At 45.0% G+C, this 115,343-nt stretch carries 100 protein-coding genes, 1 tRNA gene, 4 pseudogenes and 1 riboswitch (1 of these 106 running past the window's edge); of the genes and pseudogenes, 56 read left to right on the top strand and 49 right to left on the bottom strand.

Going from position 1 to position 115,343, the window contains the following annotated elements; all coding sequences use genetic code 11:
• The 10 genes and pseudogenes from fabF to MKHDV_RS09220 all read left to right on the top strand — a co-directional run.
• Nucleotides 1-1,113, top strand: a pseudogene (fabF, locus tag MKHDV_RS09175) (beta-ketoacyl-ACP synthase II); the annotation flags it as partial.
• Nucleotides 1,114-1,187: 74 nt separating this feature from the next.
• Entirely contained in the window at nucleotides 1,188-2,426 is a 1,239-nt protein-coding gene (glyA, locus tag MKHDV_RS09180) for a serine hydroxymethyltransferase (protein ID WP_160714534.1), read from the top strand.
• Between the two features lie 199 nt (nucleotides 2,427-2,625).
• Entirely contained in the window at nucleotides 2,626-3,102 is a 477-nt protein-coding gene (locus tag MKHDV_RS09185; RefSeq protein ID WP_160714536.1) for a cytidine/deoxycytidylate deaminase family protein, read from the top strand.
• Entirely contained in the window at nucleotides 3,089-4,204 is a 1,116-nt protein-coding gene (gene ribD / locus MKHDV_RS09190) for a bifunctional diaminohydroxyphosphoribosylaminopyrimidine deaminase/5-amino-6-(5-phosphoribosylamino)uracil reductase RibD (RefSeq protein ID WP_160714538.1), read from the top strand. The genes MKHDV_RS09185 and ribD overlap by 14 nt, the downstream gene beginning before the upstream one ends.
• Nucleotide 4,205: 1 nt before the next feature.
• On the top strand, nucleotides 4,206-4,868 hold the full coding sequence (locus MKHDV_RS09195) for a riboflavin synthase (RefSeq protein WP_160714540.1): 663 nt from the start codon (nucleotides 4,206-4,208) through the stop codon (nucleotides 4,866-4,868).
• 64 nt (nucleotides 4,869-4,932) lie between these two features.
• Nucleotides 4,933-6,151, top strand: a pseudogene (locus MKHDV_RS09200) (bifunctional 3,4-dihydroxy-2-butanone-4-phosphate synthase/GTP cyclohydrolase II).
• Nucleotides 6,152-6,286: 135 nt separating this feature from the next.
• Nucleotides 6,287-6,757 carry a 6,7-dimethyl-8-ribityllumazine synthase gene (gene ribE, locus MKHDV_RS09205; protein ID WP_160714542.1) on the top strand — a complete coding sequence of 157 codons (471 nt, stop codon included), beginning with the start codon at nucleotides 6,287-6,289 and terminating at the stop codon, nucleotides 6,755-6,757.
• A 10-nt stretch (nucleotides 6,758-6,767) separates the two neighbouring features.
• The gene (gene nusB / locus MKHDV_RS09210; RefSeq protein WP_160714795.1) at nucleotides 6,768-7,229 is read left to right on the top strand and encodes a transcription antitermination factor NusB; all 462 of its coding nucleotides are present in this window, start codon (nucleotides 6,768-6,770) and stop codon (nucleotides 7,227-7,229) included.
• Between the two features lie 521 nt (nucleotides 7,230-7,750).
• Nucleotides 7,751-10,240: a leucine--tRNA ligase gene (gene leuS, locus MKHDV_RS09215; protein WP_160714544.1), complete on the top strand. Its 2,490-nt coding sequence runs from the start codon at nucleotides 7,751-7,753 to the stop codon at nucleotides 10,238-10,240.
• A gap of 399 nt (nucleotides 10,241-10,639) precedes the next feature.
• The gene (locus tag MKHDV_RS09220) at nucleotides 10,640-12,190 is read left to right on the top strand and encodes a DUF697 domain-containing protein (protein WP_160714546.1); all 1,551 of its coding nucleotides are present in this window, start codon (nucleotides 10,640-10,642) and stop codon (nucleotides 12,188-12,190) included.
• A gap of 129 nt (nucleotides 12,191-12,319) precedes the next feature.
• Here the strand turns inward: MKHDV_RS09220 and MKHDV_RS09225 are convergent, their stop codons facing one another.
• Nucleotides 12,320-12,778 carry a YaiI/YqxD family protein gene (locus tag MKHDV_RS09225; protein ID WP_160714548.1) on the bottom strand — a complete coding sequence of 153 codons (459 nt, stop codon included), beginning with the start codon at nucleotides 12,776-12,778 and terminating at the stop codon, nucleotides 12,320-12,322.
• A 215-nt stretch (nucleotides 12,779-12,993) separates the two neighbouring features.
• Between MKHDV_RS09225 and lptE the strand changes: the two genes are divergently transcribed.
• The 7 genes from lptE (at nucleotide 12,994) to recQ (ending at nucleotide 21,185) form a co-directional block, all read left to right on the top strand.
• Nucleotides 12,994-13,509: an LPS assembly lipoprotein LptE gene (gene lptE, locus MKHDV_RS09230; RefSeq protein WP_160714550.1), complete on the top strand. Its 516-nt coding sequence runs from the start codon at nucleotides 12,994-12,996 to the stop codon at nucleotides 13,507-13,509.
• A 180-nt stretch (nucleotides 13,510-13,689) separates the two neighbouring features.
• Nucleotides 13,690-14,661, top strand: a complete 972-nt coding sequence (gene holA, locus MKHDV_RS09235; protein ID WP_160714552.1) for a DNA polymerase III subunit delta — start codon at nucleotides 13,690-13,692, stop codon at nucleotides 14,659-14,661.
• 118 nt (nucleotides 14,662-14,779) lie between these two features.
• On the top strand, nucleotides 14,780-15,457 hold the full coding sequence (gene radC / locus MKHDV_RS09240) for a DNA repair protein RadC (RefSeq protein ID WP_160714554.1): 678 nt from the start codon (nucleotides 14,780-14,782) through the stop codon (nucleotides 15,455-15,457).
• A 22-nt stretch (nucleotides 15,458-15,479) separates the two neighbouring features.
• Nucleotides 15,480-15,749 carry an acylphosphatase gene (locus MKHDV_RS09245; RefSeq protein ID WP_160714556.1) on the top strand — a complete coding sequence of 90 codons (270 nt, stop codon included), beginning with the start codon at nucleotides 15,480-15,482 and terminating at the stop codon, nucleotides 15,747-15,749.
• A 70-nt stretch (nucleotides 15,750-15,819) separates the two neighbouring features.
• Complete coding sequence (lon, locus tag MKHDV_RS09250) at nucleotides 15,820-18,225, top strand: endopeptidase La (protein ID WP_160714558.1); 2,406 nt, start codon at nucleotides 15,820-15,822, stop codon at nucleotides 18,223-18,225.
• A gap of 152 nt (nucleotides 18,226-18,377) precedes the next feature.
• On the top strand, nucleotides 18,378-18,863 hold the full coding sequence (locus MKHDV_RS09255; RefSeq protein ID WP_160714560.1) for a hypothetical protein: 486 nt from the start codon (nucleotides 18,378-18,380) through the stop codon (nucleotides 18,861-18,863).
• A 105-nt stretch (nucleotides 18,864-18,968) separates the two neighbouring features.
• The gene (gene recQ, locus MKHDV_RS09260; protein WP_160714562.1) at nucleotides 18,969-21,185 is read left to right on the top strand and encodes a DNA helicase RecQ; all 2,217 of its coding nucleotides are present in this window, start codon (nucleotides 18,969-18,971) and stop codon (nucleotides 21,183-21,185) included.
• Nucleotides 21,186-21,245: 60 nt separating this feature from the next.
• Here the strand turns inward: recQ and MKHDV_RS09265 are convergent, their stop codons facing one another.
• The 3 genes from MKHDV_RS09265 to MKHDV_RS09275 form a co-directional block, all read right to left on the bottom strand.
• Nucleotides 21,246-21,470, bottom strand: coding sequence for a MoaD/ThiS family protein (locus tag MKHDV_RS09265; protein ID WP_160714564.1), 225 nt, complete (start codon nucleotides 21,468-21,470; stop codon nucleotides 21,246-21,248).
• Between the two features lie 111 nt (nucleotides 21,471-21,581).
• On the bottom strand, nucleotides 21,582-22,556 hold the full coding sequence (locus MKHDV_RS09270) for a GAF domain-containing protein (protein ID WP_160714566.1): 975 nt from the start codon (nucleotides 22,554-22,556) through the stop codon (nucleotides 21,582-21,584).
• Nucleotides 22,546-23,778: an HDOD domain-containing protein gene (locus MKHDV_RS09275; RefSeq protein ID WP_160714568.1), complete on the bottom strand. Its 1,233-nt coding sequence runs from the start codon at nucleotides 23,776-23,778 to the stop codon at nucleotides 22,546-22,548. Before MKHDV_RS09275 ends, MKHDV_RS09270 begins: the two co-directional genes overlap by 11 nt.
• Before the next feature lie 186 nt (nucleotides 23,779-23,964).
• Between MKHDV_RS09275 and MKHDV_RS09280 the strand changes: the two genes are divergently transcribed.
• The 5 genes from MKHDV_RS09280 to MKHDV_RS09300 all read left to right on the top strand — a co-directional run bounded on the left by MKHDV_RS09280 (nucleotide 23,965) and on the right by MKHDV_RS09300 (nucleotide 28,184).
• On the top strand, nucleotides 23,965-24,429 hold the full coding sequence (locus MKHDV_RS09280; RefSeq protein ID WP_160714570.1) for a CvpA family protein: 465 nt from the start codon (nucleotides 23,965-23,967) through the stop codon (nucleotides 24,427-24,429).
• A gap of 100 nt (nucleotides 24,430-24,529) precedes the next feature.
• Nucleotides 24,530-25,327 carry a nucleoside triphosphate pyrophosphohydrolase gene (gene mazG / locus MKHDV_RS09285; protein ID WP_160714572.1) on the top strand — a complete coding sequence of 266 codons (798 nt, stop codon included), beginning with the start codon at nucleotides 24,530-24,532 and terminating at the stop codon, nucleotides 25,325-25,327.
• Nucleotides 25,328-25,351: 24 nt separating this feature from the next.
• Nucleotides 25,352-26,266 carry a hypothetical protein gene (locus MKHDV_RS09290; protein ID WP_160714574.1) on the top strand — a complete coding sequence of 305 codons (915 nt, stop codon included), beginning with the start codon at nucleotides 25,352-25,354 and terminating at the stop codon, nucleotides 26,264-26,266.
• A 154-nt stretch (nucleotides 26,267-26,420) separates the two neighbouring features.
• Nucleotides 26,421-27,563: an AI-2E family transporter gene (locus MKHDV_RS09295; protein WP_160714576.1), complete on the top strand. Its 1,143-nt coding sequence runs from the start codon at nucleotides 26,421-26,423 to the stop codon at nucleotides 27,561-27,563.
• 30 nt (nucleotides 27,564-27,593) lie between these two features.
• A complete protein-coding gene (locus MKHDV_RS09300; RefSeq protein ID WP_160714578.1) occupies nucleotides 27,594-28,184 on the top strand; it encodes a hypothetical protein in 591 nt (196 codons plus the stop codon).
• Nucleotides 28,185-28,196: 12 nt separating this feature from the next.
• Here MKHDV_RS09300 and MKHDV_RS09305 read toward each other — a convergent pair whose 3' ends face one another.
• Nucleotides 28,197-28,760 (bottom strand): hypothetical protein, encoded by a 564-nt coding sequence (locus MKHDV_RS09305; protein ID WP_160714580.1) that lies wholly within the window; start codon nucleotides 28,758-28,760, stop codon nucleotides 28,197-28,199.
• A gap of 197 nt (nucleotides 28,761-28,957) precedes the next feature.
• On the opposite strand from MKHDV_RS09305, the gene MKHDV_RS09310 reads away from it, so the two are divergent.
• Nucleotides 28,958-29,341 carry a hypothetical protein gene (locus tag MKHDV_RS09310; protein ID WP_160714582.1) on the top strand — a complete coding sequence of 128 codons (384 nt, stop codon included), beginning with the start codon at nucleotides 28,958-28,960 and terminating at the stop codon, nucleotides 29,339-29,341.
• A 103-nt stretch (nucleotides 29,342-29,444) separates the two neighbouring features.
• Here the strand turns inward: MKHDV_RS09310 and MKHDV_RS09315 are convergent, their stop codons facing one another.
• The 5 genes from MKHDV_RS09315 to murJ form a co-directional block, all read right to left on the bottom strand.
• Nucleotides 29,445-30,383, bottom strand: a complete 939-nt coding sequence (locus MKHDV_RS09315; protein ID WP_216846899.1) for an HlyD family secretion protein — start codon at nucleotides 30,381-30,383, stop codon at nucleotides 29,445-29,447.
• A gap of 15 nt (nucleotides 30,384-30,398) precedes the next feature.
• Nucleotides 30,399-30,632: a DUF1656 domain-containing protein gene (locus MKHDV_RS09320; RefSeq protein WP_371416024.1), complete on the bottom strand. Its 234-nt coding sequence runs from the start codon at nucleotides 30,630-30,632 to the stop codon at nucleotides 30,399-30,401.
• Nucleotides 30,611-31,171, bottom strand: a complete 561-nt coding sequence (locus tag MKHDV_RS09325; RefSeq protein WP_216846903.1) for a hypothetical protein — start codon at nucleotides 31,169-31,171, stop codon at nucleotides 30,611-30,613. Before MKHDV_RS09325 ends, MKHDV_RS09320 begins: the two co-directional genes overlap by 22 nt.
• Nucleotides 31,134-32,957 carry an FUSC family protein gene (locus tag MKHDV_RS09330; protein ID WP_371416025.1) on the bottom strand — a complete coding sequence of 608 codons (1,824 nt, stop codon included), beginning with the start codon at nucleotides 32,955-32,957 and terminating at the stop codon, nucleotides 31,134-31,136. The genes MKHDV_RS09325 and MKHDV_RS09330 overlap by 38 nt, the downstream gene beginning before the upstream one ends.
• 290 nt (nucleotides 32,958-33,247) lie before the next feature.
• Nucleotides 33,248-34,810, bottom strand: a complete 1,563-nt coding sequence (murJ, locus tag MKHDV_RS09335; RefSeq protein ID WP_160714592.1) for a murein biosynthesis integral membrane protein MurJ — start codon at nucleotides 34,808-34,810, stop codon at nucleotides 33,248-33,250.
• A gap of 290 nt (nucleotides 34,811-35,100) precedes the next feature.
• Nucleotides 35,101-35,208: riboswitch (SAM riboswitch) on the top strand.
• 130 nt (nucleotides 35,209-35,338) lie between these two features.
• Here murJ and MKHDV_RS09340 point away from each other — a divergent pair.
• Complete coding sequence (locus MKHDV_RS09340) at nucleotides 35,339-35,608, top strand: hypothetical protein (protein ID WP_160714594.1); 270 nt, start codon at nucleotides 35,339-35,341, stop codon at nucleotides 35,606-35,608.
• A gap of 91 nt (nucleotides 35,609-35,699) precedes the next feature.
• Here MKHDV_RS09340 and MKHDV_RS09345 read toward each other — a convergent pair whose 3' ends face one another.
• The 3 genes from MKHDV_RS09345 to MKHDV_RS09355 form a co-directional block, all read right to left on the bottom strand.
• The gene (locus MKHDV_RS09345; RefSeq protein WP_160714596.1) at nucleotides 35,700-36,197 is read right to left on the bottom strand and encodes an HAD family hydrolase; all 498 of its coding nucleotides are present in this window, start codon (nucleotides 36,195-36,197) and stop codon (nucleotides 35,700-35,702) included.
• A gap of 263 nt (nucleotides 36,198-36,460) precedes the next feature.
• Nucleotides 36,461-38,935, bottom strand: coding sequence for a DEAD/DEAH box helicase family protein (locus MKHDV_RS09350; protein ID WP_160714598.1), 2,475 nt, complete (start codon nucleotides 38,933-38,935; stop codon nucleotides 36,461-36,463).
• A gap of 1 nt (nucleotide 38,936) precedes the next feature.
• Nucleotides 38,937-39,770 carry a Hachiman antiphage defense system protein HamA gene (locus MKHDV_RS09355; RefSeq protein ID WP_160714600.1) on the bottom strand — a complete coding sequence of 278 codons (834 nt, stop codon included), beginning with the start codon at nucleotides 39,768-39,770 and terminating at the stop codon, nucleotides 38,937-38,939.
• 570 nt (nucleotides 39,771-40,340) lie between these two features.
• On the opposite strand from MKHDV_RS09355, the gene MKHDV_RS09360 reads away from it, so the two are divergent.
• A complete protein-coding gene (locus MKHDV_RS09360; protein ID WP_160714602.1) occupies nucleotides 40,341-41,459 on the top strand; it encodes a DUF3644 domain-containing protein in 1,119 nt (372 codons plus the stop codon).
• Between the two features lie 778 nt (nucleotides 41,460-42,237).
• Here MKHDV_RS09360 and MKHDV_RS09365 read toward each other — a convergent pair.
• From MKHDV_RS09365 to MKHDV_RS09435, 15 genes are all read right to left on the bottom strand, one after another.
• Entirely contained in the window at nucleotides 42,238-42,585 is a 348-nt protein-coding gene (locus MKHDV_RS09365; protein WP_160714604.1) for a hypothetical protein, read from the bottom strand.
• Nucleotides 42,586-42,693: 108 nt separating this feature from the next.
• Nucleotides 42,694-44,796 carry an AAA family ATPase gene (locus MKHDV_RS09370; protein WP_160714606.1) on the bottom strand — a complete coding sequence of 701 codons (2,103 nt, stop codon included), beginning with the start codon at nucleotides 44,794-44,796 and terminating at the stop codon, nucleotides 42,694-42,696.
• On the bottom strand, nucleotides 44,789-45,253 hold the full coding sequence (locus tag MKHDV_RS09375) for a hypothetical protein (RefSeq protein WP_160714608.1): 465 nt from the start codon (nucleotides 45,251-45,253) through the stop codon (nucleotides 44,789-44,791). Before MKHDV_RS09375 ends, MKHDV_RS09370 begins: the two co-directional genes overlap by 8 nt.
• Nucleotides 45,254-45,283: 30 nt before the next feature.
• On the bottom strand, nucleotides 45,284-45,730 hold the full coding sequence (locus MKHDV_RS09380) for a hypothetical protein (RefSeq protein ID WP_160714610.1): 447 nt from the start codon (nucleotides 45,728-45,730) through the stop codon (nucleotides 45,284-45,286).
• Between the two features lie 15 nt (nucleotides 45,731-45,745).
• On the bottom strand, nucleotides 45,746-47,833 hold the full coding sequence (locus tag MKHDV_RS09385) for an integrase (protein ID WP_160714612.1): 2,088 nt from the start codon (nucleotides 47,831-47,833) through the stop codon (nucleotides 45,746-45,748).
• Nucleotides 47,826-49,379, bottom strand: a complete 1,554-nt coding sequence (locus MKHDV_RS09390) for a site-specific integrase (RefSeq protein WP_216846900.1) — start codon at nucleotides 49,377-49,379, stop codon at nucleotides 47,826-47,828. Before MKHDV_RS09390 ends, MKHDV_RS09385 begins: the two co-directional genes overlap by 8 nt.
• Nucleotides 49,366-50,619: a site-specific integrase gene (locus MKHDV_RS09395; RefSeq protein WP_160714614.1), complete on the bottom strand. Its 1,254-nt coding sequence runs from the start codon at nucleotides 50,617-50,619 to the stop codon at nucleotides 49,366-49,368. Before MKHDV_RS09395 ends, MKHDV_RS09390 begins: the two co-directional genes overlap by 14 nt.
• A gap of 131 nt (nucleotides 50,620-50,750) precedes the next feature.
• Nucleotides 50,751-51,263, bottom strand: coding sequence for a single-stranded DNA-binding protein (locus tag MKHDV_RS09400; RefSeq protein ID WP_160714616.1), 513 nt, complete (start codon nucleotides 51,261-51,263; stop codon nucleotides 50,751-50,753).
• Between the two features lie 36 nt (nucleotides 51,264-51,299).
• Nucleotides 51,300-51,647, bottom strand: a complete 348-nt coding sequence (locus tag MKHDV_RS09405) for a hypothetical protein (protein WP_160714618.1) — start codon at nucleotides 51,645-51,647, stop codon at nucleotides 51,300-51,302.
• 2 nt (nucleotides 51,648-51,649) lie between these two features.
• Entirely contained in the window at nucleotides 51,650-52,300 is a 651-nt protein-coding gene (locus MKHDV_RS09410; RefSeq protein WP_160714620.1) for a biotin attachment protein, read from the bottom strand.
• Nucleotides 52,301-52,312: 12 nt separating this feature from the next.
• Nucleotides 52,313-54,574 carry a carboxyl transferase domain-containing protein gene (locus tag MKHDV_RS09415; protein ID WP_160714622.1) on the bottom strand — a complete coding sequence of 754 codons (2,262 nt, stop codon included), beginning with the start codon at nucleotides 54,572-54,574 and terminating at the stop codon, nucleotides 52,313-52,315.
• Nucleotides 54,575-54,636: 62 nt separating this feature from the next.
• A complete protein-coding gene (locus MKHDV_RS09420; protein WP_160714624.1) occupies nucleotides 54,637-56,055 on the bottom strand; it encodes a biotin carboxylase N-terminal domain-containing protein in 1,419 nt (472 codons plus the stop codon).
• A 24-nt stretch (nucleotides 56,056-56,079) separates the two neighbouring features.
• The gene (locus MKHDV_RS09425) at nucleotides 56,080-56,460 is read right to left on the bottom strand and encodes a PilZ domain-containing protein (RefSeq protein WP_160714626.1); all 381 of its coding nucleotides are present in this window, start codon (nucleotides 56,458-56,460) and stop codon (nucleotides 56,080-56,082) included.
• 2 nt (nucleotides 56,461-56,462) lie between these two features.
• Nucleotides 56,463-57,203 (bottom strand): flagellar motor protein MotB, encoded by a 741-nt coding sequence (locus tag MKHDV_RS09430; protein WP_160714628.1) that lies wholly within the window; start codon nucleotides 57,201-57,203, stop codon nucleotides 56,463-56,465.
• A complete protein-coding gene (locus tag MKHDV_RS09435; RefSeq protein ID WP_160714630.1) occupies nucleotides 57,190-57,948 on the bottom strand; it encodes a motility protein A in 759 nt (252 codons plus the stop codon). Before MKHDV_RS09435 ends, MKHDV_RS09430 begins: the two co-directional genes overlap by 14 nt.
• 121 nt (nucleotides 57,949-58,069) lie before the next feature.
• Between MKHDV_RS09435 and MKHDV_RS09440 the strand changes: the two genes are divergently transcribed.
• Nucleotides 58,070-58,897 (top strand): purine-nucleoside phosphorylase, encoded by an 828-nt coding sequence (locus tag MKHDV_RS09440; protein ID WP_160714632.1) that lies wholly within the window; start codon nucleotides 58,070-58,072, stop codon nucleotides 58,895-58,897.
• A 342-nt stretch (nucleotides 58,898-59,239) separates the two neighbouring features.
• A complete protein-coding gene (gene typA, locus MKHDV_RS09445) occupies nucleotides 59,240-61,087 on the top strand; it encodes a translational GTPase TypA (RefSeq protein ID WP_160714799.1) in 1,848 nt (615 codons plus the stop codon).
• Nucleotides 61,088-61,249: 162 nt separating this feature from the next.
• Here the strand turns inward: typA and MKHDV_RS09450 are convergent, their stop codons facing one another.
• Nucleotides 61,250-62,230, bottom strand: a complete 981-nt coding sequence (locus tag MKHDV_RS09450) for a YheT family hydrolase (RefSeq protein ID WP_160714634.1) — start codon at nucleotides 62,228-62,230, stop codon at nucleotides 61,250-61,252.
• Nucleotides 62,231-62,329: 99 nt separating this feature from the next.
• On the opposite strand from MKHDV_RS09450, the gene MKHDV_RS09455 reads away from it, so the two are divergent.
• Nucleotides 62,330-63,493, top strand: coding sequence for an NAD(P)/FAD-dependent oxidoreductase (locus MKHDV_RS09455; RefSeq protein WP_160714636.1), 1,164 nt, complete (start codon nucleotides 62,330-62,332; stop codon nucleotides 63,491-63,493).
• A gap of 243 nt (nucleotides 63,494-63,736) precedes the next feature.
• On the opposite strand, the gene cbiB is transcribed toward MKHDV_RS09455, so the two are convergent.
• The 11 genes and pseudogenes from cbiB to ftsH form a co-directional block, all read right to left on the bottom strand.
• The gene (gene cbiB, locus MKHDV_RS09460) at nucleotides 63,737-64,675 is read right to left on the bottom strand and encodes an adenosylcobinamide-phosphate synthase CbiB (RefSeq protein ID WP_160714638.1); all 939 of its coding nucleotides are present in this window, start codon (nucleotides 64,673-64,675) and stop codon (nucleotides 63,737-63,739) included.
• Between the two features lie 6 nt (nucleotides 64,676-64,681).
• Nucleotides 64,682-65,140 (bottom strand): tRNA (cytidine(34)-2'-O)-methyltransferase, encoded by a 459-nt coding sequence (locus tag MKHDV_RS09465; RefSeq protein WP_160714640.1) that lies wholly within the window; start codon nucleotides 65,138-65,140, stop codon nucleotides 64,682-64,684.
• Nucleotides 65,141-65,243: 103 nt separating this feature from the next.
• Nucleotides 65,244-66,487, bottom strand: a pseudogene (locus tag MKHDV_RS09475) (OmpP1/FadL family transporter).
• Nucleotides 66,488-67,049: 562 nt separating this feature from the next.
• Nucleotides 67,050-67,403 (bottom strand): hypothetical protein, encoded by a 354-nt coding sequence (locus MKHDV_RS09480; protein ID WP_160714646.1) that lies wholly within the window; start codon nucleotides 67,401-67,403, stop codon nucleotides 67,050-67,052.
• Nucleotides 67,404-67,413: 10 nt separating this feature from the next.
• Entirely contained in the window at nucleotides 67,414-69,780 is a 2,367-nt protein-coding gene (gene priA, locus MKHDV_RS09485) for a primosomal protein N' (protein WP_160714648.1), read from the bottom strand.
• 74 nt (nucleotides 69,781-69,854) lie between these two features.
• The gene (gene galU / locus MKHDV_RS09490) at nucleotides 69,855-70,718 is read right to left on the bottom strand and encodes a UTP--glucose-1-phosphate uridylyltransferase GalU (RefSeq protein WP_160714650.1); all 864 of its coding nucleotides are present in this window, start codon (nucleotides 70,716-70,718) and stop codon (nucleotides 69,855-69,857) included.
• A gap of 11 nt (nucleotides 70,719-70,729) precedes the next feature.
• Nucleotides 70,730-72,082, bottom strand: a complete 1,353-nt coding sequence (gene glmM / locus MKHDV_RS09495; RefSeq protein WP_160714652.1) for a phosphoglucosamine mutase — start codon at nucleotides 72,080-72,082, stop codon at nucleotides 70,730-70,732.
• Nucleotides 72,083-72,265: 183 nt separating this feature from the next.
• On the bottom strand, nucleotides 72,266-73,168 hold the full coding sequence (locus MKHDV_RS09500; protein WP_160714654.1) for a YbbR-like domain-containing protein: 903 nt from the start codon (nucleotides 73,166-73,168) through the stop codon (nucleotides 72,266-72,268).
• 3 nt (nucleotides 73,169-73,171) lie between these two features.
• Nucleotides 73,172-73,921, bottom strand: a complete 750-nt coding sequence (gene cdaA, locus MKHDV_RS09505) for a diadenylate cyclase CdaA (protein ID WP_162859851.1) — start codon at nucleotides 73,919-73,921, stop codon at nucleotides 73,172-73,174.
• A gap of 34 nt (nucleotides 73,922-73,955) precedes the next feature.
• A complete protein-coding gene (gene folP, locus MKHDV_RS09510) occupies nucleotides 73,956-74,813 on the bottom strand; it encodes a dihydropteroate synthase (RefSeq protein ID WP_160714658.1) in 858 nt (285 codons plus the stop codon).
• A 2-nt stretch (nucleotides 74,814-74,815) separates the two neighbouring features.
• Nucleotides 74,816-76,849, bottom strand: coding sequence for an ATP-dependent zinc metalloprotease FtsH (ftsH, locus tag MKHDV_RS09515; protein ID WP_160714660.1), 2,034 nt, complete (start codon nucleotides 76,847-76,849; stop codon nucleotides 74,816-74,818).
• 215 nt (nucleotides 76,850-77,064) lie between these two features.
• On the opposite strand from ftsH, the gene MKHDV_RS09520 reads away from it, so the two are divergent.
• The 12 genes and pseudogenes from MKHDV_RS09520 (at nucleotide 77,065) to MKHDV_RS09575 (ending at nucleotide 92,059) form a co-directional block, all read left to right on the top strand.
• Nucleotides 77,065-77,158, top strand: a tRNA-Sec gene (locus MKHDV_RS09520).
• 1,100 nt (nucleotides 77,159-78,258) lie between these two features.
• On the top strand, nucleotides 78,259-79,035 hold the full coding sequence (locus MKHDV_RS09525; RefSeq protein WP_160714662.1) for a DUF169 domain-containing protein: 777 nt from the start codon (nucleotides 78,259-78,261) through the stop codon (nucleotides 79,033-79,035).
• 43 nt (nucleotides 79,036-79,078) lie between these two features.
• Nucleotides 79,079-80,273: pseudogene (locus MKHDV_RS09530) on the top strand (sulfite exporter TauE/SafE family protein).
• Between the two features lie 104 nt (nucleotides 80,274-80,377).
• The gene (locus tag MKHDV_RS09535) at nucleotides 80,378-81,070 is read left to right on the top strand and encodes a hypothetical protein (RefSeq protein WP_160714664.1); all 693 of its coding nucleotides are present in this window, start codon (nucleotides 80,378-80,380) and stop codon (nucleotides 81,068-81,070) included.
• 68 nt (nucleotides 81,071-81,138) lie between these two features.
• The gene (locus MKHDV_RS09540; RefSeq protein WP_162859852.1) at nucleotides 81,139-82,119 is read left to right on the top strand and encodes a phosphate/phosphite/phosphonate ABC transporter substrate-binding protein; all 981 of its coding nucleotides are present in this window, start codon (nucleotides 81,139-81,141) and stop codon (nucleotides 82,117-82,119) included.
• Entirely contained in the window at nucleotides 82,109-84,157 is a 2,049-nt protein-coding gene (locus MKHDV_RS09545; RefSeq protein WP_160714668.1) for a nitrogen regulation protein NR(II), read from the top strand. Before MKHDV_RS09540 ends, MKHDV_RS09545 begins: the two co-directional genes overlap by 11 nt.
• Before the next feature lie 156 nt (nucleotides 84,158-84,313).
• On the top strand, nucleotides 84,314-84,679 hold the full coding sequence (locus tag MKHDV_RS09550; protein WP_160714670.1) for a response regulator: 366 nt from the start codon (nucleotides 84,314-84,316) through the stop codon (nucleotides 84,677-84,679).
• A 210-nt stretch (nucleotides 84,680-84,889) separates the two neighbouring features.
• Entirely contained in the window at nucleotides 84,890-87,337 is a 2,448-nt protein-coding gene (locus tag MKHDV_RS09555) for a PEP/pyruvate-binding domain-containing protein (protein WP_160714672.1), read from the top strand.
• Nucleotides 87,334-88,485 (top strand): dual specificity protein phosphatase family protein, encoded by a 1,152-nt coding sequence (locus MKHDV_RS09560; protein WP_160714674.1) that lies wholly within the window; start codon nucleotides 87,334-87,336, stop codon nucleotides 88,483-88,485. The genes MKHDV_RS09555 and MKHDV_RS09560 overlap by 4 nt, the downstream gene beginning before the upstream one ends.
• Nucleotides 88,486-88,899: 414 nt before the next feature.
• Complete coding sequence (locus MKHDV_RS09565) at nucleotides 88,900-89,538, top strand: NAD(P)/FAD-dependent oxidoreductase (RefSeq protein ID WP_160714676.1); 639 nt, start codon at nucleotides 88,900-88,902, stop codon at nucleotides 89,536-89,538.
• A 170-nt stretch (nucleotides 89,539-89,708) separates the two neighbouring features.
• Entirely contained in the window at nucleotides 89,709-91,181 is a 1,473-nt protein-coding gene (locus MKHDV_RS09570) for a DNA-3-methyladenine glycosylase 2 family protein (RefSeq protein WP_160714678.1), read from the top strand.
• A gap of 35 nt (nucleotides 91,182-91,216) precedes the next feature.
• A complete protein-coding gene (locus MKHDV_RS09575) occupies nucleotides 91,217-92,059 on the top strand; it encodes an isocitrate lyase/phosphoenolpyruvate mutase family protein (RefSeq protein WP_160714680.1) in 843 nt (280 codons plus the stop codon).
• A 136-nt stretch (nucleotides 92,060-92,195) separates the two neighbouring features.
• On the opposite strand, the gene MKHDV_RS09580 is transcribed toward MKHDV_RS09575, so the two are convergent.
• The 5 genes from MKHDV_RS09580 to MKHDV_RS09600 all read right to left on the bottom strand — a co-directional run bounded on the left by MKHDV_RS09580 (nucleotide 92,196) and on the right by MKHDV_RS09600 (nucleotide 98,487).
• Nucleotides 92,196-93,101: an isoaspartyl peptidase/L-asparaginase family protein gene (locus MKHDV_RS09580; RefSeq protein WP_160714682.1), complete on the bottom strand. Its 906-nt coding sequence runs from the start codon at nucleotides 93,099-93,101 to the stop codon at nucleotides 92,196-92,198.
• Nucleotides 93,102-93,510: 409 nt separating this feature from the next.
• On the bottom strand, nucleotides 93,511-95,430 hold the full coding sequence (gene glgB, locus MKHDV_RS09585) for a 1,4-alpha-glucan branching protein GlgB (RefSeq protein ID WP_160714684.1): 1,920 nt from the start codon (nucleotides 95,428-95,430) through the stop codon (nucleotides 93,511-93,513).
• Nucleotides 95,431-95,454: 24 nt separating this feature from the next.
• Entirely contained in the window at nucleotides 95,455-96,909 is a 1,455-nt protein-coding gene (gene glgA / locus MKHDV_RS09590) for a glycogen synthase GlgA (RefSeq protein ID WP_160714686.1), read from the bottom strand.
• A 114-nt stretch (nucleotides 96,910-97,023) separates the two neighbouring features.
• On the bottom strand, nucleotides 97,024-97,485 hold the full coding sequence (locus tag MKHDV_RS09595; RefSeq protein WP_174239234.1) for an NUDIX hydrolase: 462 nt from the start codon (nucleotides 97,483-97,485) through the stop codon (nucleotides 97,024-97,026).
• A 363-nt stretch (nucleotides 97,486-97,848) separates the two neighbouring features.
• The gene (locus MKHDV_RS09600) at nucleotides 97,849-98,487 is read right to left on the bottom strand and encodes an L-threonylcarbamoyladenylate synthase (protein ID WP_160714688.1); all 639 of its coding nucleotides are present in this window, start codon (nucleotides 98,485-98,487) and stop codon (nucleotides 97,849-97,851) included.
• 106 nt (nucleotides 98,488-98,593) lie between these two features.
• Between MKHDV_RS09600 and MKHDV_RS09605 the strand changes: the two genes are divergently transcribed.
• A complete protein-coding gene (locus MKHDV_RS09605; RefSeq protein ID WP_160714690.1) occupies nucleotides 98,594-99,073 on the top strand; it encodes a 23S rRNA (pseudouridine(1915)-N(3))-methyltransferase RlmH in 480 nt (159 codons plus the stop codon).
• 83 nt (nucleotides 99,074-99,156) lie between these two features.
• The gene (locus tag MKHDV_RS09610; protein WP_160714692.1) at nucleotides 99,157-99,372 is read left to right on the top strand and encodes a hypothetical protein; all 216 of its coding nucleotides are present in this window, start codon (nucleotides 99,157-99,159) and stop codon (nucleotides 99,370-99,372) included.
• Between the two features lie 397 nt (nucleotides 99,373-99,769).
• Here MKHDV_RS09610 and MKHDV_RS09615 read toward each other — a convergent pair whose 3' ends face one another.
• Nucleotides 99,770-100,411 (bottom strand): 16S rRNA (guanine(527)-N(7))-methyltransferase RsmG, encoded by a 642-nt coding sequence (locus MKHDV_RS09615; RefSeq protein WP_254060450.1) that lies wholly within the window; start codon nucleotides 100,409-100,411, stop codon nucleotides 99,770-99,772.
• A gap of 186 nt (nucleotides 100,412-100,597) precedes the next feature.
• On the opposite strand from MKHDV_RS09615, the gene MKHDV_RS09620 reads away from it, so the two are divergent.
• The 8 genes from MKHDV_RS09620 to MKHDV_RS09655 all read left to right on the top strand — a co-directional run bounded on the left by MKHDV_RS09620 (nucleotide 100,598) and on the right by MKHDV_RS09655 (nucleotide 108,372).
• Nucleotides 100,598-101,554, top strand: a complete 957-nt coding sequence (locus MKHDV_RS09620; protein ID WP_160714696.1) for an ACP S-malonyltransferase — start codon at nucleotides 100,598-100,600, stop codon at nucleotides 101,552-101,554.
• A gap of 465 nt (nucleotides 101,555-102,019) precedes the next feature.
• Entirely contained in the window at nucleotides 102,020-103,666 is a 1,647-nt protein-coding gene (gene argS / locus MKHDV_RS09625) for an arginine--tRNA ligase (RefSeq protein WP_160714698.1), read from the top strand.
• Between the two features lie 23 nt (nucleotides 103,667-103,689).
• Nucleotides 103,690-104,499: an SPOR domain-containing protein gene (locus MKHDV_RS09630; RefSeq protein WP_160714700.1), complete on the top strand. Its 810-nt coding sequence runs from the start codon at nucleotides 103,690-103,692 to the stop codon at nucleotides 104,497-104,499.
• A 100-nt stretch (nucleotides 104,500-104,599) separates the two neighbouring features.
• Nucleotides 104,600-105,406, top strand: coding sequence for an ABC transporter permease (locus MKHDV_RS09635; RefSeq protein ID WP_160714702.1), 807 nt, complete (start codon nucleotides 104,600-104,602; stop codon nucleotides 105,404-105,406).
• Between the two features lie 18 nt (nucleotides 105,407-105,424).
• Nucleotides 105,425-106,243, top strand: a complete 819-nt coding sequence (locus tag MKHDV_RS09640; RefSeq protein WP_160714704.1) for an ABC transporter ATP-binding protein — start codon at nucleotides 105,425-105,427, stop codon at nucleotides 106,241-106,243.
• A 37-nt stretch (nucleotides 106,244-106,280) separates the two neighbouring features.
• Nucleotides 106,281-106,727, top strand: a complete 447-nt coding sequence (gene mlaD / locus MKHDV_RS09645; RefSeq protein WP_160714706.1) for an outer membrane lipid asymmetry maintenance protein MlaD — start codon at nucleotides 106,281-106,283, stop codon at nucleotides 106,725-106,727.
• Between the two features lie 122 nt (nucleotides 106,728-106,849).
• On the top strand, nucleotides 106,850-107,503 hold the full coding sequence (locus MKHDV_RS09650) for a phospholipid-binding protein MlaC (protein ID WP_216846901.1): 654 nt from the start codon (nucleotides 106,850-106,852) through the stop codon (nucleotides 107,501-107,503).
• An 11-nt stretch (nucleotides 107,504-107,514) separates the two neighbouring features.
• Nucleotides 107,515-108,372, top strand: coding sequence for a VacJ family lipoprotein (locus tag MKHDV_RS09655; RefSeq protein WP_160714709.1), 858 nt, complete (start codon nucleotides 107,515-107,517; stop codon nucleotides 108,370-108,372).
• A 167-nt stretch (nucleotides 108,373-108,539) separates the two neighbouring features.
• On the opposite strand, the gene MKHDV_RS09660 is transcribed toward MKHDV_RS09655, so the two are convergent.
• A complete protein-coding gene (locus tag MKHDV_RS09660; protein WP_160714711.1) occupies nucleotides 108,540-108,869 on the bottom strand; it encodes a cupin in 330 nt (109 codons plus the stop codon).
• 73 nt (nucleotides 108,870-108,942) lie between these two features.
• Nucleotides 108,943-109,260, bottom strand: coding sequence for a cupin domain-containing protein (locus MKHDV_RS09665; RefSeq protein ID WP_160714713.1), 318 nt, complete (start codon nucleotides 109,258-109,260; stop codon nucleotides 108,943-108,945).
• A 219-nt stretch (nucleotides 109,261-109,479) separates the two neighbouring features.
• On the opposite strand from MKHDV_RS09665, the gene MKHDV_RS09670 reads away from it, so the two are divergent.
• From MKHDV_RS09670 to MKHDV_RS09690, 5 genes are all read left to right on the top strand, one after another.
• The gene (locus MKHDV_RS09670) at nucleotides 109,480-109,764 is read left to right on the top strand and encodes a LysO family transporter (RefSeq protein WP_160714715.1); all 285 of its coding nucleotides are present in this window, start codon (nucleotides 109,480-109,482) and stop codon (nucleotides 109,762-109,764) included.
• On the top strand, nucleotides 109,754-110,353 hold the full coding sequence (locus MKHDV_RS09675; RefSeq protein ID WP_160714717.1) for a lysine exporter LysO family protein: 600 nt from the start codon (nucleotides 109,754-109,756) through the stop codon (nucleotides 110,351-110,353). Before MKHDV_RS09670 ends, MKHDV_RS09675 begins: the two co-directional genes overlap by 11 nt.
• 183 nt (nucleotides 110,354-110,536) lie before the next feature.
• A complete protein-coding gene (locus tag MKHDV_RS09680) occupies nucleotides 110,537-111,238 on the top strand; it encodes a basic amino acid ABC transporter substrate-binding protein (protein WP_160714719.1) in 702 nt (233 codons plus the stop codon).
• 84 nt (nucleotides 111,239-111,322) lie between these two features.
• Complete coding sequence (locus tag MKHDV_RS09685) at nucleotides 111,323-112,111, top strand: amino acid ABC transporter permease (protein ID WP_160714721.1); 789 nt, start codon at nucleotides 111,323-111,325, stop codon at nucleotides 112,109-112,111.
• On the top strand, nucleotides 112,101-112,838 hold the full coding sequence (locus tag MKHDV_RS09690) for an amino acid ABC transporter ATP-binding protein (RefSeq protein ID WP_160714723.1): 738 nt from the start codon (nucleotides 112,101-112,103) through the stop codon (nucleotides 112,836-112,838). Before MKHDV_RS09685 ends, MKHDV_RS09690 begins: the two co-directional genes overlap by 11 nt.
• A gap of 313 nt (nucleotides 112,839-113,151) precedes the next feature.
• Here MKHDV_RS09690 and MKHDV_RS09695 read toward each other — a convergent pair whose 3' ends face one another.
• Nucleotides 113,152-114,504 (bottom strand): NAD(P)/FAD-dependent oxidoreductase, encoded by a 1,353-nt coding sequence (locus tag MKHDV_RS09695; protein WP_160714725.1) that lies wholly within the window; start codon nucleotides 114,502-114,504, stop codon nucleotides 113,152-113,154.
• Between the two features lie 339 nt (nucleotides 114,505-114,843).
• On the opposite strand from MKHDV_RS09695, the gene tpx reads away from it, so the two are divergent.
• On the top strand, nucleotides 114,844-115,343 hold the 5' portion of the coding sequence (tpx, locus tag MKHDV_RS09700) for a thiol peroxidase (protein WP_160714727.1). The gene runs 16 nt beyond the window's last position; the window shows 500 of its 516 coding nt (coding positions 1-500); it begins with the start codon at nucleotides 114,844-114,846; the stop codon falls past the right edge of the window.

Raw genomic sequence — 115,343 nt, forward strand, 5'->3', positions numbered from 1 at the left:
TTAATTCACAAATTGCTGGCGAAGTTAAAGATTTTGTTGCAGGCAGACCATATTCCGCCAAAACAAGCTCGTCGCATGGATCGTTTCGTACAGTTTGCTGTAGCATGTGCACAACAGCTCATGACAAACTCTGAATACGAAATCACAGACGAAAATGCTAAACGCGTTGGTGTTATGCTCGGCGTTGGTCTTGGTGGTCTTAACACCATCGAAACCTTCCACAGCAAACTCACAAGCGCAGGCCCAAACAAGATCAGCCCATTCTGGATTCCAATGCTGATCTCTAACATGGCACCGGGACAGGTATCCATTTTCACTGGCGCAAAAGGTGCAAACCTTGTATTCACCAGTGCTTGTGCATCCGGTACCCACGCAATCGGCCATGCATTTGAAGATATTAGATCCGGACGCTGTGATGCTGTAATCACAGGTGGTACAGAATCCACTATCACCCCTATGGGTGTATCCGGCTTTACCGCGCTTAAAGCACTTTGCAGCAACCGTAACGATGAACCGACTAACGCTTCCCGTCCATTCGACAAGGAACGCTCTGGATTCATCGTCGGCGAAGGCGCAGGCCTTCTCTTGCTGGAATCATACGATTCTGCAAAAGCTCGCGGTGCAAAAATTTACGCAGAAGTTGTGGGCTTCGGTTCTACTAGTGATGCATTCCATATGACTGCACCACGTGAAGATTCCGAAGGAATGGCTCAGTCAATGATCGACGCTATTGAAGAAGCTGGTATCACGACTGACGCTGTGGACTGCATCAACGCACACGGAACCTCTACTTATCTTAACGATAAAGCAGAGACCGGAGCGATGAAAAAAGTCTTTGGAGACCATGCGTACAAGCTGCGTATCTCTGCGAACAAGTCTCAGACTGGACACCTTTTAGGTGCTGCTGGTGGCATGGAAGGAGTCTTCTCCTGCCTGACACTCGATAAAGGACTTGTTCCAGGAACAGCTAACCAAGTATCTCCTGACCCTGAATGCGATCTGAATTACATGGGGAATGGTTCAGAGAAGTATCAAGCTGAGTACGTACTCAGCAACAACTTCGGCTTTGGCGGCACTAACGCAAGTGTGCTGTTCAAGCGTTTCGACGGGTAAATGTGTGGGCGTATGCAGCTTGTAGCTGTGTACGCCCTTTTTCTTCCTCATTTAAATAGTAAGGGGCATCACTCATGGATGAAGTCTTTATCCAAGATCCCGAAGTAGGCCGTTCCATTTTTCAAGAGATCGATCGTCAGACCGGTGGTCTTGAATTAATCGCATCAGAAAACTTTGTATCAACAGCAGTACGCCAGGCTCAGGGTTCCGTACTTACTCATAAGTACGCTGAAGGCTACCCGGGCAAACGTTACTATGGTGGTTGTGAGTACGTAGACGTAACCGAAACCATCGCTATTGAACGTGCAAAAGAAATCTTTGGTGCAGAATATGTTAACGTGCAGCCGCATTCCGGCAGCCAGGCTAACATGGCAGCTTACTATGCCATCGCCAACGCAGGCGATACTGTACTCGGTATGGATCTCTCTCACGGGGGACATCTTACCCACGGCAGTCCTGTCAACTTCTCCGGTAAGTTCTTTGACGTTAAAGCTTACGGTGTAAATCGTGAAACTGGTCGTATTGATTACGATAACGTTCTCGAGCTTGCAAAAGAACACAAACCAGCGGTAATCATCGCCGGTGCGAGTGCATACCCTAGAGAGATTGATTTCGCTAAGTTCCGTGCGATTGCAGATGAAGTAGGTGCTAAACTTTTTGTGGATATGGCTCACATTGCAGGCTTAGTTGCAGCTGGCTTGCATAACTCTCCAATTCCACATGCGCACGTAACTACTACTACCACCCACAAAACCCTGCGTGGTCCACGCGGCGGTATGATCCTTTCCACTGAAGATATGGGCAAGAAATTGAACAGCCAGATCTTCCCTGGAATTCAGGGTGGCCCACTCATGCACGTTATTGCTGCTAAAGCTGTTGCTTTTGGCGAAGCATTACGTCCTGAGTACAAGGTTTATCAGAAGCAGGTTGTTGCTAACGCTGCAACTCTTGGTCAGTCTCTTCTTGATGAAGGTTTTGATCTGGTTTCCGGCGGTACAGACAACCACCTCCTTCTCATCGACCTCACCAACAAAGACATTACCGGTAAAGATGCGCAGCTTGCTCTTGATAAAGCTGGCATTACTACCAACAAAAACACTGTTCCTTTTGAAACCCGCAGCCCGTTCGTAACTTCCGGTATCCGTATTGGTACACCGGCGCTTACCAGCCGCGGTATGAAAGAAGCAGACATGCAGCGAGTAGGTGCATGGATGGTTGATGCGCTTAAGCACATCGACGACGATGCATACCTTGCTGAGATTCATAAGCAGGTTACGGCGTTTACGCGTCAATTCCCGCTTTTTGCTTGGTAAAAGCACGGGGCCGGGGATAACATCCCCGGCCTTTTTTTTATCCAAATTTCAGACTTGTAAGCTTTTATACTTTGGGCGTATTTCTAAATTCTATATGGTGCCTTGACTGCGGCATGTCACACACATATCCTATATGTTCCTAAAAATTTTTTGTTAAATACCATTACATTAGAAACACCACCGGTTGGAGTTAATATCAATGCAACAGAGACTTCCTTGGCCTCAATATTTTATGGATATCACCTATATGGTTGCTGAGCGCTCCACCTGCATTCGCCGTAAAGTCGGCGCAATTGCAGTTAAAGATAAGCGCATCCTTGCAACCGGCTATAACGGTGCACCTGCTAACACATCTCATTGTCTCGATATTGGGTGTCTTCGTGAAGAACTTGGCATTCCTTCCGGTCAACGACATGAAATGTGTCGAGGTCTCCATGCAGAGCAGAATGTAATTATTCAGGCAGCTGTCCACGGAGTATCACTCGATGGAGCAGAAATTTACTGCACCACCATGCCGTGCCTCATCTGTACAAAAATGCTCCTCAACTGCGGCATCAAAGCCGTTTACTATGTTGAGGGATACAATGATGAACTTGCCGCAGGTATGGTAAAAGAAGCCGGTGTGCCATTCATTAAAATTGACCACGTAGTTCGAGGCGTCAATGCAGCATCCTAACGCCCATTTTATGCGTCGGGCAATTGCCCTTGCAGAAAACGGACGCGGCGCAGCAGCACCTAACCCGACGGTAGGTGCTGTGTTGGTTCAGCACGGACAAATTGTTGCTGAAGGGTACCATACTGCTTGTGGACAACCACATGCAGAAATTGAATGCCTCAGGGACGCTGTAGAAAAAGGCATTTCTCCCCAAAACTGCTCAATGTACGTAACGCTTGAACCGTGTAACCACTACGGTAAAACACCACCTTGCTCTAAAGCCATTTTAGAAGCCGGTATTAAGCGTGTTGTTATCGGACTTCTGGATCCGAATCCGAAAGCTAAAGGTGGTGCAGAGTTCTTACGCGAAAACGGGGTTTATGTTGAAACCGGAATGCTGGAAGAAGAATGCCGCGAACTCGTGTCAGACTTCCTCACATGGGTTCAGACCCCCTTCCCGTTTACTACATTGAAACTCGCTTCAACATTAGACGGCAAAATTGCCACCCGCACGGGACACTCCCAGTGGATAAGTGGTGAAGAATCTCGCAAACGAGTTCATGAGCTAAGAAAAAAAGTTGATGCAGTAATCGTGGGCGGAGGAACCTTCTACGCAGACAATCCTCAGCTGACCTGTCGTCTTGAAGGCGTTGAGCAACAGCCGTTCGCAGTAATAGTCACGAAGCGTCTGCCCGAAAACCCTGCGCAATTCACCCTTCTGCAAGATCGCCCAGAGCAAGTTATTTTCTGGACAAACGAAAAATCAGCCTTATCTGAAGCAGCAAGCAAGTTGCAATCGTTAGGCTGTTCTGTGAAAGGTTTACCCGAACAAGACGGCAAACTCGACCTTGCTGCGGGGCTCGCTTGGCTGCGTCAGGAAAAAAACTGCCACTACACCCTTTGCGAAGGCGGGGGAAAATTGGCATTATCGCTTCTTGAGAACAATCTCGTAAACGAATTTCAGTTGCATATGGCTCCAAAAATTGTCGGAGATCACAGCGCACCCGATATATTTTCTGGTAGAACCATAGCAACCATGGATGAAGCGCTCCGCTTACGAATTATAAATACGGAACTTAGCGGCGAAGATGTTATACTGACATTACGCCGACAGGAAATTTAGTATGTTCACAGGAATCATTCTTGGACAGGGCGAAATCCGTTCTATTCAGAATATGGGCAAGGAAACTCGCCTTACAATCAAGCCACGCTGCACATTAACCGACTTTGTACTCGGTGAATCTATAGCGACAAACGGCGTGTGTCTGACCGTTGAAGATTTCGGTGCGGACTGGTTCACTGTTTATGCATCCGCAGAAACAATGGGGCTTACCAACCTTGGTAAACTCAAAACCGGTAGCAATGTTAACCTTGAACGCGCTCTTGCAATGGGGGATCGCCTTGGCGGTCACATCGTAAGTGGACACGTTGACTGTATCGGCACTGTGGATTCGGTTCGTCCGGCAGGACTTTCCAAAATCTACAGAATTTCTTTCCCGCAGGAGTTTGATACACAGGTTATCCCTAAAGGTTCAGTGACTCTGGACGGGATTAGCCTCACAGTTAATGCTTGTGGAAACAGTTTTCTGGAAGTAAACATAATCCCTGAAACTCAGAAAATTACCACAATAGCCCAGTGGAAATCGGGTTACAGTGTTAATATAGAGACGGACGTTATTGGAAAATACGTTCAGCGTATGCTTGGTGCATGGCAGCCCAATGCAACGCAGGAGAAATCTGCTCCCAGCTCTATTACTGAAGAGTTTCTCAGAAAGAATGGATTCTAATTTTTGCATTCATTAATCTGCTTCGTGGGACATGCAGTTTAAGAAAATACAACGAGGTGCGCCAATGCCAATGTGTACGGCCGAAGAGGCCATTGAAGAGATTAAAAAAGGTCGGATGGTTATTCTCGTAGATGACGAGGACCGCGAGAACGAAGGTGATCTTACTATTGCTGCTGAGCATGTAACACCTGAAGTTATTAACTTTATGGCAACGCACGGTCGCGGACTTATTTGTCTCGCACTCGCACCGGAATGGGTAGACAAACTCAATTTGCCTATGATGACCCAGCGCAACGGTTCCAAATTCGGCACCAACTTTACAGTTTCTATTGAAGCTCGTACTGGCGTAACAACCGGCATCTCTGCTAAAGACCGCGCAACTACTATTCTTGCAGCTATTGAAGACGACGTACAACCGGATGACATTGTCACCCCGGGTCATATTTTCCCATTGCGTGCCCAGAGAGGCGGCGTACTCGTTCGTGCAGGTCAGACAGAAGGTTCTGTAGATCTCGCGAAACTTGGCGGCCTTAAAGGTGCAGCAGTTATTTGCGAAATCATGAAAGACGACGGTGAAATGGCACGTATGCCTGATCTCGTTGAATTTGCTGAAAAGCATGACATGAAAATCGCAACCATTCGCGATCTTATCCGCTACCGCATGCGCCCTGACGAACTTTCCGTCACACGCGTAGCTGAAGCAGAAATGCCGACCAAGTACGGTGAATTTAAAGTCATCGCATACGAAAATGAACTCGAGCCGGAAACTCATATTGCCCTTGTAAAAGGTCCTATTGATTCCAGCAAACCAGTACTTGTGCGCGTTCACAGCGAATGCCTCACTGGTGACGTGCTCGGCTCCATGCGTTGTGATTGTGGCGACCAGCTTGCAAATGCAATGTGTAAAATTCAGGCAGAAGATCAGGGCATCATCCTGTACATGCGTCAAGAAGGACGCGGTATCGGTCTTGCCAACAAAATTAAAGCGTACAACCTTCAGGATCAGGGCTACGACACCGTAGAAGCAAACGAAAAACTCGGCTTTAAAGCTGACCTTCGTGACTACGGCATCGGCGCACAGATGCTGGTAGACCTTGGCGTACGCCAGATGCGTATGATGACCAACAACCCTAAAAAAATTGTAGGCATCGAAGGCTACGGAATTGAAGTAGTTGAACGCGTTCCTATTGAAATGAACGCCTGCGAATTCAATGTAGATTATCTGCGCACTAAAAAAAGAAAAAATGGGACACATGCTCGAACATCTTAACGATTCTGAGTAGTTACCATTATTTGAATTAACAATACGCTCCCTAGCCCTAAAAATAGTTCTTTTCAGGGCTAGGGAGCTTGTTCTATACTTACCGACCCGCTTTTGCTGCTGGAGTAAAAGTCGGTCTCAAGAAGGAGATTATACTATGCATCATATCAAAACTATCGAAGGTCAGTTCGACGCTAAAGGTCTTAAAATTGCAATCATTGCAACACGTTTCAACGATTTCGTTGTTGATCGTCTTGTCGGTGGCGCAGTAGATTACTTAGCTCGCAACGGCGGTAGCCGCGAAGACATGACTATTGTTAAACTTCCTGGCGCATTTGAAATGCCAATCGCTGCTAAAAAACTGGCTGCTAGTGGTAAATATGACGGCATCGTAGCACTTGGCGCGGTTATTCGCGGCGCTACTCCTCACTTTGATTTTGTATGTAATGAATGTGCGAAGGGTCTTGCTCAAGTTAGCCTTGATTCCGACACTCCTGTTGGTTTCGGCCTGCTCACTTGTGATTCCCTCGAACAAGCAATCGAACGCGCTGGCTCCAAAGGCGGCAACAAAGGCGTTGAAGCCGCATCCGCCATGCTTGAAACATACCGTGTTCTGGAGCAATTGTAATATATGGCTAATAAACCAAAAAAAAACACCTCGCAAGTTGGCTCGTTCACAGGCATTTCAGTTTCTGTACGGCTTGAATTTTTCTCCTGCTATGACCATCGAGTCCTTGCAGGAAGCGTACATGATCTCGCCTGACAATGCCGACAAGCCAGATGCTCAGTGTCAGCCGGAAGGCTTCACTTGGGAGCTTATCGAAGGCGTGTGGAGTAACTACCGCGCTCTCGACGAAGTGGTCGCTCAGTTCTCCCGCCACTGGAAAGTGGAACGTATCGGTAAAATTGAAATCACCCTGCTCCGCCTTGCAATTTTTGAAATGCTCTACCGCGAAGACATTCCACCTAAAGTTGCAATCAACGAAGCTATCGAACTTGCAAAACAGTTTGGTGACGACCGTTCCCGTCCTTTTGTTAACGGTCTCCTAGACGCTGCTGCAAAAGCTCTGGATGATGGCACACTGGAACTTAAGTACTAAAAGTTACGATATATTAAAGACGCCTGCGCGGGCAGATTCTGCCTTGCATCCGTAAGGGGATACCCCTTGATCACGATTCCGGCTTCTTTACCTATCGCTTTTCAGTCGCCTTCATATATAGCGTTTTTTTGTGCCCGGACTCCTTAAAAAAGGAGCCCGGGCATATCCCGTTAAAAATGACATTTTTGCGTAAAACAAAGCTCCTTCTCTTGCCGAAGAACAGGTTGTTTTGTATTGCAAGACATTAAAAATAAATATGATGTTCCAGACAGTTCAAATTGCTCGTAATGAGCAGATACTTTCTGTGTAACTACGTACATTTTATAAAGAATCAAAAAACTGTTGTTTACATACGTATGGTCATCCCCACTGCGACTCGCACAGGAACCTTTCGTAGGCGCGGTCAAGGGGGCGTCCCCCTTGCGGGTGAAGGGCAGAGCCCTCCCGCCGGAGGCATCTCTCCATGACTCTTTTTTACAACAGACCTTTTTAATGAGCGAAAGATTAAAGGAACTGTCGGAATGAAATACGATCCGCAAGCCATAGAAACTAAGTGGCAGCAAACTTGGGCTACCAACGGCGATTTCCACACCGATCATACTTCGGACAAACCTAAACACTATGTGTTGGAAATGTTCCCGTACCCTTCCGGCAACATCCACATGGGTCATGTTCGTAACTACTCCCTCGGTGATGTTGTAGCACGTTTCATGCGTATGAAAGGCAAAAACGTAATGCACCCTATGGGCTGGGATGCTTTCGGTCTTCCTGCAGAAAACGCAGCTATCAAAAACAACATCCACCCTGCAAAGTGGACTCACTCCAACATCGACAACATGCGTACCCAGCTTTCACGCCTTGGTTACTCATTCGACTGGCGCCGTGAGCTTGCTACCTGCGACAAAGAATACTACCGCTGGGAACAAGTATTCTTCCTCAAATTTCTTGAAAAAGGTCTGCTCTACCGTAAGCGTCAGGCTCAGAACTGGTGTCCTACTTGTAACACCGTTCTTGCTAACGAACAGGTAGAAGACGGCCTTTGCTGGCGTTGTGACACTGTTGTTGAACAGCGTGACCTCGCACAGTGGTTCCTTAGAATTACTGACTACGCCGAAGAACTGCTTGCCGACCTTGAAAAGCTTAAAGGCGGCTGGCCTGATCGCGTTATTTCCATGCAGGAAAACTGGATCGGCAAATCTATCGGTGCTGAAATTACGTTCACCGTTGAAGATTCTGAAGAAACTATTCCAGTCTTCACCACCCGTCCGGATACCGTTTTCGGTGTTTCTTTCATGAGTCTTGCACCAGAACACCCAATGGTGGAAAAGCTCATTGAAGGTAAAGAACAGGCTGATGATGTACGAGCATTCGTAAAACGCATCACCAGCATGGATCGCATCGAACGTACCTCTGACAACCTCGAAAAAGAAGGTATCTTCACCGGCGCTTACTGCATCAACCCAGTAAACGGCGCTAAAGTTCCTGTATACGTTGCTAACTTTGTTCTCGTTGATTACGGCACAGGCGCTGTTATGGCTGTACCTGCACACGATCAGCGTGACTTTGAATTTGCTCGCAAATACGACCTTCCACTTCAGGTAGTTATTCAGCCAGAAGGTGAAGAGCTTGATCCTGCCACCATGACCGAAGCAATCTCTGCACCGGGCATGATGGTAAACTCCGGTGAGTTCACAGGCATTACCAACGAAGAAGGTAAAGACAAGGTTGCGGTTTGGTTGCAGGAAAACAACTGCGGCGAAAAAACTATCAACTACCGTCTGCGTGACTGGAATATCTCCCGTCAGCGTTACTGGGGTGCTCCAATCCCTGTGGTATACTGTGATGCATGTGGCATTGTTCCTGAAAAAGAAGAGAATCTTCCTATCGAACTGCCATTGAACGTACAGACTCGTGAAGATGGTCGCTCCCCGCTTCCTGACACTCCAGAGTTTGTAAACTGCACCTGCCCTAAATGTGGCCTGCCAGCACGTCGCGAAACAGACACCATGGATACTTTCGTAGAATCCTCATGGTACTTTGCACGCTACACTGACGCACAGAACCACGATGCTCCGTTTACTCCGGAAGCTCTCGAATACTGGGCACCAGTTGATCAGTACATCGGCGGTGTTGAGCACGCAATTCTTCACCTTCTCTACGCACGCTTCTTCACAAAAGCACTGCGTGACTGCGGTTACCTGACCTTTGACGAACCATTTGCAAACCTGCTCACTCAGGGCATGGTACTTATGGATGGTTCTAAAATGTCCAAGTCTAAAGGCAACGTAGTTGACCCGACTGACATGATCGCACGTTACGGCGCAGATACTGTTCGTCTGTTCTGCCTCTTCGCAGCACCACCAGAACGTGACTTCGAATGGTCTGAAACCGGCATTGACGGTTCTTACCGCTTCGTAAACCGCATTTGGCGTCTTATTGAAGAACTCGAAGGCGAATTGATCACTGTTGCACCTTGTTCTTCCACTGCTGACGATTGCACAAGCAAAGAAGCAAAAGGCATTCGTCTCAAAGAGCACGAGACCGTTAAAAAAGCTGGCGATGATATCGAACAGCGCTTCCAGTTCAACACCGCCATCTCAGCAGTTATGGAACTGGTTAACGAACTCTACCTCGCTAAAGACGCACTGAAAGGCGACGAAAAAGGCCGTAAAGTTCTTTCTTCTGCGATCAGCACCGTTATCAACCTTATGTCCCCGTTCACTCCGCACCTTTGTGAAGAAATCTGGGAACAGCTTGGACACAAGGAACGTCTCGTGCACGCTCTCTGGCCAACCTACAGCGAAGAAGCAATGGTTAAAGACGTGCTCACAGTTGTAGTACAGGTAAATGGTAAAGTTCGTGCTCGTCTCGAAGTACCTGCATCCGCAGGTAAGGACGAAGTAGAAGAACTCGCTAAAAATGATGTTAACGTTCAAAAACACGTTGAAGGAAAAACTATCCGCAAAGTGATCGTTATTCCTGGCAAGCTTGTTAATATCGTAGCAAACTAGTTTTTGATAGGATGTTTGCTTCCGGTGGGTCTTCGACGAGCCTCCGGCGGCCTAAGAACCTTTCTAAGTAGAAAGTTCTTAGGAATCTCCAAAGACTTTTTACTGCGAGCTCAGCACGTTGCTTATAATGCCTCGCGGCTTACGCTCCATGACCTTTCGTAATACACAAAAAGGCTGTCCTATTTATTTAGGACAGCCTTTTTTTATTGGTAGAGTCTGCAAAGGTAGGCAGCGAAACATGCTATTGAGTCCCCAGAAAATCTTTTCAAGCTTGCAGTACTCACAAAAATCTTACAAAAAAATAACTTCACTTTCTGAAAGCAATGCGCGAGAAATTAGGTATAGAACGCGCAACTTCATCTCCGTGCATTGGCACACGGACTTTTTTTCTGGATTCAAATGCATTCAAAAATCAAAATTATTCTCATCATTCTTTGCGGTGTAATTTCCATCGCCCTTGGTTCTTTGTTGCTTTCCGGCATCCGTGCTATCGCTGACATTTTTGCATACATCGACCCAGCATATGTGCCATTTGTATTCTGGTCACTAACCGTACTTGGGCTGGGATTACTTGGCTACGCAGGTCTGTCTTTATTTGTCTTTCCCAAACCACTTATTATTCCACAAGACCCGACGGAAGATCAAATTCAAGAATATCGCCGTGCGTATGTTGAACGCTTACAGCGCAACCCGTTTCTTAAAACACAGTTAGCCCCATGTAAAACAGAGCAGGAAATTAAAGACGGTATTGCGGCACTTGAAACTGAGGCAAACCGCTTAATTGAAGAAACGTCTAAACGAGTCTTTATCGGCACTGCAACAGCACAAAACGGCAAGCTTGACACACTTATTGTGTTCGCGCTCATCACACATCTAATCTATAAAATTACAAAGTTATATGCGCAGCGTCCGCATATGAGCGACCTTGTAACACTTTATAAAAATGTTGCCGCTACCGCCTTCTTTGCTGGTGCAATAGAAGATATTGTTGTGGAAGAATATACACAGCAAATAGTTGGACCACTTGTCGCGACATCAGTGATGGGAAGTGTTCCGGGAGCACAGGCCGTCGCTTCCGTTGTAACTGCATCAATTCTTGATGGCTCCATGAACTCACTGTTGACCATACGTTGCGGTATTATCGCCCGTGATTTTATGAGCATTTACACAGACGACGATGTACTGAGCAAAAAAGAAATACGTAAATCGGCCACGCGGGAAGCCGCAGCAATGTTTATGCGCACTTCTGGCGACACAATCTCCACTGTTGCACAGTTACTTATTTCCGGCGCGTCCAAAACTGTAAAACGAAGTATGGCAAAAGCATGGGATGCTGTCCGTAACATCGGCTCTTCTTCTAAATCATCTGCTGATGAAAACACAGAAGAATGCCGCGACACATCTGAACCAACTAAAGAAAAAAAACTGATCCTTCGTTCAGCTCGTGAATGTGTTTCAAACACGACTGATAAGATTGTGTCTGGAGCATCTTCCACAGGAAAAACGATTACGCAGGCATCAAAGAGTGCTGCATGTGGTGTGGCAACAGGCGTTACAACTGTAACATCCACTGCCGCACGAGGTGTTACCGCCGCTGCAAGTACAGCAACCAAAGGGGTTTCTACTGCCGCAGGTTGTGCAGGCAAAGGCATATCTGCCACAGCAAATACCGTAACCGGTGGAATCTCAATAGTAGCGTCAGCTGCGACTTCTGCTGCTAGCTCCGCAACAAGCGGAATCAGCTCTGCGGCATCATCGACAGCAAACGGGCTACAATCTGTTGGTAAAAAAACAGTCAGTGCTGTTACAAATGCTGACGCAACCGTGAAACGCGGTGTAAAAAAATCCGGTGCCAAAATTTCTTCTGCTGCCGGAAAGACGAAAAAGGTGCTCACCAGCCCCTTCGCAAAGAAAAAGCGAAAAAAAAATAACTCATCATCTTCTGAATAAACAAAACGCTCCCAGAGATACTTCTCTTGGAGCGTTTTGTATTTTCTTAAAATGAACTTCAAAAGCTGTCAGGGAAACAAGGTCCGACTCATTGCAAGGTCGTTTTTATTGTTATCCCAACATCAAAAGCTACTCTTCTTCTTTCAATCTTCGAGTCACAAACTTATCCAACTGGTTGGTAAAATCCTGCTTATCACGGGCACCCAGTGGTGCTGGACCGCCGGAAACCATGCCGCCGCTTCTAAGTTCTTCCATAAGATGACGCATACGAAGCAAACCTTTAATGTTCTCTTCCGTATACAGCTGGCCTCGTGGGTTCAGGGCGGTTGCACCCTTTTCAACAATTTTATCAGCAAGGGGGATATCGGCGGTAATGACTAGGTCACCTGAATTTGCAAGCTCCACAATTTCATTATCCGCCACATCAAACCCCGCACCCACGCGGATAAAATCAAGATACGGTGAAGAGGGAACTGACAAATGGCTATTTGCAACAAGCGTGGTCTTAACCTTACGTCGCACAGCAACCGTAAAAAGAACTTCTTTTATCACCTTGGGGCACGCATCTGCATCTACCCATATTTGCATATCTACTCCGGAATTATTCTTAAAACACAATTACGTGCATACATTTATATAAATAACTTTTGAGGCATCTATTTACCCGTTAAGCGTATACGAAGCTAGACGTAATCACACTTCATCTGCTATCAATTATCGCGTTGGTATCACATTGCTTATACATGTCCGAGCCAACAAGCTTTTTCTTTTTTTGACACAAACAACAACACAGGAACCTTGGTATGACGTTTCCTACATTATCTTCTGCATCCCGCATCTTTGCCGTTCTTTGCTTACTTGCATCTCTTTCCCTTACGGGTTGCGGATACTCCCTAACAAACAACCAGCCAAGCCTTTTTGGCTCTGGCTCTTCAACCATGCGTATCAGAGAAGTTAAAAACTCTACAATTTACCCATGGATCAATCAGGTTGTTCGTTCCTGCATGTATGACGAAATTACCGATAGAAATATCGCTGTGATGACCGCTTCAGAGTCCTCTGATTACAGCATGGTTATTGATATCGAAAGATTCACTATCAATAGCCGAGTTCTTGGTACTAAAGAAGAAACTCTTGAATACACAATCACTCTGACATTCAGTGCTACTGTGTATGACTCTAAAAACGAAGAAATCTGGACATCGAACAGTACATCACTTTCCCGTTCATACCCGACATCTGATGCCCGTTTTGCTGGCACACAAATTACAAATTTAGTTGTTCAGGCTATGGTCGATAAAATGCGTAATACATTCTAGCAGTACGGTACATACCGTAGACCAACGCGATACCATTGTATATAAAGAGGCTCGGAGTTATTACTTCGAGCCTTTTATGTTGGCAACACTACGCCACCTCATAAATATCATTTTTATCCAAAGCAAAGCTTACTACTAGTGCTTGCTGTCCCTTTTGAACAAGAGAAAACAGGACTAACCATGCCAAGACCCGGATTTTCCATTTGCGTCTGCCCAGATATTCAGCTGACGAAGAACTACATTGACACTCTGTTGCAAGACAACCCTGCTCCTGAAGGAGCATGGGCAAAACACGTCTACTGGAGTGACGAAGGATTACCGCCTGTTTTCTGGGAAAATCTCACATTGCAAGGGTTGTTCGCATCGCCCAAGGTACTTATAATTCGCAACGCACAGAACCTTCCTATTGATGCGTGGCGCAAGTTAAGTACAGCCTTAGGACAATTTAATCCTCTGGCATGGGTCATCATTTGTCTGGAAGCACCATACGACAGAGGTAAGCCAAAAATTCCTGCCGCTGTTAAAAAACTTCCATGCTGGCAACTTGCAGAAACGAAAGCATGGGTGTGGCAGTCTGCCGGACTTACAGAGCGCGCCATGCGCGGCTTTATTGAGCAATGGGCAGCGAAAAATGAAATATTCATTGATACAAAAATCGTGAATGCCCTTTCGCATGTGTTACCGCAGGATGCTTCCGCGGCAAAGAACGAGCTGGATAAGCTTGCATTGGCTGCCGGAGATTCCCGCACTATCACGGACGAGCATATTAAAGATATTTCGCATGATGCTGATATGGACATATTCGCGTTCATTAACGCATTGCAATCCGGTAGCGCTCCTGAAAAAGTATGGAAAAAAGTTATCTCCAGCCAAGCTGCCGGTGATGCTATGATCTTTTCATTCCTTGCAATGCTCCTGCGTGAAGCACGTATACTATGGCAGCTGTATGCAGGAGAAAACGTACGGTTACCATCCAATATTGCGCAACAAAAAAAGCGTCTCGCCACCAATCTTGGTCCTGTACGTCTTTCAAAGATATGGGACTTAGCTCTTGAAGCCGAAATGGGAATCAAAACTGGAGAGCGCAAACCAGAGCAGGCAATGGAAATATTAGTTGCCGGTCTTCTTGCACTTTTCACTTCCCAAAAATAGCTTTTTTGCATTTTTTCTTCGTTTCTCATCTATTTTTTTCGTCTCGATGCCCTTTTTTTGTTGAAATATAATTAAAATTCACCTGTTACCGCTTGCCACAGCGAAATTCCTGTTTATTATGACAGAAAAAGCTCACTATCATGGACACAGAAAGCGTCTGCGCGAAAAATTAAACAAAGACGAGCAGGCGCTGGCGGATTACGAAATTCTTGAACTTGTACTTGGTACGGTAATTTTACGTTCTGATACAAAGCCACTTGCAAAAGAATTATTGAACCGCTTTGGCACCCTACGAGGCGTACTTGATGCGCAGGACGAAGACCTGCGTCAACTTAAAGGCTTCGGTGACTCTCTTGTAAGCCATTGGAAACTGTTGCGGGAACTTTTCTCCCGATACATGGAATCTGGTATTTCAGAAAAAAAACAGCTTTCCAGCCCTGCCGAAGTGGCAGAAATGGCGCGCATTAGATTAGGCCGAAAAGAAAAAGAAGAGTTCTGGGCTGCTTTTTTAGACAACCAGAACAGACTTATCTCGTGGGAACGAATTTCAACCGGGACAGTTAATACCACCATGATCTACCCAAGGGAGCTCATGGAGCAGGCATTGCAGCGCAAAGCCAGTTCATTGGTAATTGTCCACAACCATCCGGGCGGGAACCTAACACCTTCTTCTCCGGATATAGAAATAACACGGCATATTGTTCAGGCTGGACGCATATTAGGAATCAGACTGCTCGACCATCTCATTATTACTGCGGACACGTACTACAGCCTAAAAGACGAGGGACACATGTAAAACCTTCCAAAGGAGGCGTATCATGGCCAGACAGCGCTATATAGTAACGGGGAAAGTGCAAGGGGTAGGTTTCCGATATTGGACACACCACACAGCTTTTTCGTTAGGCCTGCATGGCTGGGTACGTAATCTTCCTGACGGGAGTATTGAGTTGGTTGCAGACGGTGACATTTCCACCCTGCAACAGTTTGAAGAAGAACTTTGGCAAGGGCCCATAAAGGGTCAGGTTGCCACGGTTACACCGTGTGATACAAATTTACGGGAACCACTCTCAGGGTTTTCCATGCATTAATTGGATTTTACTGCCAGGGCTATGGCAGAAGAAAATATAACACCGTTTCTGCCCAGCTTGGAGGGCACCGATGACCGAAGATATGATGAACAGCACACCGATCATAACTGAAGAAGAAGTTCTTTCCGGAGCGTTAGAGCACGACATGGATGGCACCTTACCGGAATTTCCAGCGGAACTTCCAGTACTGCCGGTTCGAGATATTGTCGTCTTCAACTATATGATACTTCCGCTCTTTGTCGGGCGTGAAAAATCTATTCAGGCTGTAGACGCTGCCCTTAACGGTAGCCGTTACATGATGATTACAACACAGAAGGACGAGGCCACAGAAGATCCTTCTCCTGAAGATCTGCACACTACAGGCACAGTTGTAATGATCATGCGTATGCTTAAAATGCCTGACGGGCGCCTTAAGGTTCTCGTGCAGGGTGTAAGCCGCGCAAAAATTGAACGTTTCACCAGCACAGATCCGTACCTTGTGGCTGAAGTAAACGGTCTGGAAGAAATCGAAATTGAAGAGATTTCCGTTGAAACAGAAGCAATGATGCGTGCTGTCCGTGAACAGAGTGAAGAAATTCTCTCTCTGCGCGGTGTGGCAACATCTGAAATTATGTCTGTTCTCAACACAGTACATGATCCGGGCCGTCTTGCAGATTTGATTGCAGCAAATCTGCGTTTGAAAGTACCGGACGCACAAGTAATTCTCGAATGCAACGATCCTATTGAACGCCTTGACCGCGTAAATCAGCAGCTCCAGAAAGAATCTGAAGTGGCTAATGTACAGGCACGCATTCAGTCCATGGCTCGTGAAGGTATGGATAAAGCACAGCGCGACTATTACCTGCGTGAACAGCTTAAAGCTATCCGCACCGAACTCGGTGAAGGTGAAAGCGCTGAAGAAGAAGCTGAAGAGCTTGCAGAAGCACTGAACAAAGCAGGTCTTCCTAAAGACGTTCGTAAAGAAGCAACTAAGCAGTTACGCCGTCTAACCGCTATGCATCCAGAATCTTCTGAAGCAAGTGTTGTGCGCAGCTACCTTGAGTGGCTTTCTGAACTGCCTTGGAAAAAAATGTCTCGTGATCGCCTTGATATCCTCAAAGCGCAGGAAATTCTCGACGAAGATCACTATGGACTGGAAAAAGTTAAAGACCGTATTCTTGAATACCTTTCCGTCCGTAAACTCAATCCAAAATCCAAAGGACCTATCCTTTGTTTCGCGGGCCCTCCGGGTGTTGGTAAAACGTCTCTCGGACGTTCCATTGCCCGTTCTCTTGGCCGCAAATTCCAGCGCATCTCCCTTGGCGGTATGCGTGACGAAGCAGAAATCCGAGGCCATCGCCGCACCTACGTTGGCGCTATGCCGGGTCGTATCATTCAGACTATGAAACTTATGGGTACACGTAACCCTGTTATCATGCTGGATGAAATTGACAAGCTCGGCTCCGACTTCAGAGGCGACCCTTCTTCTGCTTTGCTCGAAGTGCTTGATCCGGAACAGAACAACAATTTCTCAGATCACTACTTAAACGTACCTTTTGATCTGTCCAAAGTTATGTTCATCTGCACCGCAAACCAGTTGGATACAATCCCTGGCCCATTGCGTGACCGCATGGAAATTATCCAGATTCCTGGATACACCATGCAGGAAAAAACTCGTATTGCACGTCGTTACCTGCTGCCTCGTCAGGCAGAAGAAAACGGCTTGGGTAAAGATGAAGTTTCTATTCCAGACAACGTGCTGTCCAAAATTGTTCAGGAATACACACGCGAAGCCGGTCTGCGTAACCTTGAACGCGAAATTGGCTCTGTATGCCGCAAGCTTGCACGTCAAAAAGCAGAAGGCACCGCTGGTCCTTACAAAGTAACAGCAAAAACTCTTCAGAAACTTCTCGGTATCCCACGCTTCATTGATGAAGAAAAAGATGCTGTGATGATTCCGGGTGTTGCGCAAGGCCTTGCATGGACTCCATACGGCGGCGTAATTCTTAACATCGAAGTTACCCTTATGAAGGGTAAAGGCAAACTGACACTTACAGGTCAGCTTGGCGATGTTATGAAAGAATCTGCTCAGGCAGCTCTCAGCTACGCCCGTGCAAACGCAGCAGAACTGACTATTGATGCAGACTTCCTTGAGAAGCATGACATCCATATTCACGTTCCTGCCGGTGCGACACCTAAAGATGGTCCATCTGCCGGTGTAACACTTCTTATTGCACTTATCTCTGCGCTTACAGGCAAGCCTGTGAATCAGAACCTGTGTATGACTGGTGAGATTACATTACGCGGACGCGTTCTGCCTGTTGGCGGCATCAAAGAAAAAATTCTTGCCGGTGTTGCTCGCGGATTGGAACAAGTATGCATTCCTAAACAGAATGAAAAAGACCTTGAAGATGTTCCAGCTGATCTACTCAAAAAAATTGAAGTACACACAGCTTCACACATTCAGGATATCATCCCGTTAGCTTTCACTAAATAATGCAGTAACATTTGCATAAAGGTCAGTGCTACCTTGATATCTTGCTGGACTCTCTTTGCTACTTTTGTTAGCCAAAACGTCCACTGATCACATAATTAATAGAGGCGGTGAATAACAATTCACCGCCTCTATTTTATTAAAGGATATCCTTCATGCAAACTGACGATGCAACACTTTCCAATCTCCACCCCCTCTTCACCCGCCTTTCAGGTCAGGTTATCTGGCTGCTTATGGAAGAGCACGATGCATCCTCGGAAGATGTTAATGCCTTTATGGATAACGTCATGGCATGGAAAACAGCTCACCTGCATACCATGCGACGTGTACTTGAAGACAACAGTTTGTATGTCCAGATTACAGTGGATCATATCGGCGATATCCCGACAAATCAGGAAGCATGCATGACATGCGAAAATCTGAGCAATAAAATTATTCCTGCGTCACATCCTGACCTTATTTCCATGCTCCCGCCATACTCACTTGGGTGCCGATGCCGTGGAAAAATAATTACAGAAGCAGAGCTTCCAAAAAAGCCTGAGTTTCTGACTCCTGAAGATTGTCCAAAACATTCCTTTATGTGTGAAACGGGCTGGTTTCTTAACTACCCGTGGGCAGACTCACTCAGTAAAAAGAAGTAGTCTTCAATAGAGGTTGTACCCCGTTACAGAGGTACTACGATCATTCCTCAAAAGCTTTGCTAACCATACGTTCCTGCGCTATCTTCCCGCACACAAGAGGGAACAATGAACCAGACTCCATTAGATATTCTTCGGACTACATACGGCTTTCGAGATTTTAGAGGCAAGCAGGAAGAAATCATCAATCATATGATTGATGGTGGCGATGCGCTTGTCATTATGCCTACAGGCAGCGGCAAGTCACTTTGCTATCAGTTACCTTCCATCGTTCGTAACGGTACAGGCATTATCGTTTCACCACTGATTGCTCTTATGCAGGATCAGGTGAACGAGTTAGTGCAAATGGGTGTACGGGCGGCTTTTCTAAACTCGACCCAAAGTCCGCAAGAACAGAGCATGGTGGAGCAGCAGCTACGCAACGGCGAGCTGGACATGGTATACGTTGCTCCTGAACGTCTTGTTACTCCTGTATTCCTCGCAATGCTGGATGTAATCAAACCGGCACTGTTTACCATTGATGAAGCCCACTGTGTTTCCCAATGGGGTCACGACTTCAGACCGGAGTACACACGCCTTTCTATTCTACGTGAACGCTTCCCGCAGGTACCGCTTATCGCTCTCACGGCGACGGCTGATGACCCTACCCGTAAAGACATTGCAGAACAGCTGCATCTTCAGAAAGCTCCTGCCTTTGCAACAGGGTTTGACCGTCCTAACATTACCTATTCTATTCAGAACCGTGAGCGCGGACTTGATCAACTTTTCGGCTTTATCCGCACCAACTACAAAGATGAGTCCGGCATTGTATATTGCCAATCCCGTAAAAAAGTTGAAGATATCGCTTCCAAGCTCGTTGATGCCGGATTTAATGCTCTGCCATACCACGCGGGCATGAGTGCTATCCAGCGTAACCACAACCAGTCTAAATTCATGATGGAAGAAAACGTCATCATGGTTGCAACCATTGCTTTCGGCATGGGGGTCAACAAACCGAACGTACGTTTCGTAGTACATCTTGGACTACCTAAAAGTCTCGAAGCATACCATCAGGAGACTGGACGTGCAGGTCGTGACGGTCTTCCGGCAGACGCGCTGCTTCTATACAACCTGCAAGATATTGTACTTGCACGTCGTATGATCTCACGCTCTGCGCCCAATCGCGCCATCATTGAGCAACACAAATTTAGTTCCCTACTCGGATTCGTTGAAACCACCGAATGCCGCCGCAACGTTATCCTTTCCTACTTCGGGGAACACCGCGAAGAAAAATGCGGAAACTGTGACACCTGTCTGTATCCGGTTGAAACGTGGGACGGCACAATCGTGGCACAAAAAGCACTGTCCTGCGTCTACAGAACCGGTCAACGGTTTGGTGCAACACACCTCACAGATATCTTAATCGGTAACCTCACCAAACGTGTTACCGAGCACGAGCACAACCACATTAAGACATTCGCCTGTGGTAAAGAGCTTGGGAAAGAAACATGGAAAGGTGTGTTCAGGCAGCTTGTCGCTTCCCAGATGCTTGAATCTGATCCGGAAAACGGCAGCCTGAGACTTAATGAAGCAAGCTGGCAAATTTTACGTAGTGAGAAAACAATTTCGCTACGCCGCGAATCTCTTTCCGCCACAGCTGTAAAGCACGTGGACAAAAAAGAGACAGACGCGGCTATGCAGGATGCCCTGCGTCTCCCTGATGCAAACCAACTCTTGGACTTGCTCAAAATGGAACGTACACGGGTCTCTCGTGAACAAAACATCCCACCGTACTCTGTGCTGCCGGATAAGACTCTTATTGAGCTTGTAGCGTACCGTCCTACGCAAAAAGACGACCTCTGCAATATCCACGGTATCGGTCAAACAAAGCTTGCCATGTATGGTGACCTTATGTTGACCGTACTTATCAACTTTGAAGCAGAATACGGTAGACCGGAGGCGCTTCCACCACTGCCGCAGCGAGCTGCTGCAAAGCAGAAAAAGAAAGACGCCGGAAAAACAATTACCGACACCGTGCAAAAATCGATTGATCTGTTCAAACAGTTTGGAGATGTCCACCAAGTTGCTGCCGAGCGTAGTCTTGTTGAAGGAACTGTCTACGGACACATTGCACGAGCAGTTGAGTTGGGCGAAATTGAATTAGCAGCGGTCACAGCGCAACTTGCAGCCGAAGAAATTGAATCTATCCGGTCAGAGGTTGCTGCGGCTATCGGTACCGGAACTGGCATTAAAGGGGCGCATACCGCCTTACAGGGAAAATATGACTATGGTCTGCTTCGTTGTATCGCCGTTGATCTAAAAAACGCCGGTTCTGAAGAATGGTAAATAAAAACGCCCTCAACTACATACGTAATTGAGGGCATTTTTTTGTCATAAACAAAGCTGTTAACCGCCACCAACGGCAGGGAAAAGACCAAGTCGATCTCCTTCCTTCAACACGCTTTCAAGTGATTCGTGCTTTCCGTTAATGAACATAATCTTCACATCTTCTACTGTAATACCGAGAGTATCTATAACCTGCTGGATGGTTGCACCATCATCAACAGCCAGAGCATTTCCTTCCGGTGTAAAATCAGAAAGTGTGGCGAAGCATTTAATTTCTATCTGCATACTGTGTCCCTTTATTTGCACATCAAGTGTAAACAATAAGAAAAAAGAAAGCGGAATACAAGATAGAGGTTCCCATCAAAGCTACAGACATAATGCCTATCCCTTCAGGTACTACATTCCCTCTACCAGTTCTGACCCCGTATGCATTTCGTCTGCTGGTGCCAATACTCCTCGCAACACAATACTGCCGTTCCGTTGTAACGGGGTAATGTGAAGACTTACAACCTTCTGCCCCTCAACAGTCTCAAGTACTGTCTGGGTACGCATGGTGCTTTGAGGTTTGGCGAGTGTTTCTGTTTGATATTCTAAAGCAGGCACACCAAAAGCGAAGCAACTGATGAGTAGCGACGCTATGCGATCCCGCTCTTCGGGAATTAGAAAATCTATGAAATGACTTTTTTCCGGCGTAGCAACACTGCCCAGTAACTTTCCAGCAATTTTGTTTGCAAAAAGAATGCGTCCGCATTCGTCTATGTCAAGTACCCCTGCCGGAAGAGAGTCTGAGAAAGCAACGACATCTTCGCCACCGCTTCTAAAACATTTGTAAAGCTCAAAGACCTCAACAGCATAGGCACAGTTTTTACATACTATAGAAAGTAATGCCATTTCTATAGCTGTAAGGTTTTTTGCCCCTTCAGGAAAAATCCCAACAAACATTCCCCGCACACGGGAAGATGTTTCCAGAACATGAAGCAGTACTCTGCGCTCTAAATCCGCAGCATGTACTACAACCGGACGTCCCTCTTTAAGGGCGAAAGAAAACATGCCGCTATCAATAAATGAATTGGTAGCAGCCTCAATTTTTTCTTTCCAGTACTGCTGGTCTGAATAGGCCAAATAAAAGTCAGAAGTGCCCTCATCAACCAGATACACAGCAGAGACAGTAAAAGGTGTAATAGTTGCCGCACGCGATGCCACCTCATGCAACAACAGTGTGGGTTCATGCAGCGAACTGATACTCACCTGAAAATCACCAAGTGATGCAGCTAACTCCAGCGCATCCAGAGTAAATCGCGCCTGATCTTCCAGTCGCGCGACTCGATCTTCAAGATACTCGACACCGGAAGGTGCTGTTTTATTCTCCATATGCCAACCGTATAATTTCTTTAGACTTCAGATAAATAATATTCACAAGTTCAGAAAGAGTTGCTTCCGTAATATTCAACATTTTCCACGCATCTAAATCTACAGACGGTAGAGGAACATCGTAAACGGGATCAAATGTAAGTGCCTTTGCAATCACCTCTGCGACATGCATTACAGCGTATTCTTTAGTATTCACTTCACTGAATGAAATATGGTGCTCACGCACACTTTTTTCCATAGAAGCAGGAAAACCAAGCCGTTTTAGAATATTGCCACCAAGTTCTGCATGGTTCATCCCCATATACAGTTCTTCTACTGCACACAATTCTGCTCCACTGCACAGCACTTGATCACGTACTTTATCATATGTAGATGCAAAGCCACGGCTGTAGAATATACAACCTATGTCTCGTAGCAATCCATTAGAGAAAAAACATTCTCTTCCATATACGCCTACAGCAGCAACAATATAGCGTGCGGCAATACCTGTTGTAATGCTGCATCTACCATGATGCATTATCACTTTTGAGTTATAAGACTCTTGCACATGATGTATGTATACTAGCATAATTGCCAAATACAATACAGTCCTGTTTCCCAAAAAAGCAGTACAACTATAAATTGATTTAACTTCGCAGTTTGATACATGAATCAAAGCATCACATATCTTAAGCAATTTACACTTTACTTTGTTGTCTTTCTCTATTGCAGATACTACAGCCTCAGATGTTACATAGACATCATTTAGCATATTCGTAAATGTGAAAAAGTCTTTAGGAAAGTCGTCATATCCTGAAAAAAAATCGTCTAGGCTAACATGCGATACAAGGTCATTACTGCTAACGGTCTGTATTTCGGTCGAATAAGGTGGATACAGATATGCAAAAAAACCGTCACAATTTTTTCCGCAACTATTTGCCAGTCTAATTGAGTCTTTTAGCAAACAAGAAACCGGAAATACTTCAGTGTCGATATCACCATACAAGGTTTGTATTCCGCCTGCTGATCTGTCAGCAAGAACGGTACATTCTTCATTGGAAAGCATATCCGCAAAATCTTCATCAGAAAGCTCTTCTAGTGGAAGCTCTCTTACACCCCAAATTTTGAGCACACGTAAGGTCTGCTCGGTAATAACATGTCCAGATGAAAACAGCCTTCTCCCATTGGCAATATGCACATCACCAGAGAGAGTCTGCCCTACTTCGAGGCTAGAAATCGTCATGGTCTTTTATTATCCCCTAATAACAACACGCAAATAACAAAGTAGTACAAAACTATTTAGATAATAAGTACCTATAGTTACCGCCAAACGCAATTGCAATTGTGTAAATAGCTGTCTTTTCCAACGTTTTTTTTTGTGCTACGACATATGGAGATTCAAAACCGATTTACTTTTTGTAGGCACTGCATGAACTATCTTGATCTCATATTTATCGTAATTACTGGATTTTTCTGTGTTCGCGGATTTTTTCGCGGTCTAATTCTGGAAGCAACATCCATTGGCGGCGTTGTTGGTGGCTTTATTCTAGCCAACAATTATTACGAACAGCTTACGATCCATCTTGAATCTTTTATTGACCATCAATGGGTCGGCGTTGCAGCATATGCTCTCATCTTTGTTGGTGTGCTACTTGTTGTCGCCATTGTTGCGGGCATACTCCGTAAAATCATCGGTGCTGCCGGTGCTGCGTGGCTTGATTACTCTTTCGGTGGTGTACTCGGTGGTGCTAAGGGTTTGCTGCTTTGCTGCATTATTCTTGCGTTCACCTTACATTTCTTCCCTAATGCACAGGTCGTACAGACCTCTATTATCGTACCCCATCTAAGCTTAGTAACAGATATGCTACGGCAGTTTATTCCCGCTACGTTATAAACACAACTTTACGATTAACTGCCCTTGCCTAGACAAGGGCTTTTTTGTGTGTATCTACTATTAAACCATCCCGTAACCAAAGAAAACGATGAGCAAAACAATGAATAAAAGTACTACTGAATCCCTGCTTGCCCTGCGGAACGTTATTGACGAGCTCCTCGGTGAAAACGGATGCCCTTGGGACAAAGAACAGACTCCACAAACTTTATGCGACTACCTGCTGGAAGAAACCTACGAACTGGTAGATGCCATTCGCAGCGGTAAGAATGTAGATGTACGCGAAGAAATGGGCGATGTCATGTTCCTCGTACTCTTCATCAGCAATATGTACGAAAAAGAAGGCTTCACCCTTGCAGATTCCATGCAGGAAAACGCATCCAAAATGATTCGCCGTCACCCGCACGTGTTCGGTGAAATGGACGTACAGAACGTTGAAGAGATTTGGGCTAACTGGGAAAAGATTAAACGTGCAGAAAAGAAAGGAAGCGACGAAGACAAGCCAAAGGGCACCTTTGACAGCCTTCCTAAAGGACTTCCTTCCCTGCTCAAAGCCTACCGTTTGAACTCCAAAGCTGCTCGCGTCGGGTTTACTTGGAATGAGTACACCGACGTAGAAAAACAGTATGAGTCCGAATGGAAAGAATTTGCTGCGGCTATTGAGTCCGGCGACACCGAAGCTATTGAAGCAGAATTCGGCGATGTGCTCTTTACGCTGGTAGAGCTTGGCAGACGTAAAGGCATTAAAGCAAACACCGCTCTTGATAGAACCAACTTAAAATTCCTTGATCGATTCGAAAAAATGGAAGCTCTCGCCCATGAACGCGACTTAGTTTTTTCAGACCTCTCTTTTGAAGAAAAAGATGCGCTCTGGGATGATGTAAAAAAGCAGAACGATTAATTTCCGGGAACTAGATTGCATTCCATGCAAACCACTATCGAAACGATCTACTCCATACTCAGTCACTGGCTGATGAATGGGCAGAAATTCACAGCAGACGTCAAGGAATATGCTGAAGTAGTCCTTGGCGTCTGCACTCTTTCTGAGCTTGAACCACTTGTCGCTGAGTGCGACAATCCAGACGTTGAGCCTTTTTTCGAATACATAATTTTTCCGGATAAAAAACTGCTTCATGCACTGGAGCCTGTTCTTACAACGCCACTTTCCAGTGAAGATGTAGCCCAACTTGTTTCTCGCCTTATAACAGGCACGCCTTGTATGGTTCTTCACGAAGCAGAGCATTCATGCACATTCCCTATACCGGAATGGATGTGGAATGACTTCATTACACGCCTACACCTTAAAGATACAACTGTTTCGTTTCTTATGGAGTCTATGCCTGACAGTGCTGAGTCGGTATCTATAGCGACACGTAGCTATCTACGCACTGCAAACATACCGGATTCACCGTTCCTGTATTCTGCGCTCTTACAATTTTTCATGGCAACCATGCCGCATGACCCACTGTTCCACTCTATGCTCGCCACATGGGTTAGCATTCTGACTTCACTTTCCCCAAGTCTGGACCAAACGAACACATCACTTCTGGAACACCTTGAAAAGCGCAGGCGTCGTCTCTACAAAGCCATTTTCGATGCAAACGAGTTCACAATAAAACTCCAACGCTTCAATATGGAAACGCTCATGATGTCCGGTGACCTTCCGCCTGCCATTCATGTCGATGATGCACGTATGCAGATTCGCATTATTGACCGCATAGCAATCGCCCTTTTTCAAAAAAATGTGGGAGCCATTGAAGAGTTGGAAGACAGAACATGGGGAGACTACAACGAGTATCGTCTGCAACTCATGCCACTTCCCACTCTGAACGAAAACTAATCAGATAATAAGTTACCTGTAACAAAGTATAACTCAGCATTTTTCATTGGCGGTTACTCTATATTACGGCTACTATATCCCACAACTTGACTTGAAAAACGCACAGGTATCCTGTCTTTGCGTATGAACCTATATATGGATAAAACCCCTGATTATGACTGAAGAAACAAAAAAAAATATTTCGCCCTGTAAGCCCGATCACATAGGGCCTATCCTTAAATTTCCTCGTAACAACCTGTTCCGTTACTTCACCATTCTCTTACTCGTGTTCTCCTTGTATCTGGTATACCTCATTGCTGCGCCTTTTCTACACACAATAATTTTGTCTATTGTCGTCGCAGCCTGCTGTTATCCTATCTACAAGCGCATTCTGAACTTAGTGAATGGCCGTGAAATATGGGCATCCACCATTGCTATGCTTCTTCTTATTCTTTGCATAGCGATACCAATGAGCTTCTTCATTGCCAGCCTTATTCCTCAGGCTGTTGACAGTGTACACGCAGTCACAATATGGCTCCAGCAATCACAGTCAGACTCATTCCTTTCTGACATTCAACACAACCCGGCGCTACAGTGGTTCCACGAACAACTGCCATTCTTTGATATAAACGAAACTGCAATAAAATCGTATCTTGCAACCATTTCCAAGACAGTCGGCCAGTATCTTGTATCCTTCGGCACATCAGCTCTGGGTGATACTTTGAACTTTGTTGCAAAATTCCTTCTTATGCTGTTGATCGTCTTTTTCTTACTCAAAGACGGAAGCAGAATGATTGCAGGACTCAAATATTTATGGCCTATGCGTGAGTCTCAGGAAGATGCATTGATTAATACATTACGCTCCACTTCCCGCTCCGTGCTGGTTGGTGGTCTACTCGTAGCAATCATTCAGGGCATTGTTGGCGGCATCGGGCTTGCCTTTGTCGGTATTACCCCACTGTTCTGGGGAACCGTGATGAGTTTTTGCTCACTGATCCCTATTGCCGGTACTGGTATTGTCTGGATTCCGGCAAGCCTCTACTTGCTTGTCACTTCCGGCTGGCAGCCAGCATTATTTATGGTGCTTTGGGGCGCAATTCCCGTTGCAGCAATCGACAGCTTTTTACGTCCATACTTCATGCGTGAAAGCGCCGGTGTATCCGTATTTTTCATCTTCCTGTCTATCCTTGGCGGATTGAAAGCTTTCGGCATGCTCGGCATTCTGTACGGCCCGCTTATCCTGAGTTTTGTAATGGTTATGCTTAAAATTTACGGTGAAGAATATCACCACGTATTATCCGAAAATTCCCGCCATTAACATCGGGCGAGGCTGCGCAAAGGTGCAACAATGACGCAACTGAATCTTACAATTGAAAATACACCTCTGGCGCACGCCACTTGGCGATATCTTACGCAGTCACCTTCAGAGGTGACTGCTGATATTGGCGATAGCATGATGAACTTTTTGACACAGCGCCTTGAGTTTGATGCGGAGTACATTGACGCACAGGTTAAAACCATTTTTATTAATGGCAAACCTGTGGATGATCTGGACACAGCTAGTGTTCCTGCTGATGCCCGTATTGCGCTTGGTGCTGTGGCACCGGGCGTTGCAGGAATGACAATGGTCCGCAACAGCCCTATTTCCGGAATGCGCAGCGGCATTACCTATCAGAACACGGAACCAGTTCAAAAAATAACTGAAGGCACAGTAACGCTCTTACTTTTCAATGCTATTATGGAAGATAAGGGATTACAGATACTGAAAAAAGGCATCACCATTTCTGCTGGAAAGCTGGAACGTGCTGTTGAGGAAGTGCCTGAATCAATTTCCACAGCGTATCTGGATGATACATCCATATCTGCTGCGCAATTGCTTGAGTGGATACGAAAAAACCCGCAGTTACATGTGCAACTACGGGTTAATTCAAATTCATAATACTTCGTACTGTTACTTAGAGTCGGATTCGAAACCAGGAATGGTAAGACTACCGCTTCCCTGATCTTGCCCGTTCCCTTTAGGGCAGTCCGGCTGCAGGTAACAAATGTCACATGCACCCTTGAATGGGTAAAAAGTAAGTACTGCGTAACGGCGTGAAAGTGCGGAAGCGTTGTCGTTGTATGGACAACCGATATCTTCCATAGCGTCCACAAGGCCGTCAGTCGGTCTTGGTGCCGGAGCACAACCTGCATTTTCAACGTCTGGAAGAATGGAGTGGATGCTACCCATCACAAACGCCTGCGCAAGGTTGGTAATCATAAACGCATCAGATGGTGATTCATCCCATGCGCCGTCAGTATCTTTTTCCACTTCCTCATCAAGCCAGATGGCGAGGTACTGGATTTTTCCTACTTTAATTTTCTTTACGGTAAGGTGGTTAAGCCACTTTTCCCATAAAGCAGACATCTTATCCATCAGCTCACCGTCTACACGAGTCTCCTGACTCAACTTCAACAATAATTCAATATCAAAATACGGTTTTGCTTCAAGATTTTCGCTTGTATATTCAGCCATGATCCTCTCCCGAGATGGTTGATTTCGTAAGCCGTGACTGTGCTGTATAACAGCAAATCAGTCAAGCCCCACAGCCCGGAGAAGCCTTTGCTAACAATGATACACCTGTGTATATTGCTTAACATCTTAACATGCTATTTCTCGCGTAGTTACCAAAGGTAGCTGCAATAAAAAACAATCACGTGCAGGAGAATATAATGCCCCGCAATTTTAAACTTCCATCAAAAATTCGTTTCGAATATGACATCCGCGAAGGCATTAAACAACAATACACGCATGGTGTATGGGGCGGAGTGAACTCGCAGGGCGAAATAGAAATGAACTTCTATACAGAATCTGACAAGCTCCCCTCTTTCTCTGAACGGAACATAAATCCAGATGGAACATTAGGGCCGGAGCTCATCGTTCAGACAGATCAAAAGACTCTTGTACGAGATGTTCACTCACGCATTGTCATGAATTACCACACCGCACAGGCGTTGCGACAATGGCTTGATGAAAAATTAACAACGATTGAAACAGAAGAAACTGATCTCACCGAAACTTTCTTCGCTGAGCCTGAAGGCGGACTTGAACAATAGCCTGGCTACACGAACAGATGCCAAGTACGGCATGTTCAATAAAAATCAATACTGCTGAAGATATCCTTCTTCCACAGAGATACAATCACACATAAAGACCGGTCTAATAGCCGGTCTTTTTTTGTCTGACGCTTTGGCGAACCTCACCATCTTCCCTATACACCTCACCGCGTGCGTCAGTGTCTATCAGAATAGATGCTGTTGTCCCCACACGGAGTCGAACATTAGGCGGGATATGGGTTAGGTAAATTCTGATCGGAATACGCTGGGCAAGGCGAATCCACTCAAACGTTGCGTTAACTTCCGGCAGTAAGTTTTGCCCTAAGCTACTGTTTGATTGGTATATGCCCCACCCCAAGCTTTGAACCACTCCCAGAATTGGCGTTTCAGGATACCCCATAAGTGTAACCTCTGCCTTATCCCCTTTACGAATATTCCGAATCTCAGTCTCTCTGAAATACGCATAAATCCAATACGTAGAGGCATCGACAATAGAAACTAAAGGAACATCTGCCACAGACATTGTGCCTTTATATAAACTATAGTTCGTTATGTATCCGGACACGGGTGCATATACGTCCGTGAAATTCAAATCCAACTGTGCTGTTTCCAGTAATGCTTTTGATTCGTTAACTTTTGCATCTGCTGCCTGCCAGGCATATTCATACTGAACAAGTGCCTGACGAGCGATTGCGTCAACATCTTCCTCAACAAGCTTACGGGAACGCATAAGTACATCCAATGCTTCCGCAGCATTCGCTTCATCCACTTTCAACTGCGCTTTAGCCTGATTTACAGTCGCAATAAACGTACTCTTATCTACAGTGAACAACAGCTCACCTTTTTTCACATACTGATTGTCTCTAAATCCTACAAAAACAATAGGCCCCGTCACACGTGAAGCGATTGTAATGATGTCTGCCTGCACCTGCCCATCACGCGTCCACGGCTTAATCAAAAAATCCTCATAGCGCACCAAAAGAACAACAATTGCTGTTGCTACAAAAGCACATGTGAGAAACCATTGAAAAAGACGCCTCATACTCATAACCCTCTGTTATGCAGGAATTACATACTTACTTAACAAGCATGTGTAGAGCACTACCAATGAAATAAACACAAGTGGTGGGTAGCCGACATACTGAGAAATCCGAAAATAGTTTAAGACAAATGCCGTACCCAAAGCACACGTTACCCCTAAAATAAAATTTGCCAGTAATGGTGAAAAATAGATCCCTATAAAGGATAATTCATGTGGCATAGATCCTCCTAAAAACGCGGTTGTACCCATTTGTTCCAACCAATAGCCTTTGAGGCAACCATGTATTCGATCATCGCATTTGATAAACCGCGATTACGCCCAAGCAACAGGTAAAAAAATTCATTTCCCTGCTGGCTAACAGCCTGCCCTTCCATATCTGCCTGCTTATTTAAACGCTCTATTGCGTGCTCAAGCCCTTGCAATCGCCGCCGGACACTTTTCTGAATCTTGTCCGGATCAAAACTCGGTGAAAAAACTTTGTGTTCCAACAATTCAAATGTAGCAATCTTTGCATGGCGCCAATCATTCAACATATCCAACAACTCGTCCGGTATCGGAAAATTCCGTTCTTTTTTGTGGGTCAGGTACAAAGAAAAAAGTGCTTCCCCCAACAACTCAAAGGAAAAGATTACCTCGCCTATGCGCTTTCGTGGAATACCTATACGCTTTTCATCCATCAGCTCTGCAATACTCAGCATGGCCTGCGGAATACGGACAAAGTTCTGTAAACATGCTCTTAGCCGCACACGTTCAAGAAAAGTTATCTCGCCCGAAAGCGCTCTTGGCATTATGTCTAACAAATATATTGCACTTGAAAAAAAAACGCCTTCTCGCTTGCATAAAACGCCGTTCCGGAATGGGGTATGATGTAATATACAAACCAATACTCACCAAAATACCGGCAACCGCCATTGCCATCCCACTATTGAGAATCATCGTAAAATCGTAAGTCTGCACATTGGAAAATCTAGGAAGCGAAAGCCATGCAAGCATCATCGCCAACTTAAATAGTGCCTGATTCGCTTTTATACACACAAAATAGACCACAAAAGTCATGCAAAAAATAAGCGTTCCCAACTCGTAATATGTTGTCATATGCTGGAGTGTCAGCACATACACCACAATGGCAATTATGGCAGCTGATACATAATAAATTCCATCCCGCAACGGAGCATTAGTCTTCACAAATACCGAGATCAGCGAAAACGCCCCACCAAGCATTAAAAACTGCGCGTTATCCAACCCCGGAGGATACAAGAAAAACCAAATAATTACAGTCATAGAAAAAAGCACAGCACTTCGGAATGCATACATTACGTATTCATAATTCAAAGGAAATTCCCACGTATTTTTTACTATAAACGGCTTGGGTCGTTCCAAGGAATTATCGTGAAAAAAACAGTGATAATGCATTATCGCGTGAACCAGATTTCCCATCTCATTAAACGCCTCCTGTACAACTAGCACCTGAGCTTGCAAATAATGCGGAAGCTTCTGAAAGGCTGATTCATCACGCTTTAAGGAGATTGCCTCAGGAAAATTTAATAAATGCTCTGCATGTGACCCTTGCTTCATCGCGATAAGTCTTGTCTCCATCTGTCCCACTTTTGAGGCCAAATCCGGCAGAGAATCCTGCATGTAGTCCTTACGTAGCTCAGGAACAACCCACCCCCATCGCAACTGTGCCCGAACAAGTTCACGGGAATGAACAATAAAAGAGTGCCAATCATCGCGGTTTTCCCAAACGTTATAGGAATCTGCAATCGCAAATCCGACAAGCTCTTCAGTTTTATCTAAAGCTCGAAATGCCTTTCTCTGTAAAGCAAACACCTCTTTTTTACTCTTAGTCTGAACTCTTCTCATTTGTTCTTTAAACAATTCAGCATGAAGACTGGTCATTATACCGACTTGTTCTTGAAGAATCGGCCACGCACTGCGACGCCATAAAAGCAGTGTAACCGCTGTGTACACGGTCATTCCCAGACAGGTTTCTTCAAGCCGCGCCAAAGCATATACAAAAACTTTATCACTTTGAGGAATTGCGGTCGTAATAACCACGAGACACACAAAAGAGATGGTGAAGAAAAAATACCCGTTAACCTTACACGCCTGCAAAAAGTACATGCAAATACCACAGTAAATTATCAGTATCGGAAACAGGAAAATTGGCTGTTGAGGAAAAATGGAAAAAATAGCCAATGCAACCGTTCCACCGATGAGAGTACCGGGGATTCCCACAAGAGCTCGGCGATAAGCCTGCCCTGTTGTTGAAAAACTCATCATAAGTACGGCGAATGCTGCCCAGTATGGTTGCTTAAAATCGAGATAAAAAGCCAGTGCAACAACAATACTCATTGAGAGAGCAGGCTTAATGGCATCAATGACACGCAGTTGAAAATCATGCGACAAGGATCCCTCGCCCCATGCTTCAAGTTTATGTTTTAATGCGGACAATGATTCCATTTGCACCTCTAGTTGCAGCCATAAAAAAACCTGCACGATGACCTTAAACTCTCCTGATTCAATCTCGAAAACATTTGCGCCTAGCGTGGATATGTTGCACATCCCTGCCATCCTAGTACTGCTGCTTGTCTATGAATGATCATCAGAAAACAGCGATGGCATAACCATCTATGTTCTTAGTAATAGTTAAACACACCTGACTCGGCTTACATGTTATTTGTGGAGTATCATTAAGAAATTGTCATCTCGCGCATTGCTACAAAGAGCATAAAAAAAATCCCTTCGTTAATACGAAGGGATTTTTGAGGTTTAGAACTTTAGTCAGCTGATTATTACGAAACGATACCACATCATGCCCGATAACTAATCAAGAGGCATAGTGCCTTGATGATTTTTAAACCCTATGCACGTCGCAATATACGCTTACGAACAAAGGTCACAATCGGCTCAATCGCTTTAGGTGCAAGCAACATTGATGTGCACATGTACAGTACACAGAAAAGGGTTCCGCTTACGGCCAATGACACAAAGGCTCCGGTTAACGGCCTTCCGTCCAACAAGAGAGGAATCTGCTGCACTACATAAACTGATGCCACCATTGCAGGCACACACAGCACTGCTGAAAGCAAAAACATGCGCACCACGCCCTTAAAGGCGTCGCCACCAAATCTACGCTTCCAGACGGCAGAAAGAGCCAAAGTATAGAGTACAACAGACATGGTGCCTGCCATTGCAACACCCATTACACCAATTGTTTTTCCAAGGTACCAATACACAGGAATTGCAATAAGAGAAATGACTGTCCCCACTACCGCAGGGGTAATGGTATCTTTATGGGCGTAGAAAGCGCGCCCTATCATTTGCTGCACTCCCCAGAAAGCCACGGAAGCAAGCATAATTTGCAGAAGCGGTGTCGCGCCAAGAGTTTGCTCTACACCAAAACTTCCCTGCTGGAAGATAAGACGGAGCGTTGGCTCTGCGGCGCTGATCATCCAAAATGAAAGAGGCACAATAAAGAGCATCGTATTACGTAATGCTCTGCTGAGTGTGGTGTTGAACGCCTCTGTATCTCCCTTGGCAACTAATGCCGCAAGGAAAGGATATGAGGCTACACCTGCGGCTTGCGCAACAACGCCTACCGGCACGAGCATAATTCGACGGGAATAGTTCAGCAGGCTCACAGCACCGTCGCCAGTGAGTGAACCGAAGATCCGGACAAACTGCTCATCAAGAACAACAACAGATTGGCCAATCATAAGCGGCAACGCAAGTAACACGAACTTTTTTAGTCCCGGATGACGCAGGGTGAAGTGCCACTGAAATCCTCCGTTGCGAACAGCTAAATATGGCAACATAAAGCTACCTGTTGCTGCACCGAAGAGCACACCCCAGCAGAAACCTTCCATGCCGTAATCGATCATGAAAAGGCCGCCAATAATGATGCTCGCGTTGTACACAAGGGGAACAAGTGCCGGAACCACAAATTGCTTACGCATATACAGCACACCGGAAAAACATGACCCAAGTAAAAAAAAGATCTGCGCCGGTAAGATAATACGCAGGAAATAAGTAAGACGCGCAATTGAAGGGGCATCAAATCCCGGTGCGGCAATCTTGGCTAAATACGGTGCCCCGACCCATGCCACGCAGGTACCGGCCGTGATTACGATACACACCCAGAACAGCACAGAGGAAAGAAACTTCCAGCCGTCCTCTTCGCTATTGTTAAAATATTCTGCAAGTAACGGGATAAGTGTAATGGAAAAATACCCGCCCGCGAGCAGGTAATTGAGAAAATCCGGAATAACAAATGAGGCAAAATAAATATCAGACTCTATGGACGCACCGTAATAAAAAGAAATAACTTTATCACGAATAAGCCCCATAAATCGCGACAGGAAGATGCTGACAGCCATAATAACTGCCGCAACGCCCATGTGCTGTCTGCCTGTTAAAAACGCCATATGTGCGTTCGCTCCTTACATAAAAACCCATAAATAGTATGGCATACTGCGAATACTATCTGCTCATACAACAATTAACGTTACCTACCTTATCGAAGTCTGAAACACCACTTATGGTTTCTCCGGCATTTTGTCGAAAGATACAATTGTGTTAAGAATAGAAAAAACAACAATCTGTTTTTCTTGCTATAGCTTTCATATATAGCATATAACCATCCACAATAACAGCAATATCAGCTTTCGCACATTTACTGCTTGACTTTATTAAAAGTTGGATCATACTAAGTTCATACTCATGCAGAGGACACGAGGGATTTGGCCCATCGACTGTCCGGCAACCTGTACTACTAAATAGTGCAAGGTGCTAAGCCAACCGCACACTGCGGAAACCATGAGGCTGTTTGTACACGTTCAGCCTCTCATTTTTGAGAGGCTTTTTTTTATTACTTCGGGCGGATTTATAGCGATTGCGCGCCCGGTCAAAAATACAGCTAATAGCTTTCCGGATTCCGGATAAGGAGATTGTTTATGTTAGCCTTCTTAACACAATTTGCAGAAGCCCCAAAAGCAAATATAGTGTTTTTGTACCATGATTCCACCGTGCAACCTGCCCCTGCGCAGTACGCCGACCCATTGGAACTCTTAGGCGACATACGAATGCTTCATCTTACGCAGGCACAAAAAAACGAACTGCGGGAATTACTTCGTAGCGATCTCGTCACAAGTGACGAGCGTGAAATATGGCGCCACAGAGCGCTAAGGAAAAACTTGATCCATTCTCTTGGTCGAATAGTTTAACCTCCCAATGAGAAAGCCAAAGGAAGTGGTCCTTTGGCTTTTTTTATGACAAATCATCATGAAATTCGCTTCAGCATATTTCCAACTTCAACTAGAATCCTAACGAGGCCAGAGCATCATCCAGTTCTGCGTATGAATGAATAGTGCGCATCCGAGCTTTTTCTTTTCGCTCATCACTATGCAAGTTGAACCAGATGCCGTTCATTCCCACTTCTGTTGCGCCCCAAATGTCATCCATATAGCTGTCGCCTATCATCACAACCCGTTCAGCAGGAAGTTGTAGGTCCTTAAGAGCATATCTCCAAAATTCTGCCCACGGTTTTGGGCGTCCTGCTCTGCCAAAACTATATACCGATGAAAAACAATCACTGATTCCCAACGGTTTAAATGCCGCAAGCATTGCATCATCACTGGATTCAGAAGCATTTGTAGCCAACGCTACACGCCAGCTTTTGCTTGCGTGTTTAACTGCTTCAACAGCCCCGTCCACAGCAGGTTCTTTTGACCAACCTCTCTCTTCACCAAGGTAGACTGGCATGGTCTGCATCAGTGTTCCACCCCAGTCAAAAAGCAACGCTCTATCAAACATGATTATCCCTTTTGTATCTTCGTACTATACAAAAAAACCCGAAGGCGAAAAACGCCTTCGGGTAAATATATAGATGAAACGGCGACGACCTAGAAGGGTTATATACGGAAAAAAGTGTAAATAGCATTGTATGTGTAGGTAATATAAAGATTTTTTTTGACAGCTCTACAAAAAGTGTAAATAAACTTCGCCTATTGACTACTTTATTTACACTTTTGAACTAAAAAAACAACCCACGCCACACATCCAAACAACACTGTCAGCTAATTTTCTTCCGCTACATTTAATAACACTTCCTGACGATGGATATATCCAACACCATCTTCTTCAAGCTTATTATGTAATTCAGGATTAAAACTTAATTGATCATCATCTAAAATTTGAAAGTAGTTTGAATATTCCGTTAAAAGCATTTCGGCAAACGTTCTACTAAAGCCATTTCTTATCAAAGAAATCACTTTAGGGTCATTAGTCCCGTATTTAGCAAGCAAGTAGAAGTCCTCATCAAGCATCTCAAGCTCATTTAAAATTTCAACAAATCTAAACAAGTCATGTTCTAAGAAGTCTTCTTCTTCCTTAATTCTAACAATTGCAAAGTTTACTTTCTCAACAAAACTACTACTTCCAATTCGTGTAAAATGTTCTAAATATCCCTCCGGCTGTGTTGTATCACCCCATTTCCCTACAAACACTAACGCTGTTGGAGGAAGTTGGTTCCAATAGTCGATCATCTGTCTAATCATTCTTGCATATGAATACCTTCTGATCTTCCAATCAAGAAACATTGCATAAAACATCTGGGCTTCTTCTGCTTTTAAGCGCACTAGGTTGCGATTCTTAGATTGGTCTGTCTCTAGGTGAGCAATAAACGCTTGGTAAATTGCCCGCATCAATAGTCTAGAATTATCAATCAACCCGAATTCATCAGAAATATTATCCAAGGCGCTCTGAATAGCATTCTCACAATCTAGTGGATCAAGTTCTGAAATATTATTTTCGAGTAATTTTAACCCAGCGTCAGTACAAACACGCGGCAAATCAGGGTTGCCTGATATTCCTTCTTCCATATTTTCAAGACGTGTCATCACACGCTCAAATTCATCTCTATTGTCATCGGTTATCTGAACTGGATCTAATAATATATTTTCCGGTTCATCTTTTATCGTTTTAGTAACGTGCATCACTTCAGTAACAAACGAATTAAGATTCGCTTTTACTCTTCCATATTGATCACTGCCAACAACATGAATTTGCGGTTGAAGCTTTTCGATAGCTTTAATTTCATTTGACCTAAAAATATCCCCAAAACGATTTACCCTTCCGATTAAATTCTTAAACTGAGAAGGTGACATCTTACGAATACCTTTACGGATATCTAGCAAAAACATTCTTTCAATAGGAAGATTTACCCCTTCTAACAAAGTAGATGTTGATACCAAATACTTAATATCGTCACAGCTTGTATATAAGTATTCGACATAGTTCCGAACAGCCTCAGGCATTGAGCCATGATGATAAAGAACGCCTTTTTTGAGGCAACGCAAAAGTAAATATTTTTTATGCATTGCTTCACCAATTTCAGAAATTGCCTTTTCTGCAGTTGATGAATTTATTTTAGGAAGATTTTTTGCAAGCCGTCGTGCAAAATCTTGAGCATCTTTGGGTTTATTAAGATAAACAATATTTTTATTTTTTGAATAATCAATTACATGTTCTAGATAATTTTCAGCATCATTATCATGTTCAAAAAAGTGATTAAAAAAATGATCGTAATAAGAAAAAGATTTTTCAAACGCTCTATAGTCAGCCACAAATATCTTTTCGGACTTAACATATTCACTTATTTTATAGTTTAAAGATTCAAAGTTAGAATCTTTAAATGACAAACTAGAAGGCTCTTGAAGAAAAGGGGTTAAAAACTTAAATGCTGTATCCGAATTACGATAAGAAAGAATTTTAATAGTCGAAGTCAACAATATCTCACGGTCGCCTGCAGCAAGCATGTTGTGCGCTTCATCTACAAAGACCAAGTCAAAAGCCATTTTTTTATCTGCAGTAAGGATTCTACTTAATCTTTCTTGTGTTAAGACATAAACAGATTCGTAATCATCCACTCTATGCATTTCTGGATGTGAAACAATTCGCTTAACCCAATCGATTTTTTCATCAAGAATTCTTTTTCGTGTCTGTGCTAAAAGTGCCTTTGAAGGGACAACAATGCAGACCCTACTGCCCCGTGATTGTTTAATCCCAGACACAATTAATTCAGATTTCCCATACGAAGTTGGAGCGACAATGATAGCTGTATTTCTAATATTTGAATCAAAAAAATTGTTTAAACGGTTCTGTTGCTCAGTAAACACAACCCCTTTTCTTCGATAATTTTCTATAAACCCATCAACTACTGTAGGCAAAAAAAGACCTGCTTCCATAGACATAAAGTCTTCAAGGGTCCTAAGTTGATTAGTAACCGGATATAGTCCTAAATTAATCGATAAATCATAAAGAGGGGTAAAATCTTGAGTTTTGTTAGAATATTCAAGAGCCATTCTATACCCAATCTGGCGCAAGTGTTGATCTTCTACATTACTAAACAAAGCTATTATAGATAAAATTTTTTCCCGGTTAGCTAAGTTTAATTCTTCATTTGAAAATAACTGACTATAAACATCTAGAAATTCAACATATTTATTTTTAAAACTTTTATGCTTGAGAGAACGTAAGGTCAACTTCGACATATCAATTCCCTTTCGCTGTTAATTCAGATTGTAAAAAATCTACAACCTTAGAAAAGGTACTTTTCTGAATATTAACAACAATTGTATCGCTAAATGTTCCTGCTTTTTTCAAATCAGCAAGGCATTTTTTGGCAGGCTTGTTAGTAATTTTGTTTTTCAGTGATTCAAAAATATTTGAAACAAGAATAACGCAATGATCTTTACTGGTAGCTTGTCCTGTAGTTGTAGCCTTTCCACTATCTTTTAAAATACGTACAAGCGCTTTTTTGAAATCTTTGTCTTCTGCTACAGCATTACGCACTGAGCTAACGGCATTGTACCAATACATCTTTTCTTGTTCATTAAGACGCTTCTTTAAGTCATTTTTTGCTAACCCTAAAAATTCGGCAGTTGTCTGATCAACATTTTTATCTTTATGTAAAGTTCCAGACTTTACTTCTGTTATCCAAACAGACCCTGCAGAGGGTTTGGCCAAAATAAGATCAAACCCTTTCTTAATTGATTTTTCTTCTTGGTTAAAAAAAGCAGAAACGACATCAAAATCACCAAGGACTTCAGTCAAAATAATATGAGCTAACAACTCACCGACAATCCCTTTCTGCGTTGCTTCCGACTTCTTGTTATAACGATCCAAAAAAGACTCTATTGTACTGTAATAACTATAAATATCACCATAGTCTTCAGGGTCAACATCTTCCACCACAGCTGCCCCGTGACAAATTGAAGAAAAATTTTTTCGTATCAGATCTTTTATTTCATCTGACAACTCAACAACATGACATACAGAATAGTCATCTTGTTTTTCTAATGATATACCAGAAAACAATTCTTTCATGGTTGCCCCAAAGTCTATTCTATTCAAGTAATTGATCTTTTACTATCACCCCTTAGTGACTACTCACTTCCGCTACTAGAATTTGGCTTAATTGTCTAACATACTTAAATATAGTTTTATTTTGATCAAACAGATTTAAATACAACAAAAGTAACCACCTGTTTTTACCAAGGCGGATCATTATTTTACTGCTTATGGCAATCAACTAGGCATAGTAAAAAACGATTGCAATACGCCTGACAGAAGTCCTATGTACTTAAATTACAATAGGTAACCCCGTTACTTCCAAAGCTTTTTATATCAAACATTGAATATTCTTTATTTCTACTACGCAACCAAGCGCACCAGCCCCCTCTCCATAACCTTGAAATATCATGATATTTTATTCACTACAAATACCACATGAAGATCTCACAGTATTAAGTAAGATCATATACAACAGCCGTTAACCGAATTCAGATAATGCCTCGATCGGTTGACTATGAAAATCGGATAGTATCTATTCGGATTGAAATTTGGATGTGTAAACAACATCAATACCCCTAAAATACAGTAGAAGTGAGCACTTGCATGGAAATCGATCTCCCCATTACACTTAGAAAAGGCAAAGCAAAAAGTATTCTTGAGTCATCAATTGATTCTGCTCTACTTGCCATCGAAATCTACAACAAGCCGAGAACAGCATTCAGAAGTGAAGGCTATATAACGATGATGGTCATAGCTTGGACAAAACTGTTTCATGCATACTTTCAAGCTACGATTGGGGATAAATATTACTACAAAGAATCAACTGGAAGATATAAAAAGAAAAATGGTGAAAAACTTGCTTGGGAACTAACAACCTGCATCAACCAATACGATAAATTAAACGACACAGACAATCTTCCTGAACCTGTTGTTAAGAACATCAAGTTCTTCATTGCAATCCGCAATAAAATTGAACATCGTCATATCAATAAGAAAGAAGTTGATGTTTCAATTTTTGGAGAATGCCAATCTTTTTTATTCAACTATGAAAGCTTACTCATCAAATTATTTGGTGAGGATCATGCTCTTCACGAATCATTGGTGTTTGCACTCCAACTGTCACACATCAGACAAGGCAGTCAAATTAAAGCGAACAAATCAGCATTGGCAAAAGATGTGCAAGACATCAAAAAATTCATTGATGACTATAGGACATCGCTATCTGAAGAAGTTTTCCATGCACCTGAATTTAGCATTAAACTGATGGCAATTCCTAAGGTTAGCAATACCAACAGAGGGGATGTTGCAATTGAATTTATTCCGCTAAGTCAGCTAGCAGAAGAAGATCGCAAAATGTGTGAATCAATTGGAGCTTTGATAAAAGATAAACGGGTCACTGTTGAAGGGCGCAACATTGGCAAGTTTAGACCTGGAGCAGTCTGTACCAATGTAAACGAAAAACTTGGTTCAAACGATTTTAAAGTCCATATTCATACTTGGCTAACAAGAATTTTTAAGATTCGCCCTAAAGCTGGTGCAGAAGACCCTTTTGATACAAATACTAAGTATTGCCATTACGATGAAGCACATAATGACTATCTATACAATGAAGACTGGGTAGATTTTATTGTAAATTTCTTTGCTGAAAATAAGATGACAGTGGATCAGCTACGAGAAACTAATTCTAAAGATGAAGCCCTGCTCATTAAAGATTACATTTAATGTAAGCTTTCCCGTCGAGCAGACAGTCTCAAATTGAAGTTTTCATCATTGTCAATTTAAACATATAGCAGTTGACATGTTGCCACGATTTTTATAAAAAAATTTCCCTACTAAAATGATTAGTTACAATCATTTTAAAACATTTTGGGAGGTGCCCCATGTCAACATTTTTGACATCCGCCTCCGTGGCCAGCGAACCTAAAATAGCTGGTATTCGATAAGGTGGGGGAAACAAGAGCAACGAATGAAAGTCTGATCAAACTTTCTGTCTTGTGAGCCAACATCATGACTTAGAGGTTGTAGCTAGACTAGCTACACAAAAGCAGCTTGGGAGGAAGGAATGACCCCGCCGTTAATAGTTACGGAGAGAGATGGTCGCACCCGCAATGTGACGGGCAAGCCGAGGTTCCGCAGTCAGCCCCAAGCACACCTCAAGAATTGTATGTTCTCATAAAACAAATTCACCAGTAATTATTAGGACTTGCTGGCCCCGAAGGGGATAGGTCAGGGGTAGCCGTCGAAACACTTTCGAGTGTCACGGAACTATCTATAATAAAAAAAAGGGCGGCCATTTGGTCGCCCTTTCCTTTATCCAAAACTACTGCCGCAGCTTTCTGTTTTTTTATGAATCAAATATTGATTTACCCTAATAGCCCAAAGAACATAGAAAAGACCTTCTTGCGATTTTTTACAGCAAGGTAGTAGGGGCATTTTTTTAATTAATCTCGTTAAACTTCTGCTGTGCGATCATCACACCAAACTCAGCGACAGGCTATATCTAGTGTACTTCTTGACGACTAAGCACAAAATCGACAGCGCTGGCACCTGCAGCTTTAGCGCGTACTGTAATTTTTGCTGTTGGGTCAAATTTTACGAAGTCTGCTAATTTCTTGAAATCAACCAAATCGTAGAATGTTACGCCTTCTTTAACTTTATGATAGTCCTGAACTCGGTTTCCCGTGTATTCAGATTGATATGTAACCGTAACTGGTTCACTAATGTTCATTTTTTCTATACCGGCATCTTCGGCAGCGCTTATCATGGCTGAAAACATCGAAGGGCCGTTGAGTTTGGAAAAATGTATGGAATAAGCTGATTCAATTTTAACAATTCGCGTACTGGACATATTCACAACCTCCTTTATTAAAACGATTTCTTATTTAATATTTTGTTTTACAAAAAACACACACGAGAACAATGTATTAATTTCAAATAGTTACACAAAACTTAGTCATTAAACAACAGCTCCCACATGTCGCTGTTGTGTGAATGCAGGTGCTCGTACTGCCGTTTCAAATGCTTCCCGACCCCCGACAAACACGACCTGTTCGACACCACGGGTCAGTGCGGTGTAGATCAATGCGTGATCCAAAATCCTAGATTGCGTTACAACAACGGCAACCCTATCAAACTGGCTCCCTTGCGCTTTATGTACCGAAATTGCGTAGGCTAATTCTAGTCGTTCTGCTGCTTCTGCTGCGGGAATGGCGTGTACTGTCCCTTCAAAATCAACGTGGATTTTACCCTCGTCGACATCAACAACACGTCCCAGAGTACCGTTCATCAGCCCCCGTTCATAATCGTTAACGAGATGGATGACCGGTTCGCCTATTGCCACTGGATAGTCAGGTTCATTCTTTGCACTTGATTCATGAAAAAATGCATTCACAGCATTAATGCCGGCTGTCCCCATTCGGATCGCAGATAACACCTGCCATTCATCACCGTCCCAGTCGTTTGCCAAACGCTGCAGGACAGATGTTACCCCGTCGTTGTCGCATTCAATAAATGATATTCCCGTCTGTGTTCCTGCATAGGGCGAAATGTCGGGAACTATGTGTTCACGAATGGATGCGGCAATAAGTGGAATCCCTGTTTCTGCTGCTTGACGGTGTACTTCTGTCAATTCTACACGAGGAACCACAGCACTGGATGCCAGTTGATGGAAAACTAATCCAAACCCGATTGGCGGCAGCTGTGCTGCATCACCGATTAGTAGAATCCTGACATCCATCGGCGCATGCCGTAATATCTGAAACATGGATGTCAGATCCAGCATCGATGCCTCATCAATAACAATCAGACTGCCGGAAGCGACTTCCAGCTGTCCCGTCCGTACAAGATGTAAAAATTTAGCAATGGTCATAGCATCATGCCCAGACGCTTCACCCATTCGTTTAGCAGCTCTTCCCGCCAATGCCATTTGCACGACGTCAATCCGCATTTTGCTGGCAACAGAATGAATTACCCGCAGCACTGTGGTTTTCCCGACCCCAGCACCGCCAGTCAGTACACTGAATGGTGCTTTAAACACCATGTTAACTGCTGCCCGTTGTTGTGCATTTAATGCGAAGCCTTGGTGCTGTTCATTTTCAGCAATCGCGGTGCTTATGAACGCATCATGGGCAGATGCGGTTGGGAACAGGCCCCCTTGTGTCATGCGTTGATCACGTTTATGATTCAGCATGGAATGGATGCGTTCAGAAATGCGTTGTTCCAACGAAGCAGCCCCCACAGGCTGGAATCCATTATCATCGCCTACAATAGCGTTTTCAGACGTCGCAAGGGCGATTGCAGTGCGAACGTCGTTATCGGTCACCCAACGTCCCAGAAGGGCTGGTAAACGTTCATGCAGGATTTGTATGGGGGTCATCGTATGACCATCATGCAGTCGTGAATAGAGCACTGCTTCTACAGCGCCTACCAAACGGCGAGTATCGTCTAATTGCAGTCCCATTTTCGTAGCAGCGGCATCGGTTCGTGTCCATGATGTAAACGCCAGCATGTAATAGGGATTACGTTCCAACATCTGAATTGCTTGTGTTCCCCAGACACGGCGGAGCTTGTTTGCCAGCCGGATATCAAATCCGTGCTCGTCCAGAAATGCAACCACTGCGGCTTCCGCTTGATTTTCCGCCCATACACTGACTAGCTGACTAGCCATGGATGCCGACAATACACTGGATAATCGTTCTGCATCCCCTGCATTCAGCAGATCCACAAGCTGGTCACCGAACGCATCATAGATGGTTTGCGCCTTGCCTATGCCGATGCCTGAAAAGCTAGGATGGTCTGCCAAATAGCGGACAAGTAACCGCCCCTTGGGCACCACGTAGCGGGCATGCTGCGCATACAACTGCCACCCGTACTTGGAATGTTCTCGAAATTTTCCCGCAATATCCCATAGTTCTCCAACAACGGGAGGACGAGGCATGATGTTTTTTCCTGCAACAACACGAACGCTGTTCCCATCTGGGCTGCGCCCAGAAAAAATGACAGCGCCATCAGGTGCCAGATACGTTAGCGTGCTGACGGTCAGTGTTGTGGAATCAGGCATGGCGTGGTGGTTCCGGGATGCGTCGGCCTGTTTGAATTGTCATGTCCTCACGTCCCATTTGCTGACGTAGGGCAACTAACTGTTGTCGAAGTTCTGCGTTTTCAGCGACCAGTACGGCATTTTTTTGTTCCAGCTGGATGATGCGACGCTCCATTTGGCGCTGTTTGGTCGGATGTTCTGTTGCAGCACCGGATTTGACAGCCCCAGTAGACGATTTGGATGACGCTGTTTTAACGGCGGGGAGACTGGGGATACCCCGTGATTTTCGGGCGTCCTCCAATAGCGTTTTCATCCGTGGGTTCTTGTATAACGACTGGCGCGGTACTCCAGCATCAGCAGCAATTTTAGACATGTTAAGCATACCGTTAGAACCGACCGGCAGCTGGGTTGTTTCATTCAGATACTGCTGCAATATGTGCATGTATTTTTGTCCGATTTCCTTACCGCTTTGTCCCATTATGCCCTCCGATGATCACATCACGTATTACTATGATGCTTCTGGTGTAGCATCACGATCAACTTCTGCTAATGAACGATTCAAATATGCTTCATCCAGCCCTTTTATAGACGCATTGGTTGACCAAACTATAAACTGCAATAGCAGTCGTTCATTTTCTGCCGCCAAACGTTCATTTTCTGCAGTCAAGTTCTTATTACGATCTATTAAAGCCTGCACTTCTTTGGGCGTAAAACTTTCAGGACTTCGTTCTGTACGTGGTCGTGTTCTGGTTAATTGGTTTCTTCGATCTTGATACGCTTTTTGTATACGGAGATGGTTGCTTAAAGTTTGGCGGGAGTAGACCCGTCCCGTTCGTTTTTCTATTTTTTCTGCAAACAAAGCCCACGTTATTTTTCCTTGCCATCCATCTAATATTTGAACGATTTCTTCTATCATTTCATCGTCTAAATTTCGTCCTCTTTTCTTCCTTCGCATCTGCGCATTCCCCTCTTACATTGCTAGTGATCGTCTAAGCGCTTTTTCTTCTTTTTTTTTCTTTTTTCTTTTTGCAGTCAATTTTTCATTAGCAGCTTGCCCAATTCGTGACGCTGGTCTGATATCGCGCAACTGAATTACACTACCTGTAGGGATATTAGGGTCATCCATTATATCACAAAGTTTACGCAAAAGGTTGGTAGTATGTGCATGATGTTCATACCAGCGATCAATTTTATCGTTACGCTTTTTGGAGTCACTTTTTCGTCGTTCTACTTCTGCAGTTACCTGCTCTAGCAGTGCTTCTTGTTCTTCCAACTGTTGTCGAATACGTGCTGTTTTTGTACTATCCCCTTTAAGGCAAACATGTTCATTACAATTAATACAATCCAGATACTTATCACATGTTGACATAGTGTAATCATGAACGCAGTACCCAAAGTCTGTCGTATGTGCTGTCGTGATTTGCAGCTGTGCAAAATCGTCACGCTTTATCAAGTTTTTCTGCTTTGGTGCTGCAGTAATAGGGGCTAAACCGGTATCTGTGTTCCCTACAGTATTTCTAACCATTTTTACAATATCTTTTGATGTGCTATGATCGTAATCATCATTTTGGCGCAAATCGACCCGCCCGCTCCATTTGGCAATATCCAGTTCACCCACACCAGCTTGTTGCGATTTCGTATTCAAATAATGTCGAAATTCGTGAGTATGGACAGTCATTGGACTACCATCTATTTCTGTTAATCCGAATTCCTTAAAAATGGAGATCACACTGGTTTTTTTTGCCCCTGTGCGTCCTGCAAGCCCATCATCCATTTGCCCCATGGTTATCGGTTCTATTAAGCAGCTATAGTTCTGGTACTTTTTAGCAAACATATCTTTGGGAGCAACCATTAATGCGTCGTGCAAAAGCAGGTTTTTCGTGTTGTCAGCATACGGGAAATGTATAGGGAGCATTTTTAGAACTGCCTGTTCAATACTAGAAAAAGAAAAATGATGTGCGTTACCTACTTTTTTATAAGGTATCTTTCTAGTTTTACACCACTCTTGGGCTGATTTTGCTTTTTTTCGCCCCCCCCATAGCACTAAATTTATTTCTGCCGATGACAGCCATTCCTGATTGCGTAAATAAGCAAGATCCGCTGGAAGAAAAATTTCGTTGGGGTTTTCATAATACCACTTGGCTATATCACGGGCAGGCTGGGTGATTCTTCGGATTCTTTTCATCGCCTCACGTGCTACATCAACCAGTACAGTAACACGCCATTTAATCATAGGTCTGGCACCCTTTGACGGCACCCACCTATGTCCGTAGGCTTCATCTTCGCCGTCAGAAAAAGTGACCTCGCAATCTTGATGCAGCGTCAAAACCTCACTAATGCGATCAGGTGCACTACACATGAGGACAGCAATTGATGCGATTAAAATGTGCCTGTCTTCTGTTGCCGTTCGAAAAATATGTGGCAATGCGCCTAATAACAATTCTTGAGACGGCATTTTTTCTTGACGCCGTTTTTCCGCTTCTGCACCACACCGACCCATTGGATCCTTTTGTCGATTAATAGGATTTTTCCAGTTTAATGATACCATCACTAACCATTTTTCATCTAAAAAATCGGCAATTTTTTGTAGTTGTCCCCCCGTTTTGTACGCCACACTTTTGCTATAATGCTGTTTTGTTAACTGTGCAGCCCTATTCAGAATGCCTGCATCAATTTGAATAATGGGGATTTCGATATCATTTTCGGTCAATGCTATTTCTAGCATCCGCAATGCTTCCAGTTGGCGTGCTAAATTTTGCACTGGTCTGCGCGTAAAAATGTATCGCAGATATGCTTTGGCAAATGGTTGGAAAAAAACAGGAAATGGTTGTTTGTCTTTATTTTTTGTAGCTGCTGTTTGTTTTGTGAAGAAAATTCTATGCCTCTTACTCCCCATCCCTTTTACAGGCAAGAATTCTGTAATATCCCACACATAGTCATCGAATTGCAAATCTTCACCAAACGCAGTGAGATCATTACGGGCAAATGCGATAAAATCATTCAGATTTCGTTGTGCGTCTAATTCGTGCTGGGGCGTGAATATTAGGATTTTAGCCATCAAGTGCTCCCATTTCGTCGTTTTGCTGTTTGCACATGGCGACCACTTCCGCCACCGCTTTTATCGTTAGATCGTGGACTGACGCAATGCGATTGCCTAGTTCCCCCAATCGTTCACGTTCGGCTATCAATTTTTCTAAAATCTGTTCATGTGGGCCATCTAGCCACGCATTAAACAACACACAGGTATAACAACCTAATGGTACTGAAAATGAACAAAAACTATGCTGTCCACATGTTCCAACAACAGCAAAGTCTTGTGTATATTGAGGGGCGATGATCTGTTGCTTGTCACCACCATCAGGTGTGTTCCGTCCATCAACCAGTTTACCTGCAAATGCCTGCGCAATCGGTGCTAGGTGCAATGCCAACTTTTTGTCTATCCTTTTAATGATGGCGGGTGTCGCTTCAACATAGATGCCAGCATTTTGCGTATCCGTATGATCTAACAGCTCCGCAATGACCAGCTCCCCCCACCCTTCATTAGCTGCGACTGTCCCTACGGTACGACGAAAACGGGTAGCTGCTATATGAATAGGGTCACCTGTACGTTCGGAACGTACATTCAATGGTTGAAAGATCTTCTGCAGACGTTCTGTTACCCGACTATTTTCCATATGAAAGGCGAATAGACCAGACGTAAGCGTTTTCTTTTGACGTTCTGGAAACAACGGTAATTGCTCTACATCGTCAACCAATGAACCAAAATCGTTTTTCACATCTTGTACATAGTTCCATAAAAGTCTGCCAATTTCTGGGTCTTTAAAAATTCGTTCGGCAAATTTAGTCCGAGCACGGGTGCGTTTTTTTGCAGACGGGATACGTAACAGATATTCCAGAGAACCATCTGTTTTTTCGATCAATTTAACATCGCAGACCTTGAGCATCACGACTTGGGCAGGGCGTAGGCCAAAAAACATAACAATAATGCACAACAAAAAATCTTCGGTCGTTACTTTGCCTGTAGTATATCCGCGTTCTAATGTAGACGACAACGCACTGCGTTCAAGATGGGTGAATGGTCCTTCTGTCAGATGATGGGTTGCAACGGCAGTTCCTTTAATATTTCCAGACAACTTCAATTCGTTTAGAACGGCAATAGCATTATCTGTAATACCTATGCCGCTTAGCTTATACCATCGTTTAAAAAACCCTCTTAATCGCCCCAGTTGATATTCCTTCTGCCTCGTGAGTGTCGCACGGTAGTTCAATATATGAACATCAGTAATTTCTGATAGCTGTTGCCCGTCGGAAACAGTGGACAAAAAGTGTTTTAAACTCGAAAAGTTATTACCTAGAGTGCTTGGCGATTGATATTCTGCACACCATACCAGTACGAGCTTTAAACCAAGGACAAAATCTGCGGTCACGTCTTTCAAGGAAAGAAAGTTCAAATGTATTTTTTTCCCAGCATCTATATATGACCAAACGTCATTTCGTGGACAAAATAAGGCTCCGTTTTTAGTTGTCACAATTTCAGGTAACAGTTCGTCAGCATCGTTGATCTGTGTGCTGTCATGCAAAGAGCGTTCACTATTTGTCCTCATCTTTTACCACCTTGAAGTTATATTGATCCTGAACGGTTAATGAGGCTTCTTTACCTAGCTTCTTCGTTTTTTTTTGTGTGTAGTGTTCCGTCATTTTAGATGAACGCCGCCATCCGTTTTCTATACACAGCATGCGTTCTATCGTCGCCTCGGAATGACCCTTTTTATACATAATTTCAGCTAGGTTAGTAGAATATGTATGCCTGCAGATATGTCCGGTCAGTTCTTTGGGTAGCTGATCGATTTTTTTGCGCAAAACTATGAAAATATCGTTATATGAAGTCGCGGCTAACGGTCTGCCTGTTGTAGATGAAATGAATATATAAGGGTGGGATTCGGTACCGGCGACCTTATTTCTAATATCTATAACAAAATCATACAGCAACTTGACCAAATCGGTCGTGAGCGCCTTTTCGCGTGCTTTAGTTTTTGTCTTTGGCTGATGTAGCCTAGGATCTTCGGGATCATCGGGGCGACGTGCAACAAGCAGCGATTCATCTTGAAAATTCAAATCATCAATCTTTAGCCCCAACAATTCCCCACGTCGTATCCCTGTACGAATTAATACTTGAATTATTACAGCATTTCGCCAGCGCACCACATAGCTCTTCCATGGATTATGCGGAGAATCTGGGTCAGTTATATTATACAGAAATTGAATTACATCGGGATCTAACGCCATTTGCGAATCAACTGTACCACGGTCAGTTACCATCGGAACTTGCGCTTCTAGATTGTTCAAAACCCTTGTCTGATTTCGTCGCAGCCGATTGCGGATCTTCGCATCCAAATTATGGTTTCTGATGCCTAGTTCAATTGCCCATCTTAAAAAACGACGAATTGTCTTCAGACGATTAGCAGTTGTTGCAGATTCGACAGTTAGATTAGTGTCCCTATATGTATCTAAAAAATGCACGTTCTTTTTTCGTGTCTTTTTACGTGTTCCTTTAAATGATTGTTGGCAATATCTGCCCAGACCAGCAATTTCATCAAGGACAAATAGTTTCCCGCTCCAAACACGTTGCATCACATCAATGTTTGATTCAGAAAAATAATCCAAAAGCAATTTTATTTCACGCAACGCTCTGGCAATACTTTCAGAAGCGTGTCCCCGTTGTCGTAGCATGGTGACAGCGTATAGATTAGGATAAAATTCAGGTCGTCCTGTAATATGATTTAGCAAAACAGGAAGTCGTTCACCGTTTGGAAACCGTAGCGTCTTAACTTTTAATTTGCTCATATTTATTTACACTTTTTTTTACGTGCGACTGGCAAGTTGGGGACATTGTGCCCAAAAGTGTACATAACAAAAAAAGCCAACCCGTTCAACGGGTTGGCTTATATTTATTTACAGTCTTAACTGTACGTATATCAGAAAGGTACGTCGTCCATTCCACTTGCTTCGGATGGGAATGCCGGACCAAGGTCTTCATTACCGGAATCATACTGCTGCTTTTGTTGCTGCGGCTGGAAATTATTGTTGTTGTTCTGCTGCGGACGCGGAGCGTTATTCTGCTGGTAGGAACGACGTTCGCCGCCGCCCTGCTGCATGGAATCACCCTTGCGATCGAGGAACTGCACTCTCTGTGCTTTAATTTCCGTAGTATACCGGGTCTGACTCTGCTGATCCTGCCACTGGCGAGTCTGAAGTCCGCCCTCAACATACACAAGGCTTCCTTTGCCAAGGTAGTTAGCGCAGTTTTCAGCCACACGCTGGAAGACAACCACTCGGTGCCATTCAGTGCGTTCCTGCTTGTTGCCTTCACGGTCAGTGTAGGATTCGTCTGTCGCTACATTGAAGTTAGCGATAGGCGTACCATTAGCCGCGTAACGCAACTCAGGGTCTGCACCAAGACGACCGATGATCATCACTTTATTCAGCATTATTGGACTCCTTAAAATTAATCTTATCCACGATTCTTACTCGTTCGGTAAATCTTTTTCAAGGTCTGATAATGCATCTTCTATTTTATCTGTAAGCTGGTTTGCTTTCTGAGGATTCCACTCACTTAATGCTTCTTCAAGCTCCTGACGGAGCAAAAAAATCGCATCAAGCGGCTCTTTGGCATACGCCTTCAACTCATCAGACCATTCAGCAAAGCGACATGCATCCACCAGTGTTTCGATCATTTCGACCACACCGCTTTTTGCCATATAGCGTTGCTGTTCTCTAGGAAAGGCCAGCTCGAATAAACGAGGCCATTCCTGCTGAACTTCTTCTTCTGAGTACGTAGACGCCCAAACGCGAACCTGCAGAACTTTACCCATGCTTACTCCTGTTCAACCCATTCGGTTTGTACACGGACAACTACGTCTTCAATAAGAGAGAGCTGATCCGGAGGACAAACACCAATAAGAGCTGCACCTGCATCAACGTTTTCATTATGCTGGAAATAAACGGAGTAAATTGCGCCGTCCGGTCCAGAATAGTTAAGCGGTGCTTCTCGTTTCATACGGGACATAATGAACAGTTCCATACCATCGTGCACAGTGACACTCTGGGAACCGGAACTTTTAATCTTGCTATCAACCTCTGGTGCAAAGTAGTACTTCGCACGCTCAGGAGCTTCAAACAAGTATAATGCTTTTTTAAGAATGATGCTGAGAACTTCATCTTTAGAGAGGAAGTGACGCAGGCGCACAAGTTCAGTGCCTGCATCTACAAATGTGCCTTCAAGCTCAGTGTAGATTTTTTCAACAACACCTTTCTGGGTTGCACGGATTATTTTGTCGTTGCGCTCGCGCTGCAAGGTTGCAAGTGCAGTACCGGGAATTTCGTTCCAAGTACCTGTTGCACCAATAACGCGATCACCCTCTTTGATAGAACCAAAGGATACTACGCCGGTATGAGGAGCGGTAATAACCAGCTCTTCGTACGGAGAAGCTTTAATCTCTTCAAGAAGTTTGGAAATGTCGAGCATATAAAGCCTCCACTATCTGTAGTAAAGGTTACGGCCGCCCATAGTCATAAGCGCCTGAGATAAATTGTGTCGCGCATCACGACGGTCCCAGATACCCTGAATGTGACCACGGCTGAGAGCCTTCTGGGCACGATGGTAATCTGGCGGAATATCCATACCGGTTGTTTCTTTAATTACACCAGGACCCGCAAAACCGATGTTAGAAGAACGGATTGCGAACTGGTAAGGAGAACAACCAAGGAAACTAGCAAGCGGGCCTGCGTAAGAGTTGGTATCGTACAGAACGAGGTACAGACCACCAGCGTCGATGTAACGGCGAACAGCCATTGTACAACGAGGCATCTGAATTACGCCGTTAACACCTTCCTGAATACGAATGCCTGCAGTGCCATGAACATAACTGATGAACGGGAAACGTTTTTTCTTCGCACGTTCGGCAGCCTGAATGAACTTTTCACCTTCTGCAGCACCAACAGTACCACCGCGGAACGGTGCGATAAGGGTTGCAACAACAACTTTTACGTTGTTAATGCGAGCCTCAAAGGTGGTGCAGGAAGATTTAAGACCAGTCTTATTCTTAGCCTGCTCAAGCTTAAGGTCAAAGCCTTCAAAGCCGAGCGGGTTAGCAGATTCAACTTCAGTGTTAAACTCAAAGATAGAGCCCGGATCAAAGATGTTGTGCATGTACCACTGGTATTCCATAGGGAAATGGTGGCCACAGCTGTTACACACGCCAGCATACTCACCGAAAAGGTCAGGAGCCCAAAGGTCCTGACAACCATGAGTATCTGAGTTTGGACATGTAATAGCACGGTCATCTTTAGCACGTGGAGAAATATAGCTCCACTGGCCTTTGCCCTGATCTTCCTCGTCCCACTGAGAAAGCATAGTAAGCTCTTTCTCTTTGTCGGCTTTGGAGCTGCTGGCCGGAATAGCTTTAGTAAGCTTTTTCCAAGGGCCTTTCACTTTGTCCATCAGAACACGGGCTTCCGCGTCTACTTCTTCCACTGCGTACATCAGTTTTTTCTGATGTGAACGCCACAGATCGTATTTAAAGTAGGAATATGTATCCCAACCTTTTTCTACGAACCATGCTGCCACGCGACGATGAATCGGGCGACGGTCGATGAATGCAGACTTGGAGAGTTTATTAAACTTAGCATGGCGCTTGGCGATAAGACGATTGCGAGCCTTTCTGCTCAAGCTCCAGCGTACATGGATGTTTTCAAGATCAAGATCTTCAATAGATTTACCTTTACGACGACGCAGTGCCATAGCACGGAAAGGAGAAAATCCTTTTACGTTCAGAACAACTTCGTCAGTTGCGCGGATAACTTCCTGACGCAAAGTACGGAAGAAATCGTAATGGTAAGGACGAGCACCAAGTGCCGGTTCCTGAATTTTATGATCAATGTATCCCATGCGCACGTTATCATCAGCAGTAATTTTAAGCTGATGTGCGCATTTTTCAACAAGCTCCGGTCCAGCACGTTTCCCATCACGAAGACGGCCTTCAATAGCTGCCGCACCTTCAGGGGAAATAACAGAATAGTACCCGTGTGAGAGCATCAGACGACTATCAGCAAGACCGATAGCTTCTGCACCACCGGAGCCACCTTCGGAGAAGACTGCTACAACTGGTACACTGAGTGCTGCCATTTCATACAGGTTTTTTGCAATCTGCTGTGCTGCGCCAGGTGCTTCTTCAACAGGGAAAGAACCCGGAGTGAATACAAAAGTATGCACAGGAATGTTCTCGGTTTCTGCAACCTTCATGTAGTGCAACGCCTTTGCGTTACCCCAAGGCTTTACAGAGCCACCGTTACGAAACTCTTCGCCGTGCCCTTTTTCCTGACCAATAACCATAACCGGCTGATGGTAAACACGCTTGCCGCTGCGACGAGTAATGTACGCACGAGCAATCAACATTGATGGATCAATGCTGTTTTCGTCTTTACCACCGATTTCGGTGTAGTTATCGTATACGTTTTCTAAAATATCACGAAGACAAATACGCTGGGAATGTCGTACAATGCGTACCTTGTCCATCGCGGTAAGTTCGTTTTCAAGATTGCGTTCGACAAAACCAAAAAGATCTTCAAGCGTCGCGAGTGCTGCGAACTTGTCTTCAGTAGACAAGCCGTTCTCGCGCTGAATGAATTCTTCAAGTTTTGACTCAAGCAGACGGATATTTTCCTGCTGCTTATTACCGAAAACGTCTTTGATGTACGTAAGACGCTCGGTTAAATGCTGTGTTCTCTTTTCGGTATCCATATAGTCTCCCCCGCGCCGCTAGGCGGGGTTGATAATGCTTTACTGAGAGTTCCGGCGAGGTGCTAAAACTTAAGAATGATGTCAGTTTTAGTACGCAGGAAATTAACGTTGGACTTGAGTGACTCGCCACCCAGATTGCGGCCTGTGAGACGCAATTCATCCAAGAATTTCTTACCGTTTTTCTTTACCTCAGACAGATCTTTACCCCAGATAATGGCAAGGGCAAGGTTCGGGTCGAACTCAGTTGGAATGTCATACGCAACGTCCGTAGGAACGTGAGAATGCATTTCAAGCCATTCGTGTTTATCCCAACCAAAACCCTCAATGCAGCCAACCCACGGAGTGAATTTAATCTCCGGATTTTCTGCAATGAGACGGTACTCAATGCCAACACCTTCGAAGGTGATGTCATCCTGACCATATCCCAGAGGTTCCCCTAAACCGACTCGAATCTGCTCTGCAATAAGGTCAACACCGGCTTTGCCTTTAACGCGGGAAATCATGGCAGACACACCGTTTTCAACCTGAATACGTGTGTTAACTTCCATGAGAAACGGACGACCGTCGCGGGTCACGATCCATTCCCAGGTTCCAACGTTATCATAGCCGACCTTGCGCGCCATAGCGAGGGAGTATTCGGTAATATCGTCCAGAACTTTCTGGGCGTCGAATGTGTAGTTAATGGAGCTTGGGTCAAAACCCGGCGCAATTTCAAGGCGTTTCTGAAGACCAGTTGACTGGATAGAGCAGTTACGTGTGCCAAAATGTACTGGATTTTTACCAGTACGGTCGGACACAACCTGTACTTCCAAGTGGTTGAAGTCTTTGATGCGCTGTTCGATAAGCACACCTTCGTCGCTGAAGTGACGAAGAGAATAGCTGCGGATACGACGGTATACGGATTTAAAGAGGTCAATATCGTATACCTCTTCAATACCCATGCCGCCACCACCTGCGGATGCTTTTACGAGTACCATAGGGCGTTCAATGCCCTGTTCTTCCTGAAACTCGAAAAGTTGACGAGCAATCTTTTCAGCTTCAAGTTCGTCGTACACTGGGCGGTCAGAGCCCGGTACGGTTGGTACCTGCAAGCTTCGCGCAAGGCGTTTTGTATTAATTTTATCGCCCAGTTCACGGATAAGTCTCCATGAAGGACCGATAAAAATAAGCTTATTTTCACGCTGTGTTACACGGCGCGCAAAACGATAGTCTTCTGCAAAAAAGCCATAGCCTGGATGAATAGCAGTCGCACCTGACTCATCCGCCACAGCCAACAGTTCGTTTGCATCCTGATAGGAAGAAACACGATAGAGGCTTTTTTCGCCTCCATGCTCCTTAGCCATGCGAACATGACCAGAAGCACTATCTTCTGCAGTGTAAACACAGACAAAACCCAATCCAAGCTTTTGACAAGCCTGCATGATACGGATGGCAATTTCCCCTCGATTCGCCACCAGCACCTTGTGGTTTGTATTCTGCACGTATTACCCTCGATTTTTTGCAGCCTATTCAGCTGCAGATTGTTCTCTTTTCTTAGCGATCATCCGCTTTTGCAGCTCAAGCACAAGCCTATCGAGCCGTGCTTCCTGCCTGCGATCAAGAGTGCGGAAATCGCAGCCAATTATTCCATTATCGAGTATTCTGACCACTCTGCAAGTGAGATCGGAAAGGTAAGCCTTTCCCGCAACAAGAATAGAAACAGAGTATTCAGCGCCCTCTTTTATGGATACTAACTCATTTTTTATCGCGAACCCTGTTACACTGACGTCCAGAATATCGCAAGTCACATTTTGCTCTTCAAAGGTAACCGCAATACCGTAAGCCTTTGCTCTAAAAGCTCTACGACGCTCATTACCCGTTGGCATAGTAAATTCGAGATTACTCATGGCTACTTGCCCACCCGTCTTTCAAAAACAAATTCAACTCTTCTATTCTGCGATCTATTTGCCTCATTAGTATTAGGCATGAGCGGGTCAAGATCACCAAGTCCTGTAGCTGTTAATCGCTGAGACTCGATGCCGTGCTCAATATAGTAACGCAGAACATTGACCGCACGCAATGCTGATATTTCCCAGTTGTCCCGATAACGGCTGGAAGAACTCGGTTTCAAATCATCGGTATACCCTTTGATATTGATAGTCTGAGCTTTGTTCTTCACAAACAACTGACGCATTTCCTCTAACAATTTGTAGCCGTTAGGGCTAACAGTCACCTTGCCGTTTTCAAACATGGCAGCAGATGGAAGTCGCAGTGTAATCACACCTTCATCAAAAACAGAGCCAATCTGCCCTTCCAAACCTTTTTGATTAAGGTAGGTTCGCATATCTGAATACACTTTACGTTGTGCTTCAATTAACTGCTTCTGTAAACGGACGGACTCTAAAATTGCGGTGTCGTCCTGTCGTACAGGTGATGTAAGTAAATTTTCGTTATCGCCGCCGAACACCTGACGAACTGTTAAAAACGAGTCCGTAAACTGTTTCTGGTCAATAACTGACATGGAAAAAAGGAGCACGAAAAAGGCCAGCAACAACGTTACCATATCTGCAAAGGTTGTTAGCCAAGTACCTTCATCGGAGGAATCCCCGACATCGTCCACGAATGCGTAGTCGTCTCTATCTTCGAACATCTTTTCTGTCCTCTGGAGAGATGAATGAACTCAGTTTTTCATATACTAAGCGAGGGTTGTTGTTTTCCAGAATACACTTGGCGCCTTCAAAAATAATATTGAGCTGAACCTCTTCCTGAAGAGTTCTCGCCTTCAGCTTACCAGCCATAGGCAGGAACAAAAGGTTAGCAAGCAGTGCACCATAGAATGTTGTGAGCAACGCAATAGCCATTGCAGGGCCGATGCTGGAAGGGTCATCCAAATGTGCAAGCATCTGAACCAGACCGATAAGAGTACCGATCATTCCGAACGCCGGAGCTACTGCGCCGAGTCTGTTGAAAACAGCAATCGCAATATTCTGCCTACGCTTCATGGACAAAATTTCAATTTTTAATGTGTCATGGATAATATCTGGATCAGCATTATCTGCAATAAGCTGACATGCTTTTTTTAACAACGGGCTTTCGGTTTTAATATTTTCCAGAGCAACCAAACCTTCACGACGGCTGATTTCTGCAATACGAACCATTGTATTAACAACTTCTGGAATCTTAGTACGGCGGGAAGCAAAAACCTTTACAACGCTTGCAACAGCAAACGCCACTTCCTCTAAAGGAAACGTTACAAAAATAGCGGCACCGGAACCACCAAATACAATCATAGCACCCGGTACGTTAATAAAATCGCCAACACTCCCCCCCATAAAAATGGCGCCAGCAACAAGAGCAAAACCAACAACGACCCCGAGAAGAGTTGCAATATCCATATATTAAACCTATGTAACAGGCGGGTTCGTATAATTTATCACAACATGTGACTGCATCATGCTCCGTCAAACCCATTACGGGGCATGTTTCCCTACAATCTATCAATAGGTATAGCAGGTTATGCAAAGTTTGAATAAAGTACATAACGCCGTACAGTCAATCAAAGAGCTTGCAAAAAACGATCTTTCTCCAAAAATCGGCATTGCACTCGGTACTGGCCTCGGTGATTTTGTAAACGCGGTTACTGTAACCGAGACCATTTCTTACAACGACATCATCGATTTTCCACATTCAACAGTGGAATCACATGCAGGACAGTTTGTTTTCGGCACCATTGCCGATGTTCCTGTAGTAATCCAACAGGGAAGAAATCACCTTTACGAAGGTTACTCTCCTGCTGAAGTAAGCATGGGTGTCCGCGTAATGGCCACGCTTGGCATTGATACATATATTGCTACCAACGCCGCAGGCTGCCTTGTCCCCCAGTGGGATGCAGGCACTCTTATGGCAATTACCGACCACATAAACTTTACAGGCCGCACACCTCTTTCCGGATGCAATGTCGACGACTGGGGCCCGCGTTTTCCTGACATGAGTCAGGCATACGATCCTCAGCTCATCACCTGCGCAATGGAAGAAGCAGCCAGACTCGGCATCCGGCTCGAACGCGGAATTTATGCAGGCGTACATGGCCCGCAGATGGAAACACCTGCTGAAACCCGTATGTACAAACGCCTTGGCGCTGATGCTGTTGGCATGTCTACCGTTATGGAAGTCATTGCCGCGCGCCATTGCGGGTTAAAAGTTCTTGGTGTGTCCTGCCTGACAAACAAAAACCTTCCCGACTGCATGACAGATGTTCCACTTGATGAAATTATCCGGACAGCAAACAAAGCCGGTGCCAGCCTCTCTGCTCTGCTGCAGGCAATTATCACCAAACAGTGCTAACACTTGTTATCCCCACCCTGAAAATTTTCGATAACGCAATGTGCACAGGAAGCATCTGAGTCTTCACTGCCCTTATCGGAACATTGACGTTTTTCATTAGACTGATGTCTTTGAGGTACAAAAACACCGTGAGTTTTCTTTTAAAAGAAAGCCCGCGGTGTTCTATTTATCATGCCTTTAACCGTCTTGCGTGCTACATTGCCAGCAAAACGCTCACCTGAGAGCTTGCCCTTTCTCGCACTTAGGTATATGCCACCGACACAACGCATAACCGCGAAAGTTTACCCTGCCGCCACAAGCAGCAGCAACGAAAGAACTTTTGCATTTTATAAGGAATTATTTGTGACTCAGACTATTCATAACGATGCAATTCGTAACGTTGCGATTATCGCGCACGTTGACCACGGTAAAACAACTCTTGTTGATGCTATGTTTAAACAGGGCGGTATCTTCCGCGCTAACCAGGAAGTTGATGACCGTGTAATGGACAGCATGGACCTCGAACGCGAACGTGGTATTACCATCGCGGCGAAAAACTGTGCTGTTTCTTGGCAGGGAACAAAAATTAACATCATCGACACCCCTGGTCACGCCGACTTCGGTGGTGAAGTTGAACGTTCTCTCACAATGGCTGATGGTGCTATTCTGCTCGTTGACGCATCTGAAGGCCCACTTCCTCAGACTCGTTTCGTACTCAAGAAAACTCTTGAAGCCGGTCTTAAAGTTATTGTTGTTATCAACAAAATTGACCGTCCGGATGCACGTATTGATGAAGTGCTTGACGAAGTATACGACCTGTTCATCGACCTCGAAGCAACCGACAAGCAGCTTGAATTCCCTGTTATGTACGCAGTTGGTCGTGACGGCGTTGCTATGAATTCTCCTGAAGAAGAACAGAAAGACCTTGCACCACTCTTCAAAGTAATCCTTTCTGAAGTTCCTGGTCCTGTATACGACCCAGAACAGCCTTTCCAGATGCTCGTAGCTGATCTTTCCTACTCAGACTACCTTGGTCGTCTCGCAATCGGCCGTGTATTCCACGGTACTATTCACAACAACGACCAGCTTGCTTGCATCGGCATTGACGATCAGCCTCGCGGCCTTCGCGTTTCCAAAATTCAGACCTATCAGGGCTTGAAACTTGCTGAAGCTGCCGAAGCAACTCCTGGTGACATCGTAGTTATTTCCGGTATCGACAACGTAAACATTGGCGACACCATTTGTACTAAAGAAGCACCAAAAGCACTGACACGCATCAACGTTGACGAACCAACCGTTTCCATGCGTTTCAGCATTAACTCTTCCCCGCTTGCAGGTACTGAAGGTAAACACGTTCAGTCCAGCAGAATCCGCGAACGTCTTACACGTGAGACCATGCTTAACGTAGCAATCCGTGTTGAAGACAGTGAAGAGCGCGACAGCTTCATCGTTAAAGGCCGTGGTGAATTCCAGATGGCTATTCTCGTTGAACAGATGCGTCGTGAGGGCTTCGAACTGACCATCGGTCGTCCTGAAGTTATCTTCAAAGAGATCGACGGCGTGCTTTCCGAACCTATGGAAAAACTGTTTATCGATTGTGATGACGTATTCATGGGCGTTGTGACTGAAAAACTTTCAGCACGTAAAGGCCGTATGACCAACCTCGTGAACAACGGCACCGGCCGTGTTCGCATGGAATTCACTATTCCTTCCCGTGGTCTTATCGGTTACCGTGATGAGTTCCTCACCGATACCAAAGGTACCGGCATCATGAACTCACTCTTCGACGGTTACGAAGACTACCGTGGCGAGTTCCCAACCCGTCACACTGGTTCTCTCGTTTGTGACCGCACCGGCCAGTCCGTTGCATACGCTCTCTTTAACTTAGAGCCACGCGGCGAAATCTTCATCGATGCAGGCTTACCTGTATACGAAGGTATGGTTATCGGCGAACACAACCGTGACAACGACCTCGACATCAACCCTTGTAAGGGTAAAAAACTCACTAACGTTCGTGCTTCCGGTAAAGATGACGCTGTTACTCTTACCCCGGTACGTCCTATGACCCTCGAGCGCGCTATCCACTTCATTACTGAAGATGAGTGTGTTGAGGTTACTCCAGAATCTATCCGTCTGCGTAAAAACATTCTTTCTGGACAGAACCGTCACCGCCTCGCTGGTCGTAAAAAGAAAGCAACAGAAACCAAATAATATTTCTGCATACGAGTAGCGTCGCGTATTAATAGCGCACCTATTCATCTTTCTTTGTAAGAAAAAAATAGCCGCGAAGTAATCTGAGTTTCAGATTACTTCGCGGCTTTATTTTTTATAAACTTAAAAATCCTTGGAGACGTATTTCAGATTACACCAACCTTACCCCATGACTTGTCCTATAAACTCCACAGCGCGAATTTCTGACCAGTAGTAATCGTCATCAGCTAACCGGACAAAACCGATATGTCCGCCATCAGCCGGAGTCTCTAGATAGAGATACTTACTACGGTGCGCGTGCCCTGTCGGGTAACAGGTCGGCCATAGAAACGGGTCATTTCGGGCACTAATCATCAAAGTAGGCACTCTAACTCTATCCAGGAACTGAACACTGGAACTCTTTTCCCAATATTCAAGAGCGTCCTTGAATCCGTACCACGGAGCAGTGTATTCTTCGTCAAAATCTTTAAATGTTTTCAATTCATTCAAGTTCGCTATATTCACCAAACCTGGAAACGCATCATGCTTCTGTACAATTTTATCTTTTAGCGTGCGCATAAAATTTTTCAAGTAAATAGCATTTGAAGGCTTATCCATCGCCTTCGCCGCCCCTACAAGATCGCACGGTACAGAAAAAACCACAGCAGCCTGAACGCAGGGATGAACAAATGTTGCTGGGTCACCCAAATATTTTAAAATTTGGTTTCCACCCATGCTGAAGCCCACAAGGACTATTTCCTCGTACCCTTTCCTTGCACAAAAGCTTACAACAGAGTGCAAGTCTTCGGTTGAACCGCTATGATACATATGGAGCTTTCTGTTAGGTGCACCGCTACACCCTCTAAAGTTCCACGCGGCAGCATCCCATCCTGCCCGTATAAGCGCTCTAACCATCCCTTTCACATATGAACGCTTCGAATTGCCTTCCAGTCCATGAGAGATCACGACAAGCCGCTTTTTAGGGGTGTCAGGATTTGCATAGTGGAAGTCTACATCTAAAAAATCATTATCAGGCGTAGTTATTCGTTGAACAGTGCAAGCAGGCAAATCCAATGCTCTGAACAGTGCAGGATATAGCGTTTGTGCATGACCACCCGGTAGAAAAAACGGAGCCGGATACAGTGTGTTTTCATAAATCGGCATAGTGCTCACCTCAGAGGATAACGTGACAATTACACCATAACAGTATACGTCCCTTTGGCTTCATGTAAGCAGGAACGACACATATTTTCAGGAGCACGCATGAATCAACATGACGTTATTATCTTAGGCGCAGGCGCTTCAGGCCTCTGGGCTGCACTCACAGCTGCCAAAAGAGGCCGCAAAGTTCTGGTCGTTGACCATGCTCGCAAAGCCGGACGCAAGATCCTGATTGCTGGTGGTGGCAAATGTAACTTTACAAATATAGACTTAAGTCCAGCGAACTACCATTGTAAAAATGCTCACTTTTGCAAATCAGCCCTTGCACGTTTTACGCCCTGGCACATGGTTGAATATCTGTCTCTTCATGATATCTCTTGGGAAGAGCGTGAGCACAGCCAATTATTCTGCACTCACAGTGCTGCGGATGTTACAGAGGCACTCTACAACGATTGTCTTGAGCATAATGTACACTTTCTTTTTTCCGAACAAATCACGGATGTGCAGAAAAAAGGTGAACTCTTTGACGTTGGGTTAACGGATTCGCAACATTTTGCTCCGTCACTTATAGTTGCCCTTGGTGGCAGCGCATGGCCACAAGCGGGAGCAACTGATGCAGGGTACAAACTTGCCCGACAGTTCGGTCATAAAATCATCCCTACTTTTCCAGCGTTGGTACCACTTATGATGCCTTCCAACTGGAAACTCAAAAATTTATCCGGTATCGCGCTGCCGGTAACTATTCGGTGTAATAATAAGCAATTCACAGAAAACATGCTCTTCACCCATAAAGGGATTAGCGGGCCTGTAGTTCTGCAAATTTCTGCTCATTGGAAGAAAGGTGATGCTATTGAAATCGACCTGCTTCCTTCTGCATCTCTTACTGACATCCTCGAAGAAGCAGGCTCCAAGCCGTTATTAAAAAACGTGTTGAGCCGAAAATTTCCGGAACGTCTTGCTGCTGCTCTTATTCCTAAAGAGCTTCGTGAAAAACAAATTGCCCAGCTTAGTAAAAAGGATATGCAGGTACTGCATTCCAGCATTCATGCATTTACAGTTACACCGACTGGCACTGAAGGTATGAAAAAAGCTGAAGCCACAGGCGGCGGCGTTGATACAAGCTCCGTTTCATCAAAAACCATGGAAAGCAAACTCTGCTCCGGCCTGTATTTGACAGGAGAGGTTCTTGATGTTCTCGGCGATCTTGGCGGATTCAATCTGCACTGGGCATGGGCATCCGGCAATGCTGCCGGAGAGGTTGTCTAACCAGAGCCTTTACTCAGCATTTATTTCACATAAAAAAAGGCTGCCCATATTTTGGGCAGCCTTTTTTTTTATTGATAACTAACAATTGTCCATTACGAGGAAAGCTTCACTCTAAGATCACTTATTTCCGTTCGGCTCAATCTTTTGCTTACAGCCAACTAAGTTTTCCGCAAAAAACACATCAACCTCACCCTCGAATCAAGGGAAAAAGGATAGTCATTTTTGCTTCGCTAATAAACGTCGTTAAAAAACTAAACGCAATAATGAAACCGCAAGCCAAAGCAGTCCACAGCCAAAAATTGCTGCGAGACGAATGTGTTTAATCAACTGGATCAAAGTGGCTTTATCCCATGCTTCATCACCGACACCCAGCACAGGCTTTTCTTTTACTTTTCCAAAGTACACGGCACTGCCGCCCATTGGTCTACCGTAAAGATGTGCAGCCATCGCCATTGGCCAACCAGCGTTCGGACTTTCCATTTTAGCTGCATCACGCGCAACACTATCCCACACGCCTCTTCCTGAACCAAGACCTGCAAGATTTGCAGTACACTGAAGAAACATTGCAGAAAAACGTGCCGGCAAATATGCAAGCAGGTCATCAAACTTAGCACCTGCCCATCCAAGATCTATCCATTTCTCGTTCTTATATCCCCACATGGAATCCATTGTGGAGGTAGCCTTGTACAGCCACAGTCCAACCGGACCAGATAGAACGAGCCAAAAAAATGGTGCGATGATACCATCGTTGAAATTTTCGGAAATAGTTTCCGCAAGGGTTTTATACAACTCTTCTTCAGTGGATTCCGATACATCACGGCTAACCAGCATAGAAACGGCCTTACGGCCGTCATCAAGAGAACCGGATGCAACAGCCTGCACAGCTTTAGTGCCTTCACTCAGCAAGCTGCCAAGAGCAAGACCAGACCATGCAAAGTACAATGCAAAAATCCATCCCACATATGGAATACCTATACAGGTAGTCACCACAACAAAAACCATGAGCAACAGAATCAGCAGCGATAACACACCGCCAAACCTGTTAGAGAAATTTTTACGGGCTGTCTTTTCCAACTTATCCAATAATTTTCCAATCAACTGCACCGGATGTGGAAAAAAACTCGGGTCAGCAAATATTGCATCAATGACAAACGCAGCTAGTGGTATCCAGAAGAGTTCCATATACACCTACTTTCCGTTTAAAACTCCAGTTGCAGCAAACGCCTGATACAAGACAATGCCTACAGCTGTTGAAAGGTTAAGACTACGCACCTCGCCCCACATTGGAATGCGGACATGATCTTCATATCTGTCCATCAAGTCATCGGGGAGTCCTCGAGTTTCTGGCCCGAACACTAACGCATCATTCACATCATACGCAACCTCATGCACGGCAACACCCCGTTTAGAACTTGCCATAACATGCCGGTGCTTATGCCCTACACCTTCGATGTATGCTTCCCAGTTGGGCCATACAGAAACGGAAACATGCGGCCAATAGTCCAATCCGGCACGTTTCAAATATTTATCTTCAAGACTGAAACCAAGCGGTTCAATCAAATGCAGATCTGTAGCGGTTGCTGCACACAATCTGGCAATGTTGCCAGTATTCGGCGGAATTTCCGGTTCAAACAATACAACATGCATATTTATTACCCCTTTATAAAAACAAAACCGGCTCAGGAATTACCCCGAGCCGGTCATCATTGCAACTATAGATAGCGAACAGTAACTATCAGGTTATCGCAATTTAGAATGCGTAACCAACGGTAACTGCACCCATGTGCGTTACACCGTTCTGAGATTTACCAGCAGAAACACCAGTTACGTTTCCAACTGCATCATCATAGTCAACGCTTTCTGCGATAATGTAAGTGTATGCGACGTCAATAGTCCAGTTGTTCACTTTGTAGCCAACACCTGCACCAATAAGGTGACGGTCAGCAGCTGGAATCATATAGTCAACGTACTTAGCATTTTCTGGTGCTTCATCGTACGAGTAACTGCCGCGAATGGTCCAGTTCTCGTTAATGTCGTATTCAGCGCCAAGCTGAAACGCCATACGTCATCCCAATCTTTTGGCTGTGCAACAGGAACAGTACCTGCTGGTGTGTCGAGAAAAAGGTCAAAATTTCTATAGGTAGACCAACGAGTGTTAATAGCAGCAAATTCAAAACTCAACTCTTCAATCGGGTAATATGTAATACCAAAACTGATCATATCAGGAAGTACAATTGAAGTTTTTGTATCGTAGGTACCGTTAGGGAGAGCCATTGGGTGCGATGCTGCACCAGAGATCTTAGTTTCACCATCAGCATCGATTTTAGCCTGGCTATGGTAGCCAACACCAAAACGCCATTGGTCTAACTTGTAGTGAAGACCTGCGGTCAAAGCTACGCCGTCACCGCTACCGGTAAGTTTAGAAGTACCACCAAGAAGTTTATTGTATTTTTTCTTAATAGCTACATCAACATATATATATTCAAGACCTACAGCCGCAGAAAGACGATCAGTAATTTTGTATGCAATGTTCGGGTTTAAAGAAACCGTTTGAATCGTTGCATCATATACGTTGTATGCGCCTGGAAAATCATCTTTGTCATAGCCGAAGCCGAGACCAAAACGTGAAAACTCACCAAAACCAATAGACCATTTGTCATTAATTTTGTGAGTTACGTAAAAATGAGGAATAGCAAAGAGAGCATCTTTACTATCTGTTGTGGTGGTTGAACTATCAGGATTAGTAGTTACAACCTCTGAAAATGGAGACGCAAGAGAAACACCAACGGCAATTTGGGTACCTTCCAACTGCGTAATACCTGCTGGGTTATATGCAACCGCAGATGGGTCATCCGCACGACCAACAAGAGTACCACCAAGGGCGTTGCCTCGAGCACTCCATTCATACAATGCAAAACCCGCAGCAGAAGCTGAAGTGGCAACAGCTAACAGCAATACACAAGACGCAACAATAGACAGGAAATGTCGCTTCATTATTTTCCCCTCGAATTCATAGTTAGCATGCCTGTAAGTGCCTGTTCAGCGCACTATTCAATATTTTTCAAATAACTATGAAAAGTGAACAGTGTTTCCCCTCAAGACATGCAAAAGAGCAAGTAGCAAGGCCCCTCTGCCATTACTGCCACCCACTCAAAAAAGTAAATTACACGGTCTATAATAGTAACACTTACACTTGGCAACGCTTTTTACATTTTTCTACCATCTAAGTATGTATTTTCAATAATGATTGCGTAATCAATTGGGCTAGTTACACCGCACATTTTCGACATACTCACTACACAAAGTCCTTCTATCAAAACACAGGGTTACGCATAAAAAAAGGCGGGGAATGTATCCCCGCCATAATAGCGTTTGTAGTAAAAACTCGTTCTTTACCGAGGGTACCGATAAAGTTGTTTTAAACAGATTGAGACAAACTTGTGCAGTGCAAGGCGCAAGAAAAAGTCAGGGGCGAAGCATAGCTAGATCTATGTGAGCATCTGATTTTTTTGAAGTAACGCAGCAATGTGCAGGTTTGTCAGCAATCTGTACCCTTCTATTTCCCTCGAATAAGTACCACTTCTTTACGCAGCACACACCATACAGGACGCTCTCCGTCAGTCAATATAGGCCGTCCCTTAGGGTTGGCAATATTACACCGACGTTTGGCGTTCTGAAAAAAGAACGGACAGTCCTCACACTCATCAACGGCTATAGCCGGTAAGCCGGTATTATTTGCTGCAGACTCTGTAACTCGTAATGTTGAGCTACTTACAGGGCACCAATCCGGCTTTGTAGATGTTGGATCTACATCCACCGGCTTTAATTCTGGAAAACGCCCGCTACAGTTGCCGCCATGATCTGAAAGATAAAACGGGCACGCAACACAGGCAGATACAACATAAATCATACTTAGCTCCTCACAACATATTCACAGGATCTATATCCAGAGAAAGCCTGAGTTTTGAACCACGCGGCACCGCATTGCGCATCGCGTAATAGAGCGTTCTAATACTTATCCAGCTGTCAGACTTCAAAGTCCACTGGAAACGCTTTCTACCACGCAAAATAGGCAGCGGTGACGGAGTATGTCCCAACACTCGCACATCGTGCTCTTTACCAAGAGCTCTTGCGACTTCAGTTAACGAACCTACCCACTCCATCCCTTTATTCCAGTCCAACGGATAGCTGGCACGGATAAGCGCTAATTTAACGAATGGAGGGTACTTACGTTTACGTCTTCGCTCAATTTCCTCTGCATAAAATCCATCATAATCTGCACTACCAACAAATTGCCAACAGTAGTGCTCGGGGTCTCGTGTCTGGATAAGCACACGCCCTGCCTTTTCGCCGCGGCCTGAACGTCCGGATGCTTGAACAAGCAACTGAAATGTACGTTCCGCAGCGCGATAGTCAGGAAGATTCAGCCCGAGGTCGCCATCAGCTACAACTGCAAGAGTCACGTTTGGGAAATGATGCCCCTTGGACAACATCTGTGTTCCGACCAGCACCTGCGCTTCCTGATTTGCAAACGCATCGAGAATGCGCTGCATTTTCCCGGGACGACGGGTAGAATCTCTATCCAAACGTAAAATTTTTGTATCAGGCGGAAGAATCTCTGCCAAATGCTCTTCAAGCTTTTCCGTACCTTCCCCCATAGGAAGATAATGAAGCCCTTTGCATTTGGAACATACAACAGGATACGGAACTGAGTATCCGCAATAATGACAGAGCAAACGTTCACGCTCTTTATGATATGTAAGCCCTACTTCACAATGCGGGCAACGTGCAACATGTCCACAATCAAGGCAATACATCAACGGAGAGTAGCCACGACGGTTCAACAGAATAACAACCTGCTCGCCGCGCTCTACAGTTTCCCGTATTTGCTTTTTACACTCTGGAGCAAGAATTCCGTCTGCACGTTTCAAGTTTTTAATATTCAACAGCGAAACTTCAGGAAGTCTACCTTCGCCAGCACGCTCCTTCATCACACTCATGGAAACAGCCTGCTGTTTTACAGCATGAAATGTTTTCACATCTGGTGTTGCCGAACCAAGTAACAGCAATCCATTGCTCTGCTGTACGCGATAATATGCAACTTCTTTTGCCTGATAAACAAGGCCTTCGTCCTGTTTAAACGAAGTATCATGCTCCTCATCCAGAACAATCAGTCCAAGCTCCGGCGAAGGTAAGAATAGCGCGGAACGTGTCCCCACGATAATGCAGGGAGCAGTACGGTCTGCCAAGGTACGAAATGTTTTTTCTCTTTCCGCAGGAGACTGATAGCCGTTGTAAAAAAAGCATTCCTGAGAAGGAAAACGACTACGGACAGCATTTTCAAGTCTACAAGCCAGAGCAACTTCCGGAGCAAGCAACATCACAGAACGGCCTTTCGCTAAAGCCTCTGCTGCCAACTCTAGATATACGACAGTCTTGCCGCTTCCTGTAATGCCATAAAGCAATGCCGATTTAGGGCTTGCAGCATGCATCAGCTGGATAAATTCATCGTGGGCAGCTTGTTGCTCAGGCAATAAAGTGAATCCTTCATCTATGTCAGAAAAACATTCACTACTTTCATCCTGACACACTTCACACGCTCCCTCTTCACGGGAACCAATGCGAATCAGCCCTCGTTCGGCAAGCGTATTCAAAGCTGATGAAATGCCGGAACCTAGGTCCTTAAGCATACGAGTTCGAGAAAGCATGCCCTTCTCGTGTAAATACTCCAGCACTTCAATCTGGCGTTTAGCAGAAGGCCGCACTGACCACGGAGGATCCACGAGGAGACTGCACAATTCCTGTTCGTCTGCATCAAAGGTACTGTCCAGAACTTCGACATCATTGCTCGCCCATAGCGCACCAATGACAGAACGCTCTGCATCGGTCATTTTTGCAATATCACGCATAGCGACAGTTCGAGGTCTGCCACCATCAAGCACACGAAGGCGAAGTTTGGAAGTACGAAGCCCAGCAGGCAGTAGTCCGCCAAGTACTTCACCTTCTGTAACCATATGCCGCAAAGCAAGCTGCTTAACCATGACAAGATATTCAGGTCTAAGCAGAGGTTCACGTTCTGCTGGCCACAGGCAAGCTTTCAGTACAACGCCTTTTTTTACAGAGCTGTCATCATCGATAGAAACAACGATTCCTGCCCGAAGCATTCCTCCCTTACCCAGCGGTACAACTACACGCTGGCCACATTTCCATACAGAATCATCAAGCCATGCCGGTGCGGCGTAGCTTAGCGTTGCGTACGGAGGACTTAAAAGAGAAATAGCGAGCATTGTTCATTTTCCTGAAAGTAAAAAAGGCGATCATAAAGACCACCTTTTTGAATTCTTACTTCTAACCACATTCCCTAAGGCAACAGTGGTTTTAAGTGCTTGATAAGATCATCACGGATAGACTCATCCTGCAAAGCAAAGTATATATTTGCTGCAAGATATTCTGTCCAGTTACCAGCGTCAAAACGCATACCGCGCATTTTTACAGCCAACAGGCCGCGTTCTTTAGCAACGGTTCGCAAAGCGTCTGTTAACTGAATCTCTCCACCTGCACCTGCTTTTGTTTTTTCAAGAGCCGGGAAAATATCTGGAGTCAACACGTAACGACCAACGATTGCCAGACGGGATGGAGCATCCTGAATTGCAGGCTTCTCAACAAGATCAGTGACGCGATATGTACCAGGAGAAATTTCTTCTCCTGCGACAATGCCGTAACGGTCTACTTTGTCCGCTTCAACTTCCATCACGCCAACAACTGGTAAATGCTCGGAGGCTGCAACCTGTATAAGCTGCTTCAATCCGGGCTCCATGCCAAAAATAAGGTCATCGCCAAGCATTACGCCAAAGGCATCTTCATTGATAAGATCTTTAGCGCATAACACAGCGTGTCCCAAACCAAGCTGCTCTTTCTGGCGAATAGAAATGATATTCGCCATACTTGCTACTTCTTGCACGACACGAAGCAACTCTTCTTTTCCAGCGCGTTGTAATAAACCTTCAAGCTGAAGGTTTCTATCAAAATGATCCTCAATAACTTTCTTTTCGCGGTTGGTAACGAAAACAACATCATTAAGGCCGGATTTGATAGCTTCCTCTACAATGTACTGAACAACAGGCTTATTGTAGATAGGTAACATTTCTTTCGGGATATTCTTGGTAGCAGGAAGAGAACGGGTTCCCCAACCAGCAACAGGGACAACTACTTTGCGAATATTCATAAAATTTCCACTTATACTAAATTCTTTTGTGCAGACTCAGCAAGATATGAAGCCAGGCGTTTAACCAGTTCATCATCTTCACCTTCAACCATTACGCGACAAAGAGATTCTGTACCGGAATACCGTAGCAGCACTCGCCCTTTATCACCCAATTCATTCTCAGCTTTCTTAACATCTTCAAGCAAAGCCGGACACTCCTCAAAAGGAACCTTACGCTCTACGCGGACGTTAATAAGTTCTTGAGGGTATAGTTCAAGCAATCCTGCAAGGCTGGAAAGCGGCTTATCTTGTTGACGCATAATACGGAGCAACTGAAGTCCTGCAAGCAAGCCATCTCCAGTTGTACCATAATTCGTAAATACCAAGTGGCCAGACTGCTCTCCCCCCATAGTTGCCTGCGTATTCCGCATGGCTTCTACTACATGGCGGTCACCAACGGGAGTGCGCAATAAGCGGCCTCCCTGTTCACGCATGAATACTTCAAGTGCCATATTACTCATCACAGTGGAAACTAGAGTATTGTCCACAAGAGAGCCGGAGCTTATCATGTCGTTAGCACAAATAGCCATTATCTGATCGCCATCAAGCACTGTACCATGCTCATCACAAACAATCAGCCTATCAGCATCACCGTCAAGCGCCAGCCCGATGTCGGCACGCGATTCACGAACTTTTTGTGCCATTACTTCTGGATAAAGAGAGCCACAACCTTTGTTAATGTTCACCCCGTTCGGGCTAACACCAATAGGTATAACTTCTGCTCCAAGTTCCTCAAGAACCAGCGGGGCAACTTTATAGTTCGCGCCATTGGAGCAATCAAGAACGATACGTAGACCTTCCAAAGAAAGGTTCGTCGGAAAGCTATTCTTCAAATAGACAATGTATCGACCTACAGCATCTTCAATACGCTTTGCGCGTCCAACTTTATCTGGAGCTGGGTAATCCCACTGATGATCAGCATTAAGAACCATATCTGTAATGGTATCTTCAACAGAATCAGCAAGCTTGTAGCCACAAGAATCAAAAAATTTAATGCCGTTGTCTTGGTATGGGTTATGCGAAGCAGAAATAACCACACCCATGGTTGCGCGCATGTTTCTTGTTAAGAAGGCAATGGCTGGTGTAGCCATTGGTCCAACAAGGTATACGTCCATACCTGCAGCACAAAAGCCTGCAGTCAGAGCATTTTCAAAAACATATCCGGAAAGGCGGGTGTCCTTTCCGATTACAACTCTATTCCGTCCAGTTTCAGTTCGGAAAGTGGTTCCCGCAGCAAGTCCCAAGCGCATGGCGACTTCTGGAACCATCGGGTACTGATTTACAGTGCCACGCATTCCATCCGTTCCAAACAAGCGTCTTCCCATGGAAGCTCCTGTTTTTTTATTTAATTGAAATTTATAAATGTAGGGCTTGTACGCATAGCAGCTATAACAGCAATCAAAGAAGTATTGCGCGCACAACCTACAACAGTTTGATTAAACTCAAGTAACGCAGAACTGCATTATTATCAACGAAAGGAGGATACTGAGAAATGCCACCTGACTAAATTATTTCGTAGAAACAGTCACAGTTAAGGTTTCTGGATCTGTGCCCACAACCTTAACTTTATCGGGTAGCTCCAGTCGGTAAGGCAGCTTATATTCTCCGGGAGTTATGTCTTCCGGAAGCTCCAAGATAACACGAACTGTGTCGATGAGTGCGCTGTTATCCTTTAAAGAATCAGGCACTTCAATCGTCACTTTCACAGCAGGTTGATTGAGAGTGATGTCAAAACCGGCTCTAGGAATAACTATAACATCCCGAACAATTGTCCGCTTTTGTGACAACATTCCAAGAATATAAGTTACTTCGACAATTGCAGGAGTCGATTTCGCTCGTAAAGATAAAGAAACGGTACCATCAAGAGTCACACTTCCAGGCTCTTCGGCTTTAGGTGCCGGCGTAACAGCCTCCACATCACTAAGTGCCGCAAGCTCTGAATCGGGACCAAGCACCGTAACAAACTGCGGGGTCACAGAAGCTGACTCCACAAACAAGTCCAGAGGCAATTCTCCTGACCAGCGTGGTACGACAGGTAATATCTTTTCTACAAACCTGTCTACTTCCAAGGTAAGGCGCGACGGACGGACTTCCACCACATCAAAAGCCTTACCAAGCTGAATGCCGCTAGCTTGAACTGGCAAAACATTCAGTCCCGGACTCACCTTAGAGAGGTCTAGAACATAGGTCAGTTTTCTATCAGTAATCGTGCGAACTAGACCTTTAGGGCCACGAACTCGGATTTCAATTTCTGGTGGCAATCCGCTAAGCAGCGTGAGGTTTTTAGGCATCCCTTTTAATTCTACGGATGCTTTTTCCCAAATTTCAACTTGCTCACGACCAGAGATGACAACCCATAAACAGGAAGCCATAACAAAAGCCAAAAGTAAGTGACGCCAGCTTACACTCATGGATTACCGCTCCAAGAGATTACGTAATACACGTTTAAGACGAGTCTTATCAAGATTACTGGTCAATCGGCCGTTTACAGCCACAGTAACATCACCACGTTCTTCAGAAACAACAACTGCAATAGCATCTGTTTCTTCCGTAATACCAAGCCCCGCTCTGTGCCTTGTGCCGTATTCCGGTCTGTCCTGCTCGCCAACGGCAAGAGGCAAAATACAACCAGCAGCAGCCACACGACCATGGCTAATAATCACAGCACCATCGTGTAACGGAGCCTTTACCTGAAAAATTGTTACAAGCAGTTCTTTCGTCACAGTGGAATCAAGCGGCACACCACGTCGAACCACATCGCCTAAGGCTACATGATGTTCGAGCACAATAAGAGCACCGACCCGACGCTTCGCCATGTTCATAGCAGCGCCGATAATCTCATCAAGGAAAGAGTCCTCAACTTCCGTTCTTTTAAAGAAGCTGCGCGCTCCCATATTAGAAAGCCCACGCTTGATGTCATCCTGAAACAGAATCACAACCACAAGGAAGAAGGAGCCAAGGAACTGCTGTAGAATCCAATGCAGTGTGTAAAAACCAAAATATTCAGAAAATGCAAAGACAGCAATAAGCAGCAACAGACCATAGATTGCCGATACCGCACGCGTCCCCCTTATTACTATCATCACTTGATAGAACAAGAGCGTTACGAGAGCGATATCTATAGCATCACGCCATGTTATGCTTATATATCCCAATGTATCCATTGAAAACACGCTATCTACCTACCTCTAGCTATTGTTAGCTACGGAGTGCTTCTGCAAGCAAAAGAGTTTCATGTGTTTTAGCAACGTCATGTACTCTGTGCACCACTACCCCTCGATACGCGAGGATAGCGGTTGTTGCCTGTGTACAGTTTTCACGTTCACCTGTGGGCGCTCCGCAAACCTTTTCGAACATGGATTTATTAGAAATACCGGCCATCACCGGAAATCCAAGGGTCTGGAAGCGATCAATATTCTGTAAAATTGTCAGATTGTGCTCTACCGTTTTCCCAAAACCGACACCTGGATCGATCATAATACGAGATTCCGGTAGACCAGCATCGGTTAATTCTTTCAGCTTACGGTCAAAGAAAGCAAGGATATCATCAACTACGTTACCATACGTTGGTGCTACCTGCATGTTATCAGGTTTTCCCTGACTGTGCATGAGAACATAGCCAGGTTTATACTGACCGACAACATCCTTTAGTTCCGGGTCAAATTCAAACGCGGAAATATCGTTAATGATATGTGCTCCCGCTTCAAGCACGGCAGCTGCTGTTCCAGCTTTATACGTATCCACAGAAACAGCCCACGGCAGCGCATCGTCTGAACAATCTCCGAGCACACCTTCAACAATAGGCAGGACTCGTCTAATTTCTTCTTCGAGTGAAACAGGGTCTGCAAAAGGACGGGATGACTCTCCGCCGATATCCAGAACATGTGCCCCTGCTGCGGCCTGCATACGCGCGTGCGCAATGCCCGCCGCGACTGAATTATATTCTCCGCCGTCATGAAATGAGTCGGGTGTCACATTAACAATGCCAAAAATACAAAAAGGGGCAGGGCCTATGGACCTGCCCCCTCGTACTTCCCATGAAAACGGGGTGTTCATTACTACTTCTTCTCTTCAGAAGATTCAGAAGTAGTTTCCGGTGCTTTCTTTTCTTCCGGTTCTGGAGTCGGTGCAGTTTGCTCCTGCCCTTTCTCTTCAGTTCCGAGAATAAAGTCTTCAGAATCTTCAGCAGATTCTGGCTGCTGTTCTCTATATGCAGCTGCTGCCTTTGCAAAAGCATCTGGAGCATCTGCTGGATTTTCAGCCGGAGCGGCATCCTTTCCATTCATGTCTTCTAGAGGAGGAAGCTCTTTACCTTCAATAAGCAGATCAATATCTGCACCTGTGATGGTTTCACGCTCAAGCAATGATGCAGCAATCTTCTCAAGAAGTTCCATGTTGCCTTCAATAAGCTCACGAGCAGCAGAACGTGCTGATTCCACCATACGTTTTACTTCTGCGTCAACAAGGCGTGCTGTTTCATCACTGTAGTTGCGAGACTGATTCCACTCACGACCGATAAAGACTTCTTCGCCTTGCTCGCCAATATTGAGTGGACCGATTGCTTCAGACATACCCCATTCACAGACCATCTTACGAGCCATTTTAGTAGCACGTTCGATGTCGTTGCCTGCACCGGTTGTAATGTCATTAAAGATAATCTCTTCAGCCACACGACCAGCAAGAAGAACCACGAGGTTTGTTTCGAGGAAGCTACGGGAGTACCCGTAACGGTCTTCACCCGGGAGCTGCATGGTAACACCAAGCGCGCGACCACGAGGAATAATAGATACTTTATGAACAGGATCAGCTTTAGGGAGAAGCTTAGCACACAGAGCATGACCACCTTCGTGGTATGCGGTTATTTTCTTCTCGTCTTCGCTCATAACCATGCTGCGACGTTCTTTACCCATAATGAGTTTGTCTTTGGCCTGTTCGAAATCGAACATGTTAATCTGGTCTTTATTTTCCTTAGCAGCCTGAAGAGCCGCTTCGTTAACAAGGTTTTCCAGATCAGCACCGGAGAAGCCCGGAGTACCTTTCGCAATGACTTCCATGTTCACATCACCAGCAAGCGGAGAACGGCGTGCATGCACTTCCAGAATACGCTTACGGCCTCTAACGTCCGGTACAGGTACGGTTACCTGACGGTCAAAACGACCAGGACGAAGTAATGCAGGGTCAAGTACATCAGGACGGTTTGTAGCAGCAATGAGGATTACACCTTCATTGGACTCAAAGCCATCCATCTCTACCAACAACTGGTTAAGGGTCTGTTCGCGTTCATCATGACCGCCACCCAGACCAGCGCCACGCTGGCGACCAACTGCGTCGATTTCATCAATAAAAATAAGACATGGTGCATTCTTCTTGCCCTGTACAAACAGGTCACGAACACGAGATGCACCAACACCTACAAACATTTCCACAAAATCAGAACCGGAAATAGAGAAGAACGGAACCCCTGCTTCACCTGCTACAGCACGTGCGAGCAATGTTTTACCGGTACCCGGAGGGCCCACGAGTAAAACACCTTTCGGAATACGTCCGCCAAGGCGGGTAAACCGTTTAGGGTTAGACAAAAAGTCAACAACTTCACTAAGTTCTTCTTTCGCTTCATCAATGCCAGCAACATCAGCAAAGGTAACCTTTGACTGATCCTGTGAGATGAGCCTTGCACGGGAGCGACCAAAGGACATGGCCTTGCCACCGCCGCCTTGCATTTGGCGCATGAAGAAAATCCATACACCGATAAGGAGTAACATAGGAAACCATGATACAAGCAAGGTCATGTACCAAGGTGAATCTTCTTTTGGCTCGGCATTAACAACAATACCCTTACCTACGAGGCGATCTACGAGTTTAGGATCGTCTGGTGCATAGGTATTTACAACGGTACCGCCATGTTCTTTGGCGAGAAGCTTTTGTCCTTGGATAGAGACTTCTGCAATGTCGCCTTTATCCACCAGCTCCAAAAACTTTGTATAGCTGACTTTTGTCTGCGAGTTTTGTGGCTGGCTGAACATGTTAAACAATACAACCATGAGTAGGGAGATGACAGCCCAGAGAATCAAGTTCCGGGAAAACTGGTTCAAGGTATTTTACCCTCCGAAGTTAGGATCGGATTTAATTTACTTGCTCAAATGTATTTTCTTACTCGAACTTTTATTTCTAATTACTCAAACGCGATTTGACAATGGTTGAAACGCTCTTTTTCTAAATTACATTGAACTTTATCCTAAAAGCATCTTAATCTTGCGCCTTAAAGGCTTTCCTGCTAAAAACCCCACTGTCAAAGAAAAACAGATGTGGAAGCGTTTCGTCACCGGTGTGGCGTCCGGTCTTCAAAACCGGTGTAGGGCAGTGATGTCCTAGGTAGGTTCGACTCCTATACGCTTCCGCCACGCACTTACAGCCCTGCTTTTGCAGGGCTTTTTTTTATTTAAAAAAACAAAAACCTGCGTTGATGTTCAATAGCTGAATAAAATCACCACATTCCATTCAAACACTCCTTAGCAATCAAGCGCGTGTGCAACAACATATCTCAGTTCAACGCCTGCCACACAGTCCTTTCAAGCACTCACTGCGCTCTATTAAGACTCGCCACTGGTTCAATCTGTAAACCAGCAACCGCCATCACGCAAACATTACCCGAAAACACTCGTTCCGAAAGCTAGAATTTTTATCACAAAAATTATTAATACCAACGTAGCATGTTCAGAAAACAAAAAAAACCTCTCATCAGACTTTAACGACTCTCTAATGAGAGTTCTAAATACACTCATTCTATAAGCCGACGTTCCCAACTTCGAACAGATCCATCTGAAGAGTTTAGCCACCATTCAAACCAACGGAGGTTCAAGATGGCGTTCAAGCGACCAATTACCATTCCCTGAATTTTCAGAGGACGACATGAAAAGCTCAAAGACAACATTAAACACCCACCTGAAGGATCGCAAAGCAAAAAACCTCCAAGCGAACCTTCCATGCCATTAAAGAATCCTACAAAAAGTTGAGTTCCTATTTATATAGATAACCACCAGCCTTTCCCAAACTGATCGTCCTGCACACGCAGGGCTTTTTATTGCACTCTCTTCTACCCACACATCCCAAGTTTCCAGTCATGAAAAAAGTCACAAACTCACTCTTTACTGTACGCAAAACGAGAATCTTTTCGTTACAAGCACAAGCAAATATCAATATTCGAGAAAAAACATCTGAAAAGCGCATCCTATGAGTGTTTGCTTATATATACGTTTAAAATGTTAATTACTTAAATTAAATGAATTTATTTATTATTTTGTGAATTAAATCACAAAATATTGCACTTATAAAGACAAAATGGGCACTTTGCTTGTGAATTAATGTGACTTAATTCTTTATTTCAGTTTTTATTGCTGGTTGTAGGGCCCATTGGTAATTCCACCCTCAGATAACAACAAGCTCAACCACCAAAACAGGTGGAATGACTGAATCTTCACAAGAAACAAATGGGAGAAGAATCATGTCCGTAGATTTTAAAGAAATGCAAGCAACTTTGATGCGCGAAATGCGCTTGTATCATTACCCTATCGCCGTAAAATTTTTCTACGACCAGGCTGACGTAGACAAGTACCTCGAAGAAAACGAAGTGCATGTACCTATCAAGCCAATGACTTACTGTCAGTGGGAAATCGCTGCACGTATGAAAGGTCAGAGCGTATACGCTACTAAAGAAATGCTCTCCTGCTCCAATGCTCATTACAGCTTCGGCTGGAAAGGTCTTGATGATGCAGAAGTAAAAAGCCACGCAAAATACACTCGTAACCCTGAACAGGCTAGACGTTTTGTGGAAACAAAAACTCAGATGCCTGAGGGTATGATTGGTATCGCGGTTATGCCGCTTGCCAGCGCAACCGAAACTCCAGACGTTGTTCACTTCTATGTAGATAACATGCAGGCATACCACCTTGCTGTTGACTACATGGCAGGCACAGACACTCATCCGCTTCGCCCTGCAATCACCATGAACTCTTCAGCATGTGGTGGTACTGCTTACTCTTACGTTGCTAACGAATTCAACATGGTTCCTGCATGTTCCGGTAGCTACAACGCCGGTAAAACAGAACGCGGCGAAATCAACGTTATGATTCCGGGCGAAAAGATGATCGCAACTTACGAACGTCTTCTCGAACGTATCGAAGATCTCGGTAGTTCTTCCATCACCAAACCTGGCGACGGCTTCCCGGGTCAGGATGTATGTAAAAACTGTCCGCTCATCATCTTCAAAAAGAATAAATAGTCTTTGTAATATATCGGAGCGGTACGCACATACCGCTCCTCTTATGGAACGCAATTTACGTGAGGAGGTACACGTTGTTTCCAGCAAACGTAATTGGGTAAGTCTTACCCTACTCGCTGCAGCTATTCTGCTTGTTTTTTCTCAGCCCGCATTGGCTGACCGCCTTTCTGATGCAATTAACGCTACCCCAAAAGGTACTGGCGTTGGCGAAATCAATACTTCTGCTGCTACCGGCTTCTTAGGCATTCCGGGCGCACCATCTGTTAACCTCGTCATCGGCTTCTTCTGGGCTATCTGGGTTGGTTGGATTTTCTCTACTGTTGGCGCATTCGGCGGCATCATGGCTGGTGTTGGTCACATCACCATCTTCGGTTTTGGTGACTACGCATCCAGCTTTAAAAAAACAGTCCCCTGTACTCAACAAACTGGTAACTGACTCCATCCGAGTTTCTAACCAGTGGCTTGTTGGTACTTCCGCGGGCATGTCATCTTTCAACTACTTCAAAATGGGCCGCCTTGTACTCCCACTGGGTCTTTCCCTCGCAACCGGCTCCATTTTGGGTTCTTACCTTATTCCTTGGCTCACCGCAGGCCAGATTTCCCTTAAAGCGTACATCGGCTACTTCGGCCTGTTCGTACTCTTCTTAGGCTGCTACCTGCTTTACGAAACCACTCCACGTGGTCAGGCAAACAAAAAACAGGCTAAAGAAGCAGCACGTGCTTTTGAAGCCACTATTAAAGAAGAACGCTCCGGCGCCGCTGTTGATACCTCTAGCCTTGGTGTAAAAGTTGTTTCTTTCGCTCCAACTAAATGCGTATTCACATTCTACGGCGTTGAATTCTCCTTTAACCCACTCGTACCAGTATGCGGCGGTTTTGTTATCGCTGGCCTTGCTTCCTTCCTCGGTGTAGGCGGCGGCTTCCTTCTGGTACCATTCCTTACAAGTGTTGCCGGTCTCCCTATGTACCTCGTAGCTGGCACTTCTGCACTGGCAGTACTCGTAGGTATGACCACATCAATCTTCACTTACATGGTAGTTAAAGATACCCCGGTATTCTGGCCTCTCATCGGTGTTGAACTCATTGGTGTACTCGTAGGTTCCTTTATTGGCCCACGCACCTCCAAGTACATCCCTGAAATCTGGCTCAAACGCCTCTTCATCTTCCTCGCCTTCTACGTTGGTATCCGCTACGCATCTAAAGGCTTCCTTGGAATAGCAGTTCTGCCTCCATTCTAGCCAACACAGCATTCATCGGGAACGAAGCACTCTTGCTTCGTTCCCGACATTACTAACAATTTGCACTTACGCAGATTGCGACATTTTTTTTTGAGAGGTAACGCATGGATATGCAGAGTATTTTTTTCGCACTCGACCCCTTCTTTATTGCCCCGTACCGTTGGATCAGTAATCCGGATATGGCTATATGGATGGGCTCTTTAGTGATGGGGCTCTGGTGCGTTTTTGCAGGAGAACTTTCATCCATCCTCATCTATCGTGTGAACAGAGCATATTATTCACGCCTTAATGAAAAGATGGTACATATGCACAACCTCTCCATTGAGGCTATTAAGATAAAGGATAAAGCCAACTTTAAGGCTGCAAACACATGGGCAAACGAATACTTTGGTAAAGTGTTCTTTGCACAGGCAGCATTTTTTGCGGTTTCCCTATGGCCTGTTCCTTTTGCTCTCGGCTGGATGCAAACACGTTTCACAGGTGTTGACATTATTAGCATTCCTATGATCTCTCTTGACTTCGGTAAGTTCAGCCTTACCAACCTAAGTACAGATTTTATATCTTCTACAACATTCACATTGGGATACGCTTTTGTACTCCTTACAAGCTATATTGCTTTACGATACCTGTTGTACAAAACACGTAAATTCATTCCTGTCCTTCGTAATATTGAAGCCATGCGTGAAGAAGATGCTGAACTTATAAGTGATCTCAAATCATGGGAAGAACTTAGTAAAGCTGCTCCAGCGTCTAAGCCAATACAGCAGACGAAAGAAAACACCGTTACTGCAGGATAGTCATCCTTATCTTAAGAAGAATAGGACACGCTCCTGTTCATTTATGAGGTCGTTACTTGAAACAGAAAATGTTGCGTGCACTTTTTTTAACATTCATACTCTGCATTCCCGTTTTTTTACAAGGATGCGGAGAAGAAGTCCCCGTTGTTAAAGTTGACTTTAGCAAACGGGAATCTGTTAAAGTTCCAGTACCGGAACCTGCAATAACCTACGCCTATTTACCTCAGTACTCCCACGAAGTTTCCTACGCTCGTCACAACCCGCTCATCCAGCATCTTGCTAAAGAAACTGGTCTGCCTATGCGTCAGGTTTTTCCTGATACTTTTGCAGAGCATGTTCGCATGGTGGAACGGGGAGAAATTGATATTTCTTTCTCCAATCCGTTTGTTTATGTGCAATTAACCAAATTGGGCTCCACTGCTTTTGCGCGTATCAAGGAACCGGATGGACGTCCGACATTCCGCGGCCAGATTATTGTACATGCACAAAACAAAGCAATTCAAACACTCGAAGATGTTATCGGTAAACGCTGGATTGCGGTTGATCCATACTCCGCAGGCGGCTACCTTTACGCGCTCGGATATTTTTTAGATCACGGCATCCACGCTCATAATTTTAGAGAAATTGCTTTTGCCCCCGGCCCGGGCGGTAAACAGGAAAAAGCCGCACTCGCAGTCTACGCCGGGAAATACGACGTGGCATCTGTTCGCGAAGGCGCACTTGATACTGTAAAAGATAAAATAAACTTGCAGCACATTCGTGTGCTGGCAGTGACTCCGGAATATCCGGGGTGGGTATATTCAGCCAGAAACGGCATGAACAAAGAGATCGTTTCAAAGATTGCAGAGGCTATGTTCAGACTTTCCATGGACATTCCCTCTGAAGCAGCAATCCTTAAAAATGCGCGCACCAGCGGTATCATTCCGGCCACAGATTCCGATTATGATGCTGTGCGTACTCTTATTCAGAAAATAGAAGCGGATAGAATTACATCAAAGCTTCAAGACGTACCTCCACTACCAGCGCAGCGGGTGTCAAATGCTGAATAAAATAAGCACAATGCGTTTTCGTACAAAACTTAATGCGGGAATGAGTTTAATCATCATTTCCCTTTCACTTATGCTTGCCGTTGTAGTTACCCAAATCGCAACAAACTCGCTCGTACACGAAACTAAACGACGCGGGCAGGTACTGGCGGATAACATCGCGCTGCGTACAACAAGCTCCATGCTTTCCGGCGATCTTTTGCAGATGAAGGAAATGGTTGATGAGCTACGCACTGTCGATAAAGATGTTGCTTACGCGTTCCTTGTAAACATCGACAACCAGATTCTGGCGCATACGTTTACAAACGGCTTTCCCGTTGATTTAAAATACGCCAACATTATCACAGAAGACGCCCAGCCTTCCATCCGCCTCGTTGATACCGGCTCCGATAAATTTTATGACTTTGCCGTCCCAGTTACAGCTGGAGGACTCGTCATCGGACAAGCACGTCTGGGACTATCCAGAAGTCAGGTACAAAGCGTTGTTAACGGGCTTATTCTTACCATCTCTATCGTTACCGGTATCACACTGATCATCAGTCTTGCCATCTCAACGCAGTTTGCACACAAAATCACGTATAGACTCGGGATGCTCGGCAAATATGCTGAAAGCATTGTCCGTGGTGAACTCAATCTAAACCAGACCTCCGGTCTCAACAGAAACTGTTGGGAAGTCTATAAGTGCGAGCAAACAGAATGTCCGGCTTACGGCAATACAGACAGGCGATGTTGGCAATTTGGCGACACGCTGTGCACAAACTACTGTAGCAACAAGTCCGCACGTGATTTGGATAACTGCGAAGAGTGCCCTGTTTTTGCCAGAAACTCCGGTGATGAAATTCATGAACTTGCAGAAACATTCGATGTCATGTCTCTTTCGCTGCGAGGACATATTGCTGAGCTTGAAGAAGCTAAAACTGATCTGACACAGCAGCAGGAAATTTTACGTACCATCTTTGAATCCAGCCCTGACCAGTTGTCTTTAATAGACAAGGACGGCACATATGTTTCCGTCAATCAGGCGTTTGCATCCTTTGTAAGTAAATCCAAAGAAGCGATTGTCGGTAAAAAGGAATACGAAATTCCTTCATTGTTAAATACAGCCGACACTCTTCAGGAAACAAAACAGATAATCAGCACAAGCAAACCTGTTAACCGTGAAGTGCGTATCGTACTGGAAGACGGTTCACGAAAATGGTTTAACGTGCTGAAGGTTCCTGTGCATGATGAGCATAAAAACTCTATCGGAGTTCTCGGCACAGCCCGTGATATCACGAACGTAAAAGATTACCAGAACCAGCTCATTCATTCACAGAAGCTTGAATCCATTGGTAAACTGGCAGGCGGCGTTGCTCACGAAATCAACACCCCGCTTGGCATCATCCTTGGATACTCACAGCTATTACAGGAAGATTTTCCTGAAGATGAGCAGGTACATAAAGATTTGATCGTGGTTGAGAAGCAGGCAAAATTCTGCCGCAAAATTGTCGCAGACCTGCTTGATTTTTCACATCAGACAAAAAGTGAAAAGAAAGAAATGTGCTTCAACAACTCCATCATGGAAGTTGTTCAGCTTGTTCGACACGCATTCAAACTGGATAATGTAGCCATCATCCCACATCTGGATGACAGGCTTCCTATTATCTATGGCAATCCTGAACAGTTAAAACAAGTATGGATGAACCTTATGTCTAATGCTATTGAAGCAATAGGTCATAATGGTGTGATTAATATTCACACCGAACTTGATATTAACGTCGGAACCATAACCGCATGGTTCTCCGATTCCGGTACCGGCATTGCGACGAATGACATCGACTCAATTTTCGATCCATTCTTCAGCACAAAGCCCGTAGGAAAAGGAACGGGGTTAGGTCTTTCAGTTTCGTTCGGCATCATTCAGGATCACGGCGGACGAATTTCTGCCATCAGCCCAGCTTCCAAACGTTTACTGGAAGACGATGCTACCCGCACAGAAAACTGGGGACCGGGAACATCCTTTAAGGTTGTTCTTCCGTTAGATGAAATTGGATACGAATAATCTATCTGAATCATACAAAACGTCGAGAATTGCTAACTGGCGATGCTATTCATTAGCAGCTTCTTATACAATTCTCACAACGTTTTTTGCATACAGTCTGAGCAGCAGGTGTTGTCCTGCTGTCTGCGCTTACCTTACGCTAACAAGGAAATAGCTATGGCAATAATCATGGTACTCGATGATGTTATTGACGCAGGCATTCTCATCAAACGCATTTTAGAACGCAAAGGGCATTCTGTAATGGTTTTTACAGATGAAGAAGAAGCCCTGACCTTTGCCCAGCAGGACACGCCCGACCTTGCGATTCTAGACATTAAACTGCGCAAAATGACCGGAGTAGAAGTTTTGGCAGAACTCAAAACTCGTTCACCTAAAACACAAGTCATCATGCTTACAGGGTATCCGACACTGGAAACCGCTCGTGAATCTCTCAAACTTGGTGCTAATGAATACTGTGTAAAACCAATCGATAAAGAGGAACTGGAAAACAAAGTACAGGAAGTACTCGCCGCGGCGTTGTAAACAACGCGGGTACGTTCTGTAGAACGGGCAAACACTTCGGGATGATGTAAACCAACATCCTACTCCCGAAACACTCTCTCCGGTTGCGCGAGAGTTTTCATCTTTGCCCGTTCCCCCTAAAAGTATTTTCCTGCGCACTGTATGTACAGCTGCGTTCTTTCCCCTTTCTATCGGCTTGAATTTTAAACTTACACAGAGTTCAGAGGGATTATGTTTATCACAGAGCTATTTAAGCACTGGACATTCCGGGCGTTTGCTCCGGGAACTCTTTTGCGCACAAAATACAATGCCTTCAAAGAACTCTTACGACTCGACGAACGCTGTCTGGAACACATAGCTGATCTGGAAGAAATTCATTACGGCCGCGAGCAGGCAGACTGGACACGCGTTGTATGGCTGACCGAAGAGCTTGGCCGTGATATCCGTAGCCTTATCGAACAGCTACAGCTTATGAGCCCTGTAAAGTACATGGACTTGCAGGACTACGCCACAAAACTCAACTTCTATGTTCGCATGGGAGTAAGTGTGGAAGAGCCACACATTGAGCCACCTTTCGTATTCACACTTCCTGAAGCACAAGACATGCTTGAAGCCGCTGGCGGCAAAGCAGCAAACCTTGCACGCATCAGTTCCGAAAAAGACATCAATCTTCTTCCGGCACGCGTCATATCCGCCCATGCATACCATTATTTTGTAGAAGTAAACGACCTGCGTGAAGAACTGGATAAACGCCTGAGTGCTATTTCTCTTGCAGATGCCGCAACGCTGGATGAGCTTGCGCATGAAATGCAGCAACTCATTCTACAGGCAGACATGCCCGACCCGATTGCTAACGAGATTGAAATTGCAGCTCTTGAGCTTGGTAAAAACGGCATAAAGCTCGCAGTGCGCTCCAGCGCAGTTGCAGAAGATGGAGCAGCCTCTTTTGCCGGACAGTACTCTTCAGTCCTCGATGTGACAGCGAATAATATTATTCAGGCATGGAAAGAAGTTGTCGCGTCCAAGTACACCCCGCGCGCAATCGCATACCGCATTATGAATGGCCTTGCAGACACCGAAACACCGATGGCTGTTCTTATTATGCCGATGGTAGACGCAGTATGCTCCGGCGTTGCCTTCTCTACTGCTCCAGCAGAACATGCTGCACATTTGGATGAACCGGCAGTCGCTGTGTACGCAACTTCAGGAATCGGTGAAAAACTGGTTTCCGGCTCCGTCACAGCACAAACTACCTTCATCAGCAAAGCTGAAAAGCCACGCATTATTGAAAAAGCAGCGCAGAGTGTTGTTCCTGCACCGACGCTCAAACGCATCGCAGCCCAAGCGCAGCAGCTTGAAACATTTTTCGGGGAACCGCAGGATGTTGAATGGGTCGTAGACCATCGCAGCAGAATTTTTATCGTACAAAGCAGACCTGTACCGCATAGCAGACGTCCGCAGCAAACAGAATGCCCAGCACATGACTTACAGGCTCTTGATACCAACAAAGAATGTGCTTCCATGGGCATTGGTAGCGGCAAAGTGCGCGTTGTAGCAAACTGTCAGGATATTACAGAACTACCGCACGGAACCATTCTCGTAACACGAGGGTTGGGGCCTGTACTCACACGCGTTATTCATCGCCTTAACGGTGTAATTGCAGAACGTGGCAGCGCGGCTAGTCACTTTGCATCAGTCGCACGTGAATTCAATGTACCTGTCCTTTGCGGTGTCGAAGATGCATGCACTCGCTACACAAACGATCAGCTCATTACTGTAGACGGCACAACAGGATCAGTCTTTGACGGCGTACTGCCTGAATGTCATCAGGAAAACATAAAACCTCAGCAAGGCGTTATTCCGCGTCTTGGCAAAGTTCTGCCACGTATTGCGCGTCTGACATTACTAGATCCTTCATCCGAATCTTTTGCTCCTGAATATTGCAAATCACTTCATGATCTTGTCCGCTTCGTCCACGAAAAAGGTGTAGAGGAAATGTTCTCCCTTGTGGACAAATCAAGCCGCGGTCTTTCCGGTTCCCGCAAGCTGCAAACACACCTGCCACTGAGCATGTATGTATTGAACCTTGATAAAGGACTCTTCCATTCAGCGGCTGGCAAAAAGGAAGTGGAACAAAGCGATATTGCCTCCGTTCCTATGTGGGCATTATGGTTTGGTCTTTCTTCAGAGCTGGTAACATGGCATGATGCGCTTCCACATTTTGACTGGGAACACTTCGACAAAGTAAGTGCCGGTATAATCTCAAAAGATTCACCGCTTCTGGCAAGCTATGCAATAATCTCTGATAACTACATGCATGCCATGTTACGGTTCGGCTATCACTTCTCAGTTGTGGACTGCATGTGCGGCGACAAAGACAGACAAAACTACATCCGCTTCCGTTTCATGGGCGGTGGTGGTAAATCGCACCAGCGCACGTTACGACTTGATTTTATCGAACGTATTCTTTCCAAAAACAACTTTGCCATAGAGCGTAAAGGCGACATGCTCAATGCACGTCACGGAATGGAAGAAGAGCACATTATCCAGCAGCGCCTTGCTCTGCTAGGGTTGCTTCTTGCCAAAACGCGTATGCTCGACATGCGTCTTGAAGAAACGAGCGACTTAGACGCCCTTGAAAAAGAATTTTTCAAAGACCTCGGGAGCCTTACCTATTGATTGACCCGCGCCCGCTTATTACACGCATACGCACTAGCGCTTCGCACATTGCCTCCAGCATGTTGCAAGCCGTTTCGTATACAGCGCCTCCCAGTGCCTCGGATCACCCATCATTTCCGGTGCACTGGGTTTCCTCGCGTCTTGCGCTTGGCCCAGCGCCCAGCACACAACGGCATTTTACGGCAATCAAAGAACAAAAAATATCCTGTATTCTCAACCTATGCGCAGAAATGAAAGAACTGCCAGCATTGGAAGAAAAAGCAGGATTTGAAGTCTATTTTCTTCCCATCGAAGACGAAGAAGCACCAGAGCTGGAACAACTCGATAAGGCTCTAGACTGGCTCGACGAACAACTCTTCCTCGGCAAGCACGTTTACATTCATTGCAGACACGGCATAGGCCGCACCGGAACCGTGCTCAACGCCTACCTTCTTCGCAGAGGGCTAGGACACAAGCGCGCGGCAAAAGTACTGCACAAACTTCGTGCAGAGCCGACAAACTTTACTCAGTGGCGCACCGTACGAAAATACGGAGCACAAAATGCTCAACTCAAAATCAAAACGCCTACTCTAGAGTTTGGTGAAGACACCGCCATGTCTCTTGAGCCATTCCTTACTGACTACCATCATCTACAAGAAAGCATTGATGACCAGCTACAGCTGCACCAGATAGATTCCCTATGCGGTAAGCTCGACAATGCATGTTGTCACACCTGCGTACCGCTCACGCTTATCGAATCTCTAGCGCTCGCGACGCACCTGAACACGTCCATCCCAAGTGCTGCCCGTGCGGACATTATCGAACGAGCCGCTGAGGCAGTTCGTCATGAAAAAGAAAACGCCGAAGGGCTCTCCGGCACATTCTGTCTATACAACACATCTATATGCTGTCCGCTCCTGAAAGATGGCACATGTCTCTTATACGAATATCGCCCCCTGCGCTGTCGTCTCTTTGGCATCACTCCAGAGTTAGACTCAAAAATATGGGAAGATATTCTTCACAGTCCGCTCGAACATCTTTCGTCACAAGTCTATCTGACCCTGACGAGTACCCTGCCCGACCACACAACGCTCATGTTTACCATTCCGGAAGTTCTCTCTGGAAAGTACGTACAGCGCCTCTTTTCCTTTTTGAAAGCTGCAAAATAATTTGCAGAATATTTGATGAAAACACAAGAGTGTCTGCGGCATTTTGACTTTTATTGCCTCCGGCGGGTGTCTGCGACGCCTTGGTTTCTGTTGCCTCCGGCGGGCAAGGGGCCAGCCCCTTGCATCCCTGCAAGAGGTACGACCTCTTGACTGCGATTAGGCGTTACAACACGGAATGATCATCCCAACTTCGGCTTATTGATGTTTTATCTCATAAAATAACGTTCTGTTATGCCAAGCCATTGCCTACTCAACCACTCTGCTTCTTCGTAACATACTGTTTTTATACAAGTCAGTTCGTGACAAAAATCATTATCTAATTCTCTCTTGCCCAAGGTAAAGCTGTTTTGCTATTTGAATCCATTGCTACAGATCGAATTAAATTTTCCGTATCATCATATATTGGAGTCAAAAATGGCAACATTACCTGCAAGCGCACTTATTCAGCGTGATAAAGAAACATACCAGATTCGTATTACTCCACCATCCGGTGTTGTAACCGCAGACGAACTTCGTCAGCTCGCAGATGTTGCGGACAAATACGAAGTACCTCTTCTCAAAATTACTTCCGGTCAGCGTATTGCGCTTTTTGGTCTTAATGAAGAAGACATGGCAAAAGCAGCTGAAGAAGTACCATTCCGTATTGGTGGTCACTACATTCAGGCTTGCCCTGGTACCGACTGGTGTAAAATGGGTCAGTGCGATTCCTTAGGACTCGGCCAGACCCTCAACGAAAAAATCGGCACTCTCGCAACCGCTGCTAAAATTAAAGTCGGCGTTTGTGGCTGTCCTATCGGTTGTTCCGAAAGCCACATCCGTGACATCGGCTTCATCGGCGGCAAAAGCGGCTGGACCATGGTAATCGGCGGCAACTCCGGCTCCCGTCCACGCATCGCTGATACTCTCGCAGAAAAACTCACCACCGAAGAAGCTCTCGACCTGCTCGATCGTTTCCTTACCCACTACAACGACACTGCTAAGAAAAAGCAGCGCGTAGCACGCTACGTTGAAGAACACAGTATCGAAACCATCCGCGAAGCAATGGGCGTTTAGCTCACAACGCATTTTCAAAAAAAACGGATGCTCTATCACTAGAGCATCCGTTTTTTTATGTCCTAGCCGAAAACCGCTTGCACCGACTAATATATGAAGTACCGTATAGTCAGCTTTTCATCACGCAACCCGCCAAGAGGATGCTCTCCCAAATGCCACAGGTGCCACAGATGACGAATACGACGAATATGACGCAGGTAACGCAAACAGAATACAGCCACGCCCGAACCACAAAAGATAAAAACTTTGATGGCGTTTTTTACTTTGGAGTAAAAACGACAGGTATTTTTTGTCGTCCTTCATGCCCTTCGCCCGTGGCAAAAGAAGAAAATGTACTCTACTTCTCTTCTTTGTTTGAGGCTCTTGATCAAAATTTTCGTCCCTGCAAACGGTGCAGACCTGATATTGAAGTAGACTACTACACGGGCAATCCTACCGGCACCACCACCGTGCACGCAGCACTCCACAAAATTTACAATGGGTACCTAAACTTTCATTCTGTTGCAGAGCTTGCCGCCGCCTGTTCTCTTTCAGAACGGCATCTGCGCAAACTCTTCATAGATAATATTGGCATTCCGCCCAATAAAATTGCCCGCTATCATCGAGCACTTTTTGCACATAAAATGCTGCAATATTCTGATCAGACAATTACAGATATTGCTTTTGCGTCCGGCTTCGGCTCCACGCGGCAATTTAATGATGTCTTCAAATCAGTATTCGCAATAACACCGACAGCGGCACGCAAAGGACTACCAACTGTTGATAGTAGCCCTGGATGTACCAGAGTCCTGTTGCCGTATCAAAAGTCATTCAACTACAAACAGATTCTGTCATTCATGGAACCGCGCATTATGCAGGGTGTAGAAACTGTAGTTGATGGCGTATACAGTCGCACCTTTCGCATCAACGGCTCGCAAGGTTTCTTCACCGTCAGTGATAAGCCGAAGCAAAACGCACTCGGATTATGCATTCACTGCGACGACATTCGCTGCACGATGCCTGTCTATAACAGGGTTAAGCGCATGTTCGATCTCGATATCGACGCAACACGCATCAACGAAATTTTTAATGCAGACCCGCTGCTCTCAAAAGGAATGATCAACGGACATATTCCGCATCTACCTGTGGCGTTCGATCCGTTTGAATTTTCAATACGCGCAATTCTTGGTCAACAAGTCTCCGTCAAAGCAGCGACAACCATTGCAGCCAGAATTGCCGCAAAAAATATGGTTAAATGCCCTTCACAGTATCGAGAGGGATTGCTCTACTTTTTCCCTACACCAAAGGAACTGGCAGAGCTTGAACTGGACGACATAGGACTCACCCGCACCCGCGCCAACACCGTAAAGAATGTTACCCAAGCTGTGCTTGAAAATGCCGTTTCACTCAGTTCCGCCCAGACATTTCAAGAATTTCATGATGCATTCATTCAAGTAAAAGGCATTGGTGAATGGACAGTAAACTATGTCGCTATGCGCGGATTAGGCATGATAGATTGCTTTCCTGCAGCGGACCTTGGCGTTATTAAAGCACTTGCAAAAGACGGCAACATGCCATCACCCAAAGAGTGCCTTGCAATAGCCGAACAATGGCGTCCTTACAGAACGTATGCCACGCTCTGCCTTTGGAACACGTTAGGATAACCTATTCACTTTCTCACCACATCAGGACTTTCCCCATGAACACGCAACAACAGCAAGCCGCACGTTTTCAAGAACTCCACACTCGCGACGCACTTTTTATTCTTCCCAACGCATGGGATGCAGGTAGCGCTAAAATTTTTGAAAAAGCTGGGTACGAGGCTATTGCGACCACAAGCGCGGGCATCGCCTACTCTCTTGGATACGCTGACGGAGAGATCATCACTATGGACGAGTTACTGCCTGTGGTACGTCAAATTGCAAAGCGCACAACAGTTCCGCTTTCTGCAGACATAGAGCGTGGCTATGGCACAACTCCAGAAGAAGTCACAGAAAATGTTCGAGTAATTATCACCGCTGGGGCAGTGGGAATTAATATAGAAGATGGGTATCCTGCCGCCGCAACGCACGCAGAATCATATTTGGAAGAAACAAACACGCAAGTCGCAAAGATTGAGCAACTTGCTGCGCTTAAAGATGAACTAGACATTCCTTTCGTCATCAATGCGCGCACCTGCGCATACTTGCTCGGCATTGGAGATAATGACACTCGTCTTGATGCCACCATCGAGCGTTGTAACTCATACGTCGCTGCCGGAGCTGACTGCATATTCATTCCCGGAGGACTCGATAAAGCGACCGTAACAGCGCTAACAAAAGCCATCGCCGCACCGCTCAACATTCTTGCCAGTCCTGCATTCAACGATATTCAAGAACTACAAAATATCGGAGTTCGCCGCATCAGCCTCGGCTCTGGACCAGTTCGAGCAACGTACGCCGCGCTTATGGATATAGCCAGTGCGGTTCAGAACAAGCACGATTTAAGTGCCCTCTTCTCGCATCCATTTTCGTACCAAAAAGCAAATGAATTTTTTGGCTAATCAACCCAACAGCCTTTCTTATTAGCTCAAAAAACTGTGAGGATACTTATAACAAAGTATCCTCACAGTTTTAAAATACATAATTATGGCTTAACCAGCCGCTAGGCACAAAAGCTTATTTGTCCATATGAAAAACTTATTTGCCCATATGAACTGTTGTATAAATAGTACCATCCGGTAAAACATACGCGTGTGCCATATGATCTGTGTTGTGATAAATTCCGTAGTTACCGTCTTTATCCAACAAGATAATGCCTGCATGGCCAGCAACTCGACGATACAACATGTTGATTGCTTCAGTAGCAGCCTCTGTTGCATCTTGGTGTTTCAAGTACTCACAAGCTTTGGAGCACATAAGTGTACGGATAACGCCTTCACCAAATCCTGTGCAGGATGCCCCGCCAAGTTCGCTATCAGCGTAAAGCCCCGCGCCGCAAATTGGAGAATCACCAACTCGTCCAGGCAGCTTGTACGGAGTGCCGCCAGTGGATGTTGATGCCGCTATATTACCATCTTTATCGATAGCAACCGCGCCCACAGTACCTTTCGGCATTGGAGCAAAAGCATCATGCGTTGAATATCCGTCCTGACTGCGAAGCTTTTCATACAGCTGCAATTCACGCTCAACAAACAAGTCACGTGGATCACATTCTGCCAGTCCCTGTTCGCGAGCAAAACGTTCGGCACCTTCTCCGATCAAAAAACAAAATTCTGTTTCCAGAACCTTACGTGCTATGTCGACCGGCGTCATAAAACGACGCACACCGGCGACTGCACCAAAATTTAAGTCACTGCCGTCCATGATGGAAGCATCAAGTTCTATCTGGCCGTCTGCATTCAAGACCGCGCCACGACCCGCGTCGAAAGTTTCATCCTTCTCAAGAACATTAATAGCAGCCTGAACAGCATCAAGAGCACTCGCACCCTGCAACAGCAAAGGATAGGCTGCCTCAACAGCACTGCGGCACCCGTCAAGGTGAGCTTGCTTGCGATCGTCCGGAATTGTCCATGCACCACCGTGAACAATAATTTTCGGTTCCATTACTTTATCACCTATTTTTTATCGGTGATGCCTCCGGCGGGCAGGGCGCCGCCCTACAACCCGCAAGGGAGGTCACCCCCCTTGACCCCGAATAGGGGTATCTGTTGCCTTACATACTTAACAACCTCTACTCGTACAAAAAAATTGGTGCAAGAACTTCTGACGTACAACCCGCGACAGTGACTTCTCCAGCTGCTCTTCACTCACAGATGTTAAAGAACAACACCTCATAGTCAGACAAACTACTCTCACTTAATCGCAGTCGAGAGGACGTTCCTCTCGCGGGGATGCAAGGGGCTGGCCCCTTGCCCGTCGGAGACAAAAAAACTCAAGCGTCGCAGACTCGCCGAAGGCACAACCAGTCAAAAAGAAAAAAGCGCCGCAGGCACCCCAACGCCTTCTCTTCCCATTATCTACCCTGATACTTCAGGCACACAGCACCAAGCGGCGGAAGCGTTAACTCTATGTATCCCTCACCACCGAAAGCATCCGGACATGTTTCTATTGGCGCGATGCTTCCGACATTGGAGCCACCATAATACATACTGTCGCTGTTGAGTATTTCTTCCCATACACCACTTTTGGGACTGGCTACGCGATAATGATGCCGTACAACGGGCGTAAAGTTGAATATCCAGAATAGCGGTGCACCATCACCACCTGTTCGAACAAAGCTGATAACGGATGCCCCGTAATCGGAAAAATCAATCCACTTGAATCCCTTCCAACTAAAGTCATCTTTGTGCATGGCTTCTTCTTTCACAAGCACTCGGTTTAGGTCACGAACTAGAGCGCGTATTCCATCATGTGCTGGAAACTGAAGTAAACACCAGTCGAGTTCTTGGCGTGGATTCCATTCGTTCCACTGCCCGAATTCACTTCCCATGAAGATCATTTTCTTACCGGGATGTGCCCACATGTAAGCGTAAAGAAGTCGGAGATTAGCTTGTTTTTGCCAGACATCACCGGTCATTTTACTAAGGAGAGTGCCTTTACCGTGTACCACTTCGTCATGTGAAAGAGGGAGCACAAAATTTTCGCTGAATGCGTAGAGCATGGTGAAGGTAAGACTGTTGTGGTTGTAGCTTCTATAGACGGGATCGGTTGAAAAATAGTTGAGACTGTCGTTCATCCACCCCATGTTCCATTTGAAGGTAAAACCTAATCCGCCGGTATAGAGAGGACGTGAGACTCCCGGCCATGAGGTGGACTCTTCTGCTATCATAGCAACACCGGGGAACTGCTCGTGCGCGACGCGATTAAGTTCACGTAGGAAATCAACGGCATCTAGATTTTCGCGCCCACCATATTTGTTCGGGCACCATTCTCCTTGGCATCGGGAATAGTCGAGATACAACATGGAGGCGACTGCATCTATGCGTAAACCATCTATGTGAAACTCGCGCAGCCAATACAGCGCGTTTGCGAAAAGAAAATTACGCACCTCATGTCGACCATAATTAAATATGTACGTTCCCCAGTCTGGATGCTCACCCAACTGCGGGTCAAGATGCTCATACAAGGCGCTGCCATCGAATCTACCGAGGCACCAGTCATCTTTAGGAAAATGCGCTGGAACCCAATCTAGATACACTCCTATGCCTGCGTTATGTAAGGCATCTACGAAGCCTTTAAATTCTTCTGGAGTTCCAAAACGGGATGTAGGTGCAAAATAGTTACTGGTTTGATAGCCCCAAGATTCGTCGAGAGGATGCTCTGCAACGGGAAGTAGCTCTACATGCGTGAAGCCCATATCAGTTACATAATCTATGAGTAGCTCAGCTATTTTGCCGTATCGCAGAAACCCGTTTCCTTCTGGATCATGATCACGGCACCATGAGCCAAGGTGTACTTCATAAATTGAGATTGGCTTATCGAGCGGAGGCCCTTGCTGACGGCGATTTTCCATCCATGTATCATCTTCCCATGTGTGGTTATCTAAATCCCATGTGCAGGACGCAACTCCGGGACGCAACTCACAATGAAACGCAAGCGGATCGACTTTATATACGTCCCGACCATCTTTTCCTACAATACTGTATTTATAGTACTGTCCTTTTTCGACACCGCTGATAAATGCAGCCCACACACCAGAAACACCCACAGGAAACAACGGGAGATTTCTAAAATGCCATCCGTTAAAGTCACCGGCTACGTGAACTTCCTGCGCGTTAGGTGCCCACACGGCAAATCGATATCCTTGTTCTCCATCCATCTCTGTTGGATGCGCTCCAAGGAATCGATACAAGTCCCAATGCGTTCCCTCGCCGAACAAATATAAGTCGAACGGCTCAAAAAATGCTGGAACGCTTTTCAAAGTACCCCTCATTATATTCTCCACAGTTCTCTACAGTTACATGCGTAGTCCAAGCTCTTTGTACAAGGCTGCATACTCATTTGCAGAGCTGTCCCAAGAGAATATCTTTCCCATCGCTCGTCCGACAATTCTACGAAACTCGCGTGGGTTATTCTCCCACACGTCTATAGCATCAGTTATGGAATCAATAAAAGCACCGCTGTTTATGTTCTCAAAGGTAAATCCTGTAGCCTGTGGATGTGGCCACGACATAATGGTGTCGTGCAGTCCTCCCACAGCGCTGGCAACCGGAACAGTACCAAAACGTAAAGCGTAAAGTTGTGTGAGCCCGCAAGGTTCATACGTAGAAGGCATGAGGAAAATATCTGAAGCGGCTTGAATTTTATGTGCGAGTTCTTCTGTGTAATCCACAATCGTGCACATATTTTTAGGATAGCTTTCCATGTAGTTAAGAAGCGTCGCTTCCCGTTCAAGGTTACCCTCACCAAGTACAACCAGCCCGACATTTTTCTCCATAAGCTGAGGAATAATGTCTATCAGCATATTCACGCCCTTTTGCTCACGTAGCCGTCCGATAAATCCAAGCATTGGACGTTTTTTAAGCGAAGGGTCAAGACCAAGTTCATCGATTAAAGAACTTTTGCACGCTCTTTTACCCCGAACATTGGTACTGTTATATGTTTTGGGCAGATACTTGTTATCTTCAGGATTCCAGATTTCGTAATCTGCACCGTTCAAAATGCCATGTAGACGATCTTTCCGTCCCATTAAAACATTATGCAGGTCACAGCCAAATTGGCGTGTCAGAATCTCTTTGGAATAGTTTGGTGATACTGTGGTGATTTTATCCGCATACGAAATACCGGCTTTCATAAAATTGAAATCACCATAGAACTCTACACCATGCATAGACCATGCGGTAGGTGGAAGCCCGCAACTTTCGAACAGGCGAGAAGCAAAACGCCCCTGAAATGCGAGATTATGGATGGTAAATACAGAACGAGTATCTTCCCAGAACGGATTATTCATACGATTGTAGTGAAGATAGGCAGGCGAAAGCGCCGCCTGCCAGTCGTGCGCATGGATAATTTGAGGGGCAGTATCAAACCGCTCCATCAAAACCTGCGCCGCCCTGTTGAAAAAAATGAACCGCTCTGCATTATCAAAGAAATCCCCCTTATGGTTGCAGTAATAAAAGCGCCTGTCGAAATATTCACTGCGATGAATAAAATAGACAGGCATTCCTTTATAATCTGCTTGATACACATCTGCAGTGATGGGTGCCCAAGGGTACCCAACCTGAAGATCTGACCATGCGAGGCGGATATCATATTCAGCAGTCCCCAGTCTTCCATAGAAGGGAGTTATTACTGCTGTGTTAATTCCTTTATTATGTAAAGCCAAAGGCAATGCACCTAATACATCCCCAAGACCACCAGTCTTGGAAAACGGAAAAATTTCCGATGCTATAAAAACTACGTCTGCCCCCACACTGAACTCCTCGTTAGTTTTCGTATTGAAAGGCCGACATTCGTACAAATGTCGACCTCTAACGACGATAGCGCAGCAGTATTTTTCAGAACATGATTTATCGATTTGGTCGCGTTACTTATTCAATCGTTTAAGTCGGTTTGCAAAATCTGCAATAATTACGTTGTGGTCAAACACCACGTGCGGCAAGGCGTCCAGAGGATAGAAGCATGCATTTTGTGCATCATCACCAGCAGTTAAAACAGAAACATCATTTGCCACAGCACTATATACAACGCTCATTGTGTGATGCCTAGGGTCCCTTGTCGGGTCAGAGTACACACCGATGAGTTCGGTTAGAGTAACATCCAGATTTGTTTCTTCTTTTGCCTCACGAATCGCAGCAGACTCACAAGTTTCACCGTAATCAATAAAACCACCCGGCAAAGCCCATCCATGTGGTTCATTGGCGCGCTCTATCAGCACGATACCTTTTTTAGGATCATAGATAACAATATCAACAGTCGGTGCCGGATTCCGGTACATAGTTACAGGCGCTGAACAGTTGGGACACGGTATATCGTGAGTTATACTCATTAGTCTCTCTCCTTTCTTACATAACATGATCATATGTATATTGTTGTATAACGTCTAAGGACAGTACAACAAAAAAGCACCTCTCTGACCACTTGAGAGGTGCTTTTTAAAAAAAGAAGGATATGAAGATATTTGCACAAAGAATGCCACTTTTTCTTAGATCATCTTAGAATCTTCGTAGACTCCGGTATCCGTAGCATAGTCAATATACACAAAAAAAATCACATCCCGTATTCTGTCAAAAGATTTGAACCAGTTTTGAAAAAGTTCAGTGTCAGTACAAAAAACTTTTTACTATCGGCAGGTTATACGCCACACTAGATTGCTTTGCTTACCGTCATTCTCAAGTATATCTCTAGAAAATTACGCGCCAGCAACTCGCGGCACTACCGCAAGCCCAGACGTACGCAATTCAATCTCCGATACAGCACCATTACGCACAATGCTTACAGCACGAGGGCCAACAATTTCAATGAGTGTTGATGCCAACCCGCCAGCCGGAGCCGGTTCAATATCCACAACGCCGGCTACATTGCCTGTAAGTTCTGAATCAAGTTCAGATGCTGCGACTACAGCCGGACGTCCACTCATGTTGGCGCTAGTAGAAACAAGCGGCACACCTGCTTCAAGACACAACTGTTGTGCCACAGGGTGTGGTGTAACTCGCACTGCAATCCTGCCGGTTTCACCGGTAAGAACTGAAGAAATACGATCAGACGCTGTCACCAGAATTGAGAGAGAACCAGGCCAAAAACGTTTTGCAAGTGCCATCACAAGCTCAGAAGAGACCTCAGTTACCAATGACAATTGTTCTATGCTACCGATAAGAACCGGCAACGGCATGGAGTCCGAACGCTTCTTAACTTTATATACAGATTCCACAGCAAGTGGATCAAGCGCGTTACAACCCACAGCATAAAATGTTTCGGTGGGATAGCATATAACTTCACCCTGTTTAAGGGCGGTTACTGCTTCAGAAATACTAAATGTTGATACGGTCATAATTCTACCTCTATCCTTTTCATTGAGAAACTACCCATTACACGGTACACAGGCAGCCAATACGGATTCAATAACCCGAATATATCTCCAATGATGGAGTACCTACATGATTCAGCTTAAAATTATCGCCGTCGGCAAAATAAAAGAACGCTTCTGGGCAGATGCAGCAGAACACTACATTACCCGCTTAAAGCGTAGTTATAAATTTCAAGAAATCACCGTTAAAGACGGTAACGCCAAAATGAAGCCGCTCGAACGTAATAACGACGAAGGCAAACGAATTCTTGCTGCCCTAGCTCCAACAGATATACCTATCTGTATGGATGAGCACGGAAAAACATACACCTCAGTAAAATTTTCTCAAATGCTCGAGCGAATAGGTATGGACAACAACCGAACCCCGACACTCATTGTTGGCGGAGCGTTTGGATTGTCGCAAGATGTACTGAAAAAATGCCAGTACAAAATCAGCCTGTCACCCATGACATTTACTCACGAGATGGCGCGCGTCATTCTATTTGAACAACTCTACCGTGCCGATGCTATCCTGCGCGGTAGTCCGTACCATCACGTTGAACTAAAATAAGTATAACAAAATTCTTATACCACCCGCAACGTACCTGTCCTAAAGGGCAAATACCCAGCGCATACAAAAGTAAGGAGAACACCATGGCTGCTCTACAGTTAAAATACCTCAAAGAACTCGAAGAATACATGACCTCCGGTCGGATGCAGGAAGACTTTGAATGTTCTCCCGAAGAGCGCCGATTCGAAATGCTCGAATTCCTCGAAACTCTTATGGATGTAGCAGAAATAGCTGACGACACAGCAACCAAGCTCATCTTTAAAAATTCTCAACTCGGTGCTTTAACAGGAACTAAGTAAGTCCTGTGGAATGCTGCCTCTGGCGGCGCTTGCCAGCGAGGCTTTAGTCTTTTTTGTCTTCGACGAGCCTCCGGCGGCCAGAGAACCTTTTTGAAAAAAGGTTTCTCTGGACTCTCCAAAAACTTTTACTCGCGAGTTTAGCCCGTTGTTTTTTATAGCCTCGCGGCTTACGCTCCACTACCTTTCGAAAAAGATAAAAGGCTGCCCTAACATACTTGGGACAGCCTTTTTTATTATTTAAGTCGGCGACTTTGAGCCGCGTGAGTACATAATCAATGAAAGATCATCGAATAATAAAAGTTTTTGGAGATTTTTAAGACCCTTGTTTCAACAAGGTTCTTAAAGCCCCGCTGGCAAGCGCCGTCGGAGACATAAGAAAGTGTCACAGGCTCAACGCCTAAGCTTTAATAAGCGACCAGAAGTATCGAGTGTCCTTACCCACTTTGTAGGAAATTTCTTTTTCGACACTCCAGCCTTCGGTCAGATCTGTTGGAACCGGCTCGAGAGCAAGGACAACAATGCGACCTTGCGGCTTGATGTTGGGACCAACCAGCTCCAGAAGTTTTTTCCACGGCATGAACGCACGGCTAAGCATAAGGTCAGCGGGTTCATGTTCTTCCATGAAATTCTCCACGCGTCCCTTGTAGACATTCGTGTTAGGAATTTGCAGTCGTTTAACTGTTTGCTCCATAAACATGGCGCGCTTTTCACGCACATCTACGAGATAGTATTCACCATCTTGCCACAGAGCGCGAAGCGGAATACCCGGGAGTCCGGCACCTGCTCCAAAATCCCATGTAACTGGTGTTGATGGAAGTGACAACGAACGCAAAAATTGGTTAAGATACAAGCTATCGATAATAAGGATAGTAAGGGCATCCTGCCATGAGTATGGTCCCACAAGGTTCATTACCTTGTTCCATTTCATGACAAGGGTAAGGTACCCTGTGAGTGCTTCGAGTTCAGTCTCTGAGGGGGTAAAACCTGCTCGTTTCAGTAGGCTGGCTACATCAGTAATAGTTAGCGAATCATTTTTCATCACGGTATCTATCCTTACTTATATAACAACGCCTCTAAATTTTTTACAGGCGCAATTAATTACTTCCGTTAAAACGTAATCGGTTGGTACTGTACCTTGTCACCTCTTGCAAGTGAAACTGAGATAGCCTATTAGGCTGTACCAAGCGACTTACAAAAATGAATCAAACAAAAATGTGAGCATAGCATGACAATGGACACCGATATAGCTGTTCTCTTTCCGGGACAGGGTTCTCAGGAACCGAACATGGGGCGCGATGTTGCAGAAGCAAATGCAGACATCATGTCTTTGTGGAAAAAAGCTGAAAAAATCAGCGGTATTGACCTTCGCGGTATTTACTGGGACGGCGACGAAGCTGCCATGGCAGACACCCGCAACTTACAGCCTGCACTTACTCTGGTAAACCTTGGCTTGTGGATTGAAGCTTGTGGCTCTTTAACTCCTTCCTGCATGGCTGGTCACTCTTTGGGTGAATTCAGCGCACTTGCAGCATCCGAAGCACTTTCCGTTGATGCTGTACTTGAAGCAGTATCTCTTCGCGGTCGCCTTATGGCTGAAGCTGATCCAAACGGTAGCGGCGCTATGGCTGCTGCAATGAAAATGAAGCTCGAAGCTGTTGAGGCTGTTGTTGCTGACGTTGCAGAATCTACAGGGGAAATGATTCGCATCGCCAACTACAACACACCAGGTCAGTTCGTTCTTTCCGGCACCAAAAACGCAATTGCAGAAGCCGGTGTTAAAATTAAAGAACAGAAAGGTCGTGCGATTCCATTAAAAGTTTCCGGCGCATTCCACAGCCCACTCATGGCTGATGCTGCTAAAGAACTTTCCGGTTATTTCGCAAAGCTTTCTTGGAACAACCCGAAATACCCTATCTACTGTAACGTAACAGGCAAGCCTGCTACCAAGTCCACTGATCTCGAAGAGATTATGCCACAGCAGATGACATCTTCGGTATTTTGGATTGATACCATCAACAACCAGTTCAACACCGGCATTCGTCAGTTTGTTGAAATTGGCCCTAAAGGTGTCCTTTGCAAAATGCTCGGACAGATTTTAAAACCAGTTGCAGACTCTTCCGAATGGGAAAGCCTGAATCTGGGCAGCCTTGAAGCTGTAACGGCTTTCAAAGCAGCAAAATAGATTATGAACCGGCAGCGTAACAGACTTGTTGCGCTGCCGGATTTACTCTAAAAGCACGTCTTTTCAGTCATCGAAAAGTTTGCTAAAAAGATTAGTTCCTTTCTGATCGCTTAGTAACTTTGCACATAGTGCAAGGATAGTTGAGATTGCTGAGAAAGTTGTTTTTTAACAAATTGAGACAAACTTGTGCAGTGCAAGGCACAAGAAAAAGTCAGGGGCAAAGCATAGTAGACCTATGTGAGCATCTGATTTTTTTGAAGTAACGCAGCAATGTGCGGGTTTGTCAGCAGTCTAAGTTAACTATTCAGAATATGACCGCACAATGGTCAATGGAACTTTGTATCGGGGTAACACTCCGTCCCTTTGGACATCGTCCAAAGTCAATATGCTAGCCCCGCTAAAGCACCTGTTACCATACGCTTTAGCTTACCTGATATACTAAACTTTATACGTGAATGGAAAGACATGCGCGCTAAGAATCATTTATACACAGCCCTGCACGCAATTGTGGCTGACCTTGATCTTGAATGGCCAACCAGAACAACCATCGAACCTCCAAAAGATAAAAAGTTCGGTGACATGGCGGCAAACATTGCCATGGTTCTGGCTAAACCTGCAAAACGTAACCCGCGCGAACTTGCTGCCCTCATCGCTGAAAAACTCATTGAAGATCCAATGATTGACAACGTTGAGATTGCAGGCCCGGGCTTCTTGAACATTAAGTTCTCCGTTGAATTCTGGAGAAACACCATTGCAATTATCGAAGATCGCGGCGAAAGCTTCGGTGCTATCGATCAGGGCAAAGGCAAAAAAGTTCAGGTTGAATACGTTTCTGCTAACCCGACCGGCCCACTGCACATTGGTCATGGTCGCGGCGCTGCCGTTGGCGACAGCCTTGCTCGTCTTCTGCGCTTTGCCGGATACGACGTACACACCGAGTACTACATCAACGACGCAGGTCGTCAGATGCGTATTCTTGGTCAGTCTGTTCTCTTCCGTGCACGTCAGCTTGAAGGTGAAAACCTTCCTGACCCTGAAGATTTTTACCGTGGCGAATACATTAAAGACATCGCAGCAGAAGTTCTGGAATTACATCCTGGCCTTCTCAAAAAAGACGATGCTCTTGATATCTGCCGCGAATACGCTCTTAACCAGATCCTCGACGGCATCAAGAAAGACCTTGGTGAATTCCGTGTAGAGCATCAGAACTGGTTCTCTGAGCGTTCCCTCGTTACCGCAGGCGCTGTTGAAAAAACATTCAACCGTCTTAAAGAAGCTGGCCTTGCTTTCGAGCAGGACGGTGCTCTCTGGTTCCGTACCACTGAGTTTGGTGACGACAAAGACCGCGTACTTCGCAAGTCCGACGGTTCCCTTACTTACTTTGCTTCCGACATCGCTTACCACGACAACAAATATGACCGTGGTTTTGAGCTTAACGTAGACATCTGGGGTGCAGACCACCACGGCTATGTTCCACGTATGCGCGCTGCGGTAGAAGCATTAGGTAAGCCAAAAGAGAGCTTTGACGTAATCCTTATTCAGCTTGTTAACTTGCTCCGCAACGGTGAACAGGTCGCTATGTCCACCCGTGCCGGTCAGTTCGACACACTTGAAGAAGTTGTTAAAGACGTTGGTTGTGATGCGGCTCGCTTCATGTTCCTTTCACGCAAAAGTGATAGTCATCTCGACTTTGACCTTGAGCTTGTGAAACAGAAATCCATGGAGAACCCTGTGTACTATGTTCAGTATGCAAATGCCCGTATCTGTTCTGTTCTGCGAAAAGCTGCTGAACGCGGCATTGCAATCCCTGAAAAAGCAACCTCTGATATTCTTTCTGCAATAAAAGAAGACAGTGAACTTGACTTGATCAAACTTCTCGATCAATTTGAAGATGTTGTTGATTCAGCAGCACGTCAGCTTGCTCCGCACCAGATTAGTTTCTACGTGCAGGAACTCGCAAGTGCATTGCACAGCTTCTACGCTAACAACCCAATCCTTAATGCTAAGGATGAAAACACCATTGCAGCACGCCTTTGCCTGCTCAAGAGTGTTTCCAAGGTTATCCGTAACGGACTTAACCTGGTGGGTGTCGAAGCACCTGAATCTATGTAATTTAACACTAGGATGTTGCCTGCATGGGCTTCGCACCGACTACATCAAAAGATAAAGACACAGGGAAAAAGATTTTCACTTTTTCCCTGCGTCTTCCTGAACTCACTGGCCTGTCTGTTATCATTCTTGTCGGATTTATCTGGGTCTTTATCTTTGGCCTGCTTGTAGGTCGAGGATACCAGCCGGAAGAAGCACTTCCTGAACTGAAGCATCTTATGCCTTCACAACAGCAAGTTGCAGAAGTTAATCCTATGCCTGTTGAACAGAACATAGGTGCAAACTCTTCTTCGCAATCCAATAAGACATCCAACAAACCCAATCTTAACCGTACACAGGGTAAAACAGTTACAGAGCAGCAGAAAGCCAGCGTAATTGAACCTGAACAGTTAAACTTTTTTGAGCAGTTAAAGGCCAAAGAAACGTCCAACAGCCCTGCCACTGCAAGCAAGCCTAAAAAAGCACACGTTGTAGCAAAGCGCCCCGCGCCTGCATCTTCTGTTACCCAAAAGGTTGTACAAAAGCCTAAAGTGGTTGCAGCATCCACCTCATCTGTACAAAAAAAACAAGCCGTACTTGAAAAAAATGCAGCTATGTTTGAGTACATTTATCAGGTTGCAGCTTCTACCAACAAACAGGCAGCTTCTAAGCTACGCACCACCATGTCTGCTAAAGGTTTTACCACCTCATTAGCAACTGCCGTGATTAACACGAAAAAATGGTATCGCGTAAACGTACACTTTGTAGGTTCTCCTGCTGACCTTTCAAGCTTCAAAAGTCGCCTTGCAGTCGCAGGTTACAGCAAGCCTCTGTTAAGAAAGAAAAAGCAACGTTAACACAGTACTATAGCATGATGTGCAGGCTTCGCTTGACGGACTGATAGTAACTTCACTATCATCATCCGATTCAAATTTTGACTACAAGGAGCCTGCACTCGTGCAACAACATACAGGCTTCCAGACTAACCCGATAGCAGCGCTTGGTCGTTCAACTATCGATTTCATATCTAGTCTGGGGGAAATTTTTCTTTTTTTCCTAGAAGGTGTTCGCCTCATCTTCTCCTCACCGAAGCAGCTGACGAAGATTGTTCGTCAGACATATTTTATCGGGTCAAAATCTCTTTTTGTCATTTCTCTTATCGGAATCTTTACCGGTATGGTGTTAGGACTTCAGGGATATTATACACTCGTCAAGTTTGGCTCTGAGGGTTTACTCGGAGCAGCCGTATCTCTCACACTTATCCGTGAACTTGGACCTGTTCTCACTGCAATTATGATTACCGGACGTGCCGGATCATCAATGGCAGCAGAAATCGGGGTTATGCGCATATCCGACCAGATAGACGCACTGGATGTTATGGACATCAACCCGATGGCGTATCTTGTTTCACCACGGATAGCAGCTAGCATTATATGCTTCCCGCTGCTAACGGCACTCTTCGACGTAATTGGAATTTTAGGTGGTTATTTGACTGGCGTCACAATGCTTGGCATTAACTCTGGTGTATACTTCTACAGAATTGACACCAGTGTTGTTATGTCCGATATCAACGAAGGCTTTTTGAAATCGCTAGTCTTCGGGATCATTGTCGCTACAATCAGCTGCTACCAAGGGTATAACACCCATAAACGAAAAGACAGCGTCGGCCCTGAGAGTGTTTCCAACTCTACAACCGCTGCTGTTGTACTCTCCTGTGTATTAATTTTGGTAAGTGACTACGTAATCACTTCCTTCTTATTATAACGCAGGTCGGATATTGTTATGTCAACGACTACTTGGGACATTGAAATTCAAGATCTTTGGGGTGGGTATAATGATACCAAAATCCTCAAGGGTATTAATGGTGCGCTACCGGCAGGAAAAATATCCATCATTCTTGGTGGGTCCGGCTGTGGCAAATCCACCCTGCTTCGACATATTCTCGGACTGAACCGCCCTATGGACGGTAGCATCCACATTGGTGGACATGACTTTTTTTCTTTAGATAAAAAACAGTTCAGAAAAATTCGTCGTCGTATGGGAGTACTTTTTCAGGATGGCGCACTGCTAGGCTCCCTTACACTCGGTCAGAATGTTGGGCTGCCACTGGCAGAGCATACAAAACTTTCGCAAAAAACTATTCGTACTATCGTGCTGCACAAGCTCGGTTTAGTTGGACTTGCGGATTTTATAGACTACTACCCGAACGAACTTTCTGGCGGAATGCGCAAACGTGCTGGACTTGCACGGGCAATTGTTATGGACCCTCAAATTTTGCTGTGCGACGAGCCGACATCCGGTCTTGATCCGATTAACGCAGCAGAAATGGATCAACTATTACTGAGCATGAAAGAACATTTTCCTTCCATGTCGATTGTAGTAGTTAGCCACGATTTGGAAAGTCTATACAAAATTGCTGACAACGTTCTTGTTATAAATGAGGGACAAGCTGCCTTCTGTGGTAATCTTAATGAATTACAAAACAGTGAAGACCCTTATTTGAAACAACTCCTCGGAAGAAAGCCAAACAGCATAAGCCAGCCAACAATCAGCCTTGGCGCTGACATTCAGGCAGAGCTATCTAAATGGCTAGAAAAGTAGTAGAATATTACAAAAATAAAGTATAAGAGCAGTCTTCATGAAATCATACTCAAAAGAAACCGCTGTAGGCATTTTTGTTTTAATCTGTCTACTTTGCGTAGGATATTTGACCATCAAGCTGGGAAAAATGCAGCTTGGTTCTTCAAATACATATACGGTAGTTGCCAAATTTGAATCAGCAGCAGGATTACGCGCCGGTGCCGGGGTGGAAATAGCTGGTGTACCTGTAGGTAAAGTTTCTGCTGTGTCACTAGACCAGGAAGAGTACCTTGCAGAAGTGTATCTTGCGATTCAAAACGACATACAACTTGGCGACGATATTATCGCCTCAATCAAGACAAGCGGGCTTATTGGTGACAAATACATCAAGCTTACGCCTGGCGGGTCTACTGAAATGTTAGAAGACGGCAGTGAAATCACTGATACTGAATCAGCTGTCGATATCGAAGAACTCATCAGTAAGTACGTTTTTGGCGGAGTATAATTTCATAGATTTTTCGTATGTACTTTTACGCCACAGTTATTATACTTGCGAAATATCTATTTAATTTTCACACTACTATCGCCCAAAACGTTTTTTTACTTATATCACATATGGGGGGTTTTATGCCTAAAACCTACAAAAAGCTTTTATCGTCTATAATCTGCACTTGCATAATGACCCTGTTTATCGCTGGCACAGCTTTCGCTGATGCTAAACATGATGCAGAAGAAACATTACGCCAAGCAGTTAATGAAATTTCGCATAAACTTAACAATGCGAACCTGCACAACATTACTGAAGACAGTGCTATTGTCTCTGAACTTGAAGGGATGATACTCAATATTTTCAGCATGAATCAATTTTCCATGCGCACTGTCGGCAGAAAATGGACAAAATTCACACCGACACAGAAGACACAATTTAAAGATGCTTTTATTCAGCTCCTCAAAGCGACGTATTTCAAGCACGTAAGCGAATACGAAGGACAGAACCTCGACATTCTTGGCGCACGCACAAACAAAGCAGGCACCAAAGTCGAAGTACGCACCACTGTAAAATTCAAGAACGAATCCGTTCCCGTCAACTATCGTATGTTAGTCGAAAATGGAAAATGGATGGTCTACGATGTTCTTGTAGAAGGCGTAAGCCTTGTCAAAAACTATCGTACTCAGTTCAAAGAACTCTTACGTAAAGGCACACCTGACGAGCTCATTACAAAGCTCAAGGATAAAGCCGAGCGAGTACGTCAGCAGCAAGCAGCAGCCGACAAAAAGTAATTGAGGTAACAATGCGACACTATTTTTGGCTCATTCTTGCTCTCCTCATTCTCAATGCACAGCCAGCATATGCAGATGGTGCTATACCTTTAGCAATGTCTAAAGACACTTCTGCAGCCGCACCAGCTACTCCACTGCTCTATTCGTCTTCAACCTTAGTTGCTGATAATGAAGATCCTTTTACTGATGAGCCAGATTTCTTTGATGAGTCAGCAGACTACTTCGACGATTCTGAGTACGAATTAGAAAATACTGCCGCGACAGCAAATGACCCTCTCGAGGGTTGGAATCGGATGTGGTTTAATATCAATGACTGGTTATACATTGATGTTGGTAAACCTGCCCATGCTGCATACCGTGTTGTTGTTCCTGAATTTGCCCGTGAAGGTTTTAACAACGCTGTTGTTAACTGGTTCGGTATGCCTCGCAGATTTCTCAACGCTATTTTGCAAGCTAAATTTGCTCTGGCCGGTATCGAATTTTCACGTTTTGTAGTGAACACAGCATTTGGTTTTGGTGGCCTGATTGATATTGCAAAAGATTTAAAACCAGTGATCCCGCATACTGGTGAAAAAGAAGATTTGGGACAAACATTTGGCACTTGGGGTATCCCGGCTGGGCCATATCTTGTTCTGCCGTTCTTCGGAGCATCCAACTTCCGAGACACCGCAGGGTTGATTGGTGAAGGATTTCTTCCACCTTCATTAAATCCAGTTTACTTGAACTATGCCTTGTTCGCAGCAGCACAGTTTAACATGCTGGATAAGCGCATTTCTGTGTACGAAAACATTGTAGGCACAGCTATTGAGCCTTACATTGCCTTGCGAACTGCATATGGTCAGCTTCGACAGGCGCAGATAGAGAACTAGAATAAATACACACAAAAAGGCTCTGCTTGAAATTTCAAGCAGAGCCTTTTTTTATAGATTACTAACCAAATAGTTATTGCCGTGATGCAATATTCTACCCTGAAAGTTACATAAGTTTACAAAGGTCAATCTGGTAAACAAAGCAACCGAGTTATCGACATTCAGCGTTACGTTACTGCTTCTTTAGCTGGTGTAAAGCTTGCCAAAACACACATATCCTTTTCAGCTCGCAGCCCATGAGGGATACGTAAATCCATTAAGACTATGTCGCCTTTGACTAGCGAATCTAATACGCCATGTTTTCCTAGCAATAAACCTTCACCGCTCAGTACAACCAGCATGGTTTCGCCCTCAGCCTCATAGGCTTGAACAGGCAATTCACTTCCTGCTTTTATATGCAGGCTTTTAATCTTTGCACCAGCGGATTCGTGTACCAGCCGCTCATGAACTTTTTCTGGATTGAATACTTCATTTTTTAAAATACTATATTTGCGCATAGGAGCCTCCTTTCCACTATCTAGTGTACTCGAAATAGCACCTATGCCGACAGTATATTACACTTGTTTCTGCTTAGATTGGAGGTGCAATGGTTACAACAAGGCTCATATCTTTTGAGGCTCGTACACCATGCGGAACTTTAATTTCGCAAATAAGAACATCACCGGCTGTAATACTATCCAGTACGCCATCTTTGCCTAAAAGCTCACCTTCACCGCTAAGAACAACCATAACAAGCTCGCCGTCTAAATTATGGGAATGCACAGGCATTTCCTGTCCAGCTTTCAAGTTAAAGTTCATTACTTTTACGTGTTCGGATTCATGCACCAGCTGCACATGCATTCTATCTGGGTTAAAGCTACGACTTTCAGGGATTCTATTTTTACGCATATGAAGGCTCCTTTGATTCAGTGTATGGTTCCACCCTAATGAATTGACAGTATAAGTATGTGATGGACGTCACGTTGCGTGTGTGACATTCATCACAGCTGTGCACCAATTTGTCAGCACGATACGATTTTTGCTATTTGACAATAATTCTACACAGGTATATCCGCATTTTCTTCGGAGACTGCTCCCCATATCTTTATTTTCACTCTTGGAGGCGTTGTGCTTATCACCGTTCTTTGCATACTTGTCGGCATCCCGTTGGGGTTCCTTTTCCGTAACAACAAACTTGTTGTTGATAATGTCACCCGCCTCACCATGTGGTCTATCTACACGTTGCTCTTTATGCTTGGTGTGACCACTGGATCAAATGAAACCATCGTCACTCAATTAAGCACCATCGGCGTGCAAGCTGCGTGCATTAGCGTCTTCTGCGTACTCGGTAGCGCAAGTGCTGTCTTCTTACTCGATAAATTTATTTTGAAAGGACAGTTCGATGAAAGGTAGCCTTATTATCCTGTCCTTTTTTATTGCCGGTTGCTTTGTGGGACACATGGAATCTGTACCTGCATGGCTGCTTAACGACTCCCTTTCAACATACACTCTTTATGCCCTGCTCTTTTTAGTAGGTATGTCGATCGGATTCGATTCGCGCTGCTGGCAAATTTTACGTCAGATGCACCTTAAAGTTCTGCTCGTGCCTGTTGCAATCATCATCGGAACAGCAGTAGGCTCTGTTGCCGCATGGTGTCTTATTGCAGATATGCCGATGCGCGACGTACTCGCCGTAGGTGCCGGCTTTGGTTACTATTCACTTTCTACTGTTATTATCACAAATCTGGGCGACCCTATTCTAGGTTCCGTTGCACTACTTGCAAACATTATACGCGAAATCATCACACTTTTATGCACGCCTATTCTTGTTCGCTTTTTTGGTAAACTTGCTCCTATTGCATCCGGTGGCGCAACAGCTATGGATACCACCCTTCCAATAATCGTAAAATTTACAAGCGAACGCTATGGCATCATATCAGTCTTTAGCGGCATGGTTTTAACAGTACTTGTTCCATTTATTGTAACTCTCATAATGACGTAGTACTTAAAAGTACTACACATATTTACTTTTTTGTATTTTTTCACGTAATTCAAGCGATTACCTGTTGACATTTAACGCTCACAACGCCAGTTTATAAGCGGGACGTTTATCAAACACAAATTTTTGCAAAGCAGGAGAATCCGATGCTAAAAAAAAATAGTTCTTGCGCTGGTAGTTGTTGTTATGACTGCTTCCTTCGCATTCGCACAAAAATCAATTGTGATTGCGCACGACGCAACTTGGCCGCCAATGGAATTTGTTGATCAAAACAAAAACATTGTTGGTTATTCTGTTGATTATTGTGATGCTATTGCCAAAGAAATGGGTCTTACCGTTGAACACAGAAGTGTTGCATGGGATGGCATTTTTGCAGGCTTAGTTGGCAGAAAATACGACATGATTTCTTCATCCGTATCCATTACTCCTGAACGTCAGAAAAAATTTGACTTCTCTGATCCTTACTTTGAAGTAACTCAGGCAGTAATTCTTCCAGCCGACGCATCCGGTGATTCTCTTGCAGATCTTAAAGGCAAAACTCTCGGTGGCCAGCTTGGCACAACCGGCGTTTTCATGGCTAAACGCGCTGAAGACGTTAATACAAAAGAATACGATGAAATCGGCTTTGCTATCGAAGCACTTTACACAGGTCGCATCGACGGCGTAATTTGCGATGATGCTATTGCAGCGGATTACGTACTCCGTAACCCTAAGTATGCTAAAAAATTCAAGCTCGCATTCATCGTTAAATCTGATAAGCCTGAGTACTACGGCTTCGTAGTTAAAAAAGGCAACAAAGAACTTCTCGAAACCCTCAACAAGGGTATCGCAGCAGTAAAAGCAAAAGGCATTGAAGCCGACCTCCGCAAAAAATGGATCGGACAATAAGAAGCCTTTAGACTTCCAATAAGGGACTGGTACTTATAGGGCGCCAGTCCTTTCTTTTTACTGTAAACAACAGCGATACACACTATGAGCGTAGAAAAAAAAGAAGTTCGCATTGCCGTCACGGACGGTATGCTTATCCCGTCCGGCAAAGACAAAAGTGTAGTAACAGCATGGACCATCTCGCTAATTTTTGCGATCAGTTCCATCATTTACCTTTGTGTAACTAAGCCGGACCCGTACCTAGATATTCTCAAATTCTTACCAGATGGGATTCTAGTTACATTTGAAGTGACAGTCAGCGCGATTCTGCTCACAATTCCTATCGGTCTTGCAACCGGCATGGGACGACTGTCCGAAAATAAAATTATCAACCTTATTGCCTCAACCTATGTAGAAATTATTCGCGGTATTCCACTTCTGGTTCAGCTGTTTTTCATCTACTATGCAATTGGTGAATTCATTCAGCTCCCAGACCTTGCCGCAGCTGTCATCGCCATGTCCGTTTGCTACGGAGCATACATGGGTGAAGTATTCCGCGCAGGTATTGATGCAATTGATACAGGACAAACTGAAGCAGCCCGCTCTCTTGGTTTGAACAAAACCGAAACCATGTTTATGGTAATTCTTCCTCAGTCCTGGAGAACTATTCTTCCACCTGTTGGTAACGAATTCATTGCGCTGCTCAAAGATTCTTCTCTTATCTCCATCCTCGCAGTTTCCGAATTACTGCGCCGAGGCAGAGAATACGCGTCCGTTACATTTAACTATTTTGAATGTTACCTTATGGTAGCGCTCATCTACCTTGTGATTACTCTGCTTCTTTCAAAAGCGGTAAGTATCATGGAAAACAAACTGAATTACTATGACGACTAATCCAATCATCCAAGTAGAAAACGTCTACAAGTTTTTTGGACAGCTCACAGCGCTTAATGATGTAAGCCTGAACATTGGTTCAGGTGAAAAAGTCGTTATCCTCGGGCCATCTGGTTCTGGTAAATCAACATTATTACGCTCCATCAATCGTCTTGAAAAAATAGACAAGGGTCACATCATTGTTGACGGTCAGGATATTACTACACCGGAATGCAATATCAACGATGTGCGTCAGGAGCTGGGCATGGTGTTCCAGAGCTTTAACTTGTTCCCGCATAAAACTGTGCTGGGCAACCTGACAATGGCTCCAATGCGTCTTAAAAAGATGTCGAAAGATGAAGCCGAATCCATTGCACTGGAGCTGCTGAAAAAAGTAGGTATCTCCGACAAAGCGCATGTATTCCCAGCCAAGCTTTCTGGTGGCCAGCAGCAGCGCGTAGCCATTGCACGTGCGCTCGCCATGAGCCCGAAGATTATGCTTTTCGATGAACCGACTTCTGCACTTGATCCGGAAATGATCGGTGAAGTACTCGACGTTATGACAAAACTCGCTAAAGAAGGCATGACTATGGTCTGTGTAACCCACGAAATGGGCTTTGCCCGCGAAGTGGCAGACAGACTCGTATTTATGGATCACGGCGAAATCATCGAACAAGGGACACCTGAAGAATTCTTCACCAATCCCAAGCATCCTCGACTCAAACAGTTTCTTGAGCAGATTCTATAATAAAAAAGGCCGGTTCTTCCGGCCTTTTTCTTTTTAGTATTCAGCTACCAACGCACTTACGACACTATCTTTGTTTTCATATCTCGCTTCATAAACGTCGCTACTATTTTGAAATGGGCGTCTTACAATTTTCTATAAGCTCTCTTCCAATACCAATCCGCTTTCAGCATACGTTTCGCTTCCTTCGAACTACAAAAAAAGCTGCCCTACTTCTGTAGGACAGCTCTTCATTACTGTTCAAGATAGAAAAATTACGCCAGTTTCTATATTTCAGAAGCCAACAATACGCCGAAGAAACAACTCATCAGCAAAGCTATTTAAGCATGTACCGTATGGTGTACCCAAATGAAGGATACGCCCAGAGCCATTTGGCGAGATCAGCCACTGTCGTCTTGGTTCTCATCGCAAAAGCAAAGATGTTGATTATCTCTTCAGAGTTATGTCCGTTTATGGTTGCACCGAGGATTGTATCATCATCTTTGGAAACAACAATCTTGTATGACGGATAAAGTTCACCAATTCTGCGATACTCTGACCACCCAGAGGCACTTCCTTCAAAAATCTTATAGGAGATATTCTGTGCCTGTGCTTCTTCTTCCCGCAGCCCTACCGAGCTTAACGGCGGATGCGTAAAGAGCGTGTACGGCACCACTGAGTAGTCTGGCTTTTCTTTGTTTCCATAAAGAAGATTGCTCGCGACCACCATTGCTTCCATTGATGCAACTGGGGTTAGCTCCATACTGTTTCCTACAACATCTCCAGCTGCGTACACGCGAGGATTTGAGGTGCTCTGCATAAATTCATTAACTTTTATGCCGCCCTTCTGATTGAGCTCAAGCTGACCTTTTTTGGGGTTCAATGCTTCTGCATGTGCAACGCGTCCTGCAGCAATAACAACACAGTCTGCTCTGAACTTAATATCGTCTTCACCCGCACAAAGTACAAGCTCATCACGATCTCGTTTAAGAGAGTTTGGTGGTAACATGGTATGGAACCGAACACCCATGTCACGGCTTGCCTCAATCATGCAGTCAACAAGCGATGAGTCAAACCGACGCAAAAATCTGTCACTGCGAAGTACTACATCAACCTGAGCACCAGAGATTGCCGCAACATTAGATAGTTCGAATGCAATAAATCCACCACCAATAAATACTATGCGTGACGGCAGTTCTTTCATTTCGAAAAATTCGTCTGTTGATGTCAACAGCTCGTGCCCGGGAAAATCGACTTCACGAGGAGTCGCACCAGCTGCAATAACAATTTTTTCTGGCTGATATTTTTGATTGTTAATGACAACGGTATCGGGTGAAGTAAAATGTGCTTTGCCGTGCACGCCAACAATTCCATGCTCCGCATAAAACTTTTCTACAAGGGACGGAATGGGATCACGCATTTCTGCCATTCCTGACATCATCTTTTCCCAATCAATCGTAAGGTCGCCGCGAAGCCCTCTATCTACCATGTGCTTACGGCGTAACGCGACGTTGGTTACATCAAACAGAAATTTTTTAGGTTCACATCCACGTAACGGACATGTTCCACCAAAGGGCTGATAATCTGCCACTACCACATGCTTGCCTTCCGCCGCACATGTTCGCGCAACAGATCCCCCTGCAGGGCCTGATCCAATTATGAGTACATCCGGCTTTTCCACTTTGGTCATGAACAATTCTCCTTACTCTGCAACTATTGACCTATAATCTTACCCATGAGCTTAGGTTTCTCAACTATTACTAAAGTTCTTTCTGTAAAACTATCTATTCTATAAACACATCAGGTTACAATAATCAGGCTGAATCAACTGAATAAAATAAGTGATGGCTGTTGGTTTTCCTGTATAAAAAGTAATGAATGCCTCTGTACTGTTAGAAGATTTTAAAAAAAGTGTAAATATTAATAATAACTATTCCAAATAAAACTTTTTTTGTGTAGAAGGTATTCAACAGACAAAAGCACTGCCCAATAGGGCTATAATATAAACTTTATTGTCAGGAGAATTCTCATGATTGAACGTTCCGGTGTCATCACTTTTCAGGGCAATGGTCTCACTCTCGAAGGAACCGCAGTGGAAGTTGGCGACCTTGCTCCAGACTTCTCCATACTCACAACTGACTTAGCTCCAAAATCACTTGCTGATTACGAAGGCAAGATTATTCTTCTTGTAACTGTCCCTTCCCTGGATACTCCGGTATGCGATGTTGAAGCACGCCGTTTTAATCAGGAAGCAGCAGATCTTCATGAAGATATTGAAGTACTGACAGTTTCAACCGACCTTCCATTTGCACAGGCACGCTGGTGCGGTGCTGCTGGTATCGAATCTGTTGAAGTACTTTCCGATCATAAAGATCTTTCACTTGGTCACGCTTATGGCGTCGCAATCAAAGAGCTTCGCCTCCTTGCACGTGCCGTATTCGTCATCGATCGTAACCATAAAATAGTATACTCCCAGATAGTTCCGGAAGTAACTGACGAGCCAGATTACAATGCAGCAATCAAAGCTGC

This window comes from Halodesulfovibrio sp. MK-HDV, from assembly GCF_009914765.1.
Lineage (GTDB): Bacteria > Desulfobacterota > Desulfovibrionia > Desulfovibrionales > Desulfovibrionaceae > Halodesulfovibrio.

Excerpts from the sequence above, each read along its gene's own strand:
- glyA (WP_160714534.1), top strand. The coding sequence starts at position 1,188 with ATGGATGAAGTCTTTATCCAAGATCCCGAAGTAGGCCGTTCCATTTTT.
- MKHDV_RS09185 (WP_160714536.1), top strand. The coding sequence starts at position 2,626 with ATGCAACAGAGACTTCCTTGGCCTCAATATTTTATGGATATCACCTAT.
- ribD (WP_160714538.1), top strand. The coding sequence starts at position 3,089 with ATGCAGCATCCTAACGCCCATTTTATGCGTCGGGCAATTGCCCTTGCA.
- MKHDV_RS09195 (WP_160714540.1), top strand. The coding sequence starts at position 4,206 with ATGTTCACAGGAATCATTCTTGGACAGGGCGAAATCCGTTCTATTCAG.
- ribE (WP_160714542.1), top strand. The coding sequence starts at position 6,287 with ATGCATCATATCAAAACTATCGAAGGTCAGTTCGACGCTAAAGGTCTT.
- leuS (WP_160714544.1), top strand. The coding sequence starts at position 7,751 with ATGAAATACGATCCGCAAGCCATAGAAACTAAGTGGCAGCAAACTTGG.
- MKHDV_RS09220 (WP_160714546.1), top strand. The coding sequence starts at position 10,640 with ATGCATTCAAAAATCAAAATTATTCTCATCATTCTTTGCGGTGTAATT.
- MKHDV_RS09225 (WP_160714548.1), bottom strand. The coding sequence starts at position 12,778 with ATGCAAATATGGGTAGATGCAGATGCGTGCCCCAAGGTGATAAAAGAA.
- lptE (WP_160714550.1), top strand. The coding sequence starts at position 12,994 with ATGACGTTTCCTACATTATCTTCTGCATCCCGCATCTTTGCCGTTCTT.
- holA (WP_160714552.1), top strand. The coding sequence starts at position 13,690 with ATGCCAAGACCCGGATTTTCCATTTGCGTCTGCCCAGATATTCAGCTG.
- radC (WP_160714554.1), top strand. The coding sequence starts at position 14,780 with ATGACAGAAAAAGCTCACTATCATGGACACAGAAAGCGTCTGCGCGAA.
- MKHDV_RS09245 (WP_160714556.1), top strand. The coding sequence starts at position 15,480 with ATGGCCAGACAGCGCTATATAGTAACGGGGAAAGTGCAAGGGGTAGGT.
- lon (WP_160714558.1), top strand. The coding sequence starts at position 15,820 with ATGACCGAAGATATGATGAACAGCACACCGATCATAACTGAAGAAGAA.
- MKHDV_RS09255 (WP_160714560.1), top strand. The coding sequence starts at position 18,378 with ATGCAAACTGACGATGCAACACTTTCCAATCTCCACCCCCTCTTCACC.
- recQ (WP_160714562.1), top strand. The coding sequence starts at position 18,969 with ATGAACCAGACTCCATTAGATATTCTTCGGACTACATACGGCTTTCGA.
- MKHDV_RS09265 (WP_160714564.1), bottom strand. The coding sequence starts at position 21,470 with ATGCAGATAGAAATTAAATGCTTCGCCACACTTTCTGATTTTACACCG.
- MKHDV_RS09270 (WP_160714566.1), bottom strand. The coding sequence starts at position 22,556 with ATGGAGAATAAAACAGCACCTTCCGGTGTCGAGTATCTTGAAGATCGA.
- MKHDV_RS09275 (WP_160714568.1), bottom strand. The coding sequence starts at position 23,778 with ATGACGATTTCTAGCCTCGAAGTAGGGCAGACTCTCTCTGGTGATGTG.
- MKHDV_RS09280 (WP_160714570.1), top strand. The coding sequence starts at position 23,965 with ATGAACTATCTTGATCTCATATTTATCGTAATTACTGGATTTTTCTGT.
- mazG (WP_160714572.1), top strand. The coding sequence starts at position 24,530 with ATGAATAAAAGTACTACTGAATCCCTGCTTGCCCTGCGGAACGTTATT.
- MKHDV_RS09290 (WP_160714574.1), top strand. The coding sequence starts at position 25,352 with ATGCAAACCACTATCGAAACGATCTACTCCATACTCAGTCACTGGCTG.
- MKHDV_RS09295 (WP_160714576.1), top strand. The coding sequence starts at position 26,421 with ATGACTGAAGAAACAAAAAAAAATATTTCGCCCTGTAAGCCCGATCAC.
- MKHDV_RS09300 (WP_160714578.1), top strand. The coding sequence starts at position 27,594 with ATGACGCAACTGAATCTTACAATTGAAAATACACCTCTGGCGCACGCC.
- MKHDV_RS09305 (WP_160714580.1), bottom strand. The coding sequence starts at position 28,760 with ATGGCTGAATATACAAGCGAAAATCTTGAAGCAAAACCGTATTTTGAT.
- MKHDV_RS09310 (WP_160714582.1), top strand. The coding sequence starts at position 28,958 with ATGCCCCGCAATTTTAAACTTCCATCAAAAATTCGTTTCGAATATGAC.
- MKHDV_RS09315 (WP_216846899.1), bottom strand. The coding sequence starts at position 30,383 with ATGAGGCGTCTTTTTCAATGGTTTCTCACATGTGCTTTTGTAGCAACA.
- MKHDV_RS09320 (WP_371416024.1), bottom strand. The coding sequence starts at position 30,632 with ATGGGTACAACCGCGTTTTTAGGAGGATCTATGCCACATGAATTATCC.
- MKHDV_RS09325 (WP_216846903.1), bottom strand. The coding sequence starts at position 31,171 with ATGCCAAGAGCGCTTTCGGGCGAGATAACTTTTCTTGAACGTGTGCGG.
- MKHDV_RS09330 (WP_371416025.1), bottom strand. The coding sequence starts at position 32,957 with ATGGCAGGGATGTGCAACATATCCACGCTAGGCGCAAATGTTTTCGAG.
- murJ (WP_160714592.1), bottom strand. The coding sequence starts at position 34,810 with ATGGCGTTTTTAACAGGCAGACAGCACATGGGCGTTGCGGCAGTTATT.
- MKHDV_RS09340 (WP_160714594.1), top strand. The coding sequence starts at position 35,339 with ATGTTAGCCTTCTTAACACAATTTGCAGAAGCCCCAAAAGCAAATATA.
- MKHDV_RS09345 (WP_160714596.1), bottom strand. The coding sequence starts at position 36,197 with ATGTTTGATAGAGCGTTGCTTTTTGACTGGGGTGGAACACTGATGCAG.
- MKHDV_RS09350 (WP_160714598.1), bottom strand. The coding sequence starts at position 38,935 with ATGTCGAAGTTGACCTTACGTTCTCTCAAGCATAAAAGTTTTAAAAAT.
- MKHDV_RS09355 (WP_160714600.1), bottom strand. The coding sequence starts at position 39,770 with ATGAAAGAATTGTTTTCTGGTATATCATTAGAAAAACAAGATGACTAT.
- MKHDV_RS09360 (WP_160714602.1), top strand. The coding sequence starts at position 40,341 with ATGGAAATCGATCTCCCCATTACACTTAGAAAAGGCAAAGCAAAAAGT.
- MKHDV_RS09365 (WP_160714604.1), bottom strand. The coding sequence starts at position 42,585 with ATGTCCAGTACGCGAATTGTTAAAATTGAATCAGCTTATTCCATACAT.
- MKHDV_RS09370 (WP_160714606.1), bottom strand. The coding sequence starts at position 44,796 with ATGCCTGATTCCACAACACTGACCGTCAGCACGCTAACGTATCTGGCA.
- MKHDV_RS09375 (WP_160714608.1), bottom strand. The coding sequence starts at position 45,253 with ATGGGACAAAGCGGTAAGGAAATCGGACAAAAATACATGCACATATTG.
- MKHDV_RS09380 (WP_160714610.1), bottom strand. The coding sequence starts at position 45,730 with ATGCGAAGGAAGAAAAGAGGACGAAATTTAGACGATGAAATGATAGAA.
- MKHDV_RS09385 (WP_160714612.1), bottom strand. The coding sequence starts at position 47,833 with ATGGCTAAAATCCTAATATTCACGCCCCAGCACGAATTAGACGCACAA.
- MKHDV_RS09390 (WP_216846900.1), bottom strand. The coding sequence starts at position 49,379 with ATGAGGACAAATAGTGAACGCTCTTTGCATGACAGCACACAGATCAAC.
- MKHDV_RS09395 (WP_160714614.1), bottom strand. The coding sequence starts at position 50,619 with ATGAGCAAATTAAAAGTTAAGACGCTACGGTTTCCAAACGGTGAACGA.
- MKHDV_RS09400 (WP_160714616.1), bottom strand. The coding sequence starts at position 51,263 with ATGCTGAATAAAGTGATGATCATCGGTCGTCTTGGTGCAGACCCTGAG.
- MKHDV_RS09405 (WP_160714618.1), bottom strand. The coding sequence starts at position 51,647 with ATGGGTAAAGTTCTGCAGGTTCGCGTTTGGGCGTCTACGTACTCAGAA.
- MKHDV_RS09410 (WP_160714620.1), bottom strand. The coding sequence starts at position 52,300 with ATGCTCGACATTTCCAAACTTCTTGAAGAGATTAAAGCTTCTCCGTAC.
- MKHDV_RS09415 (WP_160714622.1), bottom strand. The coding sequence starts at position 54,574 with ATGGATACCGAAAAGAGAACACAGCATTTAACCGAGCGTCTTACGTAC.
- MKHDV_RS09425 (WP_160714626.1), bottom strand. The coding sequence starts at position 56,460 with ATGAGTAATCTCGAATTTACTATGCCAACGGGTAATGAGCGTCGTAGA.
- MKHDV_RS09430 (WP_160714628.1), bottom strand. The coding sequence starts at position 57,203 with ATGTTCGAAGATAGAGACGACTACGCATTCGTGGACGATGTCGGGGAT.
- MKHDV_RS09435 (WP_160714630.1), bottom strand. The coding sequence starts at position 57,948 with ATGGATATTGCAACTCTTCTCGGGGTCGTTGTTGGTTTTGCTCTTGTT.
- MKHDV_RS09440 (WP_160714632.1), top strand. The coding sequence starts at position 58,070 with ATGCAAAGTTTGAATAAAGTACATAACGCCGTACAGTCAATCAAAGAG.
- MKHDV_RS09450 (WP_160714634.1), bottom strand. The coding sequence starts at position 62,230 with ATGCCGATTTATGAAAACACACTGTATCCGGCTCCGTTTTTTCTACCG.
- MKHDV_RS09455 (WP_160714636.1), top strand. The coding sequence starts at position 62,330 with ATGAATCAACATGACGTTATTATCTTAGGCGCAGGCGCTTCAGGCCTC.
- cbiB (WP_160714638.1), bottom strand. The coding sequence starts at position 64,675 with ATGGAACTCTTCTGGATACCACTAGCTGCGTTTGTCATTGATGCAATA.
- MKHDV_RS09465 (WP_160714640.1), bottom strand. The coding sequence starts at position 65,140 with ATGCATGTTGTATTGTTTGAACCGGAAATTCCGCCGAATACTGGCAAC.
- MKHDV_RS09480 (WP_160714646.1), bottom strand. The coding sequence starts at position 67,403 with ATGATTTATGTTGTATCTGCCTGTGTTGCGTGCCCGTTTTATCTTTCA.
- priA (WP_160714648.1), bottom strand. The coding sequence starts at position 69,780 with ATGCTCGCTATTTCTCTTTTAAGTCCTCCGTACGCAACGCTAAGCTAC.
- galU (WP_160714650.1), bottom strand. The coding sequence starts at position 70,718 with ATGAATATTCGCAAAGTAGTTGTCCCTGTTGCTGGTTGGGGAACCCGT.
- glmM (WP_160714652.1), bottom strand. The coding sequence starts at position 72,082 with ATGGGAAGACGCTTGTTTGGAACGGATGGAATGCGTGGCACTGTAAAT.
- MKHDV_RS09500 (WP_160714654.1), bottom strand. The coding sequence starts at position 73,168 with ATGAGTGTAAGCTGGCGTCACTTACTTTTGGCTTTTGTTATGGCTTCC.
- cdaA (WP_162859851.1), bottom strand. The coding sequence starts at position 73,921 with ATGGATACATTGGGATATATAAGCATAACATGGCGTGATGCTATAGAT.
- folP (WP_160714658.1), bottom strand. The coding sequence starts at position 74,813 with ATGAACACCCCGTTTTCATGGGAAGTACGAGGGGGCAGGTCCATAGGC.
- MKHDV_RS09525 (WP_160714662.1), top strand. The coding sequence starts at position 78,259 with ATGTCCGTAGATTTTAAAGAAATGCAAGCAACTTTGATGCGCGAAATG.
- MKHDV_RS09535 (WP_160714664.1), top strand. The coding sequence starts at position 80,378 with ATGGATATGCAGAGTATTTTTTTCGCACTCGACCCCTTCTTTATTGCC.
- MKHDV_RS09540 (WP_162859852.1), top strand. The coding sequence starts at position 81,139 with ATGTTGCGTGCACTTTTTTTAACATTCATACTCTGCATTCCCGTTTTT.
- MKHDV_RS09545 (WP_160714668.1), top strand. The coding sequence starts at position 82,109 with ATGCTGAATAAAATAAGCACAATGCGTTTTCGTACAAAACTTAATGCG.
- MKHDV_RS09550 (WP_160714670.1), top strand. The coding sequence starts at position 84,314 with ATGGCAATAATCATGGTACTCGATGATGTTATTGACGCAGGCATTCTC.
- MKHDV_RS09555 (WP_160714672.1), top strand. The coding sequence starts at position 84,890 with ATGTTTATCACAGAGCTATTTAAGCACTGGACATTCCGGGCGTTTGCT.
- MKHDV_RS09565 (WP_160714676.1), top strand. The coding sequence starts at position 88,900 with ATGGCAACATTACCTGCAAGCGCACTTATTCAGCGTGATAAAGAAACA.
- MKHDV_RS09570 (WP_160714678.1), top strand. The coding sequence starts at position 89,709 with ATGACGAATACGACGAATATGACGCAGGTAACGCAAACAGAATACAGC.
- MKHDV_RS09575 (WP_160714680.1), top strand. The coding sequence starts at position 91,217 with ATGAACACGCAACAACAGCAAGCCGCACGTTTTCAAGAACTCCACACT.
- MKHDV_RS09580 (WP_160714682.1), bottom strand. The coding sequence starts at position 93,101 with ATGGAACCGAAAATTATTGTTCACGGTGGTGCATGGACAATTCCGGAC.
- glgB (WP_160714684.1), bottom strand. The coding sequence starts at position 95,430 with ATGAGGGGTACTTTGAAAAGCGTTCCAGCATTTTTTGAGCCGTTCGAC.
- MKHDV_RS09595 (WP_174239234.1), bottom strand. The coding sequence starts at position 97,485 with ATGAGTATAACTCACGATATACCGTGTCCCAACTGTTCAGCGCCTGTA.
- MKHDV_RS09600 (WP_160714688.1), bottom strand. The coding sequence starts at position 98,487 with ATGACCGTATCAACATTTAGTATTTCTGAAGCAGTAACCGCCCTTAAA.
- MKHDV_RS09605 (WP_160714690.1), top strand. The coding sequence starts at position 98,594 with ATGATTCAGCTTAAAATTATCGCCGTCGGCAAAATAAAAGAACGCTTC.
- MKHDV_RS09610 (WP_160714692.1), top strand. The coding sequence starts at position 99,157 with ATGGCTGCTCTACAGTTAAAATACCTCAAAGAACTCGAAGAATACATG.
- MKHDV_RS09615 (WP_254060450.1), bottom strand. The coding sequence starts at position 100,411 with ATGAAAAATGATTCGCTAACTATTACTGATGTAGCCAGCCTACTGAAA.
- MKHDV_RS09620 (WP_160714696.1), top strand. The coding sequence starts at position 100,598 with ATGACAATGGACACCGATATAGCTGTTCTCTTTCCGGGACAGGGTTCT.
- argS (WP_160714698.1), top strand. The coding sequence starts at position 102,020 with ATGCGCGCTAAGAATCATTTATACACAGCCCTGCACGCAATTGTGGCT.
- MKHDV_RS09630 (WP_160714700.1), top strand. The coding sequence starts at position 103,690 with ATGGGCTTCGCACCGACTACATCAAAAGATAAAGACACAGGGAAAAAG.
- MKHDV_RS09640 (WP_160714704.1), top strand. The coding sequence starts at position 105,425 with ATGTCAACGACTACTTGGGACATTGAAATTCAAGATCTTTGGGGTGGG.
- mlaD (WP_160714706.1), top strand. The coding sequence starts at position 106,281 with ATGAAATCATACTCAAAAGAAACCGCTGTAGGCATTTTTGTTTTAATC.
- MKHDV_RS09650 (WP_216846901.1), top strand. The coding sequence starts at position 106,850 with ATGCCTAAAACCTACAAAAAGCTTTTATCGTCTATAATCTGCACTTGC.
- MKHDV_RS09655 (WP_160714709.1), top strand. The coding sequence starts at position 107,515 with ATGCGACACTATTTTTGGCTCATTCTTGCTCTCCTCATTCTCAATGCA.
- MKHDV_RS09660 (WP_160714711.1), bottom strand. The coding sequence starts at position 108,869 with ATGCGCAAATATAGTATTTTAAAAAATGAAGTATTCAATCCAGAAAAA.
- MKHDV_RS09665 (WP_160714713.1), bottom strand. The coding sequence starts at position 109,260 with ATGCGTAAAAATAGAATCCCTGAAAGTCGTAGCTTTAACCCAGATAGA.
- MKHDV_RS09675 (WP_160714717.1), top strand. The coding sequence starts at position 109,754 with ATGAAAGGTAGCCTTATTATCCTGTCCTTTTTTATTGCCGGTTGCTTT.
- MKHDV_RS09680 (WP_160714719.1), top strand. The coding sequence starts at position 110,537 with ATGACTGCTTCCTTCGCATTCGCACAAAAATCAATTGTGATTGCGCAC.
- MKHDV_RS09685 (WP_160714721.1), top strand. The coding sequence starts at position 111,323 with ATGAGCGTAGAAAAAAAAGAAGTTCGCATTGCCGTCACGGACGGTATG.
- MKHDV_RS09690 (WP_160714723.1), top strand. The coding sequence starts at position 112,101 with ATGACGACTAATCCAATCATCCAAGTAGAAAACGTCTACAAGTTTTTT.
- MKHDV_RS09695 (WP_160714725.1), bottom strand. The coding sequence starts at position 114,504 with ATGACCAAAGTGGAAAAGCCGGATGTACTCATAATTGGATCAGGCCCT.